The organism is Streptomyces griseobrunneus, assembly GCF_046713465.1.
GTDB lineage: Bacteria > Actinomycetota > Actinomycetes > Streptomycetales > Streptomycetaceae > Streptomyces > Streptomyces microflavus.
Window position 1 is genome coordinate 1,876,684 of sequence record NZ_CP177080.1, and the last position, 115,343, is coordinate 1,992,026.

The 115,343-nt window shown below is 70.4% G+C and carries 91 protein-coding genes, 2 rRNA genes and 1 pseudogene (2 of these 94 only partly in view); 26 read left to right on the forward strand and 68 right to left on the reverse strand.

Annotated elements, in window-relative coordinates; translation table 11 throughout:
* The 5 genes from ACK8N7_RS08150 to thyX all read right to left on the reverse strand — a co-directional run.
* A 23S ribosomal RNA gene (locus ACK8N7_RS08150) occupies window positions 1-3,059 on the reverse strand (it extends 67 nt beyond the left edge of the window).
* Between the two features lie 303 nt (window positions 3,060-3,362).
* Window positions 3,363-4,888: ribosomal RNA gene (locus tag ACK8N7_RS08155) — 16S ribosomal RNA — on the reverse strand.
* The 16S and 23S rRNA genes sit together here, the layout of an rRNA operon.
* 636 nt (window positions 4,889-5,524) lie before the next feature.
* Window positions 5,525-7,210 (reverse strand): ribonuclease J, encoded by a 1,686-nt coding sequence (locus tag ACK8N7_RS08160; RefSeq protein WP_500441691.1) that lies wholly within the window; start codon window positions 7,208-7,210, stop codon window positions 5,525-5,527.
* Between the two features lie 137 nt (window positions 7,211-7,347).
* Window positions 7,348-8,247: a 4-hydroxy-tetrahydrodipicolinate synthase gene (gene dapA, locus ACK8N7_RS08165; RefSeq protein WP_403215261.1), complete on the reverse strand. Its 900-nt coding sequence runs from the start codon at window positions 8,245-8,247 to the stop codon at window positions 7,348-7,350.
* Between the two features lie 152 nt (window positions 8,248-8,399).
* On the reverse strand, window positions 8,400-9,137 hold the full coding sequence (gene thyX / locus ACK8N7_RS08170; protein ID WP_030569294.1) for an FAD-dependent thymidylate synthase: 738 nt from the start codon (window positions 9,135-9,137) through the stop codon (window positions 8,400-8,402).
* Between the two features lie 197 nt (window positions 9,138-9,334).
* On the opposite strand from thyX, the gene ACK8N7_RS08175 reads away from it, so the two are divergent.
* Together ACK8N7_RS08175 and ACK8N7_RS08180 are read left to right on the forward strand one after the other, a co-directional pair.
* Entirely contained in the window at window positions 9,335-9,574 is a 240-nt protein-coding gene (locus tag ACK8N7_RS08175) for a hypothetical protein (protein ID WP_015611849.1), read from the forward strand.
* Window positions 9,575-9,671: 97 nt separating this feature from the next.
* Window positions 9,672-10,223, forward strand: a complete 552-nt coding sequence (locus ACK8N7_RS08180; protein ID WP_500441693.1) for an SCO5741 family PH domain-containing membrane protein — start codon at window positions 9,672-9,674, stop codon at window positions 10,221-10,223.
* An 81-nt stretch (window positions 10,224-10,304) separates the two neighbouring features.
* Here ACK8N7_RS08180 and ACK8N7_RS08185 read toward each other — a convergent pair whose 3' ends face one another.
* From ACK8N7_RS08185 to eccD, 6 genes are all read right to left on the reverse strand, one after another.
* Window positions 10,305-10,775 (reverse strand): tetratricopeptide repeat protein, encoded by a 471-nt coding sequence (locus ACK8N7_RS08185; protein WP_403215255.1) that lies wholly within the window; start codon window positions 10,773-10,775, stop codon window positions 10,305-10,307.
* A gap of 10 nt (window positions 10,776-10,785) precedes the next feature.
* The gene (gene dapB / locus ACK8N7_RS08190) at window positions 10,786-11,538 is read right to left on the reverse strand and encodes a 4-hydroxy-tetrahydrodipicolinate reductase (protein ID WP_500441695.1); all 753 of its coding nucleotides are present in this window, start codon (window positions 11,536-11,538) and stop codon (window positions 10,786-10,788) included.
* A gap of 17 nt (window positions 11,539-11,555) precedes the next feature.
* A complete protein-coding gene (locus tag ACK8N7_RS08195) occupies window positions 11,556-12,935 on the reverse strand; it encodes a M16 family metallopeptidase (RefSeq protein ID WP_403215253.1) in 1,380 nt (459 codons plus the stop codon).
* The gene (locus tag ACK8N7_RS08200) at window positions 12,932-15,145 is read right to left on the reverse strand and encodes a polyribonucleotide nucleotidyltransferase (protein ID WP_403215288.1); all 2,214 of its coding nucleotides are present in this window, start codon (window positions 15,143-15,145) and stop codon (window positions 12,932-12,934) included. The genes ACK8N7_RS08195 and ACK8N7_RS08200 overlap by 4 nt, the downstream gene beginning before the upstream one ends.
* Window positions 15,146-15,440: 295 nt before the next feature.
* A complete protein-coding gene (gene rpsO, locus ACK8N7_RS08205; RefSeq protein ID WP_015611843.1) occupies window positions 15,441-15,731 on the reverse strand; it encodes a 30S ribosomal protein S15 in 291 nt (96 codons plus the stop codon).
* A gap of 187 nt (window positions 15,732-15,918) precedes the next feature.
* Window positions 15,919-17,421 (reverse strand): type VII secretion integral membrane protein EccD, encoded by a 1,503-nt coding sequence (gene eccD / locus ACK8N7_RS08210; RefSeq protein ID WP_403215286.1) that lies wholly within the window; start codon window positions 17,419-17,421, stop codon window positions 15,919-15,921.
* A gap of 338 nt (window positions 17,422-17,759) precedes the next feature.
* Between eccD and eccCa the strand changes: the two genes are divergently transcribed.
* Window positions 17,760-21,728 (forward strand): type VII secretion protein EccCa, encoded by a 3,969-nt coding sequence (gene eccCa, locus ACK8N7_RS08215; protein WP_500441698.1) that lies wholly within the window; start codon window positions 17,760-17,762, stop codon window positions 21,726-21,728.
* 231 nt (window positions 21,729-21,959) lie between these two features.
* Here the strand turns inward: eccCa and ACK8N7_RS08220 are convergent, their stop codons facing one another.
* The 7 genes from ACK8N7_RS08220 to eccB form a co-directional block, all read right to left on the reverse strand.
* Window positions 21,960-22,259: a WXG100 family type VII secretion target gene (locus tag ACK8N7_RS08220; protein WP_031124545.1), complete on the reverse strand. Its 300-nt coding sequence runs from the start codon at window positions 22,257-22,259 to the stop codon at window positions 21,960-21,962.
* A 34-nt stretch (window positions 22,260-22,293) separates the two neighbouring features.
* Complete coding sequence (locus ACK8N7_RS08225; protein ID WP_403215248.1) at window positions 22,294-22,656, reverse strand: WXG100 family type VII secretion target; 363 nt, start codon at window positions 22,654-22,656, stop codon at window positions 22,294-22,296.
* 73 nt (window positions 22,657-22,729) lie between these two features.
* Window positions 22,730-23,962, reverse strand: a complete 1,233-nt coding sequence (locus ACK8N7_RS08230) for a S8 family serine peptidase (protein ID WP_500441700.1) — start codon at window positions 23,960-23,962, stop codon at window positions 22,730-22,732.
* A gap of 28 nt (window positions 23,963-23,990) precedes the next feature.
* Window positions 23,991-25,649 (reverse strand): hypothetical protein, encoded by a 1,659-nt coding sequence (locus ACK8N7_RS08235; protein ID WP_500441702.1) that lies wholly within the window; start codon window positions 25,647-25,649, stop codon window positions 23,991-23,993.
* Window positions 25,646-26,113, reverse strand: a complete 468-nt coding sequence (locus ACK8N7_RS08240; protein ID WP_500441704.1) for a DUF2563 family protein — start codon at window positions 26,111-26,113, stop codon at window positions 25,646-25,648. Before ACK8N7_RS08240 ends, ACK8N7_RS08235 begins: the two co-directional genes overlap by 4 nt.
* 149 nt (window positions 26,114-26,262) lie before the next feature.
* Complete coding sequence (gene mycP, locus ACK8N7_RS08245; RefSeq protein WP_500441705.1) at window positions 26,263-27,516, reverse strand: type VII secretion-associated serine protease mycosin; 1,254 nt, start codon at window positions 27,514-27,516, stop codon at window positions 26,263-26,265.
* A gap of 14 nt (window positions 27,517-27,530) precedes the next feature.
* A complete protein-coding gene (gene eccB, locus ACK8N7_RS08250; protein ID WP_500441706.1) occupies window positions 27,531-29,057 on the reverse strand; it encodes a type VII secretion protein EccB in 1,527 nt (508 codons plus the stop codon).
* Between the two features lie 182 nt (window positions 29,058-29,239).
* Between eccB and eccE the strand changes: the two genes are divergently transcribed.
* From eccE to ACK8N7_RS08295, 9 genes are all read left to right on the forward strand, one after another.
* A complete protein-coding gene (eccE, locus tag ACK8N7_RS08255) occupies window positions 29,240-30,595 on the forward strand; it encodes a type VII secretion protein EccE (protein ID WP_500441708.1) in 1,356 nt (451 codons plus the stop codon).
* A 41-nt stretch (window positions 30,596-30,636) separates the two neighbouring features.
* Window positions 30,637-31,347 carry a hypothetical protein gene (locus tag ACK8N7_RS08260; protein ID WP_031124539.1) on the forward strand — a complete coding sequence of 237 codons (711 nt, stop codon included), beginning with the start codon at window positions 30,637-30,639 and terminating at the stop codon, window positions 31,345-31,347.
* A 97-nt stretch (window positions 31,348-31,444) separates the two neighbouring features.
* Window positions 31,445-31,678, forward strand: a complete 234-nt coding sequence (locus tag ACK8N7_RS08265; protein ID WP_015611831.1) for a DUF397 domain-containing protein — start codon at window positions 31,445-31,447, stop codon at window positions 31,676-31,678.
* Window positions 31,679-32,007: 329 nt separating this feature from the next.
* Window positions 32,008-35,166: an SCO5717 family growth-regulating ATPase gene (locus ACK8N7_RS08270; protein WP_500441710.1), complete on the forward strand. Its 3,159-nt coding sequence runs from the start codon at window positions 32,008-32,010 to the stop codon at window positions 35,164-35,166.
* A gap of 196 nt (window positions 35,167-35,362) precedes the next feature.
* Complete coding sequence (locus tag ACK8N7_RS08275; RefSeq protein ID WP_500441711.1) at window positions 35,363-37,240, forward strand: ABC transporter substrate-binding protein; 1,878 nt, start codon at window positions 35,363-35,365, stop codon at window positions 37,238-37,240.
* Window positions 37,241-37,243: 3 nt separating this feature from the next.
* Complete coding sequence (locus ACK8N7_RS08280; RefSeq protein ID WP_099130008.1) at window positions 37,244-38,335, forward strand: ABC transporter permease; 1,092 nt, start codon at window positions 37,244-37,246, stop codon at window positions 38,333-38,335.
* The gene (locus ACK8N7_RS08285; protein WP_403215227.1) at window positions 38,332-39,303 is read left to right on the forward strand and encodes an ABC transporter permease; all 972 of its coding nucleotides are present in this window, start codon (window positions 38,332-38,334) and stop codon (window positions 39,301-39,303) included. Before ACK8N7_RS08280 ends, ACK8N7_RS08285 begins: the two co-directional genes overlap by 4 nt.
* Window positions 39,300-40,361, forward strand: coding sequence for an ABC transporter ATP-binding protein (locus ACK8N7_RS08290; protein ID WP_500441713.1), 1,062 nt, complete (start codon window positions 39,300-39,302; stop codon window positions 40,359-40,361). The genes ACK8N7_RS08285 and ACK8N7_RS08290 overlap by 4 nt, the downstream gene beginning before the upstream one ends.
* Window positions 40,358-41,392 (forward strand): oligopeptide/dipeptide ABC transporter ATP-binding protein, encoded by a 1,035-nt coding sequence (locus ACK8N7_RS08295; protein WP_500441715.1) that lies wholly within the window; start codon window positions 40,358-40,360, stop codon window positions 41,390-41,392. The genes ACK8N7_RS08290 and ACK8N7_RS08295 overlap by 4 nt, the downstream gene beginning before the upstream one ends.
* A 12-nt stretch (window positions 41,393-41,404) precedes the next feature.
* Here ACK8N7_RS08295 and ACK8N7_RS08300 read toward each other — a convergent pair whose 3' ends face one another.
* The 11 genes from ACK8N7_RS08300 to rimP form a co-directional block, all read right to left on the reverse strand.
* Window positions 41,405-41,962, reverse strand: a complete 558-nt coding sequence (locus ACK8N7_RS08300; protein ID WP_500441716.1) for a dihydrofolate reductase family protein — start codon at window positions 41,960-41,962, stop codon at window positions 41,405-41,407.
* A gap of 72 nt (window positions 41,963-42,034) precedes the next feature.
* Window positions 42,035-43,156, reverse strand: a complete 1,122-nt coding sequence (locus tag ACK8N7_RS08305) for an XdhC family protein (protein WP_500441718.1) — start codon at window positions 43,154-43,156, stop codon at window positions 42,035-42,037.
* Window positions 43,157-43,225: 69 nt separating this feature from the next.
* Window positions 43,226-44,182, reverse strand: coding sequence for a bifunctional riboflavin kinase/FAD synthetase (locus tag ACK8N7_RS08310; RefSeq protein WP_403215216.1), 957 nt, complete (start codon window positions 44,180-44,182; stop codon window positions 43,226-43,228).
* 43 nt (window positions 44,183-44,225) lie between these two features.
* Window positions 44,226-47,840 (reverse strand): trypsin-like peptidase domain-containing protein, encoded by a 3,615-nt coding sequence (locus ACK8N7_RS08315; RefSeq protein ID WP_500441720.1) that lies wholly within the window; start codon window positions 47,838-47,840, stop codon window positions 44,226-44,228.
* A 202-nt stretch (window positions 47,841-48,042) separates the two neighbouring features.
* Window positions 48,043-48,942, reverse strand: a complete 900-nt coding sequence (truB, locus tag ACK8N7_RS08320) for a tRNA pseudouridine(55) synthase TruB (RefSeq protein ID WP_403215212.1) — start codon at window positions 48,940-48,942, stop codon at window positions 48,043-48,045.
* Window positions 48,939-49,433, reverse strand: coding sequence for a 30S ribosome-binding factor RbfA (gene rbfA / locus ACK8N7_RS08325; protein ID WP_403215210.1), 495 nt, complete (start codon window positions 49,431-49,433; stop codon window positions 48,939-48,941). Before rbfA ends, truB begins: the two co-directional genes overlap by 4 nt.
* A 36-nt stretch (window positions 49,434-49,469) precedes the next feature.
* Window positions 49,470-49,763, reverse strand: coding sequence for a DUF503 domain-containing protein (locus ACK8N7_RS08330; protein ID WP_403215208.1), 294 nt, complete (start codon window positions 49,761-49,763; stop codon window positions 49,470-49,472).
* A gap of 177 nt (window positions 49,764-49,940) precedes the next feature.
* Complete coding sequence (infB, locus tag ACK8N7_RS08335; RefSeq protein WP_403215206.1) at window positions 49,941-53,102, reverse strand: translation initiation factor IF-2; 3,162 nt, start codon at window positions 53,100-53,102, stop codon at window positions 49,941-49,943.
* A gap of 148 nt (window positions 53,103-53,250) precedes the next feature.
* On the reverse strand, window positions 53,251-53,529 hold the full coding sequence (locus tag ACK8N7_RS08340; RefSeq protein WP_403215204.1) for a YlxR family protein: 279 nt from the start codon (window positions 53,527-53,529) through the stop codon (window positions 53,251-53,253).
* Window positions 53,530-53,642: 113 nt separating this feature from the next.
* On the reverse strand, window positions 53,643-54,683 hold the full coding sequence (gene nusA / locus ACK8N7_RS08345) for a transcription termination factor NusA (protein ID WP_015611815.1): 1,041 nt from the start codon (window positions 54,681-54,683) through the stop codon (window positions 53,643-53,645).
* Window positions 54,684-54,685: 2 nt separating this feature from the next.
* A complete protein-coding gene (gene rimP / locus ACK8N7_RS08350) occupies window positions 54,686-55,189 on the reverse strand; it encodes a ribosome maturation factor RimP (RefSeq protein ID WP_099130015.1) in 504 nt (167 codons plus the stop codon).
* Between the two features lie 176 nt (window positions 55,190-55,365).
* Between rimP and ACK8N7_RS08355 the strand changes: the two genes are divergently transcribed.
* The 4 genes from ACK8N7_RS08355 (at window position 55,366) to ACK8N7_RS08370 (ending at window position 58,822) form a co-directional block, all read left to right on the forward strand.
* Window positions 55,366-55,884, forward strand: a complete 519-nt coding sequence (locus ACK8N7_RS08355; protein ID WP_500441724.1) for a hypothetical protein — start codon at window positions 55,366-55,368, stop codon at window positions 55,882-55,884.
* A complete protein-coding gene (locus ACK8N7_RS08360; protein ID WP_500441725.1) occupies window positions 55,881-56,393 on the forward strand; it encodes a ferritin-like domain-containing protein in 513 nt (170 codons plus the stop codon). The genes ACK8N7_RS08355 and ACK8N7_RS08360 overlap by 4 nt, the downstream gene beginning before the upstream one ends.
* Before the next feature lie 28 nt (window positions 56,394-56,421).
* Window positions 56,422-57,339, forward strand: coding sequence for an aminoglycoside phosphotransferase family protein (locus tag ACK8N7_RS08365; RefSeq protein ID WP_403215198.1), 918 nt, complete (start codon window positions 56,422-56,424; stop codon window positions 57,337-57,339).
* Window positions 57,340-57,586: 247 nt separating this feature from the next.
* Entirely contained in the window at window positions 57,587-58,822 is a 1,236-nt protein-coding gene (locus tag ACK8N7_RS08370; RefSeq protein WP_500445639.1) for an IS30 family transposase, read from the forward strand.
* 72 nt (window positions 58,823-58,894) lie between these two features.
* On the opposite strand, the gene ACK8N7_RS08375 is transcribed toward ACK8N7_RS08370, so the two are convergent.
* The 15 genes from ACK8N7_RS08375 to ACK8N7_RS08445 form a co-directional block, all read right to left on the reverse strand.
* Complete coding sequence (locus ACK8N7_RS08375) at window positions 58,895-60,598, reverse strand: proline--tRNA ligase (RefSeq protein ID WP_403215196.1); 1,704 nt, start codon at window positions 60,596-60,598, stop codon at window positions 58,895-58,897.
* A gap of 238 nt (window positions 60,599-60,836) precedes the next feature.
* Complete coding sequence (locus ACK8N7_RS08380) at window positions 60,837-61,403, reverse strand: GNAT family N-acetyltransferase (RefSeq protein ID WP_403215194.1); 567 nt, start codon at window positions 61,401-61,403, stop codon at window positions 60,837-60,839.
* A gap of 71 nt (window positions 61,404-61,474) precedes the next feature.
* On the reverse strand, window positions 61,475-62,317 hold the full coding sequence (locus tag ACK8N7_RS08385; protein ID WP_403215283.1) for a GNAT family N-acetyltransferase: 843 nt from the start codon (window positions 62,315-62,317) through the stop codon (window positions 61,475-61,477).
* Window positions 62,318-62,483: 166 nt separating this feature from the next.
* Complete coding sequence (gene ispG / locus ACK8N7_RS08390; protein ID WP_403215192.1) at window positions 62,484-63,638, reverse strand: flavodoxin-dependent (E)-4-hydroxy-3-methylbut-2-enyl-diphosphate synthase; 1,155 nt, start codon at window positions 63,636-63,638, stop codon at window positions 62,484-62,486.
* Between the two features lie 200 nt (window positions 63,639-63,838).
* The gene (locus tag ACK8N7_RS08395; protein WP_500441729.1) at window positions 63,839-65,149 is read right to left on the reverse strand and encodes a M50 family metallopeptidase; all 1,311 of its coding nucleotides are present in this window, start codon (window positions 65,147-65,149) and stop codon (window positions 63,839-63,841) included.
* Complete coding sequence (gene dxr / locus ACK8N7_RS08400) at window positions 65,146-66,399, reverse strand: 1-deoxy-D-xylulose-5-phosphate reductoisomerase (RefSeq protein ID WP_355086720.1); 1,254 nt, start codon at window positions 66,397-66,399, stop codon at window positions 65,146-65,148. The genes ACK8N7_RS08395 and dxr overlap by 4 nt, the downstream gene beginning before the upstream one ends.
* Window positions 66,400-66,520: 121 nt before the next feature.
* On the reverse strand, window positions 66,521-68,476 hold the full coding sequence (locus tag ACK8N7_RS08405) for an acyl-CoA dehydrogenase family protein (protein ID WP_403215188.1): 1,956 nt from the start codon (window positions 68,474-68,476) through the stop codon (window positions 66,521-66,523).
* A gap of 245 nt (window positions 68,477-68,721) precedes the next feature.
* On the reverse strand, window positions 68,722-69,486 hold the full coding sequence (locus ACK8N7_RS08410; RefSeq protein ID WP_403215186.1) for an SDR family NAD(P)-dependent oxidoreductase: 765 nt from the start codon (window positions 69,484-69,486) through the stop codon (window positions 68,722-68,724).
* 94 nt (window positions 69,487-69,580) lie between these two features.
* Window positions 69,581-70,957: an MFS transporter gene (locus ACK8N7_RS08415; protein ID WP_500441731.1), complete on the reverse strand. Its 1,377-nt coding sequence runs from the start codon at window positions 70,955-70,957 to the stop codon at window positions 69,581-69,583.
* 69 nt (window positions 70,958-71,026) lie between these two features.
* Complete coding sequence (locus ACK8N7_RS08420) at window positions 71,027-71,611, reverse strand: TetR/AcrR family transcriptional regulator (protein WP_500441733.1); 585 nt, start codon at window positions 71,609-71,611, stop codon at window positions 71,027-71,029.
* A 167-nt stretch (window positions 71,612-71,778) separates the two neighbouring features.
* Window positions 71,779-73,224, reverse strand: coding sequence for an aldehyde dehydrogenase family protein (locus ACK8N7_RS08425; RefSeq protein ID WP_403215182.1), 1,446 nt, complete (start codon window positions 73,222-73,224; stop codon window positions 71,779-71,781).
* A 124-nt stretch (window positions 73,225-73,348) separates the two neighbouring features.
* A complete protein-coding gene (locus ACK8N7_RS08430; protein WP_500441735.1) occupies window positions 73,349-74,581 on the reverse strand; it encodes an MFS transporter in 1,233 nt (410 codons plus the stop codon).
* A 102-nt stretch (window positions 74,582-74,683) separates the two neighbouring features.
* On the reverse strand, window positions 74,684-75,280 hold the full coding sequence (locus ACK8N7_RS08435; RefSeq protein WP_403215178.1) for a TetR/AcrR family transcriptional regulator: 597 nt from the start codon (window positions 75,278-75,280) through the stop codon (window positions 74,684-74,686).
* Window positions 75,281-75,336: 56 nt separating this feature from the next.
* Complete coding sequence (locus tag ACK8N7_RS08440) at window positions 75,337-76,911, reverse strand: PucR family transcriptional regulator (RefSeq protein WP_403215176.1); 1,575 nt, start codon at window positions 76,909-76,911, stop codon at window positions 75,337-75,339.
* A 160-nt stretch (window positions 76,912-77,071) separates the two neighbouring features.
* Window positions 77,072-79,732, reverse strand: coding sequence for an ATP/GTP-binding protein (locus tag ACK8N7_RS08445; RefSeq protein WP_403215174.1), 2,661 nt, complete (start codon window positions 79,730-79,732; stop codon window positions 77,072-77,074).
* Between the two features lie 280 nt (window positions 79,733-80,012).
* Between ACK8N7_RS08445 and gabT the strand changes: the two genes are divergently transcribed.
* Both gabT and ACK8N7_RS08455 read left to right on the forward strand, forming a co-directional pair.
* Window positions 80,013-81,353, forward strand: a complete 1,341-nt coding sequence (gene gabT, locus ACK8N7_RS08450; protein WP_358358969.1) for a 4-aminobutyrate--2-oxoglutarate transaminase — start codon at window positions 80,013-80,015, stop codon at window positions 81,351-81,353.
* Between the two features lie 149 nt (window positions 81,354-81,502).
* Complete coding sequence (locus tag ACK8N7_RS08455) at window positions 81,503-82,324, forward strand: phosphatase PAP2 family protein (protein WP_403215172.1); 822 nt, start codon at window positions 81,503-81,505, stop codon at window positions 82,322-82,324.
* 588 nt (window positions 82,325-82,912) lie between these two features.
* On the opposite strand, the pseudogene ACK8N7_RS08460 reads toward ACK8N7_RS08455, so the two are convergent.
* The 10 genes and pseudogenes from ACK8N7_RS08460 to ACK8N7_RS08505 form a co-directional block, all read right to left on the reverse strand.
* Window positions 82,913-83,179, reverse strand: a pseudogene (locus tag ACK8N7_RS08460) (lipase family protein); the annotation flags it as partial.
* 192 nt (window positions 83,180-83,371) lie between these two features.
* A complete protein-coding gene (locus ACK8N7_RS08465) occupies window positions 83,372-83,524 on the reverse strand; it encodes a hypothetical protein (protein WP_500441739.1) in 153 nt (50 codons plus the stop codon).
* Window positions 83,525-83,695: 171 nt separating this feature from the next.
* Window positions 83,696-85,519 carry a chitinase gene (locus ACK8N7_RS08470; protein WP_500441741.1) on the reverse strand — a complete coding sequence of 608 codons (1,824 nt, stop codon included), beginning with the start codon at window positions 85,517-85,519 and terminating at the stop codon, window positions 83,696-83,698.
* A gap of 116 nt (window positions 85,520-85,635) precedes the next feature.
* A complete protein-coding gene (locus ACK8N7_RS08475; protein WP_500441742.1) occupies window positions 85,636-86,100 on the reverse strand; it encodes a hypothetical protein in 465 nt (154 codons plus the stop codon).
* A gap of 138 nt (window positions 86,101-86,238) precedes the next feature.
* Window positions 86,239-87,654 carry an NAD(P)/FAD-dependent oxidoreductase gene (locus tag ACK8N7_RS08480; RefSeq protein WP_500441744.1) on the reverse strand — a complete coding sequence of 472 codons (1,416 nt, stop codon included), beginning with the start codon at window positions 87,652-87,654 and terminating at the stop codon, window positions 86,239-86,241.
* 23 nt (window positions 87,655-87,677) lie between these two features.
* Window positions 87,678-88,481 carry an ABC transporter permease gene (locus ACK8N7_RS08485; protein ID WP_403215163.1) on the reverse strand — a complete coding sequence of 268 codons (804 nt, stop codon included), beginning with the start codon at window positions 88,479-88,481 and terminating at the stop codon, window positions 87,678-87,680.
* A complete protein-coding gene (locus tag ACK8N7_RS08490; protein WP_403215161.1) occupies window positions 88,481-89,422 on the reverse strand; it encodes an ABC transporter permease in 942 nt (313 codons plus the stop codon). Before ACK8N7_RS08490 ends, ACK8N7_RS08485 begins: the two co-directional genes overlap by 1 nt.
* Window positions 89,419-90,573: an ABC transporter ATP-binding protein gene (locus tag ACK8N7_RS08495; protein ID WP_403215159.1), complete on the reverse strand. Its 1,155-nt coding sequence runs from the start codon at window positions 90,571-90,573 to the stop codon at window positions 89,419-89,421. Before ACK8N7_RS08495 ends, ACK8N7_RS08490 begins: the two co-directional genes overlap by 4 nt.
* A gap of 85 nt (window positions 90,574-90,658) precedes the next feature.
* Complete coding sequence (locus ACK8N7_RS08500) at window positions 90,659-91,906, reverse strand: ABC transporter substrate-binding protein (RefSeq protein ID WP_403215157.1); 1,248 nt, start codon at window positions 91,904-91,906, stop codon at window positions 90,659-90,661.
* A gap of 72 nt (window positions 91,907-91,978) precedes the next feature.
* Window positions 91,979-93,493: a gamma-aminobutyraldehyde dehydrogenase gene (locus ACK8N7_RS08505; protein WP_500441747.1), complete on the reverse strand. Its 1,515-nt coding sequence runs from the start codon at window positions 93,491-93,493 to the stop codon at window positions 91,979-91,981.
* 207 nt (window positions 93,494-93,700) lie between these two features.
* On the opposite strand from ACK8N7_RS08505, the gene ybiA reads away from it, so the two are divergent.
* On the forward strand, window positions 93,701-94,255 hold the full coding sequence (gene ybiA / locus ACK8N7_RS08510; RefSeq protein ID WP_500441749.1) for a riboflavin biosynthesis intermediates N-glycosidase: 555 nt from the start codon (window positions 93,701-93,703) through the stop codon (window positions 94,253-94,255).
* Window positions 94,256-94,338: 83 nt separating this feature from the next.
* Here ybiA and ACK8N7_RS08515 read toward each other — a convergent pair whose 3' ends face one another.
* Window positions 94,339-95,025 carry a DUF4190 domain-containing protein gene (locus tag ACK8N7_RS08515; protein WP_403215153.1) on the reverse strand — a complete coding sequence of 229 codons (687 nt, stop codon included), beginning with the start codon at window positions 95,023-95,025 and terminating at the stop codon, window positions 94,339-94,341.
* Between the two features lie 128 nt (window positions 95,026-95,153).
* Between ACK8N7_RS08515 and ACK8N7_RS08520 the strand changes: the two genes are divergently transcribed.
* Genes ACK8N7_RS08520 through ACK8N7_RS08530 form a run of 3 tightly spaced genes read left to right on the forward strand, consistent with a single transcriptional unit; the run spans window position 95,154 to window position 97,786 of the window.
* Entirely contained in the window at window positions 95,154-96,188 is a 1,035-nt protein-coding gene (locus ACK8N7_RS08520; protein WP_403215151.1) for an adenosine deaminase, read from the forward strand.
* Window positions 96,189-96,210: 22 nt separating this feature from the next.
* Window positions 96,211-96,924: a glycerophosphodiester phosphodiesterase gene (locus tag ACK8N7_RS08525; RefSeq protein WP_403215149.1), complete on the forward strand. Its 714-nt coding sequence runs from the start codon at window positions 96,211-96,213 to the stop codon at window positions 96,922-96,924.
* Between the two features lie 58 nt (window positions 96,925-96,982).
* On the forward strand, window positions 96,983-97,786 hold the full coding sequence (locus tag ACK8N7_RS08530) for an SAM-dependent methyltransferase (RefSeq protein ID WP_403215147.1): 804 nt from the start codon (window positions 96,983-96,985) through the stop codon (window positions 97,784-97,786).
* A 1-nt stretch (window position 97,787) separates the two neighbouring features.
* Here ACK8N7_RS08530 and ACK8N7_RS08535 read toward each other — a convergent pair whose 3' ends face one another.
* From ACK8N7_RS08535 to ACK8N7_RS08545, 3 genes are all read right to left on the reverse strand, one after another.
* The gene (locus ACK8N7_RS08535) at window positions 97,788-98,324 is read right to left on the reverse strand and encodes a hypothetical protein (RefSeq protein ID WP_403215145.1); all 537 of its coding nucleotides are present in this window, start codon (window positions 98,322-98,324) and stop codon (window positions 97,788-97,790) included.
* Between the two features lie 54 nt (window positions 98,325-98,378).
* On the reverse strand, window positions 98,379-99,542 hold the full coding sequence (locus tag ACK8N7_RS08540; RefSeq protein ID WP_500441752.1) for a polyamine ABC transporter substrate-binding protein: 1,164 nt from the start codon (window positions 99,540-99,542) through the stop codon (window positions 98,379-98,381).
* A 175-nt stretch (window positions 99,543-99,717) separates the two neighbouring features.
* Window positions 99,718-101,157, reverse strand: coding sequence for a gamma-aminobutyraldehyde dehydrogenase (locus ACK8N7_RS08545; RefSeq protein WP_403215143.1), 1,440 nt, complete (start codon window positions 101,155-101,157; stop codon window positions 99,718-99,720).
* A 176-nt stretch (window positions 101,158-101,333) separates the two neighbouring features.
* Here ACK8N7_RS08545 and ACK8N7_RS08550 point away from each other — a divergent pair, with 176 nt between their 5' ends.
* The 4 genes from ACK8N7_RS08550 (at window position 101,334) to ACK8N7_RS08565 (ending at window position 105,289) form a co-directional block, all read left to right on the forward strand.
* Window positions 101,334-101,825: an Lrp/AsnC family transcriptional regulator gene (locus ACK8N7_RS08550; protein ID WP_030928325.1), complete on the forward strand. Its 492-nt coding sequence runs from the start codon at window positions 101,334-101,336 to the stop codon at window positions 101,823-101,825.
* Entirely contained in the window at window positions 101,810-103,189 is a 1,380-nt protein-coding gene (locus ACK8N7_RS08555; RefSeq protein ID WP_032757413.1) for an aspartate aminotransferase family protein, read from the forward strand. The genes ACK8N7_RS08550 and ACK8N7_RS08555 overlap by 16 nt, the downstream gene beginning before the upstream one ends.
* 217 nt (window positions 103,190-103,406) lie before the next feature.
* A complete protein-coding gene (locus ACK8N7_RS08560; protein WP_403215141.1) occupies window positions 103,407-104,147 on the forward strand; it encodes an ABC transporter ATP-binding protein in 741 nt (246 codons plus the stop codon).
* Window positions 104,129-105,289: a hypothetical protein gene (locus ACK8N7_RS08565; protein WP_500441755.1), complete on the forward strand. Its 1,161-nt coding sequence runs from the start codon at window positions 104,129-104,131 to the stop codon at window positions 105,287-105,289. The genes ACK8N7_RS08560 and ACK8N7_RS08565 overlap by 19 nt, the downstream gene beginning before the upstream one ends.
* 18 nt (window positions 105,290-105,307) lie before the next feature.
* Here ACK8N7_RS08565 and ACK8N7_RS08570 read toward each other — a convergent pair whose 3' ends face one another.
* The 10 genes from ACK8N7_RS08570 to rpsB form a co-directional block, all read right to left on the reverse strand.
* On the reverse strand, window positions 105,308-105,772 hold the full coding sequence (locus tag ACK8N7_RS08570) for an SRPBCC family protein (RefSeq protein WP_500441757.1): 465 nt from the start codon (window positions 105,770-105,772) through the stop codon (window positions 105,308-105,310).
* Window positions 105,773-105,813: 41 nt separating this feature from the next.
* Window positions 105,814-106,911 (reverse strand): ABC transporter ATP-binding protein, encoded by a 1,098-nt coding sequence (locus ACK8N7_RS08575; RefSeq protein ID WP_500441759.1) that lies wholly within the window; start codon window positions 106,909-106,911, stop codon window positions 105,814-105,816.
* Window positions 106,912-106,916: 5 nt separating this feature from the next.
* A complete protein-coding gene (locus ACK8N7_RS08580; protein WP_500445711.1) occupies window positions 106,917-108,530 on the reverse strand; it encodes an ABC transporter permease in 1,614 nt (537 codons plus the stop codon).
* Window positions 108,531-108,583: 53 nt separating this feature from the next.
* Complete coding sequence (locus tag ACK8N7_RS08585; protein WP_500441761.1) at window positions 108,584-109,684, reverse strand: thiamine ABC transporter substrate-binding protein; 1,101 nt, start codon at window positions 109,682-109,684, stop codon at window positions 108,584-108,586.
* 264 nt (window positions 109,685-109,948) lie between these two features.
* The gene (gene rlmN / locus ACK8N7_RS08590) at window positions 109,949-111,055 is read right to left on the reverse strand and encodes a dual-specificity RNA methyltransferase RlmN (protein ID WP_500441763.1); all 1,107 of its coding nucleotides are present in this window, start codon (window positions 111,053-111,055) and stop codon (window positions 109,949-109,951) included.
* 111 nt (window positions 111,056-111,166) lie between these two features.
* On the reverse strand, window positions 111,167-112,252 hold the full coding sequence (locus ACK8N7_RS08595) for a phosphatidate cytidylyltransferase (protein ID WP_403215132.1): 1,086 nt from the start codon (window positions 112,250-112,252) through the stop codon (window positions 111,167-111,169).
* Window positions 112,252-112,809 carry a ribosome recycling factor gene (gene frr / locus ACK8N7_RS08600; protein WP_018509617.1) on the reverse strand — a complete coding sequence of 186 codons (558 nt, stop codon included), beginning with the start codon at window positions 112,807-112,809 and terminating at the stop codon, window positions 112,252-112,254. The genes ACK8N7_RS08595 and frr overlap by 1 nt, the downstream gene beginning before the upstream one ends.
* A 116-nt stretch (window positions 112,810-112,925) precedes the next feature.
* Window positions 112,926-113,702, reverse strand: coding sequence for a UMP kinase (gene pyrH, locus ACK8N7_RS08605; protein ID WP_403215130.1), 777 nt, complete (start codon window positions 113,700-113,702; stop codon window positions 112,926-112,928).
* Between the two features lie 161 nt (window positions 113,703-113,863).
* Window positions 113,864-114,700, reverse strand: coding sequence for a translation elongation factor Ts (tsf, locus tag ACK8N7_RS08610; protein ID WP_015611767.1), 837 nt, complete (start codon window positions 114,698-114,700; stop codon window positions 113,864-113,866).
* A 99-nt stretch (window positions 114,701-114,799) separates the two neighbouring features.
* Window positions 114,800-115,343 carry the 3' portion of a 30S ribosomal protein S2 gene (gene rpsB, locus ACK8N7_RS08615; protein ID WP_500441766.1) on the reverse strand. Its footprint extends 419 nt past the window's final position, so the window shows 544 of its 963 coding nt (coding positions 420-963); the start codon falls outside the window, past its right edge; the stop codon is at window positions 114,800-114,802.

Sequence of the window (115,343 nt, forward strand, 5' to 3'; positions counted from 1 at the left end):
ATCAACCCAGTCGTCTACTGGGAGCCTTAACCCCTCAAAGGGGGTGGGAATACTCATCTCGAAGCAGGCTTCCCGCTTAGATGCTTTCAGCGGTTATCCTTTCCGAACGTAGCCAACCAGCCATGCCCTTGGCAGGACAACTGGCACACCAGAGGTTCGTCCGTCCCGGTCCTCTCGTACTAGGGACAGCCCTTCTCAATATTCCTGCGCGCGCAGCGGATAGGGACCGAACTGTCTCACGACGTTCTAAACCCAGCTCGCGTACCGCTTTAATGGGCGAACAGCCCAACCCTTGGGACCGACTCCAGCCCCAGGATGCGACGAGCCGACATCGAGGTGCCAAACCATCCCGTCGATATGGACTCTTGGGGAAGATCAGCCTGTTATCCCCGGGGTACCTTTTATCCGTTGAGCGACAGCGCTTCCACAAGCCACTGCCGGATCACTAGTCCCGACTTTCGTCCCTGCTCGACCCGTCGGTCTCACAGTCAAGCTCCCTTGTGCACTTACACTCAACACCTGATTGCCAACCAGGCTGAGGGAACCTTTGGGCGCCTCCGTTACTCTTTAGGAGGCAACCGCCCCAGTTAAACTACCCATCAGACACTGTCCCTGATCCGGATCACGGACCCAGGTTAGACATCCAGCACGACCAGAGTGGTATTTCAACGACGACTCCACAACCACTGGCGTGGCCGCTTCAAAGTCTCCCACCTATCCTACACAAGCCGAACCGAACACCAATATCAAACTATAGTAAAGGTCCCGGGGTCTTTCCGTCCTGCTGCGCGAAACGAGCATCTTTACTCGTAGTGCAATTTCACCGGGCCTATGGTTGAGACAGTCGAGAAGTCGTTACGCCATTCGTGCAGGTCGGAACTTACCCGACAAGGAATTTCGCTACCTTAGGATGGTTATAGTTACCACCGCCGTTTACTGGCGCTTAAGTTCTCAGCTTCGCACACCCGAAAGTGCACTAACCGGTCCCCTTAACGTTCCAGCACCGGGCAGGCGTCAGTCCGTATACATCGCCTTACGGCTTCGCACGGACCTGTGTTTTTAGTAAACAGTCGCTTCTCGCTGGTCTCTGCGGCCACCCCCAGCTCATGGAGTAAATCCAATCACCAGTGATGGCCCCCCTTCTCCCGAAGTTACGGGGGCATTTTGCCGAGTTCCTTAACCATAGTTCACCCGAACGCCTCGGTATTCTCTACCTGACCACCTGAGTCGGTTTAGGGTACGGGCCGCCATGAAACTCGCTAGAGGCTTTTCTCGACAGCATAGGATCATCCACTTCACCACAATCGGCTCGGCATCAGGTCTCACCCTTAACGTGTGACGGATTTACCTACCACACGGGCTACACCCTTACCCCGGGACAACCACCGCCCGGGCTGGACTACCTTCCTGCGTCACCCCATCGCTTACCTACTACAAGTCTGGTTCATCGGCTCCACCACTACCCTCAACTCCGAAGAGATCGGGCCGGCTTCACGGACTTAGCATCGCCTGATTCAGTACTGGGCGTTTCAAAGCGGGTACCGGAATATCAACCGGTTGTCCATCGACTACGCCTGTCGGCCTCGCCTTAGGTCCCGACTTACCCTGGGCAGATCAGCTTGACCCAGGAACCCTTAGTCAATCGGCGCACACGTTTCTCACGTGTGTATCGCTACTCATGCCTGCATTCTCACTCGTGAACCGTCCACAACTCGCTTCCGCGGCTGCTTCACCCGGCACACGACGCTCCCCTACCCATCCATACGGGCGTTGGCCCTATGTGTATGAATGACACGACTTCGGCGGTACGCTTGAGCCCCGCTACATTGTCGGCGCGGAATCACTTGACCAGTGAGCTATTACGCACTCTTTCAAGGGTGGCTGCTTCTAAGCCAACCTCCTGGTTGTCTCTGCGACTCCACATCCTTTCCCACTTAGCGTACGCTTAGGGGCCTTAGTCGATGCTCTGGGCTGTTTCCCTCTCGACCATGGAGCTTATCCCCCACAGTCTCACTGCCGTGCTCTCACTTACCGGCATTCGGAGTTTGGCTAAGGTCAGTAACCCGGTAGGGCCCATCGCCTATCCAGTGCTCTACCTCCGGCAAGAAACACACGACGCTGCACCTAAATGCATTTCGGGGAGAACCAGCTATCACGGAGTTTGATTGGCCTTTCACCCCTAACCACAGGTCATCCCCCAGGTTTTCAACCCTGGTGGGTTCGGTCCTCCACGAAGTCTTACCTCCGCTTCAACCTGCCCATGGCTAGATCACTCCGCTTCGGGTCTAGAGCGTGCAACTCAATCGCCCTATTCGGACTCGCTTTCGCTACGGCTTCCCCACACGGGTTAACCTCGCTACACACCGCTAACTCGCAGGCTCATTCTTCAAAAGGCACGCAGTCACGACTGCATGTGCAAGCACATACAGCGACGCTCCCACGGCTTGTAGGCACACGGTTTCAGGTACTATTTCACTCCGCTCCCGCGGTACTTTTCACCATTCCCTCACGGTACTATCCGCTATCGGTCACCAGGGAATATTTAGGCTTAGCGGGTGGTCCCGCCAGATTCACACGGGATTTCTCGGGCCCCGTGCTACTTGGGTGTCTCTTAAACGAGCCGTTGATGTTTCAGCTACGGGGGTCTTACCCTCTACGCCGGACCTTTCGCATGTCCTTCGCCTACATCAACGGTTTCTGACTCGTCTCACAGTCGGCAGACTATGAAAAAGAGATCCCACAACCCCGCATGCGCAACCCCTGCCGGGTATCACACACATACGGTTTGGCCTCATCCAGTTTCGCTCGCCACTACTCCCGGAATCACGGTTGTTTTCTCTTCCTGAGGGTACTGAGATGTTTCACTTCCCCTCGTTCCCTCCACACTGCCTATGTGTTCAGCAGCGGGTGACAGCCCATGACGACTGCCGGGTTTCCCCATTCGGAAACCCCCGGATCAAAGCTTGGTTGACAGCTCCCCGGGGACTATCGTGGCCTCCCACGTCCTTCATCGGTTCCTGGTGCCAAGGCATCCACCGTGCGCCCTTAAAAACTTGGCCACAGATGCTCGCGTCCACTGTGCAGTTCTCAAACAACGACCAGCCACCCATCACCCCGTCCTAGGACGAGTTCACTGGGGCCGGCAACCGAAGGACAGACTCAAACGAGCCCGTACCCTCAGATACCCAACAACGTGCCCGGCCCGACCGATCCACCACCACATTCCACGCTCCGAGGAGCAGTACTAGCAGTGATCAACCTGTCGCGCCGAATAGTCAACGTTCCACCCATGAGCTGACCACCGTCGAACATTTGTCGACGTAGTGGCTCTCGATTCCTTGCGGAATCTAGATGCTCCTTAGAAAGGAGGTGATCCAGCCGCACCTTCCGGTACGGCTACCTTGTTACGACTTCGTCCCAATCGCCAGTCCCACCTTCGACAGCTCCCTCCCACAAGGGGTTGGGCCACCGGCTTCGGGTGTTACCGACTTTCGTGACGTGACGGGCGGTGTGTACAAGGCCCGGGAACGTATTCACCGCAGCAATGCTGATCTGCGATTACTAGCAACTCCGACTTCATGGGGTCGAGTTGCAGACCCCAATCCGAACTGAGACCGGCTTTTTGAGATTCGCTCCGCCTCGCGGCATCGCAGCTCATTGTACCGGCCATTGTAGCACGTGTGCAGCCCAAGACATAAGGGGCATGATGACTTGACGTCGTCCCCACCTTCCTCCGAGTTGACCCCGGCAGTCTCCTGTGAGTCCCCATCACCCCGAAGGGCATGCTGGCAACACAGAACAAGGGTTGCGCTCGTTGCGGGACTTAACCCAACATCTCACGACACGAGCTGACGACAGCCATGCACCACCTGTATACCGACCACAAGGGGGGCACCATCTCTGATGCTTTCCGGTATATGTCAAGCCTTGGTAAGGTTCTTCGCGTTGCGTCGAATTAAGCCACATGCTCCGCTGCTTGTGCGGGCCCCCGTCAATTCCTTTGAGTTTTAGCCTTGCGGCCGTACTCCCCAGGCGGGGAACTTAATGCGTTAGCTGCGGCACCGACGACGTGGAATGTCGCCAACACCTAGTTCCCAACGTTTACGGCGTGGACTACCAGGGTATCTAATCCTGTTCGCTCCCCACGCTTTCGCTCCTCAGCGTCAGTAATGGCCCAGAGATCCGCCTTCGCCACCGGTGTTCCTCCTGATATCTGCGCATTTCACCGCTACACCAGGAATTCCGATCTCCCCTACCACACTCTAGCTAGCCCGTATCGAATGCAGACCCGGGGTTAAGCCCCGGGCTTTCACATCCGACGTGACAAGCCGCCTACGAGCTCTTTACGCCCAATAATTCCGGACAACGCTTGCGCCCTACGTATTACCGCGGCTGCTGGCACGTAGTTAGCCGGCGCTTCTTCTGCAGGTACCGTCACTTTCGCTTCTTCCCTGCTGAAAGAGGTTTACAACCCGAAGGCCGTCATCCCTCACGCGGCGTCGCTGCATCAGGCTTTCGCCCATTGTGCAATATTCCCCACTGCTGCCTCCCGTAGGAGTCTGGGCCGTGTCTCAGTCCCAGTGTGGCCGGTCGCCCTCTCAGGCCGGCTACCCGTCGTCGCCTTGGTAGGCCATTACCCCACCAACAAGCTGATAGGCCGCGGGCTCATCCTTCACCGCCGGAGCTTTTAACCCCGTCCCATGCAGGACAGAGTGTTATCCGGTATTAGACCCCGTTTCCAGGGCTTGTCCCAGAGTGAAGGGCAGATTGCCCACGTGTTACTCACCCGTTCGCCACTAATCCACCCCGAAGGGCTTCATCGTTCGACTTGCATGTGTTAAGCACGCCGCCAGCGTTCGTCCTGAGCCAGGATCAAACTCTCCGTGAATGTTTACCCGTAATCGGGTGCACACATCACGAGAGCGGAACAACCGGTCGGAATAAGACCCGTTGCTCTCAGCGTCCTCGCTGTGTAATTGCCTGCCCGGTGTCACCGAAGTGATCCGTGCAGGACTTTTCAAAGGAACCACCAACCTGCCGAAGCAGGCCGGTGTATCAACATATCTGGCGTTGACTTTTGGCACGCTGTTGAGTTCTCAAGGAACGGACGCTTCCTTCGGTCCCGTTTCACCGGGGCCCTCCGGGCGCTTCCCTTCGTTCTTGCGTTTCCGACTCTATCAGACTCTTTCGTGTCCGATTCCCGGTCGAAGCGGGTCAAGCAGTTTTCGCTTTCCAGGTTCCTCGCTTTCGCGTTTTCCCTTTCCGGCGGTTCCAACTTTACCAGACTCTTTTTCGTTCCGTTTCCGGTCCGAATTCGATTTCCGGTGGCCTGTTGAGTGGCCTTGCCTTTCGGCGGATCCGACTTTATCAGAGATTCTGAGTCGGAATTCCCGCCCCGTCGGGGTGTCCCCGGCGCACAAGTGCGCGCGGTGCTTCCCGGTCGAGCGGAGCCGTAAACGTACTGGAGCGGGGCGCCCCGATGCAAATCGAGGGGCCCCGCTCCAGTACGGGCAGGTCAGGCGGGTCAGACCTCGACGACGACCGGGAGGATCATCGGGCGCCGGCGGTAGGTGTCGGAGACCCACTTGCCGACCACTCGGCGGACCATCTGCTGGAGCTGGTGGGGCTCCATCACGCCGTCCTGCGCCGACTTGTCCAGGGCTTCCTGGATCTTCGGCGTGACGCCGACGAAGGCGCTGTCGTCGATGCCGGAGCCCCGGGCCTGGATGTGGGGGCCGCCCACGATCTTGCCGGAGGAGCTGTCGACCACGATGAAGACCGAGATGATGCCCTCGTCACCGAGGATGCGGCGGTCCTTGAGGGAGGTCTCGGTGACGTCGCCGACGGAGAGGCCGTCGACGTACACGTAACCGGCCTGGACCTTGCCGACGATCTTGGCCTTGCCGTCGATGAGGTCGACGACCACGCCGTCCTCGGCGATGACGATGTGGTCCTTGGGCACGCCCGTGAGGGCTCCCAGTTCGGCGTTGGCGCGCAGGTGGCGCCATTCGCCGTGGACCGGCATCAGGTTCTTCGGCTTGCAGATGTTGTAGAAGTACAGCAGCTCGCCGGCCGAGGCGTGGCCCGAGACGTGGACCTTGGCGTTGCCCTTGTGGACGACGTTGGCGCCCCAGCGGGTCAGGCCGTTGATCACGCGGTAGACCGCGTTCTCGTTGCCAGGGATCAGGGACGACGCGAGGATCACCGTGTCGCCCGGGACGATCCGGATCTGGTGGTCACGGTTGGCCATCCGGGAGAGGGCGGCCATCGGCTCGCCCTGCGAGCCGGTGCAGACCAGCACGACCTCGTCGTCGGGGAGGTCGTCGAGGGTCTTGACGTCGACCACCAGGCCCGCGGGGACCTTCAGGTAGCCGAGGTCGCGGGCGATGCCCATGTTGCGGACCATGGAGCGGCCGACGAAGGCGACCCTGCGGCCGTACTCGTGGGCGGCGTCCAGGATCTGCTGGATGCGGTGCACATGGCTGGCGAAGCTCGCCACGATGATGCGCTTCTGCGCGTTGGCGAAGACCGTGCGCAGGACGTTGGAGATGTCCCGCTCAGGCGGTACGAAGCCGGGTACCTCGGCGTTCGTGGAGTCGGAGAGGAGGAGGTCGATGCCCTCCTCGCTCAGCCGGGCGAACGCGTGCAGGTCGGTGAGACGGCCGTCCAGCGGGAGCTGGTCCATCTTGAAGTCACCGGTGGCCACGGCCATGCCCGCGGGGGTGCGGATGGCGACCGCGAGGGCGTCCGGGATCGAGTGGTTGACCGCGATGAACTCGCAGTCGAAGACGCCGATGCGCTCGCGCTGGCCCTCGGTGACTTCGAGGGTGTACGGGCGGATGCGGTGCTCCTGGAGCTTCGCCTCGATGAGCGCGAGGGTCAGCTTCGAACCGATCAGCGGAATGTCCGCCTTCAGGCGCAGCAGGTACGGGACACCACCGATGTGGTCCTCGTGGCCGTGCGTGAGGACGATGCCCTCGATGTCGTCCAGGCGGTCCCGGATCGTGGTGAAGTCCGGCAGGATCAGGTCGATGCCCGGCTGCTCCTCCTCGGGGAAGAGGACGCCGCAGTCGACGATGAGCAGGCGGCCGCCGTACTCGAAGACCGTCATGTTGCGGCCGATCTCGCCCAGGCCGCCGAGCGGGGTGACCCGCAGGGCGCCCTTGGGGAGCTTCGGGGGGGTGCCGAGTTCAGGGTGCGGATGGCTCAAAAGACTCTCCTTAACCACACGCGCCACGTACCGCTGAGGCACGTGGCGCGCATGTCATTCGTGCACTTGCTGTTGTCTGGGGTCGTGCTCTCGCGAGGTGCCTCGCTCGTTCCGTCATTCAGTTGTGAAGTCTGTGGTTACAGCTGTACCCCGCCGGCGGCCAGGTCGATCTTGAGCTGGGCCGTCTCCTGGGCGGTGAGTTCCACCAGGGGCAGACGCAGCGGTCCGGCCGGGAGGCCCTGGAGCGTCAGCGCGGCCTTGGTCGTGATCACGCCCTGGGTGCGGAACATGCCCGTGAAGACCGGGAGCAGCTTCTGGTGGATCTCGGTGGCCTTCTGGACGTCGCCGCTCAGGTGGGCCTCGATCAGCGCCCGCAGGTCCGGGGTGACCACGTGGCCAACGACGGAGACGAAGCCGACCGCGCCGACCGAGAGGAGCGGGAGGTTGAGCATGTCGTCGCCGGAGTACCAGGCGAGGCCGGACTGGGCGATGGCCCAGCTGGCGCGGCCCAGGTCTCCCTTGGCGTCCTTGTTGGCGACGATCCGCGGGTGGTCGGCCAGCCGTACGAGGGTCTCCGTGTCGATCGGGACCCCGCTGCGGCCGGGGATGTCGTACAGCATCACGGGCAGGCCGGTGGAGTCGGCGATGGCCGTGAAGTGCCGCAGGAGGCCTTCCTGCGGCGGCTTGTTGTAGTACGGCGTGACGGCGAGGAGCCCGTGGGCGCCGGTGCGCTCGGCGGTGCGGGCGAGGTCGACGCTGTGGCGGGTGTCGTTGGTGCCGATGCCGGCGACCACGTGCGCCCGGTCTCCGACCGCTTCGAGTACCGCCCGTACGAGCTGGTCCTTCTCCGCGTCACTGGTGGTCGGGGACTCACCGGTGGTGCCGTTGACGATCAGTCCGTCGTTGCCTGCGTCCACCAGATGGGCGGCGAGCCGCTGGGCGCCGTCGAGGTCGAGAGCACCGTCCGCCGTGAAGGGCGTGACCATAGCGGTGAGTACCCGCCCGAAGGGGGTCTGCGGAGTGGAGATCGGAGCCATGGGTAACACGCTACTCGCTGCTCAGCGCGTGGTCCCCCCTCGGGGGGACGGGGAAGAGGAGCCCGGCACTGCCTGCTCGGGGGTTCAAGCAGTGCCGGGTCCGTTTGATCAGCCTAGATGAACTTCTCGAAACGCCGCAATACGGACACCGCTTACGGGGCTACTCGTCCATTTTTGTTGAAGGCGGCATGAGTGAGTGGCATGAGCTGCGCCCAGTGGGCTTCCATCTGCTCGCCGACCATCTCGATCTCGCGCTGCGGGAACGACGGGACCTTCGCCAGCTCGTGTTGGGTGCGCAGGCCGAGGAAGTGCATCAGGGAGCGCGCATTGCACGTGGCGTACATCGTCGAGAACAGGCCGACCGGGAGGACCGCGCGGGCGACCTCGCGGGCCACGCCTGCCGCGAGCATCTCCTGGTAGGCCGCGTAGGAGGCCCGGTAGGAGTCCTCCATGGCGCGGGTCGTGAGGTCGTACTGCTCCTCGGTGCCCTCGACGAACTCGTACTTGCCGGGGCGGCCCTGCTGGACCAGCTTGCGGGAGGTTCCGGGGACGTAGAAGACCGGCTCCAGCTCCCTGTAGCGGCCCGATTCCTCGTTGTACGACCAGCCGACGCGGTGCCGCATGAACTCGCGGAAGACGAAGATCGGGGCGCTGATGAAGAAGGTCATCGAGTTGTGCTCGAACGGGCTGCCGTGCCGGTCCCGCATGAGGTAGTTGATCAGCCCCTTGGACCGCTCCGGGTCCTTGGTGACCTCTTCCAGCGACTGCTCGCCGGCGGTGGAGACCCGGGCGGCGAAGAGCACGTCCGCGTCACCCGCGGCGCTTTTCACCAGGTCAACGGTGACATCGCTACGGAAGTGGGGCTTTGCGGGTTCGGGGGTGTCGGTCACCGGCGGGGGTCCTTCCAGGGGCGGCGCTCGGGCGGCGACCACTTTACGGGCCGGGTGGGCGACGTATGTACGCGGCGCTGTCGGGCAGCCGTTCGTGGAGTCCTTCAAACGTTACGGCGATTCGGGGCACCGATCCGGCCGTTCGTACGTCTGACTCATTAGCAGCACCCGTCACACAGATCAAGGAGAGTTTCCTCATGTTCCGCCGGCGTGAATCCGTCCCGTTCTCGTTCGTCGCCGAGTCCGACCGGTTCCGCAGTAATGTCACTCCCCCTCCCGCCGTCCGTGCCAGCGTTCCCGAGCTGCTGGGGCGCTCGCTGATCGGGCTGACCGTGGTCGCCGGGCTCGTGGGCTCGCTGCTGCTGGGTCTTCCGGCGCTCGACTCCGGGCAGTCCGCCTCGCACGGCAAGCAGTCCGAAGCGTCCCAGGGGCGCTGAATACTCGTACGGACCCCCTGGGGTGGTCTGGGCGGGGGCGGCCTCGGTAGCCTCACCGGGCACAGCAATCGAGCGTGCTTGTGAGTGAGGATGAGTCGTGCCCCTGCCCTTTCTGACGGCCGACCGCGCATTCGATGCGAGCGCGGAGGACGTTGCGCTGCCGTTCGACGACCACGACAGCTGGCGGCGGCCCTACCGCCCCGGCCCGTGGCGGGTCGCGGCGGCGGCCGGTCTGTTGTTGCTGGCCTCGTTCGTTCTGCTCGCGGCCATGATCATCGGCGTCGCCGGAGCGCCTTCCGGAGCCACCGTCTGTCTGCTGCTGGCCGGTGCGCTGATCGGTGCCGCCCTGCGGTTCCTGCGCGTCGGCGCGTGGGTCAGCCGGCACGGTGTGCGGCGCGTGGGGTTCTTCCGGACCACCACGGTGCCGTGGGGGGCCACCGCCTCCGTCCGTACGGTCCAGCAGCCCGTCAAGTGGCTGGGGCTGCCCCGTACGGTGCAGGGCCAGGCGCTCATCGTGGCCCGGCAGAACGGGGAGACGCTGCCGCCGCTGGCCTCCGACCACAACGCGGACTTCCTCGGGCGTGCTGAGGCGTTCGAGCGGGCCACGGATGCGGTTGAGGCCTGGGCGGATGAGTATCGGCACGGGTGAGCCGTGCCGTCGTGTACGTGGGTGAGCCCGGGGCCGTTCGTCGGTCCCGGGCTCACCTGCGTACAGGCAGGAAAGATGTCCTCAAACGCCGGACGGGCTGGAATGTGCGGGCGGGATGGAACGGTGTAGGGCGATTGCCCTCTGCATGGCCTTGCGGGCCCTTGGGGTGTCCCTCGCGTCCTGGTAGGCGACCGCCAGCCTGAACCAGGTGCGCCAGTCGTCCGGGGCGTCCTCGGTCTCCTCGCGGCGCCTGGTGAAGACCGCGTCGGCGGAGTCCCGGTCGATACGGCCGGACGGGGTGCGGAGCAGGTCGTCGACCGGCAGGCCGCCCTCCGCCTCCAGCTCGGCGGCCAGAGCGTTGGCGCGCCGGGCGAACTGGGTGTTCTTCCAGAGGAACCAGACGCCGATCACCGGCAGGATCAGCACGGCGGCACCGAACGTGACCGTGAGCAGTGTGCCGTGCCGGATGAGCATCAGGCCGCGGCCGCCGACCAGGACGAAGTAGAAGACCAGGACGGCGGCGGTGATGAAGTAGGTGATCTTCGCGCGCATGGGGGCCCAGTCAGTTCAGGTCGAGGAAGTGTTCCAGGCCGAAGGTGAGGCCGGGAGTGGTCACCACGCGGCGGACGCCGAGCAGGATGCCCGGCATGAAGCTGCTGTGGTGGAGGGAGTCGTGGCGGATGGTGAGGGTCTCGCCCTCGCCGCCGAGCAGCACTTCCTGGTGGGCCAGCAGCCCGCGGAGGCGGATCGCGTGGACCGGGACGCCGTCGACGTCAGCGCCGCGTGCGCCGTCCAGGGCGGTGGTGGTGGCGTCCGGCTGGGGGGCGCTGCCCGCCTTCGCACGGGCCGCCGCGATGAGCTGGGCGGTGCGGGTTGCGGTGCCGGAGGGGGCGTCGACCTTGTTGGGGTGGTGGAGCTCGACGACCTCGACGGACTCGAAGTAGCGGGCGGCCTGCTCCGCGAACTTCATGGTCAGGACCGCGCCGATGGAGAAGTTCGGGGCGATGAGGACGCCGGTCGCCGGGGAGTTCTCCAGCCAGGCGTTGAGCTGCGCGAGCCGTTCGTCGGTCCAGCCCGTCGTGCCGACGACGGCGTGGATGCCGTGCCGGACGCAGAAGTCGAGGTTGCCCATCACCGATGCGGGGGTGGTCAGCTCGACGGCGACCTGGGCGCCCGCCTCGGCGAGGGCCTCCAGCTTGTCGCCCCGGCCCAGGGCCGCCACCAGCTCCAGGTCGTCGGCGGCCTCGACGGCTCGTACGGCCTCGGAGCCGATCCGGCCGTTCGCACCGAGAACGGCTACGCGCAGCTTGCTCATCTTGATTCCTTAGGGGATTAGGAGACCGCTTCGTGGAGGCGGTCCGCCTGCTTGTCCTTGAGCGGGCCGATGACCGAGAGCGAGGGGCGGTGGGTGAGGAGCTCGCCCGCCACCTCCCGTACGTCGTCGGGGGTGACCTCCGCGATGCGGGCCAGCATGTCGTCGACCGACATCTGCTCGCCCCAGCACAGCTCGCTCTTGCCGATACGGTTCATCAGCGCGCCGGTGTCCTCCAGGCCGAGGACGGTGGAGCCGGAGAGCTGGCCGATGGCGCGGGTGATCTCGTCGTCGTCCAGGCCGTGGGTGGCGACCCGGTCCAGCTCGTCGCGGCAGATCTTCAGGACGTCGTGGACCTGGCTGGGCCGGCAGCCCGCGTAGACGCCGAAGAGGCCGCAGTCGGCGAAGCCCGAGGTGTACGAGTACACGCTGTAGGCCAGGCCGCGCTTCTCCCGGACCTCCTGGAAGAGGCGCGAGCTCATTCCGCCGCCGAGGGCGGTGTTGAGGACGCCCAGGGCCCAGCGGCGGTCGTCGGTGCGGGCGAGGCCGGGCATGCCGAGGACCACGTGGGCCTGTTCGGTCTTGCGGTTCAGCAGCTCCACCTTGCCCGCGGTGCGCAGGGTACGCGAGCCCTCACGGGGCGCCATCGGGACGGCGTCCGTACGGGAGAGGGCCCCGGCCTTCTCGAAGGCGCGGCGGACCTGGCGTACGACCGCGGCGTGGTCGACGTTGCCCGCGGCGGCGACGACCAGGTGCGTGGGGTCGTAGTGCTTCTTGTAGAAGCGGGCGATCTGGCCCCGGTCCAGCGCGTTGATCGTGTCGACGGTGCCGAGGACCGGGCGGCCGAGGGGGGTGTCGCCGAGCATGGTGTGCGCGAACAGGTCGTGCACACAGTCGCCCGGGTCGTCCTCGGTCATCGCGATCTCTTCGAGGATGACGCCGCGCTCGGCGTCGACGTCCTCGGGGGCGATCAGCGAGCCGGTCAGCATGTCGCAGACCACATCGATGGCGAGCGGCAGGTCGGTGTCCAGGACCCGCGCGTAGTAGCAGGTGTACTCCTTCGCCGTGAAGGCGTTCATCTCGCCGCCGACCGCGTCGATCGCGGAGGAGATGTCGAGGGCGGTGCGCTTGGCGGTGCCCTTGAAGAGGAGGTGTTCGAGGTAGTGGGTCGCGCCGTTCAGGGTGGGCGTCTCGTCGCGTGATCCGACGTTGGCCCAGATGCCGAAGGTGGCGGACCGGACGGAGGGCAGGGTCTCGGTGACGATCCGCAGACCGCCGGGGAGGACGGTCCGGCGGACCGTTCCGATGCCGTTGCTGCCCTTGAGAAGCGTTTGGGTACGGGCGACGGCCCGCGCCTCCGAGGAGGTGCGGGCCGTCGTCGCGGAACTACGGGACGTCACTTGTCGGTGTCGTCCTTCGGCTCGTCTTCTTCACCCTCGATGACGGGGATGAGGGAGAGCTTGCCGCGGGAGTCGATCTCGGCGATCTCGACCTGGACCTTGGCGCCGACGCCGAGCACGTCCTCGACGTTCTCCACGCGCTTGCCACCGGCGAGCTTGCGGATCTGCGAGATGTGCAGCAGGCCGTCCTTGCCCGGCATGAGCGAGACGAACGCACCGAAGGTGGTCGTCTTGACGACCGTACCCAGGTAGCGCTCGCCGACCTCCGGCATGGTCGGGTTGGCGATCGCGTTGATCGTGGCGCGGGCGGCCTCGGCCTGCGAACCCTGCTGGGCACCGATGTAGATGGTGCCGTCGTCCTCGATCGTGATGTCGGCGCCGGTGTCCTCCTGGATCTGGTTGATCATCTTGCCCTTGGGGCCGATGACCTCACCGATCTTGTCCACGGGGATCTTGACGGTGATGATCCGCGGGGCGTTCGGGGACATCTCGTCCGGGACGTCGATGGCCTCGTTCATGACGTCCAGGATGTGCAGACGCGCGTCACGGGCCTGCTTCAGCGCGGCGGCCAGGACCGAGGCGGGGATGCCGTCGAGCTTGGTGTCGAGCTGGAGCGCGGTCACGAACTGCTTCGTACCGGCGACCTTGAAGTCCATGTCGCCGAAGGCGTCCTCCGCACCGAGGATGTCGGTGAGGGCGACGTAGTGGGTCTTGCCGTCGATCTCCTGCGAGATCAGGCCCATGGCGATACCGGCGACGGCGGCCTTGAGGGGCACACCGGCGTTCAGCAGCGACATGGTGGAGGCGCAGACCGAGCCCATGGACGTCGAGCCGTTGGAGCCCAGCGCCTCGGAGACCTGGCGGATCGCGTAGGGGAACTCCTCGCGCGAGGGGAGCACCGGCACGATGGCGCGCTCGGCGAGCGCTCCGTGGCCGATCTCGCGGCGCTTGGGCGAGCCCACGCGGCCGGTCTCGCCGACGGAGTACGGCGGGAAGTTGTAGTTGTGCATGTAGCGCTTGCGGGTCACCGGGGAAAGGGTGTCCAGCTGCTGCTCCATACGGAGCATGTTGAGGGTGGTGACGCCCAGGATCTGGGTCTCGCCACGCTCGAACAGCGCCGAGCCGTGCACGCGCGGGATGGCCTCGACCTCGGCGGCCAGCGTACGGATGTCCGTGACGCCGCGGCCGTCGATGCGGACCTTGTCCTTGATGACGCGCTCGCGGACCAGCTTCTTGGTCAGCGAGCGGTACGCGGCGGAGATCTCCTTCTCGCGGCCCTCGAAGGCCGGGAGGAGCTTCTCTGCGGCGATCTCCTTGACGCGGTCCAGCTCGGCCTCGCGGTCCTGCTTGCCGGCGATGGTGAGCGCCTGCGTCAGCTCGGAGGTGACGGCCTTGGCGAGCGCCTCGAAGACGTCGTCCTGGTAGTCCAGGAAGACCGGGAACTCGCCGACCGGCTTGGCGGCCTTGGAGGCGAGGTCGGACTGGGCCTTGCAGAGCGCCTTGATGAAGGGCTTCGAGGCGTCCAGACCGGCGGCGACGATCTCCTCGGTGGGAGCCTCGGCGCCGTCCTTGACGAGCTGGATGGTCTTCTCGGTGGCCTCGGCCTCGACCATCATGATCGCGACGTCGCCGTCCTCCAGGACGCGACCGGCGACGACCATGTCGAAGACGGCGTCCTCGAGCTCGGTGTGCGTCGGGAACGCGACCCACTGGCCCTTGATCAGGGCGACGCGGGTGGCGCCGATGGGGCCGGAGAAGGGCAGGCCCGCCAGGATGGTGGAGCAGGAGGCGGCGTTGATCGCGACCACGTCGTACAGGTGGTCGGGGTTGAGCGCCATGATCGTCTCGACGATCTGGATCTCGTTGCGCAGGCCCTTCTTGAAGGAGGGGCGCAGCGGGCGGTCGATCAGGCGGCAGGTGAGGATCGCGTCCTCGGAGGGCCGGCCCTCACGGCGGAAGAAGGAGCCGGGGATCTTGCCGGCCGCGTACTGCCGCTCCTCGACGTCCACCGTGAGGGGGAAGAAGTCGAGGTTCTCCTTGGGCCGCTTGGAAGCGGTGGTGGCCGACAGCACCATGGTGTCGTCGTCCAGGTACGCGACGGCGGAGCCGGCGGCCTGCTTGGCCAGACGGCCCGTCTCGAAGCGGATGGTGCGGGTGCCGAAGGTTCCGTTGTCGATAACGGCCTCGGCGTAGTGGGTCTCGTTCTCCACTAGTGATTTCTCCATACTCGTCGTCTTTCGTCCTCCCGCCCGTATGGCGGAGGACGGTGCGGGAGAAGCGCACCGTGTGTGCGGGCCGGTCTTCGATCGAAGCTCCCGGGCATGTTCCCGGGGGCCACTACCGAGGACCGGCGGCGGCGTCGCTGCGCCTCTCCCTCGTGTGTGCGGTGTTGCGGTGTTACGGGTGTTCCGGTGTACAGGTTACTGAGCTTGACACCGGTCGTGCACGTACGGCAAAGGGAGCGGTCCCCTCAGACGCGGGAACCGCTCCCTCTCCACGGCGTACTTACTTGGCGCCGCCGGCCGCACCGCGGCGGATGCCGAGGCGGTCGACCAGCGCACGGAAGCGCTGGATGTCCTTCTTGGCCAGGTACTGCAGGAGGCGGCGACGCTGGCCGACCAGGATCAGCAGACCACGACGGGAGTGGTGGTCGTGCTTGTGCGTCTTGAGGTGCTCCGTCAGGTCCGAGATCCGGCGGGAAAGCATGGCGACCTGGACCTCGGGGGATCCGGTGTCGCCCTCCTTCTGCGCGAAGTCGGACATGATCTGCTTCTTCGTAGCGGCGTCGAGCGGCACGCGTACTCCTCTTGATGTTCGAAGCGCCCACGAGTGCCCCTGGTCTTGATCTCAGGGGAGCTTCCGTGACTCGGAGGCGAAGGTCCGATGAGCGCAGTCCCCAGGAAGACCCGGAGAGGCGTACACAAACGGCCACTGGCCAGAGTACCAGCCATTCGGGTCACACCCGGACAGCCCACTCCGGCGGTCAGCTGGTGAGGGCGCGGATCGAACGGTAGACGTCGAAGACCGCCAGGCAGAGCGGCAGCAGGGTGAGCAGGACGACCGTCTCGGCGATCTCCAGGGAGCGGCCCCAGAACGGGGTCACCCCCTTGCGCGGCACGATCAGGCCGATGGCGGTGATCAGGGCGGCGACGCCCGCGACCGCGGCGGCGAGCCACACCGTACGGATGTCCAGTGCGGTGCCGTCCCCCCGCAGGGCGTCGCGCACCAGGGTGAGCGGCGGGTTGAGGGAGAGGCCGATGCCCAGGAGTACGAGGGAGCCGAGGCCCGCCGCGAGGGTGCAGCCGACCTGTGCGGTGTAGCGGAACAGGTGGGCGCGCATCAGCATGGCGACCCCGGTGGCAAGGGCGAGCAGCTGGCCCCAGACGTTGTCCGAGAAGCCCAGCACCGCGGCGGCGGCCACGGCCACCAGTGCGCAGCCGCCGACCAGGCCGAGGAGCAGCTCGTGGCCGCGGCGCGCCTGGGCGGCGAGCCGTACGGCGTCGACCGGGCCCTGGGGCGCCTGCTCGGAGGTGCCGTAGTCGCCGACCGCGGAGCGGGGCGGTTCGAAGCCGATGGGGAGGCGGGCGAAGCGGGTGGAGAGGCCGGGCAGGAAGGCCAGGGCGCCCACGGCGAAGGGGGCGCAGACGGCGGCGGCCTCGGTGGGCTCCAGCTCCGCCGTGATCGCGATGAAGGTGACCACGAGGCCGGTGGCGCTCGCGAAGACGAACGCGACGAAGGGCCCGTCGCCGCCGGGGGCGACGATCATGAGGATGACGGCCACCACCAGTACGGCGGCGCAGGCGAGCAGGAACTGCAGCCGCCCCACGCCCTGGCCCGCGCTCAGCGACAGCAGCCCGGAACCGGCGACCGCCGCGTTGACCAGCGCACCGGTTCCCAGCGCGATGGCCGAGCCCCGGTCGTCGTAGACCCGTGCGCGTACGCAGGCGATGGCGAGCAGGAGTACGGCGGTGACCGCGGCCAGGATGCCCGGCAGCCCGTTCATGTCGTGGCGGGGGTCGGCGGTCCACAGTACGAAGCCCAGCAGGCTCAGCAGGACGGAGCCGCCGAAGAGGCCGGCGCCGCGCATGAGGGTGTCGCCCCAGAGGGTGCGGTCCTTGGCCACGGCGGTGGCGACGGCGTCGGAGACGTCGTCGAAGACGGCGGGCGGCAGCGACTCGGCGAAGGGCCGCAGGGAGAGCAGCTCGCCGTCGAGGATGCGGTGGCCGGCCAGCGTACGGGCGCTGTCCAGGACGGTGCCGTCGCGGCGTACGAGGTGGTAGCCGACGGGGGCGCCGGGGGCGGGGCTCTGCCCGGAGAGCCGGAGGATCTCGGGGTAGAGATCGGCGACGGGCACGTCCTCGGGCAGCGCCACGTCGACCCGGCTGTCGGGTGCGACGACCGTGACCCGGCAGAAGCCCGTGCCGTTGCCGGACGCGACTCCGTGACCCGGCCGGCCGGTCGTGGTGGCTGCCGCTTGGGCCGTCATTGTCACCTGCTGCTCCCCCTGTTGCTCTGGACCTTGGTGATCCACGTCCGTGCCGCCGGGTGGTGTCCCACCGCCGCTCCGGAACCGGTGTGTGCCGTTCCGGAACCGCTCTGTGCCGTTCTGGAACTTCTGCCGGAAACACCCCTCGGGACGGCTGATCCCGCCCCGCGTCCCGAATGACCGCCTTCTTGCGGTAGTTAGCGGATGCGTATACGCATCGCGACACCCTACCGCCATGGTGCCCCCGCTCCGCCAGTAGGATCCATCCCGCGGATGGAGCCCGTCGCCACGGGGGCGCCGATAGGAACACTTCCGTCCGGCAAGGGAATTGGTGAGCTGTGAGCCAGATCGTCGTCAAGCGCCCACCGCGGGCCCTGCCCTCCGAAGTGCCGGTCGAGCAGGTGCAGTTGCAACCTCCGCCTGAGCTGCCCCGGGGCCAGCAGGAGGGCATGCTCATGCAGCTCCTGCCGATGCTGGGCATGGGCGGTTCGGTCGTCTTCTTCTTCATGACGCCGAACCCGATCATGCGGATCATGGGCGTGATCATGATCGCCTCCACGGTCGCCATGGCCATCGCGATGATGGTGCGTTTCCGGCGGGGCACCCAGGGTCAGCTCGCGGACATGCGGCGGGACTATCTGAAGTACCTGACGCAGACCCGGCGCACGGTGGTGAAGACGGCGCGCAAGCAGCGTGACGCACAGTTCTACCTGCACCCCTCGCCCGAGCAGCTGTGGGCACTCGTCGCCGAGGGCAGCCGGGTGTGGGAGCGGCGGGTCGCCGACCCCGACTTCGCGCAGGTGCGCATCGGTCTGGGCAGCCAGGAGCTGGCCACCCCGCTCGTCGCGCCCGAGACGGCGCCGGTCGAGGAGCTGGAGCCGCTGACAGCCGGGGCGATGCAGCAGTTCCTGACGACGCACTCCACGCTGGACGGCCTGCCCATGGCCGTGTCGCTGCGGGCGTTCTACCACCTGACGATCAGCGGGCACGCGGAGTCCGCGCGCTCCTCGGCGCGGGCGATGGTCGGTGCGCTGGCCTCGCTGCACTCCCCCGAGGACCTGGTGATCGGGGTCGCGGCGGGCGCCGAGGCGGCCCCGCAGTGGGAGTGGGCGAAGTGGCTCCCCCACGTACAGGACAGGGGTTCGGTCGACGGTGCCGGCAGCCGGCGTCTGATCACCGGCAGCGTCCTGGAGCTGGAGCAGCAGCTGGCGGCCCGTCTCGACGGCCGCCCCCGCTTCCAGCCGGGCGGGCAGCCGCTCCTGGAGCAGCCGCACATCGTCGTCGTCCTGGACGGCGATTCGGTGCCCCCGATGTCGGTGCTCGCCTCGGCCGAGGGGCTGCAGGGCGTGACGGTCATCGAGGTCGTGCCGGGCGAGGTGCAGGGGGCGCGCGGCGGCCTCTCGGTCGTGGTGCAGCCGCAGTCGCTGCAGCTGGAGTCGGGGCAGGGGCTCGTCTACGACGGGGAGCCCGACCTGCTGAGTTACGAGGCGGCGGAGGCGCTGGCCCGGCAGCTGGCCCCGCTGCACATGGCGACGGGCGGGGACGACGACGAGCCGCTGCTGGCCAACCTGGAGTTCACGGATCTGCTGAACCTGGGGGACGCGGCATCCATCGAGGTGAGCCGGACCTGGCGCGCCCGCTCCCAGGCCGAGCGGCTGCGGGTGCCGATCGGTGTCGGTGAGGGCGGCGCGCCGGTGATGCTGGACCTCAAGGAGGCGGCGCAGGAGGGCATGGGCCCGCACGGGCTGTGCGTGGGCGCGACGGGTTCCGGGAAGTCGGAGCTGCTGCGCACCCTGGTGCTCGGCCTCGCCGTCACGCACACCTCGGAGACGCTGAACTTCGTCCTCGCGGACTTCAAGGGCGGTGCGACCTTCGCCGGTATGGCGCAGATGCCCCACGTGGCCGCGGTGATCACCAACCTGGCGGACGACCTGACGCTGGTCGACCGCATGGGCGACTCGATCCGCGGTGAGCTCAACCGCCGCCAGGAGATGCTGCGCGACGCGGGCAACTACGCCAACATCCACGACTACGAGAAGGCGCGCTCGGCGGGTGCGCCGCTGCAGCCCATCCCCTCTCTGGTCCTGGTCATCGACGAGTTCAGCGAGCTGCTGACGGCGAAGCCCGACTTCATCGACATGTTCGTGCAGATCGGACGCATCGGCCGTTCGCTGGGCGTGCATCTGCTGCTGGCTTCGCAGCGCCTGGAGGAGGGGCGGCTGCGCGGCTTGGAGACGTACCTCTCGTACCGCATCGGTCTGCGGACCTTCTCCGCGGCGGAGTCCCGGGCCGCCATCGGGGTGCCCGACGCGTACCACCTGCCCAACGTGCCCGGTTCCGGGCTGCTCAAGTTCGGTACGGAGGAGATGGTGCGGTTCAAGGCCGCGTACGTCTCCGGGGTGTACCGGGCGGGGGGTCAGCCGGTCGCGTCCGGGGGTCCGCTGCCGGTGGACCGCAGGCCGGTTCCGTTCACGGCGGCGCCGGTGCCGGTGCGGTACGTGCAGCCGAGCCCGCAGGCCGGGGTGCCGGACCAGCGGACGGCGGACGACGACGCGCTGGCGGACACCGTGCTCGACGTGATCGTGCGGCGGCTGGAGGGGCGCGGTGCGTCGGCCCACCAGGTGTGGCTGCCGCCGCTGGACAACCCGCCGACACTGGACGAGATCCTGCCGGGGCTCTCGCCCGTACCGGGCCGGGGGCTGACGCAGCCCGGGTTCGAGGGTGCGGGGCGTCTCGTCGTACCGCTGGGTGTGATCGACAAGCCGTTCGAGCAGCGGCGCGACACGTTGTACCGGGACTTCTCCGGGGCGGCCGGCCACATGCAGATCACGGGTGGTCCGCAGTCCGGCAAGTCGACCCTGCTCCGTACGCTCATCGCGGGCTTCGCGCTCACGCACACACCGCAGGAAGTCCAGATCTACGGGCTCGACTTCGGCGGCGGCGGCATGTCGTCCGTCGCGGGCCTGCCGCACGTCGGCGGGATCGCCTCGCGGCTCGACCCCGAGCGGGTCCGCCGTACGGTCGCCGAGGTGTACGGCATCCTGTCGCGGCGCGAGGAGTACTTCCGCAGCGCGGGCATCGACTCCATCGCCACCTTCCGCCGGATGCGGGCGCGCGGCGAGATCTCGGTGACGGACCAGCCGTGGGGTGACGTCTTCCTGATCATCGACGGCTGGGGCAACTTCCGTACGGACTACGAGGCGCTGGAGAACGCCGCCGTGGACATCGCGGCGCGGGGTCTCGGTTACGGCATCCACCTGATCGTCACCGCGTCACGGTCCATGGAGGTCAGGGCCAGCCTGAAGGATCACCTCATGAACCGCCTGGAGCTGCGGCTCGGCGATGTCATGGACTCCGAGCTGGACCGCAAGGTCGCGGTCAACGTGCCCGCCGGGGTGCCGGGGCGCGGGCTGACGCCGGAGAAGCTGCACTTCATGGCGGCGGTGCCGCGCATCGACGGCATCAACTCCGACAGCGACCTGTCGGAGGCGACGGCCGCGATGAACCAGGAGGTCGCCCGGCACTGGACGGCGGCGCCCGCGCCGCAGGTACGGCTGCTGCCGCGGTCCCTGCCCGCGAGCGAACTCCCCCCGGGCTACGCCGTTCCGGAGCGCGGGGTCGCCTTCGGCATCGACGAGAACAACCTGGCGCCGGTCTTCCTCGACTTCGACCACGACCCGTTCTTCCTGGTCTTCGGCGAGAGCGAGTCAGGCAAGTCCAATCTGCTGCGGCTGATCATCAAACAGCTCACCGAGCGGTACGACGGTGACTCCTGCAAGCTCTTCGTCATCGACAACCGGCGCTCGCTGCTGGACGTGACCCCGCCGACGCACCTGGCGGAGTACATCCCCATGTCCAACAACATGGAGCACCACATGGTCGCGCTGCACGACCTCATGAAGCGGCGTACCCCGTCGGCCGACGTCACGGCCCAGGAACTGCGGGACCGCAGCTGGTGGCGCGGCCCGACGGTCTACGTGGTCATCGACGACTTCGACCTGGTCGCCACGTCTAGCGGCAACCCGCTCTCGTCCTTGACGGAGTTGCTGCCGTTCGCCCGGGATGTGGGCGTCCGTTTCATCATCGCCCGCAACACGGCGGGGGCGAGCCGGGCCCTGTACGACTCGTTCCTCCAGCGCATGACCGAGCTGGGTGCGCAGGGCGTGCTGCTTTCGGGCGACCCGACCGAGGGCGACATCCTCGGCGGCGTACGGCCGCGCCCGATGCCTGCGGGGCGGGGCATCTTCATCACGCGGCGGCGGGGGAACCCGCTGGTGCAGACGGGGTTGGTGGACGGGGGGCCGTAGTCGGGCGGGTGGCCTGCTGGTGGGGCCACTGGACGCTGGGGGCCGCTGGACGCTGGACGTCCGGTGGTCCCCGGCGGCGTTCGGAGGCCTCCGGCGGTTGCCTACGCCGAAGCGCACGGCGGACATGCGTCGGGGTGGACATGCATCAGGGTGGACACCTCCCGCGCGTGTCCACCCTGATGTGCTGCTTCTGCCTTGCGGCCTGGCCGGCTTGCTGCCTGGCCGGATCGGCTAGAGGAAGTTCGCCGCCGCCCGCTTGTCACCGCTGCGGTAGGCCGCCTCCGCCTCGCGCACCGCGCGAGAGATCTGGGAGAGGTTCTCCCGAATGCCGGTCGCCTCGGTGTCCCACCGCTGCTGGGCATCGCGGTAGGCCGTCTTGGCTTCGCCCTCCCACAGTTCGGAGACCGAGGCGATCATGGACTTGATCGCCTTCAGGTCCTGGTCGAGCTGCTTGGCCTGACGGTCGATCGACGCGGCCGCGAGGTCGAGGCTGGCATAAGTGACGACCGTCGTACCGTCGTTGTTGGCCATGTGGTCCTCCTTCAGTCGAGTTGCGGAATACCGCTCAGAAGTTGTTCAGGTTCGAGGTGCGGGCCGTGGCCGCGGCGTCGCCGGAGTAACCACCGACGACATCCACGCCCATGAGGGCCGCCTTGATCTCGTCCTCGGTGTTGCCCGAGATGGTACGAGCGGCCTTGATGGCTTCCTGGAAGCGGAGCAGCTCGTTGCCGATGCTGACCATCCGCTTGTTGACCTCTGCCTGCTTGCTGTTGAACTCGCCGGCCCCGATGCCCTTCCAGGCACCTTCCAAGCTGTCGATCGTTGCGTGCAGCTGCTGGAGCTGACCCTTCACCGAGTCGAACCTCTCGGTGAGGGCGTTCTCGAGCTTGATTAGCGCAGCAGCTGAGACCTTCTGGTCTGCCGACATGGCTTTCCTTTCCTTCCAGTTGATTCTGTGAGCCGGCATGGATCGCCGGCCGGTACATGTGAGGAACCTGCGGTCAGGCCGATCCGCGTCTGCGGACGACGGCGAAGACCACTCCCCCGAGGACGGCGACGACTGCGATGCCGCCGAGGATCAGACTCACCGGGGCGCCGTCGTCCGACGCCGCCTTGCCGTCACCCGCGGCGACGGCCTCGTCGGCCTTCTCGTTCTGGGTGGGCTGTTGGGACGCGGAGGCGGAGGGGGCGGGCGAGGCCGGGGAGCCGTTGGTCCGCTCCTCGGTGAGCGGGCTGATGTCCGGGTCTCCGGGGTCGCCCTTGCCCTTGAGGATGTTCATCGCGGGGCGGATGAGGCCGTGGCCGAGGTACTTGCTGAGAGTGCCCTTCTCCCAGTCCCTTCCGGCCGTGTCGAAGAGGACGTTGAGAACCTGGTTCGCGGTCCAGTCGGGGTTGGCGGACCAGACGAGGGCGGCGGAGGCGGAGGCGATGGCGGTGGCGGAGCTGGTTCCGCTACCGCCATCGCAATACCGCTGGAATGAGTTATCACACCACTGCGGAATCTCTTGCCCGGGAGCAGCGATATCCACCGTATTCCCGTTCTGCGAGTACTCCGCCACCTTCCCGTTCCGATCCGCCGACGCGACGCCCACTACTTGAGGATATGCGGCCGGGTACTCCTCCTCATTGCGCCCAGCGCCATCGTTGCCTACCGCAGCGAAGAAGAGTTTGCCTTTGCTTTCGGCGTACTTGACTGCCTCGCGCTCACCCCTCGTGGAGTACAGACTCCCGAAGGACATGCTGATGATCTTTGCTTCACTGTCGGCAGCAGCCCGAATGGCATCTTCGAAGTCGCGAGCATTGACAGAGTGCTTCTTCTGAAACTCTGTGTCGGTGACGCGCATTGGGATGATCTTCGACCCTGGAGCAAGCCCCTTGAGCCCGCCACCGGCTCCTGTACCGGCAATCAGCTCGGCCATATTCGTGCCGTGGCCATCGTAGTCGTCATTCTCATCCCCAGCGGCCCCTGTGGCATCGAACCCTTTGAGGACCTGCCCTTTCAGAGAGGGGGTGTTCGGGTTGACACCCGTATCAATGACAGCAACTTTGATGCCTTTACCGGTCGAGATCTTCCACATTTCCTCAGCCTGCATCGCGCTGAGGTACCACTGCTTGGACTGCACGTCCGCAGCTGCGGCAGGCTGTGCCACACCGGCAAAGACCAAGCTCCACGAAGCTGCCACAGCCAGTGCACCGAGTACACGCTTCTGGGGCTGGCCCATTCCTGCTGTCATCCCGACTTCCGAACCTTCCCTGGGGCTGCTACTCGACCACCGGCGGCACGGCTCCGCGACGCCGGGCCTCCCATGTTTCTTCGTCTTCCGTCAGGTAGTCCGGACGAGTCGACCCGGTGTTCTCCTCGTCCTTCCGTCCGGATTTGCGTCGCCCGGCGGGGCCACGGACGAGACCTGCGCCACCGGACGTAAAGCCCTTCGAACCGGACCCCGACGTCCCTCGGGGAGCGCCGACCACCCCATTGGCACCCGAAACGGGAGCGCCACGCTGTCCGGAGCGGGGGATGCTGCCGTTCGCGCCGGGTCCGCCGACCACGGTTCCGCGCGGCACTCCACGAGCTCCGGCAGTCCCGGCCGGCCCAGACGCAGCCCTCTGCGGAGTTCCGCCCACGATCCCGTTGCCCTGTCCCGTACGAGAGCTGCCCGGTGCGGATGTGCCACCGTGGGCAGCCATGGGACGGCCGCCCGTCACACCGGACTGACCGGCGGTGGGCAGCTGCGTACCGCTACCCGAGCGCCCACCGGCCATCGGACTCGGGCGGCCGATGGGGGCGCCAGTAGCGCCCCGAGCTGTGCCACTCGAGCCTGCGGGGGATGCTTTACCCAGGCCTCCGCCGGCCTGGTTCACGGAGCGGGGCGCCCCTGATGGCCCCGTGGCCCGCGAGGAACTTGCCGACACAGGATTTCCGAAACCGGTCACCATGGGTGGTGTTGGCGTGCCCCCTTGTCCTGCCCCGCTGGCCACCACCGGGGAAGGCAAATTACTGGTTGGCGTGGTGGGAGCGGTAGGCGCCGCGACGCTGTTGATCTCCGTGGACGTGGTGCTGTCCAGCACGGGTGCGGGGCGCAAAGTCTCGACTGTCGCTCGACTGCCGGAGGGAGCCGAAGTGTCGAGCTCTCCCATGGCCGCACGCACTGGGGGACCTGAAAGTGCGGAACTGCCCGAACTATCCGATCCTGCGGACGAGCCGTCGGGGCGGCCGCTTTCACGCTTACCTTGTGGCTTGGGCATGTCGATCCCAAGCTCTTGGTCGAACCGCGGCGGTTCCTGCCCCGCCAGCACCTCCTCCGACACCGCGTAGTACGACGCCAGCCGGTTGATCTGGTTGATCGCCTCCTGGCGGTTCTTCTCCACCGTGAGGGCAGCCGCGTACTCCGGGTTCGTTTCAGTGCGGGCGGGGAACAGGATGTCGTCCACATCCTTTTGGATCATCCGGCTGTCGCGCGGCGGCATGGAGCTGCGCACCGATGCCAGGCCGGTGCCCGCCACCGTGATCTGCGTGCCCGCCGCGTCCGCGAAGTCGCCGAGCTTCGTGGCGTGGGTGACCAGGCCCTTGCCCCATTTACGGAATGATTCGCCGGACTCGCCCTGCCAGTCGACCCCGTCGATGTGGTCGCCCAGTTCCTTCGCCGCGCTCCGGATGGCGTCCCTGGCCTTCCAGAGCGCCTCGCCCGCGTTCTCCAGGTCCGCCGGGTTGGAGTTCTCCACCAGGTCGATGATGGCGTTGAGCTCGTGTCCCTCGAACGAGGTACGGCCTGCTCTGCTGACGCTGCCGGGCATGAAGAGGCTCAGGACCTCTTTCCCCAGCTCCGTCGCGTCGGTGACGACGAGCTGGGTCTTGACGCGTCCTTCGTCCTGCTTCTGCTGTTCGGCAGGGGTCAGTTCCGGCTGCTTCTCGTCGCTCACTTCGCTCCCCACCCAGATTCGAACCCGTCGTCGTCGCTGCGCTGCTTCTCCTTGACGGCTGCCGCGCGCTCCCGGTCCATCCGTGTCTGGATCTCGTGGAAGCGCCGCCTCGTGTCGTCGTCCACGTTGTCGAAGCCGACCGCCGCCGCGTGCACGCCCAGGCTCAGGTACTCGATCTGGTCGCCCAGCGACTTGGAGAGCGAGACCAGGGACTCATGAACGCGGTTGTACTGGGTGTAGAGCCCGTCCGCCTCGGCGAACCGGGCGTTCGGGCCGCTCAGGGAGGCGCGCGACACCGACTGTGCCGCCACCTTCGACCTGCCCGCCGCCGAGCCCGCGAGGTCCGTGAGCAGGGCGTCCACCCGCTTCTTGAATGTCTCCAGCGCACCTACTCCGCGCCTGAGATCGCCTGTACCGCCACCACCGCCTGGACCGGTCACAATGCCGTCCTCCCCGTTGTGCATCCCCGTTTGCTCGGATCGTTCCGCGTTGCTATCGCACTGATGCGATCCGAGCCCATCTCATCCGTCAACTCTAGTCATTGCGTGGCGCCGGGCCAATTGGGTTGGCGGCCACGTGACTTGTCTCATGTGCCGGCCGACGCTTCCATCCGTCAGCCACCGCCCGTCAGCCGTCTCGCGCGGCGTCGCATGTCCCGTACCGCCACTGCCGCACCGGCGATCGCGGCCACCAGGACGCCGCCTCCCACGACGACGTACGTCGCGAGGCGGGCGTTGCGTTCGTCGGCCGTTTCGCCCAGGTGGAGTTGGGCCGGGGTCGGGGCTTCGCCTTTGCTCATGCCCTCGCGGGCGACCGGGCGGTCGATCGGCTTGTCGTCCTCGGTCAGGGCGCGTACCGGGTCGACGACGCCCCAGCCCACATGGCGGTCGTGACCTGCCACCGAGCGCTCCGCCGTCTGCTGGATCTGGGCCACGATCTGCCGCTGCGTCCAGTCGGGGTGCTTGGCCTTGATCAGCGCGGCGACTCCGGCGACGTAGGGGGCGGAGAAGCTGGTGCCGTTGTCGGCGCAGTGGCCGCCGCCGGGGACGGTGGAGATCATGTCCACGCCGGGGGCGGCGATGCCGACGAACCCGCCGCCCTGGGAGAAGTACGCGCGTTCGTTGTTCCGGTCGGAGGAGGCGACGGCGAGGACGCCTTCGTACGAAGCGGGGTAGGTCGGCTTCACGTTGCCGCCCATGCCGTCGTTGCCCGCCGAGGCGACGACCACGATCTCCTTGGCCAGGGCGTGGTCCACCGCCTGCTTCAGGAGCGGTGTGGGCTCAAGGGCGTCGGCGGTGTCCTGGGAGATGTTGATGATGTCGGCCTTCGCCGTGTCGGCGGCGTAGCGGATGGCCTGGGCCAGGGTCTCCGCCGTTCCGTTGCCGTCGGCGTCGTTCTGCTGGATCGGGATGATCGTCGCGTCGGGGGCGAGGCCGGTGAAGCCGGTGCCCTTCGCCTCGCGGGCGGCGATGATGCCGGCGACCTTGGTGCCGTGGCCCACCGTGTCCGTGGTGCCGTTCTCCTTGCCGCGTTCGAGCTTCCCGCCGTTGGCGTCCTTGAGGTCCTTCCGCATCAGGTTGCGGCCCGCCTTGACGTCCACGGCGGCGGCGAGTTGGGGGTTCTTCACATCGACGCCGGTGTCGACGACGGCCACCCGTACGCCCTTGCCGGTGGACTGCTTCCACAGCTCGTCCATCAGGACACGCTGCAACGACCAGGGTCGGCCCGGGTACTTCTTCGACGGGAACGTGCACTGGGTCGCGTCGTCCGCGGCGGCCGGCGGGATCGGGAGGGCGACCAGCAGGACTCCGGTGGCGGCCGCCGCGGTCAGGAGACGCCTGGGCGGCGACATCGTGGGGCGCGTCATGTCCCTGCCGCTCCTCACGAGCCCTGCGGCTGGCTCGCGGCGCCGGTGGAGAGCCGGGGGCCCGTCGGCAGGAAGGTGGACCAGGCGGCCGGGACCGGCGTGGGGTCGACGTCCTTGTAGCCGAGCAGGTTCTGGGCCTGCTGCGCCTCCTGCTGGCGCGCCTCCCGCTCCTTCTTCGAGCCGGACGCGCCGATGCCGGATTCGTCCTGCCCGCTGTCGCTGTTGGACTGCATCGCGTAGCGCAGCCCGGTGTCGGTGACCAGGAAGAGGAAGCCCACGTCGGTCTTCGAGCCCTGGAACTGGCGGAAGAACTCGCCGGATCCGGGGGTGACGTAGGCGCTGGAGGAGCCTGTGGGGAGCGTCGCCGGGAAGCTCCTACCCACCCAGGTGGAGAGGGTGGTGGCGCCGTTGTCGGCGTCGACGTCGCGCAGGACGTTGCACACGGTGTTCCGGCTTCCCTTCGTGACGTTCGGGGAGTTGACGGGCTTCGGCTCGTGGACGGGCCAGTCCAGCTCCGCGCCGAAAGCCCGGCCCGGCGAGAACGCGGAGGCGCCCACCGGCTTCTCCCGGCCGGCCTGGCCGAGCTTGTCCAGGTCCCGGCTGCTGAGCAGGAGCTTGGCGATGAAGTCCGAGACGGGGGCGACCCTGCCGGGGAGGACGACGTACTGCTGGGTCCTGGTTCCGGCGGTGGCGGCCAGGACCATGCCGACCCTGTTCGCGTCGGTGTCCAGGGTGCCCGGCACGTTGGCGGGGTCGCCCGGATTTCCGTCCAGGGCCGGGAAGGTGATCCGGTCCCCCTTGTGCAGGGTCGCCAGCCAGGCGGTGGAGACCCGCTGCGGCTCGGAGTTCTGGTCGACCAGGGTGCGCAGCAGCAGTTCGTCGTCGGGCACGGGGTACGCCTTGCCCGTGGCGTCCACGAGATAGCGGGTCCGGTCGGGCCCTTCGACGTACATCATCTCGCCGCCGCGCAGCCTCGACTTGTCGTCGGTCTTCTTCTCCTCGCGCTCGGCGAGGACGAAGGCCGCTTTCTGGATGGCCCTCCCGCCCTCACCGGGCCGTTCGCAGACGGCCCATCGCTTGGCGGCTCCGGCGTCCTTGGGGTCGGGCAGCCGGTCGGGGGCGTAGGGGATGCCGAGCGTCGCGCCGTGCGGGATCGTGCCGTTGTCCAGGACAGATTCGTCGACGTTGACGACCTTGCCCTTGTCCTGGGCGAGCAGGAGCTTGGCCGAGGACATGTTCAGGACGGGGTGGAGCTGCTTCTTGCCGCCGGTCTCCAGCACCACGTAACGGGTGGTGGACTTGCTGGCGATGATGACGTTCTCGTGGGGGTTGTCCCACCCCTTGGGGGCCACCGGCTTGAACATGCCCCAGGCGCCGAAGACGGCGAGGACGACGACACCGATGATCGCTCCCGGTACGACCGCGCGCAGGGGGCGCGGTGCGCCTTCCTCGGAGCCGCTCGGGTTGGGTTGCAGGAACTGTGCGATCAACCTCCGCTTCGCAAAGGTGTAGGCGTTGAGTTCGTCCCGCCGTGATGCCATGTTCCGCTGCCCCTTCTCCCCAGTGGTCGACCAGGGTGCCACACGCACCGTCGGCCCCTGGTGTCGCACCGGCCCCCTACTATGCCCGCAGGGGCTCGGCCCCCACTGCTCAGGTAGGGTGACCACCCGGTCAACACCCGTGCAAAAAACGGTGAATACGGACACGAGGGGGCAACGCGGCAATGGGTGCAGCTACGCGAGAGCGTACCGGGCGGTCCGGCCGCAGAACCCCCGGGCCTTCCCGTCGGCAACGCAGCAACGAGCCGGCCGCCACCGCCCCCGCCACCACGACGAACGCCACCGCGGCCGGCGCTCCCGCGGCCACGACGTTGCGCGCGACCGCGCGGACCGGCCGCGTGCGGCCTCTGCTGCGGCAGCTGGTGATCGTCGAGGCGGCGCTCGCGGTGGCCGTGGTGGGTGCGGCGCTCGGCGGTGCGTGGCTGGTGCCCGCCGGGGTGCTGGTCGTCCTGCTGGTGCTGCTCGCGGTGGTACGCCGCCGGGGCCGCGCGCTCCAGGACTGGCTGTCGGGCGCCCTCACGCTCAGGGCCCGGCGCCGGACGGCGACGGCGACGGCCGCCGACGTGGAGCCGATGCTGGCCCCGGTCGCGGAGAACGTGCCCGGCTTCGGCCCCCACATCCATGTCGACCGGAACCACCGCACGGTGGGCATGGTCGGCGACGGCACCTTCCTGACCGCGGCGGTGCGGGTGGAGGCGAGCGGTGAGGCGCTGCGGCCCGCGTTCGGCGCGCGCTCGCTCCCGCTGTCGCTGCTGGGCGACGCCCTCCACGTCGACGACATCGTGCTGGAGTCGGCGCAGTTGGTGCAGCAGGTACGCGCCGCTCCCGCCCCGCATCTGCCGCAGCAGTCGGTGGCCCGTCTCTCGTACGGGCCGCTCCAGGACAAGACCGGGGCGCCCGCGCTGCGTATGACCTGGGTCGCGGTGAAGCTGGATCCGGAGCTGTGCCGGGAGGCCATCGAGGCGCGGGGCGGCGGGGTCGAGGGAGCCCAGCGCTGCCTGGTGCGGGTCGCGGACCATGTGGCGAGCCGGATCACGGGGGCCGGGTTCCGGGCCGTGGTGCTGGACCAGGACGAGCTGAACGCGGCCGTCGCCACGTCCGCCTGCGCCAACCCCCTGCTGTCGGGCCGGGCCGGGCGCCCGGACACCGCACCGCAGCGGCGCACGATGGAGACCTCGCGGGTCTGGCGGTGCGACGACCGCTGGCACACCACGTACGCCGTGGACCGCTGGCCCGAGTTGGGCCGGGGTGCGACGCCGCTCCCTCAGCTGGTCGCGCTGCTGACGTCGGTCCCCGCGTACGCCACGACCTTCAGCCTCACCGTGCGGCGCGGGGAGCGGCAGGGCGAGACTAGCGTGAGCGGCCATGTCCGGGTGACCGGCGGGTCCGACACCGAACTGGTCGGTGTACGAAGGACGTTGGAGCAGGCCGCCCGGCACGCCAAGGTGGGTCTGGCGCGGCTGGACCGCGAACAGCTGCCGGGTGTGCTGGCGACGCTCCCGCTGGGAGGAGCCCAGTGAGGAGCGGATCGAGGAGAGGCGGAGCAGCGGTGGCGGGCGGCGTGACGGAGCGGATCGGGGCCAGGCGCGGACTGCTCGGCCCCCGCCACGCGGGCCACACCGTGCTCACCGGCCATCTGGGTGCCCTGTCGCTCCCGGTCGGCGACGACGGCGTGATCATCGGCGACGACGCGGAGGGGCGCCCGCAGCTGATCGGGTTCCACCGGCCCGTCCCGTACGACGTCACGCTGATCGGTGGCCTGTGGACGGCGCAGGTGCTGGCGCTGCGCGCCGCCGGAACGGGTGCCCGGGTGGCGGTCGAGACCGGGCGGGTCCAGGCCTGGACGACGCTGGCGCAGGCGGCGGGCGCCGGGCTGGAGTGCGTCTCCCTGTACGACGTGGGGCGCGTCCCGCCGACCGGTGCGACGGTCGGCAGCCCCGTGGTGGTGATCCGCGACTGCGGTATGCGGCCGCCGCGCGGCCGGGTGATCTCCTCCCCCTGGCAGTCCGTGCTGACACTGCTGCCCTATCTGAGCCCCGTGGCACCCCGGTTGATGCGCTCCTCGGCGCTCGTGGGCATCCAGCGGGTCTCGCCCGACGAGGCGGAGCAGATCGGCCGGATCCTGGGGCTCGCACGGGCCGAGAGCGAGGCGCTGCCGACGCTGGCCGACGGCGTGACGCTGTGGGTGGCGGGCCGGGACCACCACTGGGTGATGACGAGTGCGACGGACGCGGAGACCGGACTGCTGGGCACAGCTCGCCGGATGGACTGATTCCTCTCCCGTTCGCACCACATGTGCCCCTCCCACCAGGGAGCATGGGCCAGTCAACGACACACAGTTCGACAGTTCGATCGGAAGGGACGCCGGCATGGGCACCCAGCAGGAAAAGGACGAGCTCTACGCTCTGGACATCTCGGGCGTGGAGTGGCTGAGCGCACCCGGCACCGAGGACGTCGAGGAGCGGGTCGAGATCGCGCATCTGCCCGGGGGCGCGGTCGCGATGCGCTCCTCCCTGGACCCGGACACCGTCCTGCGGTACACCGAGGCGGAGTGGCGGGCGTTCGTCCTGGGTGCCCGCGACGGTGAGTTCGACCTCAAGTAGGCGTCGTATGCGGTACGAGGGTGGTTGCCCGACCGGGCAACCACCCTTCGCCGTGTCCGTACATGACCTGAATTGACCGCCTCTCTCTTCCCCTTCTGCCGTACTCGTTCCGCCGGTGAGCGGCAGGTGGCCCGGGGGGTGTTCTTTGCCGTGCGATACGGCCTGCCGGAGTTCGCCCGATGGCGATTAGGGTGGGTGGGGCGCGGCAGAAGAAACCTGCGAGCGGGTTGTGCGCGTCGCAAGGGGGAGAGCCGGGCGTACCGGGCCAATGAGACCGGTCGCCCCCACCCACCACGGCACAAGGGTGCTCGACCACACCAGGAGGCATAGTGAACAGCGATCGGGACGAGACCCGCGGCGGATGGAACACGCCCGTCGACGAGTCGTCCGACGCGGATCCCGCCGAGATGACGGGTGAGTTCACCATCGACTACACCCCTCCCGCCTGGTACACGCAGAACGCGGCGGGGGACTCGTCGGGCGGAGCCGGCTCCCACCTGGCGCCGCCTCCGCCGCCGCACGGGGCACCGGTGTCCGTGCCCGGGCAGCCGCCCCAGGGCGGCTTCGACCCCAACTGGGCCCCCGCTCCTCCGGCCCCGCCCGCGAACACACCAGCGCCCGCGCCCGTCGAGCCTGCCGTGGCGGAGACGGCGGCTCCGGCTGCCGCTCCGGTCGGGCCTGTCGTTCCGGGGGCGACGAACCCTTCGGTCGCCTCCGGCGAGGGGGCCGGTGACCCGGGTCCGTTCGGCGGTGGCGATGTGGAGAGCGGCGCCACGATGCGGTTCTCCCCGGCCGCCCTCAAGCGGGAGATCGCCGAGCACGAGGCAGCGGCGAACGCTTCCGGTACGGAGGCGGGTTCGGCCTCCTCCCGTACGGAGACGAGCTCCACGGCAGCCGACGGTGCGGACGCGGGTTCCGTCACCGCCGACCCCGGCCCCGGCCCCGGCCCCGACGCGGAAACCGGCACCGGCGCATCGTCCGATGCGGATGCCCCGAAGCTCGCGGAGTCCGCCGACGCCCCGGACCCGGCCGACACGGACGACGTGCCCGCACCGGACGACAGCGCGGACAATGCCACGGACGGCGACCGCGCCCCCGATTCCGACTCCGGCACGGGCATCGGCACCGCGGCAGGTGCCCAGGCCGACGGCGTCCCGCAGGACGCCGCTGCCCAGGACGCCCCGCCCGCCGCCCTGCCCGGACCGCAGGCCTCCGCCGCGCCGGTGCCCTGGTCCGCGCCCGCCGAGGGCGGCGCGCTCCCCCCGCTGCCGCCCGCCTTCCAGCCGGCCGCCCCGCAGCCCACCGCCCCCCAGCCCGCAGCGCAGTGGCCCGCCCCCGTGCCAGCCAACGAGGCCCCCGGCGGTTACGGCTTCCCGCACGCGGCCCAGCCGCCGCAGGCCCCTCAGCAGCCCCACGCGCCGCAGCAGCCCCAGCAGTTCCCCGGCCAGGGCGGCCAGGGCGGCCAGGGAGCACCCCTGCCGCCCCAGGCCCCCCAGGGCGCGGGCGGCTACGGCTTCCCGCAGCAACACCAGCAGCAGCTGCCCCCGCAGGGCGCGCAAGGCGGCTACGGCTTCCCACAGGCCCAACCGCCCCAGGCACCCAACGCACCCCAGCAGCACCAGCAGCACCAGCAGCACCAGCAGCCGACCCCGTTCCCGGCGCAGCCGACCCCCAACCTGCCCGCGCCCATCGCCCCGACCGCCCCGCAGCAGCCGGAGCCGTACCAGCAGCAGGGCCGGCCCCAGCCGCCCCACCTCCCGGCCCAGCAGCAGCCGGGCCAGCAGGGCCAGCCGGGCGCACACGGCCAGCAGCCCCACCCCGGTCACCAGCCCCACCCCGGCCAGCAGAACCAGGGCCAGCCGGGGCAGCCCGTCGACCCCCGCGCCGGCGGCGCCTGGCCCACCCCGGTCACGCACGACCAGCGCGAGCGTTCCGTACCGGGTGCGCCCCTCGGCTACACGGCGGCCGTCGAGCTCTCCTCCGACCGGCTCGTGAGGGGCAAGCAGAAGGCGAAGAGCAGCCGGAATCCGTCCGCCGCCTCCCGGTTCAAGCTGGGCGGGAAGAAGGAGGAGGCCGAGCGGCTGCGCAAGCTGGAGCTGATCCGTACACCGGTCCTCTCCTGCTACCGGATCGCCGTCATCAGCCTCAAGGGCGGGGTCGGCAAGACCACCACGACGACCGCGCTGGGCTCGACCCTGGCCACCGAGCGGCAGGACAAGATCCTCGCCATCGACGCCAACCCTGACGCGGGCACGCTCGGCCGACGGGTGCGGCGCGAGACCGGGGCCACCATCCGCGACCTGGTCCAGGCGATCCCGTACCTCAACTCGTACATGGACATCCGGCGGTTCACCTCGCAGGCGCCCTCCGGCCTGGAGATCATCGCCAACGACGTGGACCCCGCGGTCTCCACGGCGTTCAACGACGAGGACTACCGGCGCGCGATCGACGTGCTCGGCAAGCAGTACCCGATCATCCTCACCGACTCGGGCACCGGCCTCCTCTACAGCGCCATGCGCGGCGTGCTGGACCTGGCCGACCAGCTGATCATCATCTCCACGCCCTCGGTCGACGGCGCCTCCAGCGCCTCCACCACGCTGGACTGGCTCTCGGCGCACGGGTACGCGGATCTGGTGCAGCGTTCGCTCACCGTAATCTCCGGGGTCCGCGAGACCGGCAAGATGATCAAGGTCGACGACATCGTGCAGCACTTCGAGACGCGCTGCCGGGGTGTCGTGGTCGTCCCGTTCGACGAGCACCTGGCGGCGGGCGCCGAGGTCGACCTCGACATGATGCGGCCCAAGACCCGCGAGGCGTACTTCCACCTCTCGGCCCTCGTCGCGGAGGACTTCGCGCGCGCCCAGCAGCAGCAGGGGCTGTGGACCGGGGACGGCCAGAACCCGCCCCCGCAGTACGCCCCGCCGATGCCGGGCCAGCAGGGCTACCCGGCCCCGGGTCAGCAGATTCCCGGTCAGCCGGCCCAGGGCCAGCCCTACCCGGGACAGCAGCAGCCCTACCCGCCGCAGCAGCCGGGCCCCGGTGGTCAGCAGCCGTACGCACCGCAGCAGCCCGCCTCCGGCCGGCCCTACCAGCAGCAGCCGCAACCCGGTCAGCCAGGTCACCAAGGTCAGCCGGGACACCAGGGCCAGGGTCAGCCGGGCCAGGGTCAGCAGCCCTACCCCGGGCAGCAGCCCCAGCCGCCGTACGGGGGATATCAGGCAGCCGGACAGCCGGGCGCTCCGCAGCCCCCGCAGCAGCCCTACCCCCCGCAGCCCGGCCCGCAGAACGGGTGGCAGCAGCCGCTCCCCCCGCAGGACCGGCCGGGTGGACCGCACGCCCAGACGGGTGGACCGGCCCCGGCCGCCCCGCCGCAGGGTCAGCCGGGTGGTCAGGACAACCCCGCAGGCCGGCCCGATCTGCAGGGTCCGGTGGATCCGGCGGGGTGGCAGCAGACGCCTCCGCAGCCGCCGCAGGCTCCTCACCAGTAAGGCGTTAGAGGTCTAAACCAATGAGGGCCCGTACCGCTCGCGCGGTGCGGGCCCTTTTGGCTGTTTTCGCAGCCCACACGCGGTTTGACGGACCGTTGACGAGCCTCGCGACCGCTGATAAACCTTCGCTTCACCAGCTGGCGAACCAGAGATCAACCCGCCTTCTCAAGCGAGTGATGACGCGAGGTCCCCGTCCATGGTCACAAGAGTTTCCTCCCGCACCCCCCGGCCCGGCAGGCGCATGCGCACCCTGCTGGCCTCGGGCGCGGCCGCCCTGGCGCTCACCGCCGGGTCCGTCGTCCCGGGAAACCCGATCGCGCCCGCGCCCTCCGAGGCCCGCGCCGACGACGGAAAGACGACGCTCACGGTCGCCGTGGCGCAGAGTGTCGACTCGCTGAGCCCGTTCCTCGCCCAGCGGCTGCTGAGCACGAGCATCCACCGGCTCATGTACGACTACCTGACCAACTACGACGCCAAGGACAACAAGGCGATCCCGGGGCTCGCCACCGCGTGGGAGCCGTCCGCCGACAAACTGACGTGGACGTACACGATCCGGCCGGACTCGAAGTGGTCCGACGGGCAGCAGGCCACCGCCGAGGACGCGGCCTGGACGTTCAACAAGATGATGACCGACGAGGGCGCGGCCACCTCCAACGGGAGCTTCGTCGGCAACTTCGAGAAGGTGACCGCTCCCAGCAAGGACAAGCTGGTCATCGAGCTCAAGGAGCCGCAGGCCACGATGGCCGCGCTCGATGTGCCGATCGTGCCACGGCACGTCTGGGAGAAGGTCGGTGACTTCTCCAAGTTCAACAACGACAAGGACTTCCCCGTCGTGGGGAACGGCCCGTTCATCCTGACGGACTACAAGGTCGACAGCTTCGTGAAGCTCAAGGCCAACAAGGACTTCTGGCGCGGGTCGCCCAAGTTCGACGAGCTGGTCTTCCGCTACTACAAGGACCAGGACGCGGCCGTCGCCGCCCTGCGCAAGGGCGAGGTGTCCTTCGTCGCGGGCAGCCCCAGCCTGACCCCGGCCCAGTCCGCCTCGCTGGAGAGCGCCTCGGACATCAAGGTGAACGACGCCCCGGGCCGGCGCTTCTTCGCGCTCGCCGTCAACCCCGGAGCCCGTACCAAGGACGGGAAGAAGTTCGGCGACGGCCACCCGGCGCTGCTGGACCAGAAGGTACGGCACGCGCTGTTCATGGCGGTCGACCGCAAGACGATCATCGACAAGGTCTTCCAGGGCCACGCCGTCGAGGGCGAGGGGTACATCCCGCCGCGCTTCTCCGACTACTTCTGGAAGCCGTCGGACGGTCAGAAGCTCTCCTACGACCCCGTGAAGGCCGCCGCCCTGCTGGACGAGGCCGGGTACGAGAAGAACGGCGCGGGCAAGCGCGTCGGCAAGGACGGCAAGCCGCTCGACTTCCGTATCCTCTGCCACGCCACCGACCCCAACGACAAGGCGATCGGCAAGTACCTCCAGGAGTGGTGGGGCGAGCAGGGCATCGGACTGAAGGTCGACTGCCTCGACAACGTCTCCGACCCCTGGTACGCCGGTGAGTACGACCTCGCCTTCGACGGCTGGTCCGTCAACCCGGACCCCGACTTCGTCCTGTCGATCCACACCTGTGCCGCGCTGCCGTCCAAGGCGAAGGAGTCGGCCGCGACCGACAACTTCATCTGCGACAAGCAGTACGACGAGCTCTACAAGAAGCAACTGGCGGAGTACGACCCCGCCAAGCGGGCGGATCTTGTCCGGCAACTGGAGTCGCGGCTGTACGACACCGGGTACATGAACGTCATGGCGTACCCGAATGCCGTCGAGGCCTACCGCACCGACCACATCAAGTCCATCACCACCATGCCGTCGGCCGCGGGCAACATCTACGGCCAGGACGGTTACTGGAGCTGGTGGTCGGCCGTGCCGGCCGCTGGGGCCTCCTCGTCCGGTTCCTCGGACTCCGGTGGCTCCTCCACCGGAGTGCTCGTCGGGGTCGGGATCGCCGTCGTCGTCCTCGCCGGTGGCGGACTGCTGTTCGCCATGCGTCGCCGCTCCACCGCGGAAGACCGTGAATAGTCCATGAGCTCAGAAAGCACTCCCGCGCTCCTGAAGGGCGCGGCGGGCGTGGAGAGCACCGAATCCGGCGGCCCGGCTCCGGCCGGGCCGCCGGCCCGCTCCCCGCGCTCCCGCAGTACGGCCGCCTACCTCCGCTACGCGGCGGGCAAGCTGGCCGGGGCGGCCGTCTCCCTCTTCGCCGTCCTCGTCACCAGCTTCTTCCTCTTCCGGCTGATCCCCGGCGACCCGGTCAAGCAGATGACCGGCGGCCGCCAGGTGTCGACCGAACAGATCGCGGCGATGCGCCGTGAGTTCGGGCTCGACCTGCCGCTCTGGCAGCAGTTCACCCAGTACTGCGGCAAGGCCCTGACCGGCGACTTCGGTACGTCGTACCAGTTCCGGGCCCCCGTCATCGACAAGATCGGCGAGGCGCTGCCCGCCACCCTGCTGCTCACCGGCACGGCGTTCGTCATCTACACGCTGCTCGGCATCTGGCTCGGCGCCCGCTCCGCCTGGCGCAACGGCTCCGCCGGGGACCGGACCAACACCGCGTTCGCGCTGACGCTGTACTCGGTGCCCTCGTTCTGGCTCGGCCTGCTCCTCATCATCACCCTGTCGGTCGGCATCGGCCCGATCCCGGGGCTCTTCCCGACCGGCGGCATGGAGTCCGGCTCCACCACCGGCTTCGACCGCGTGCTCGACATCGCCCACCACATGGTGCTGCCCGTCATCACGCTCGTCGCCGTGGAGTACGCGCGCACCCTGCTGGTGATGCGCTCCTCGCTGCTGGACGAGATGGGCAGCGACTACCTGACCACCGCCCGCGCCAAGGGGCTGCGCGACGACCTCGTACGCCGGAAGCACGCCGTGCCGAACGCGATGCTGCCGACGGTGACGCTGCTCTTCGTGAATCTCGGTACGACGGTGGCGGGGGCGATCCTGGTGGAGACGGTGTTCTCCTGGCCGGGGCTCGGCGGCCTGTTCTACCAGGCACTGAGCGTGCCCGACCTGCCGTTGGTGCAGGCGCTGTTCTTCGTCTTCGCCTCCGCGGTGATCCTGATGAACACGCTGGCCGATGTGATCTATCCGCTGCTGGATCCCCGGGTGGGCCGATGACGACGTCGCTGGAGAAGTCCGACCCGCAGAAGCCGGACGACGGGAGCCTCCCGGGGAAACCCGGGACCGTACCGGGAGACAGCCCGCGCGCGCTCGCCCGGGCCCGGCGGCGGCAGGCCGCCCTCCGCTTCTGGCGGCAGTACCGCACACACCGGGCCGGTCTCGTCGGCCTCGCCGTGCTGGCGGTGATCGCCCTGCTCGCGCTGACCGCGCCCCTGCTGGTGGGGGCCGACTCGCAGAGCGTGACCAACGCCCCGGGCGGCCCGATGGAGGCGCCGAGCGGTGATTTCCCCCTCGGGACCGACCAGTTCGGGCGCAGCCTGCTCGCCCTGATGCTCTGGGGAACCCGGGTCTCGCTGACGGTCGGCCTGCTGGCCGCCTTCCTCTCCGTGGCGATCGGCACCCTCATCGGGATCACCGCGGGCCACTTCAAGGGCTGGTACGCCACCGTCATCATGCGGGTCACGGACTGGTTCCTGGTGATGCCGACCCTCGTTCTGGCCATCGCCCTGGCCACGGTCCTCTCCCGGTCGATCTGGACGACCATCCTGGCGATCGGCGTGACGACCTGGCCGACCACCGCCCGCCTGGTCCGCTCGCAGACGCTCTCCGTCGAGTCCCGCCCGTACATCGAGCGGTCCAGGGCGCTCGGCGGCGGACACCGGCACATCATGTCCCGCCATGTGCTGCCCAATGTGATGCCGCTGGTGCTCGCCCAGACCACGCTGGTGATCTCCACCGCCATCCTCACCGAAGCGACCCTCGCCTTCCTCGGGCTCAGCGATCCGACGATCGTGTCCTGGGGCGGGCTGCTCCAGGACGCCCGTGAGGCGGGGGCGGTCAGCTCCGGCAACTGGTGGTACCTCGCCCCGCCCGGACTCGCCATCGCCGTGGTCGCCCTCGCCTTCACGCTCTGCGGCCGCGCCATCGAATCCGTGCTCAACCCCAAGCTGGGGGTGTCCCGTTGACGGCAACAACCACCACCACGAACCCTGATCCTTCCGCCGCGCCCGACCTGTCGAAGCCCGTGGGCGACCCACCGCTCCTGGAGGTGCGGAACCTGACCGTGACGTACGGCGGTGGGGCCGGCGCCGTCCCCGCCGTACGGGGGGTCGATCTGCGGGTGGAGGCCGGGCAGAAGCTCGGCATCGCCGGAGAGTCCGGCTGCGGGAAGTCGACCCTCGCCCTCGCGCTGCTGCGGCTCCTGCCCGCATCGGCCGAGCTGACCGGCGAGATCCTGCTGGACGGCGAGGACATCCTGACCATGAAGTGGGGGCGGCTGCGGGCGGTCCGCTGGGCGGGCGCGTCCATCGTCTTCCAGGGTGCGATGCACTCGCTCAACGCGGTGCACCGGGTCGGGGACCAGATCGCCGAGCCGATCCTGCTGCACAGCAAGGCCACCCCGGCCGCCGCCCGCAAGCGCGCCGGGGAGCTGCTGGAACAGGTGGGGCTGCCCGCCGCCCGCGCCCTGGCGTACCCGCACGAGCTGTCCGGCGGCCAGCGGCAGCGCGTGATGATCGCGATGGCACTGGCCTGCGACCCGCGCCTGATCGTCGCGGACGAGCCGACGACGGCCCTGGACGTGATGATCCAGGCCCAGATCCTGCGGCTGATCGAACAACTGGTGGCCGACCAGGACGTCGGGCTCATCATGATCAGCCACGACCTGGCGGTGCTCGCGGACACCTGCGACCGGCTGTCGGTGATGTACGCAGGCCGGGTCGTCGAGGAGGGCCCCGCCCGGCAGGTGTACGCGGAGGCCCGCCACCCGTACGGCAAGGCGCTCTCCGCCGCCTTCCCGAAGATCGGGGACCTCGCCTCCCGGCGTGCCCCGCGCGGCCTGCCGGGCGACCCGCCGGACCCGGCGGCGCTGCCGGGCGGCTGTACGTTCCACCCTCGGTGCCCGGTGGCGCTGGACTCCTGCGCCAGGGAGGACCAGGAGCTGCGGGAGGCCGGGGGCGACCGACGGGCGGCCTGCGTGCTGGTGGACGCTCCCACTTCGGACCGATCGAGGAGCACCTCATGAGCACGGCCCCCCTCGTCAGCACCACGCCGCTCCTCAGCGCCGAGGCACTGGAGGTCGCCTTCCCCGGCCGGCGCGGGGCCGCCACCGCCCGTGCCGTCGACGGCGTCGATCTCGACATCCGGCCGGGCGAGATCGTCGCGCTGGTCGGTGAGTCGGGGTGCGGCAAGACGACGCTCGCCCGGTCGCTGCTCGGGCTGGTCCCGCCCACCGCGGGCCGGGTCACCTTCGGCGGTTCGCCGCTGGACTACTCGGGCCGGGCGCTCAAGGCGTACCGGAAGCGTGTGCAGCTGGTGCTCCAGGACCCCAGCGGCTCGCTCAACCCCCGGCACACGGTGTACGACGCGGTGGCCGAGGGGCTGCGCATCCACGGGTACGCGGGTGACGAGCGGGCGGCCGTCTCCGAGGCCCTGTCCCGGGCGGGGCTGCGGCCGCCGGAGCGGTTCTTCCTGCGCTACCCGCACGAGCTGTCGGGCGGTCAGCGCCAGCGCGTCGTGATCGCCGGGGCGCTGGTGCTGGAGCCGGAGCTGATCGTGGCCGACGAACCGGTGGCCTCGCTGGACGCCTCGGTACGGGGCGAGATCCTGGCCCTCCTGCTGCGCCTCCGGGACGAGCTGGGGCTCTCGGCGCTGGTCGTCACCCATGACCTCGGGCTCGCCTGGAACATCGCGGACCGGGTGGCGGTCATGTACCTCGGCCGGATCGTGGAGACGGGCCCGGTCGAGCAGTTGCTCACAGCTCCTCAGCACCCGTACACCCGGGCCCTGCTGTCGGTCCTCCCGGAGGCGGAGGGCGAGCCGGTCGTCCTGACCGGCGAGCCCCCGGACCCCTCGAAGGTCCCGTCCGGCTGCCGCTTCCACGTCCGCTGCCAGGTGCTGGCCTCGGGCGAGGCGGAGCGGGCCGGGGTGGCGGAGGCGTGCCGCACGGTGGATCTGCCGGTGCTGAGCGGCGGGGCCGACACCCAGGTGGCGTGCCACTGGGCGACGGCGTGCGGCGAGGGGGGCCCGGACGGGTCCGCCGGGGTGGCGACCTGAGGTCGGCGGTCTTCAGTGGGTCCGGTAGCGCGAGTAGATCAGTCCGCTGTCGAAGGCGCGTTCCTCGACCAGTTCGAGGTCGAGGCGCACGCCGTCGGGGAAGAACCGCTTGCCGCCGCCGACCACGCTCGTGGTGATGAACAGGTGGTACTCGTCCACCAGACCGGCCGCGATCGCCTGGGCCGCGAGGTTCGGGCCGTCGACGGTGAGGTCGTGATCGGCCTCGGCCTTGAGCCTGCGCACCGCGTCCGGGTCGAAGGTCCGCTCGATCCTGGTCTTCGCGCTGGACACCGAGTCGAGCGTCGTCGAGTACACGATCTTCTTCGCGGCCTGCCAGTCGCGGGCGTACTGGAGGATGTGCGGCGGCTGGCCGGGCTCGGTGTGCGCGGTCTCCCAGTAGACCATCGTCTCGTACATGCGCCGGCCGTAGAGATACGTGCCGACGGGACGGAAGAGGTCGTTGACGAAGGTGTGCACCTCCGGGTCCTCGGCCCCCGTGCCGAGGCCGCCCTCCGCCGCCTCGGCGTAGCCGTCGAGCGAGGTGATCATCGAGTAGATGAGCTTGGCCATGGGGTTCCTCCGGCTACGGGTGCGCTGGTCCGCGGGTGTCTCCGGTGTGCTGACCTCCGGACGGCCCGGAACTCATCGGTCCCGGTGGATCGCCCCCGTCAGCTCGCCCAGCGGCCGTCCCGTGCCGCCCCAGCGGTGCTGGATGATCTCGGCGGCGATGGAGACCGCCGTCTCCTCCGGCGTACGGGCTCCGAGGTCGAGGCCCACGGGTGAGGCGAGGCGTGCGAGTGCCGCCTCGTCCACTCCTGCCTCCCGCAGCCGGGCGAGCCGGTCGCTGTGGGTGCGGCGGCTGCCCATGACCCCGATGTACGCGGCGGGCGTGCGCAACGCGGCGACGAGCAGCGGCACATCGAACTTCGGGTCGTGGGTGAGGACGCAGATGACCGTACGGGCGTCGACCTCGGTCGCCTCCAGGTAGTCGTGCGGCCAGGCGCGGACCACCTCGTCGGCGGTGGGGAACCGTTCCCGGGTGGCGAATGCGGGGCGGGCGTCGCAGACGGTGACCCGGTAGCCGAGGAAGGAGCCGATGCGGGCGGTGGCAGCCGCGTGGTCGATGGCTCCGAAGACGATCATGCGGGGCGGTGGGGCGTAAGTCCGGACGAAGACGGCGACCTCCTGCATCCGGCGCTGCCCGTGCGCCCCGTACCGCTGGATACCGGTGAGGCCTTGGGCCAGCATCCCGCGGGCGTCGTCGGTGACGGCGGCGTCGAGCCCCTCCGTACCGAGAGTGCCGAGAGGGCCGAGCGTGCCGGGGCTGCTGGTGGGGCGCACGACCAGGCGGGCCCCGGTCTCCGCCGCGCCGGACAGGACGGTGGCCTCGGCGACGGGCAGGTCGGCGGCGATCAGGTCCAGCAGGGCTGCGAGATCCGCCAGCTCGGCCTCCGACGCATAAGCACGCACCAGCACCTCGATGGTCCCGCCGCACGTCAGCCCGACACCGAGCGCCTCGTCGTCGCTGATCCCGTACGACACCACGCGCGGCCCCGCCCCGGCGAGCACCTCGCGGGCGACCTCGTACACATCGCCCTCGACGCAGCCCCCGGAGACGCTGCCGAGCACGGTGCCCGCCGCGTCGACGGCCATGACGGCGCCCGGGTCGCGGGGCGCGCTGCCGTGCACGGCGACGACGGTCGCCAGGGCGAAGGGCGTACCGGCGGCGCAGCGGGCCTGGAGGTCGGGCAGGATGTCGCGCACCCTGCCAGCATCCGCCGCCCGGGGGCGGGGCGCACGGGGAGCGGGTACGTCAGTGGGTGCGGGGGTACGTCAGTGGTCGCGGTCGTACGCGGCGATCAGCTCGCTGCACCGCTTCACGTCGCCGGCCATCGCGACCAGGAGGTCGTCGATCGAGTCGAACTTCAGCATCCCGCGTACGTACGCGAGGAAGTCGACGGCCACGTGCAGCCCGTACAGGTCCAGGCCGACCCGGTCGATCGCGTACGCCTCGACCGTCCGCTCGGTGCCGTCGAACTGCGGGTTGGTGCCGACCGAGATCGCGGCGGGCATCGACTCGCCCGCCACCTCCAGCCAGCCCGCGTAGACGCCGTCGGCGGGGATCGCGGTGTGCGGGAGGGTCTCCACGTTGGCCGTGGGGAAGCCCAGCTCACGGCCGCGCTGCGCGCCGCGGACCACGATGCCCTCGACGCGGTGCGGGCGGCCGAGGATCTCGGCGGCCCCGGCGACATCGCCCTCGGAGACCAGCCGACGGGTGAGGGTGGAGGAGAACGGCTGGCCACCGCCCGCCGCACCGGTCACGAACAGGTCGATGACCTCGACGGTGTAGTCGAAGGTGGCACCCAGCTCGGTCAGCAGGGCGACGTTCCCCGCGGCCTTGTGGCCGAAGCGGAAGTTCGGGCCCTCGATGACGGCCTGCGCGTGCAGCTTGTCGACGAGGACCTTCACGATGAAGTCCGCCGGCGACAGCTTCGAGAACTCGGCGGTGAACGGCAGGATCAGCAGCGCGTCCACGCCCAGCTCCGCCATGAGTTCGGCGCGGCGGTGGTGCGGGGCGAGCAGCGGCGGATGGCTGCCGGGGCGGACGACCTCGCTGGGGTGCGGGTCGAAGGTGACGACGACGGACGGAACGCCCAGCTCACGGGCGCGCTCGACGGCCCGGCCGATGATCAGCTGGTGCCCGCGGTGCACGCCGTCGTAGGAGCCGATGGTGACGACGCTGCGCCCCCAGTCCTGGGGGATGTCCTCCAAGCCACGCCAGCGCTGCACTGTGACCGCTCCTCGCCCGAACCTGTGTACGTGTGTATGTCGATTACGCAGGTCTAAGACTGCCATGCCCACGCCCCGCCGCCTGCATCGGCATCGGCATCGCCTGACGTGATGTCTCCAACGCCTCCACCGTGCGCCGGGCGCTCGGGCCCACCACCGCCGCCCACTCCTGCGGGGCGTCGGCGAGCCACCGGATGACGAGGGCGGCGAATCCGGGCACGTCCCGGGCGAGTTCGACCAGCCGGCGGTCGAAGCGGGCGGCGCCCTCCGGGGTCCGGACGAGGAGCATGCCGGTGCGGTGGACGAGCGCGCGCGTACGGATCTCCGGGCGGCGGTGCGCCCCGCCCGCCGCGGCCTGGAGCAGGGCGTCCAGCACATCCGGGTCCCGTCCGGTGACCTGCTCGAACTCCAGCAGGACCTCCAGCAGCTCGGCCCGCAGCGGCCGGGAGGCGGTGGACCCGGCACCGGCGAGCACCCGGGCGAGGGCGGCGCGGACCGGTGGCGGGGCGGGGCGGTCCCGGAGCAGCCCGGTGACCAGCGGGAGCAGCAGGGCGCGGGCGGCGGGGCCGTGTTCGAGCCGGAGGTCGACGTACTCCGCCGCGTGCGTGCCGTCCTCGGGGTGGGCGTCGATGTACTCGCGTACGAGCCCGGCGACGTGCAGCGCGAGTGCGGGCGTGTCGAGCCCGGCCAGGGCCCGCAGCACCGCGCCGCCGCCGTCGCCGGGGCGGGCCAGCCGGGCGCGGAGGGCGGCGAGGACCGGCTCCGGGTGGGCCGGGAAGACCTCGGCGAGCAGCTCCACGGGGAGCCGGGGGTCGCCGTGCGCGAAGAGGCGCAGCGCCTGCGGGAGATGGCGGCCCCTGGTCTGCGGGTCCCGGACGAGGAAGGTGAGGGCGGCGGCGTGCAGCTCGGCGTCCTCGGGGCGGCCGAGCAGGGCGAGGGCGGCGGAGCGCAGCAGGGACCGGTCGCCCTCGGCGGTGACCCGCTCCTGGAGGAGTCCGCCGTACCGGGCGGCGGCCGAGCGGCGGGCCGGGCGGTCCTCGTCGCGGGCCCAGCGTTCGACGGCGCGGCAGAGCACGGTGGGCTCGTCCTCCGCGAGGGCGGCGAGCAGCTCACCGGCGCGCGTGTGCGGGGTGGCGATCAGCGCGTCGGTCAGGTCGTCGACGGCCAGGGCCCGGCGGGCGTAGAGCAGGGCCTGCGCGGCGGCGGCCACGGTGGGGCGCAGCTCCGTGTCCGGCTCGCCGGGGCCGGCCAGCAGGGGGCGCTCGTCGGTGAACCAGCGGCAGAGCAGGGGCTGTACGGCGGGGGCGTCGAGGGTGAGGCGGCGGGCCACGGCGTCGAGATACCGCTCGTCGCCGTCGGTACGCTCCACCCCGTCGGCGGGGACGAGGCGGCGCAGCAGGTCGATCCGGTCCTCCTCGGGCAGCCGGAGCCGCCGCCAGAACCAGGGCCCGAACTCCCCGTACGCCCCCGGGCCCGCCGGTCCGCCGGTGGCGGCCGAGCGGCGGGTGATACGTCCGGCGAGGACCCGCAGGACGCCCAGGTAGGGGCGGGCGTCGGGCACCCGGAGCAGGCTGCCGCCGAGGAGGTGGGCCGCCCACCAGGCGGCGTCCTCGTCACGGGGGCCCTCGTCGGTCCAGAGCCGGTCCAGCGCCTCGATCAGGTCGGCCATCCGGTGCGCGAGCGCGGAGGTGCCCTGGCGGCGGCCGAGGAGCACCATCGCCTGGATCACCGGCCCGATCCGGTGCCGGGGCACGGGCAGACTGCGCGGCTCCCCGGCGGCACGGGGCTGCGGCACCCGCTCCGGGTCACGGCTCCCCCGCCGCGGCACGGCCTGCGAGTCGCCGCTCCCCCCTTGCGGCACCCGCTCGCGCGCCCCGCTCCCCCGGTGCCAGCGGTGCACCAGGGAGCGCAGCGCAGCGTCCAGGTCCAGGTGGGCGCCCTGCACCCAGTCGCCCAACTCCTCGTGGGCGAAGCGGTATCCGGCCCCGGCGGGGACGAGGAGCCCCTCGGTCAGGACGGCCGAGGCCCACCCCGTCCGCCAGGGGAAGATCTCCTCGAACGCCTCCCGGTCCAGCTCCCCCTGGCCCGGGCCCAGACAGCGCCTGGCCGCCTCATGGACCTGGCCCGCCACCCGGGCGGCCAGTCTGCGTACGGCGGTGCCACGGGGCTGCTCGTCGGCGGCGGCCGCGATCCGGACCGCGACGCGCACGCACAGGAGGTCCAGGTGGGCGCCGAAGACGTCCTCGGTGTCGGGGCGGCCCGGGACGCCGGGCGGCAGGGCCTCGCGGACCTCGGCGAGGAGCCGCAGGGTGAGCGGGTGCCGGTCGTGGCCGGGGGCGAGGGCGTGGGGCGGGATACCGAGCCGCTCCTTGGCCTGTTCGGCCTGGTCGGGGGTGAGGTCGGCCAGGCGCAGGGACGGGGGCAGCCTGCGGGCGGGGCGCCGGGGGCGGTGCAGGGCGCCGGGCGGGTAGAGGTCCCCGGCGGTCTCCCAGTGCTCGGGGCGGCAGGCGACGACGAGCCGCACGCCGTTCTCCCGCAGCCAGCCGGCGGTGGACGCGGTCCACTCCGGGAGCCGGTGGGCCAGCAGCGGCGGCATCTCCTCGGGGCCGTCCAGGACCACGAGGAGCGGGTGGCCCGAGTCGGCGGCGAGGCGGGCGATCCGTTCCGCGGTGGCCGTCGCCATGTCGCCGCGGGCCCCGGCGGCGGAGACGATCCGGGCGGAGCGGGACAGCGTACGGTCGGCCGCGTCCACGATCGAGGTGTCGTCGGCGAGCAGGTCGGCGCCGCGCAGCCAGAGTGTGGGGGCGGGCGCCCCGCCGTCGGCCCGGCGGGCGGCGAGGGCGGCGAGCTCGGTGGTGCGGCCGGTGCCGGGGGCGCCGACGAGGCCCAGGACCGTGCCCGTACCGGCTTCGAAGGCGGCGAACTCCGCGCTCACGTCGTCCCGCTCGACCGGTGCGGTGCGGGCCTTGGGCCCGTCCGCCGAGCCGACGGAGGTGGCGGTGATCTGGAGGGCCCCGGCGAGGTTGAGGTCGGGGCCGTAGCCGGGGGCGGCGGTGGCGTTGCGCGCCAGGAGGGCGTCGAGGGCGGTGTCGGCGCCGCGCGGGATCGGCAGGGCCAGCCCGGCGGCCTCGTACGGGGTGGTGAGGGCGGTGCACAGGAGGCCGAGGACCGCGCCCGTGGCCGGGTCGCTGACCGGTCCCCCGATCGCCGCGCCGCCGGAGCGCAGGGCGTCGCGCCCGTCGGTGCCGAGGGCCAGCTCCAGGGCGGCCGGGACCGGGTGGCCGCCGTCCGGGGCGGTGCAGGTGGCGGGGGCCGTGCCGAGGACCCGGGCCTCGCGGCGGCCGTGGGCGGCGATCACGACGTAACTGCCGGGCTCGATCCGCTCCCGCACGGCGATGGGCAGCGGCTCCACGTCGAGGGTCTCGGAGCCGCCCGTACGCAGGAGGGCGAGGCCGAGGGCGGGCAGCGCGGTGATGTCCTCGGGGCCGACGGAGCAGGTGCGGCCGGCGGTGCCGTGGAGGAGGAGCGGGCCGGGGGCGGTGACAGCCTGATGGGCGGTGACGACCGTGCCGCGGTCGTCCGCGACGAATCCCGTCCCCCGCGGCCGGCCGGCCTGATCGCAGATTCTTACCAGCTTCGACCGGTCCCCACTGCCCATGGTCCGACGTTAGGCCGCCGGTGATCTCCAGGAGTAGCGCGGACGGGAAAAGCGCCCCCCGCGCCCCCGGTATTCACTCCGAGCGCCCGGCCGATGGGGTGAATAGGCGTGTCCCGGCGGAGCAGAGATGGTCCCGGGGGGAATGTGGAGCGGGCACCGGGTGGGGGGTGGTGCTCGCTCCACACACACCGTGCGGGACGGCTCAGGCGAAGACGGCGAGGCTCTTGGCCTTGCCCTTCTCCTCCTCCACGAGCACGAGGAACGCCCCGTCGGGACCGAAGACCGCGACCGGTCCCTGCGGATACGCGGGCATGTCCAGCCGTACGCCGTTGAGGAGCAGCTTGGCGCGCTTCTCGTCGACGTCCCAGCGGGGGAAGGCGGAGGCGGCAGCGTCGGCGACCGGCATCACCGTCAGCTCCTCCTGGTGCTGGTCGAGCGTGCGGGCGGCGTCCAGTCCGTAAGGGCCGACCCGGGTGCGGCGCAGCGCCGTGAGGTGGCCGCCGACGCCGAGCCCGGCACCGAGGTCGCGGGCGAGGGCGCGGATGTACGTCCCCGAGGAGCAGACGACGGAGACGACCAGGTCCACGACGGGGGTGCCGTCCTCGGCGACGGCCTCGCGGACGTCGTGGACGCGGAAGGAGGAGACGGTCACCGGGCGGGCCGGGATCTCGAACTCCTCGCCGCCGCGCACCCGCGCGTAGGACCGCTTGCCGTCGATCTTGATGGCGCTGACCTTGGACGGGACCTGCATGATCCGGCCGGTCAGTGCGGCCACCCCGGCGTCGATGCCCTCGCGGGTCACGCCGGAAGCGTCGGTGGACGAGGTGATCTCGCCCTCGGCGTCGTCGGTGACGGTGTCCTGGCCGAGCCGGATGGTGCCCAGGTACTCCTTCTCGGTCAGCGCGAGGTGGCCGAGGAGCTTGGTGGCCCGCTGGACGCCGAGGACGAGGACCCCGGTCGCCATCGGGTCGAGGGTCCCGGCGTGGCCGACGCGGCGGGTGCGGGCGATGCCGCGCATCTTGGCCACGACGTCGTGCGAAGTGAAGCCGGACGGCTTGTCGACGATGACAAGGCCGTCCGGCGTGGTGGTCTGCTCGGTCATGCGGAGGCCGGGCCCTCGTTCTTCTCGGAGGGGCCGTCCTTCTCGGAGGGGGCGTCGGCTTCCTCGTCCTCGTCCTCGGGCTTGCGGTACGGGTCGGCGTCGCCGGCGTACTTCGCGCCCGTGGAGACCTCGCGCACCTCCGCGTCCTTGGCCCGCGCCTTGTCGAGGAGGTCCTCGATGGTGCGGGCGTTGTCCGGGAGGGCGTCCGGGACGAAGGCCAGGCTCGGCGTGAACCGGACCCCGGTCTGCCGGCCGACCTCGGTACGGAGGACGCCCTTGGCGCTCTCCAGCGCCGCGGCGGAGGCCGCGCGCTCCTCGTCGTCGCCGTAGACCGTGTAGAAGACCGTGGCCTCCCGCAGGTCGCCCGTGACCCGGGCGTCCGTGATCGTCACGAATCCCAGCCGCGGATCCTTGATTCGCCGGTCCAGGGTCTCCGCGACCACGACCTGGATGCGATCGGCCAGCTTGCGGGCCCGCGCGTTGTCGGTCACCGGTCCGTCACTCTTCCTTCTGATTTCGCTTGGCTGTCAGTCTTCGTCACTGTGCAGCCGCCGTCTCACCGACAGCAGCTCCACCTCGGGGCGCGCGGCCACCAGCCGCTCGCACCCGTCCAGCACGTCCGTCAGGTGTCCGGTGTCACCGGAGACCACGGCGAGGCCGATCTCGGCCCTGCGGTGGAGATCCTGTCCGCCGGTCTCCGCCGCACTCACCGCGTACTTGCGCTGGAGTTCGGCGACGATCGGACGGACGACGGAGCGTTTCTCCTTCAACGACCGTACGTCGCCGAGGAGCAGATCGAAGGACAGGGTCCCCACATACATGTGTGTCCGGATGTCCCGCCGGTTCGGGTTCGTGCCCCGCCAGAACTTGGCGGGGACATCAGAACCGTACCGGAACGGCCGGGGCCGATCGACGGAAATACGACCCGTCGACCGGCCCCGATCGTGCTGGCGGGGTTCCGGGGGCGAACCCCCGGGACCCTGCCGAATCCTTGCGGATCAGCCTCGCGGCTTCTCGCGCATCTCGTACGTCGCGATGACGTCGTCGATCTTGATGTCGTTGAAGTTTCCGAGGTTGATACCGCCCTCGTAGCCTTCGCGGATCTCGGTGACGTCGTCCTTGAAGCGGCGCAGACCGGAGATGTTGAGGCTCTCCGCGATGACCTTGCCATCGCGCAGCAGGCGCGCCTTGGTGTTGCGCTTGACCTCGCCGGAGCGGACCAGCACACCGGCGATGTTGCCCAGCTTGGACGAGCGGAAGATCTCGCGGATCTCCGCCGTACCGAGCTCGACCTCTTCGTACTCCGGCTTGAGCATGCCCTTGAGGGCCGCTTCGATCTCTTCGATCGCCTGGTAGATGACCGAGTAGTACCGGACGTCCACACCTTCGCGCTCGGCCATCTGCTCGGCACGCCCTGCGGCGCGCACGTTGAAGCCGATCACGATGGCGTCGGAACCCGTCGCCAGGTTGATGTCCGACTCGGTGACCGCACCCACACCGCGGTGCAGGATCCGGATGTCGACCTCTTCGCCGACGTCGAGCTGGAGCAGCGAGGACTCGAGAGCCTCCACCGAACCGGACGCGTCGCCCTTGATGATGAGGTTGAGTTCCTGGACCAGACCGGCCTTGAGCGCCTCGTCCAGGTTCTCCAGGGAGAACCGGACGCCCTTGCGGGCGAAGTTGGCGTTGCGCTCACGGGCGGCACGCTTCTCGGCGATCTGACGGGCCGTACGGTCCTCGTCGACCACCAGGAGGTTGTCGCCGGCGCCCGGGACGTTGGTGAGACCGAGCACCAGGACGGGGGTCGAGGGACCCGCTTCCTGCACGTTCTGACCGTTGTCGTCGAGCATGGCGCGCACGCGGCCGTAGGCGTCGCCCACGACCACCGTGTCACCGATGCGCAGCGTTCCGCGCTGGACCAGGACGGTCGAGACAGCACCGCGACCGCGGTCGAGGTGGGACTCGATCGCAATACCCTGCGCGTCCTGCTCCGGGTTGGCCCGCAGGTCGAGCGAGGCGTCGGCGGTGAGGACGACGGCCTCCAGGAGCGCCTCGATGTTGAGGCCCTGCTTGGCGGAGATGTCGACGAACATCGTGTCGCCGCCGTACTCCTCGGCCACCAGACCGAACTCGGTGAGCTGACCGCGCACCTTGGTCGGGTCGGCACCCTCGACGTCGATCTTGTTGACCGCGACCACGATCGGCACATCGGCCGCCTTGGCGTGGTTCAGCGCCTCGATCGTCTGGGGCATCACACCGTCGTTCGCCGCCACCACGAGGATCGCGATGTCGGTGGACTTCGCACCACGTGCACGCATGGCGGTGAACGCCTCGTGACCCGGGGTGTCGATAAAGGTGATCTTGCGGTCCTCACCGTTGACCTCGGAGGAGACCTGGTACGCACCGATGTGCTGCGTGATGCCGCCGGCCTCGCCCGCAATGACGTTCGTCTTGCGGATCGCGTCCAGCAGTCGGGTCTTACCGTGGTCGACGTGACCCATGACGGTCACGACCGGCGGACGGGAGACCAGGGCCTCTTCGCCGCCCTCGTCCTCGCCGAACTCGATGTCGAAGGACTCGAGCAGCTCGCGGTCCTCCTCCTCGGGGCTGACGATCTCGAGGACGAAGTTCATCTCGTCCGCGAGCATCCTCAGCGTCTCGTCGGGAACGGACTGCGTCGCCGTGACCATCTCGCCGAGGTTCATCATCACGCCGACGAGCGACGCCGGGTTCGCGTTGATCTTCTCCGCGAAGTCCGTGAGGGAAGCACCGCGGGACAGCCGCACAGCCTGCCCGTTGCCGCGGGGCAGCATGACGCCGCCCACCGACGGGGCCTGCATGGACTCGTACTCCTGGCGCCTCTGCCGCTTCGACTTGCGACCACGACGCGCCGGACCGCCGGGACGGCCGAACGCACCCTGTGTGCCACCACGGCCACCGGGACCACCCGGACGACCGCCGAAGCCGGGACGACCGCCGAAGCCGCCGCCACCACCGGGACGACCGGCACCGCCGCCGCCACCACCGGGACCTGCCGGACGGCCTGCGAAGCCGCCGCCACCGCCACCGGGACGACCGGCGAAACCGCCGCCGCCGCCACCGGGACGACCGGCACCGGCGCCGCCGCCACCGGGGCGACCGCCGCCACCGGCACCGGGACCACGGCCACCGCCGGGGCCACCGCCGGGACGCGGGCCCGCAGCGGGACGCTGCGGCATCATGCCCGGGTTCGGACGGTTACCGGCGGGACCGCCGCCGGGACGCGGAGCCTGCGGGCGGGGCATGCCGCCCGGAGCCGGACGGGCACCGCCCTGACCCTGACCACCCTGCGGACGCGGGGCGCCGCCGGGGCCACTGCCCTGGGGACGCGGGGCGCCGGGGCGCTCCGAGCCGCCACCGGGGCGCGGGGCACCGCCGGGACGGGGCGCCGAGGGGCGCGCCATGCCGGTGGAACCGCCGGAGGTGAAGGGGTTGTTGCCCGGACGGGGACCGGCCGGACGGGTACCGCCGGGGCGCGGGGCGCCCTGGCCCGCGGGGCGTGCGGGGCGGTCTCCGCCACGCTCGCCGCCACGGCCGCCGTCACGCTGGCCGCCCTCGCGGGCTCCACCGTCACGCTGGCCGGCGTCGCGCTGACCGCCGGCCGGAGCCGGACGGGCCGGACGCGGTCCGGGAGTGGCACCCGCGGGACGCGGGGCCTGGGGCTGCTGGGGGGCGGCCGGCTGAGCCGGAGCCGGAGCCGAGAACTCGGCGGCCGGGACCGGGGTCACCGGGGCCGCCTTCGGCGCGGGCTTCGGACCCGGACGGGGGCCCGCCGACGGAGCCGAAGGCTCTGCCGGGGCGCTGCTCTCCGGGGCCTCGGACGTGGCCGGCTTGGCAGCCGGGACGCCGGGCTTCGGGGCAGCGGGACGTGCCGCGGCGGCCGGGGAGGGCGCTGCGGGCTTTGCGGGCGTCGCCTTGCGGGGCGCGCCAGGCTTGGCAGCGGACTTGCCGGCGTTGCCACCGGGCCCCTGCAGTGCATCGGTCAACTTACGTACAACCGGCGCCTCGATCGTCGAGGACGCCGAACGGACGAATTCACCGAGTTCTTGGAGCTTGGCCATGACGACCTTGCTCTCTACGCCGAACTCCTTGGCGAGTTCGTATACCCGGACCTTAGCCACTTCGCTCCTTTTAGGTCCGGGTTACCGCCGGACCGTCGCTACTTCATGGGCGTACTCATCGCGTACTCATCGAGTGCTCATCGCAATCTCGACCTACTTCCAACTCGCGAGGTACCTGACCGCACGGGGTCCCGTGCCGTTCACTTTCTTACGGTGTCACCCGCTCGACGAACCGCGTGAGTGCCGCGGTGTCGAACGGCCCCTTGGCCTTGAAGGCCCGGGGGAATGCCCGGCGGCGAACCGCCAGGTCGAGACAGACAGAGGTGCGGTGCACATAAGCACCCCGGCCGGGCAGCGTACCGCGTGGATCAGGGGCGCAGACGCCCTCGTCCACCACGATGCGCAGCAGCTCGCTCTTGGCCGCTCGCTCCCGGCATCCCACACAGGTTCGCTCGGGGCAAGCGCGGGCTTGCGTCCGGCCAGACACGTTTAAGTCTACCTCCCCGTACCGACCTCACCTCTTTGGGGCAAAAATCGAACGGATGTTGTCGTGATCTCAGCGGCGTACGGCCAAGATCTATTCCCTGGACCAGCTCCGGGTCAACGCCTTTCCGAGCGCTCCCGGGCCCGCTCGGCCCGCTCGCGGTCGGCGTTCTCGCGCTCTTCGTCCGTCTCGGTGTCGGGGCGGATGTCGATGCGCCAGCCGGTGAGGCGGGCGGCGAGGCGGGCGTTCTGGCCCTCCTTGCCGATCGCCAGCGACAGCTGGTAGTCGGGCACGGTGACCCGGGCGGAGCGGGCGCCGAGGTCGACGACCTCGACCTTGCTCACCCGGGCGGGCGAGAGGGCGTTGGCGACCATCTCGGCCGGGTCGTCCGACCAGTCCACGATGTCGATCTTCTCGCCGTGCAGCTCGGCCATGACATTGCGCACACGGCCGCCCATCGGGCCGATGCAGGCGCCCTTGGCGTTGAGGCCCGAACGGGTGGAGCGGACCGCGATCTTGCTGCGGTGGCCGGCCTCGCGGGCGATGGCCTCGATGACCACGGAGCCGTCCGCGATCTCGGGGACCTCCAGCGCGAAGAGCTTCTTCACCAGGTTGGGGTGGGTGCGCGAGAGCGTCACCGAGGGACCGCGGACGCCCTTGGCGACCCGTACGACATACGTACGAAGGCGCAGACCGTGGGTGTACTCCTCGCCCGGGACCTGCTCCTGGACCGGAAGCATGGCTTCCATCTTGCCGATGTCGACCAGGACGTTCTTGGGGTCCTTGCCCTGCTGGACGACGCCGGTGACGACATCGCCCTCGTGGCCCGCGTACTCCCCGAAGGTGCGGTCGTCCTCGGCGTCGCGCAGCCGCTGCAGGATGACCTGCTTGGCGGTGGTCGCGGCGATCCGGCCGAACCCGGAGGGGGTGTCGTCGAACTCCTTGGGCTCCTGGCCCTCTTCGAGGTCGGCCGGGTCCTCCTTGGCCCACACGGTGACGTGGCCGTTCTCGTCGAGCTTCACGCGCGCCCGGCGGTGGCTGCCGTCGGTGCGGTGGTACGCGATGAGGAGCGCCGACTCGATCGCCGCGACGAGCACGTCGAAGGGGATCTCCTTGTCCTGCGCCAAGCCCTTCAAAAGCTTCACATCGATGTCCACGGCTACGCCTCCTCTTCCTTCTTGTCCTTGCGGTTGAATTCGATCTCCACGCGCGCCTTGGCGATCTCGTCGAAGGCGAGGCGGCGGGATGTGGGCTTGCGGCCCTTGACGCCGGGCACTTCGAGGTCCAGCCCGTCCTCGTCCACGGCGAGGATGCGGGCGACCAGCTCACCGGAGCCGTCGGCGGCGAGGTGGAACCTGGCCAGCCGGCCGGTGGCGCGTACGTAGTGGCGGTGCTCGGTCAGCGGACGGTCCGCGCCGGGGGAGCTGACTTCGAGGACGTACTCGCCCTCGCCCATCGCGTCGGTCTCGTCCAGCTTCTGGGAGATCTCGCGGCTCAGCTCCGCGCAGGTGTCCAGCTCCACGCCCTCGTCGGAGTCCACGATGACCCGCAGCACTCCACGTCGGCCGGCCCGGGACACCTCGATCTCCTCGAGGTCCAGCTGCTGCGCGCTGACGAGCGGTTCCAGCAACCCGCGCAGCCTCTCGCTCTGGGTGGTGCTCATCCGGGTGACTCCTCGGCCGCGTGTGCTGTTGTGGGGATCGTCGTGTGTCAGGTCAAAGGGTATCCGGTCGCCAGGGGTGTTGCCGTCCGCCTGCCCTGTTGCCGCGGGTACGCTCGCCTGCGGTGATCACTTCAGGACAGATCCTGTCAGGATCGGTCCCGGCCCGAAGGAGAAACGTGCGGCGCACGGGGACGACCCGCAGGGGGGCGCTCACCGCGACGGGGGCTCTCGCACTGGGTGCGGTGCTGACCGGCTGCGGGGACGACGACAGGAGCCCGGGCCGGAGCGGACCCGTCCGCACCGAGGCCGAAGCGGTCCGGGCCGAGAAGAAGCTGCGGACGACGGCTGCGCACACCGCCGCCCTGACGCTCGCGCACTACGACCTGGCAGCCGAGGCCCATCCGGACCTCGCGGAGGGCCTGGCGCCCCTGCGGGCGGCCGTACGGGAGCACACCAAGGCCCTGTCGGCGGGTGGCGGGAAGGCAGCCGCCCCGCCCGCCGCCGGTCCCGTCTCCACCGATGCGAAAGCCGCTCTCAAGGAGCTGGCCGCCGCCGAGCGCCGCCGAGCCGACGCGCACGCCGAGGCCCTGCTCACCGCGGAACCGGAGCTGGCCCGGCTGCTCGCCTCGGTGGCGGCCGCGGCCGCGGCCCACGCCTACCTGCTGACCGAACTGGCCAAGGAGACCTCGTCATGACCCTTCCCGCCGAGGACGAGGCCCCCTCCCCCGCCCTCACCGCCACCCAGGCCGCGCTGGCCGCCGAACACGCGGCCGTCTACGGGTACGGCGTGCTCGGCGCCCGGGTCCCGGAGAAGCGGCGCACCGAGGCGAGCGCGGCGTACGACGGGCACCGCGCACGCCGGGACGCGCTCCTGCGCACCGTGCGTGACCTGGGCGGTGCGCCGGTCGCCGCCGACGCCGCGTACGCTCTGCCCTTCGCAGTTGCCGACACCGCGTCGGCACTCCGGCTCGCCGCCGTACTGGAGGACCGGATCGCGGGTGTCTGCTCCGATCTCGTACGGGCCACCGAAGGGCCCGCGCGCGCCGACGCGGCGGGCGCACTGCGGGAGGCCGCCGTGCGGGCGGCCCGCTGGCGGGGCGGCAACGTAGCCTTTCCGGGGCTCGCCGAGCGGGCCCCGGACGCCGATCCGGCCGCGACGACGGGCCCGGTGGAGGCCGCGGGAGCGGACACCCCCCAGGGCTGACGAAGGACGGAAAGGGAACAACGGACGTATGGGTTTCGAACCGCCGCAGCGCCTGGTGCGCGCGCTCGGCGAGATGTACGGGGACGGTGCGGCGGCCGAATGGCTGGACCGGCTCCCCACGCTCACCGAACAGGCGATCGATGCCGCCGGGCCGGGCCTCTCCGTGGAGCGGGTGGCCGCCCCCGGCGGGCGGAGCGCCCTGGTGCTCCTGGTGCGGCGGGCCGACGGGACCCCGGCCGCGCTGAAGATCGCCCCGCCGCGCGCCGAACCCGAGCAGGAGCGGGCGGCGCTGGCGCACTGGAACGGCTGGGGCGCGGTGAAGCTGCTGGAGGCCCCGGAGTCCGACGCGTCGGGGGCCCTGCTGCTGGAGCGGCTCCACCACGAGGTGTCGCTGCGCTCGCTGCCGGAGGCCAAGGCCCTCCTTGAGGCGGCGGGCACGGTCCGGCGGCTGTGGGTCGAGCCGCCCGCCGGCCACCCCTTCGAGACCGTGGCCGAGCGGACCGGACGGCAGACCGAGGGGATGCGGGCGGCCGCGGCGGCCGATCCGGCGCTCGCGCCCCTGGTGGACGCGGCCCTCGCGGCCCGTACGGAACTGGTGGAGGGCTCCCCCGAACTCCTGCTCCTGCACGGCAACTTCCGCCAGAGCAAGGTGCTCTCCGGCGAGCGCGCCCCATGGCTGACGGTGGGTCCGGAGCCGCTGGTGGGCGAGCGCGCCTACGACCTGGCCCGGCTGGTGCGGGACCGGGTGGAGGATCTGATCGCCTCCCCGGGCGGCCCGGTGACGGCGCGGCGGCGGGTCAAGAGGCTGGCGGAGTCACTGGAGGTGGAGCAGGCGCGGCTGCACGGCTGGACGCTGTTCCGGGCGGTCGAGTCGGGGACCCGTGCGCTGGCCGAGGGGCGGCGGCAGATGGGCGAGGTCAACCTGGAGTTCGCGGGCTGGCTGTAGCGGTTCGCCGTACGTACGAGGAGGCCCCCGCACACGGCTTGGGTTCTAACGGTCCTCGCAACACCCACGATCTGTGGGAGTTGCGAGGACCGTGGCCGTTGAGCGGGTTGATCTTGCGGGGTTGAAGGAGCGTTTCCTTGCACGGCTGGATGCCGTGGGGAACGTGACGGTGGTGGCGCGTGAGCTGGGTGTGAACCGGAACACGGCGTTCGGTTGGGCTCGGAGATCCGGTCGCGGGTCGGTACGTCTGCCGCGGCGGCATCCGCGGCGGGAGGAGTACGAGCAATTGCGGGCCACGGGCGCCTCGCAGTCCGAGGCGGCCCGGCGCATCGGGGTGAACAGGCGCACAGCCAGGGACTGGGACCAGGGCGTCAAGAAAACTCGCACCACGCGGACCTACGCCGACGGCCGCCGTGTCGATTACGCGGCGGGGACCGCCACGATGTTCGGTGTGACCACAGCATCGATGGGTCTGGCGACCCTGGACAAGCAGCTGCACCCCAGGTTCCTGGCTCTTTCCGAGCGCGAGCGGATCCGGGATCTGCTCGCGGTGGGCCACTCGCTGCGGGCGATCGGACGCGCCCTGGGCCGGCCCGCCAGCACGATCAAGCGGGAGATCGATGCGAACTCGGGCGTCGAGGGCTATCAGCCCTATGCGGCCCACCGCGCAGCCGCAGCACGCCGGCCCCGGCCCAAGGACCGCAAGCTGCTACGCGAGAGCCGGCTGCGCCGCTTCGTCCAGGACGGCTTGCGGACACGATGGTCGCCGGAGCAGATCTGCCACGCTCTGCGCAAGGAGCATCCCGACGACCAGAGCATGCGGGTGAGCGTGGAAACGATCTACCAGGCACTGTATTTCCAGGCCCGTGGCGGCCTGAAGCGGGAAGTGCAGGCAGCAATCCGCTCCGGTCGCACCCGCCGCAAAGCACGCCGGGACCCCGAGCGGCGCACGCCACGGTTCACCGACCCAATGGTCATGATCAGCGATCGTCCCGCCGCTATCGAGGACCGGGCCGTTCCCGGGCACTGGGAAGGCGACCTGATCATCGGAGCCAGCAGCCGCTCCGCGATCGCCACCCTGGTCGAGCGGAGCACCCGCTACACCATGCTGGTCCACCTGCCCGGCGGAGCCCACGACGCCGAAACCGTCCGTGACGGCCTCGTCCGCACCATCCAGACCCTGCCCGCACATCTGCGGGGATCGCTCACCTGGGACCAGGGAAGCGAGATGGCACGCCACCAGCAGTTCACCCTGGCCACCGGCATGCCCGTCTACTTCTGCAACCCCGCCTCACCCTGGCAACGCGGCTCCAACGAGAACACCAACGGCCTGCTCCGCCAGTACTTCCCCAAAGCCACCGACCTCAGCCTCCACAGCCCCGAAGACCTCGAACACGTCGCCCAGGAACTCAACGGCCGCCCACGCAAGACGCTCGACTGGGATACCCCAGCCGAGCGTCTACGTGATCTACTCACCACCTAAAACCAAGTGGTGTTGCGATGACCCCTGGAACCCAAGCGGTGTGCGGGGGCCTCCTCGTACGCGATGTACCGATCAGGCCAGGTCGGCCGTGAGGCGGGCGATCGCCTCGTCCACGGTCAGCTCCTCGCGCTCGCCGGTGCGGCGGTCCTTCAGCTCCAGGACGCCGTCGGCGGAGCGGCGGCCCGCGACCAGGATCTTCGGCACGCCGATGAGCTCGGAGTCGGTGAACTTCACGCCGGGCGAGACGCCGGGGCGGTCGTCGACCAGGACCCGCAGGCCCGCCGCGTTGAGCTTCTCCGAGACGTCGAGGGCCAGCTCGGTCTGGAGCGCCTTGCCCGCGGCGACGACGTGGACGTCGGCCGGGGCGATCTCGCGGGGCCAGCACAGGCCCTTGTCGTCGGCGGTCTGCTCGGTGAGGGCGGCCACCGCGCGGGAGACGCCGATGCCGTACGAGCCCATCGTGACGCGGACGGGCTTGCCCTGCTGGCCCAGCACGTCGAGCTGGAAGGTGTCGGCGTACTTGCGGCCGAGCTGGAAGATGTGGCCGATCTCGATGGCGCGGTCCAGGGTGAGGCCGGTGCCGCACTTGGGGCAGGGGTCGCCGTCCTCGACCACGACGACGTCGAGGTACTGGTCGACCTCGAAGTCGCGGCCCGCGACGACGTTCTTCGCGTGCCTGCCCTCCTGGTTGGCGCCGGTGATCCAGGCGGTGCCGGGGGCGATGCGGGGGTCGGCGAGGTAGCGGACCTTCTCCAGGCCCTGCGGGCCGACGTAGCCGCGTACGAGGTCGTCACGGCCGACGAAGTCCTCGGCGGTGACCAGCTCGACGACGGCGGGGGCGAGGTGCTCGCCGAGCTTGCCGAGGTCGACCTCGCGGTGGCCGGGGACGCCGACGGCGACGATCTCGCCGTCCACCTTGACCAGCAGGTTCTTCAGGGTGGCCGAGGCGGGGACGCCCAGGTGCGCGGCGAGCGTCTCGATGGTCGGGGTGTCGGGGGTGTCCAGCTCCTCGACCGCGCCGTGCGCCGAGCCGTCGACCGGGGCGAGCGCGAAGGTCACGGCCTCGGTGTTGGCGGCGTAGTCGCAGTTCGGACAGTCCGCGAAGGTGTCCTCACCGGCGGCGGCGGGCGCGAGGAACTCCTCGGAGGCCGAGCCGCCCATCGCGCCGGAGACGGCGGAGACGATGCGGTGGTCCAGGCCGAGGCGCTCGAAGATCTTGATGTACGCGGCCCGGTGCAGGGCGTAGGAGTGCGCGAGGCCCTCGTCGGTGGTGTCGAAGCTGTACGAGTCCTTCATCTGGAACTCGCGGCCGCGGAGGACGCCGGAGCGGGGGCGGGCTTCGTCGCGGTACTTCGTCTGGATCTGGTAGAGCATCACCGGCAGGTCCTTGTAGGACGTGCACTGGTCCTTGACGGTCTGGGTGAAGATCTCCTCGTGGGTCGGGCCGAGGAGGTAGTCGCCGCCCTTGCGGTCCTTGAGGCGGAAGAGCAGGTCGCCGTACTCGTCCCAGCGGCCGGACGCCTCGTAGGGCTCCTTGGGCAGCAGGGCGGGCAGCAGGACCTCCTGGGCGCCGATGGCGTCCATCTCCTCGCGGACCACGTTGGAGATGTTGTCCAGGACCTTCTTGCCGAGCGGCAGCCAGGACCAGATGCCGGCCGCGTTGCGGCGCACGTACCCGGCGCGGACCAGCAGCTTGTGGCTGAGCGTCTCGGCGTCCGCCGGGTCGTCGCGCAGTGTCTTGATCATCAATCGGGACATGCGCTGGACCTGGGCCATGATGAACTCCTGCTCGCAAGGGTGGTGAGCCCGAGGTTAGCCGGGCGGTGCGGGCAGGCGGAAATCCATTCAGCGCTGAGGGCCTCTCGTCTGGATCAGGCCGGATCAGGGAGCGGGGTCCGGTGCGTGCAGCTGCAAGGCGGAGGATTGAGGCAACGCGGAGCGTTGGTGATTGACGACAACGCCGCAGATGCGCGTGCCGGACCCCGCGAGCCCGGCCTGATCCAGACGAGAGGCCCTACCGCAGCAGCGGGAGGGGCGCGCCCATCACCGCGTACGGCAGCGGGGCACTGGGGAAGACCACCTGGCGGGCCAGGTCGCGGTAGCCGAGCGCGTGGTAGAGGGCGCGGGCCGGGCTGTCCCTGTCGATGGCGGAGAGGATCGACCGGGGGTGCGGGACGGCGTCGGTGATGGCGGTGATCAGGGTGCGGCCGATGCCGTGCTGCTGGTGGTCGGGGTGGACGTGGAGCTCGGTGATGACGAAGGAGTCGTCGAGCCAGCCGTCGGAGCCGGTGGCCCTGAGGTAGGGCTCGACGACGGTGGACCACCAGTGGGCGCGGTCGTTGGGCAGCCCGTAGACGAAGCCGACTAGCCGCCCGTCGGGGGTGAGGGCGCCGAGCGCGCGGGCCTCGGGGTGGTCGAGGTGGCGCAGGACGATGTGGCGGCGTACGTCGATCTCGTCCTGGCTGAGCCCGAAGGCCGCCGCCTGGACGTGGAGGGCTTCGTCGACGCGTGCGGCCAGGTCGATCGGGCCGACCTCGGTGCCGGGGTGGGCGGGGCCGTTCCCGGTGACTGCTGGTGCCATGCGCGAACCCTACTGGCCGTAGTGGGCGGGCCGGAACGCGCGGAGGCCGGCAAGGGCCCCGTACGGGCTGTTCAGAACAGGACGCTCATGAAGGTGCCCGTCTCGCGGAAGCCGACGCGGCGGTAGGCCTTGCGGGCGGGGGTGTTGTAGTCGTTCACGTACAGGCTGACGATGGGGGCGACATCGGCCAGGGCGTAGAGCAGGACGGCGGCCATGCCGGTCTCGGAGAGGCCCTTGCCGCGGTGTTCGGGGGCGACCCAGACGCCCTGGATCTGGCAGGCCTGGGTGGTGGCGGCGCCGATCTCGGCCTTGAAGACGACCTTGCCGTCGTCGATCCGGGCGAAGGAGCGGCCGGCGCCGATGAGTTCGGCGACCCGGGCCTGGTAGAGGAGTCCGCCGTCCCCGGCCAGCGGGGAGATCCCGACCTCCTCGGTGAACATCGCCACGCAGGCCGGCATCAGGACCTCGGTCTCGTCCTTGCGGATGCGGCGGACCAGCGGGTCGGGGGTCACATCGGCGGAGGGGCTCTCGGTGACCATGAGGGGCTGGTTGGCGCGGACCTCGCGGGCGGGGCCCCAGCCGGGCTCCAGGAGCCGCCACAGCAGGGCGGTGGGTTCGGCGGGGCCGACGATCGAGGAGCAGCGGCGGCCGGCCCTGCGGGCCCGGTCGGCGAAGGCGCGTACGGCTTCGGGGCCGGCGCAGATGGGGACGAGGTTGGCGCCGGCGTAGCAGAGGGAGCGGAGCCTGCCGTCGGCGTACCAGCCCCACATCTCGCCGCCGAGGCGCCAGGGGTCGAGCCCCGCGACCTGCACGCGGGACGCGACGAAGGCGTTGACCACGGGCTCGCTCTCCAGGATGGCGAGCGCTGCGCCGAGGTCGCTGGGTTCGAGGACCCGGGTGGTGGTCTGCGTCAACACGAGGGGGCCTCACCATGCGGTCTGCTGATTTCCGCACTGTACCCAACAAGGCCCTGGAACGCTGCCCGGGCCCGGGAGAGGGCTCCGGGATACGCCTGGGATACGCCGCCGCCCCGCCGGGCGCGGGGCTCGGCGGGGCGGCGATGATGCGCAAAGGGGCAGGTCAGCTGATGGAGACCTGGGGCTCGCCGGAGGCGATGCCGTCCTTCTCCATCTGCTCGGCGATCTTCAGGGCTTCCTCGATGAGGGTCTCGACGATCTTCGACTCGGGGACGGTCTTGATGACCTCGCCCTTGACGAAGATCTGGCCCTTGCCGTTGCCGGAGGCGACACCGAGGTCGGCCTCGCGGGCCTCGCCGGGGCCGTTGACGACGCAGCCCATGACCGCGACGCGCAGCGGGACCTCCATGCCCTCCAGGCCGGCGCTGACCTGGTCGGCGAGCTTGTAGACGTCGACCTGGGCGCGGCCGCAGGACGGGCAGGAGACGATCTCCAGGCGGCGCTGCTTCAGGTTCAGCGCCTCCAGGATCTGCAGGCCCACCTTGACCTCCTCGGTCGGCGGGGCCGAGAGGGAGACGCGGATGGTGTCGCCGATGCCCTCGGAGAGCAGGGCGCCGAACGCGACGGCCGACTTGATCGTGCCCTGGAACGCCGGTCCGGCCTCGGTGACGCCGAGGTGGAGCGGGTAGTCGCTCTGGGCGGCGAGCTGACGGTAGGCGTTGACCATCACGACCGGGTCGTTGTGCTTGACCGAGATCTTGATGTCGCCGAAGCCGTGCTCCTCGAAGAGGGACGCCTCCCACAGGGCCGACTCGACGAGGGCCTCGGGGGTGGCCTTGCCGTACTTCTTCAGGAGCCGCGCGTCCAGGGAGCCGGCGTTGACGCCGATCCGGATCGGGGTGCGGGTCTCGGAGGCCGCCTTCGCGATCTCCTTGACCTTGTCGTCGAACTGCTTGATGTTGCCGGGGTTCACACGGACCGCCGCACAGCCCGCGTCGATCGCGGCGAAGACGTACTTCGGCTGGAAGTGGATGTCGGCGATCACCGGGATCTGCGACTTCCGGGCGATCGTGGAGAGGGCGTCGGCGTCGTCCTGGGTCGGGCAGGCGACCCGGACGATCTGGCAGCCGGACGCCGTCAGCTCGGCGATCTGCTGGAGCGTGGCACCGATGTCCGACGTACGTGTCGTCGTCATCGACTGCACGGAAACGGGCGCGTCGCCGCCGACCGCGACCGAGCCGACCTGGATCTGTCGGCTGACCCTTCGGTCGGCGAGCTTGGTCGGAACGGCCGGCATTCCGAGAGAAATCGCAGTCATGCGCTGTGCATCCCCAAGGTGTGGATCAAGGTCCCGATGTCGGCGGGCTCCAGGCTTCGAGGTTACGGCACCGGAGCCGGGACGCACGCACCGAATGGACAAGTCAACCGGAAGGTGACCGACCGGACACGACACGTGTGCCCGGTGGTCACCTGTGGGACGGAAGGGGCGGTGATGTGAGAGGCAGATGTGAGAGGCACTCAGCTGATCTTGACCGGGTTCACGATGTCGGCCACCAGGACCAGCAGCGTGAAGCAGATGAAGAGTCCGGCGACCACATAGGCGACCGGCATCAGCTTGGCCACGTCGAACGGGCCCGGGTCTGGGCGCCGGAAGACCTTGGCCAGATTGCGCCGCAGCGACTCCCAGAGCGCGCCCGCGATGTGCCCGCCGTCCAGCGGGAGCAGCGGCAGCATGTTGAAGAGGAACAGCGACAGGTTGAAGCCCGCGAGCAGGAACAGCATCATCGCGACCTGGTTCTGGGCCGGGATGTCGAGGTTCATCACCTCGCCGCCGATCCGGGCCGCACCGACCACGCCCACCGGTGAGTCGTCGGCGCGTTCGCCGTCGCTGAAGGCGGCGTCCCACAGGGCCGGGATCTTGGAGGGCAGCGCGATGATCGCGTCGACGCCGTTCTCGATCATGTCGCCCATGCGCACGACGGCGTCGCCGAAGGAGAGCGGCACGATCTCGGCCTTGGCGGCGAAGCCGAGGTAACCCGCCTTGATGTACTCGTTGGGAATGGGGTCCCCGTTGGCGTCCTTCTTCGAGACGGCGTTCTCGCGCAGGACGGCGTTGAGGGTGACTTCCTGGCCGCCGCGCTCGACGGTGATCGTGGCGGGGCCGATGGTCCGGCGGATGCGGTCCGAGAGCGTCGCCCAGTCGTCGACCCTCTGGCCGTCGAAGGCGACGATCTTGTCCCCCTCCTTCAGGCCCGCGGCCTTGGCCGGGGAGACCCCGTCGGAGGCCTTGCAGGTCTCGCGCTTCTCACTCTGCGCGATCACGCACTGCTGTACGCCGTCGACCTCGGTGGTCTGCGTCTGGAAGCCGAAGGTCATCGCGACGCCCATGAAGATCGCGACCGCGAGGATCAGGTTCATGAACGGACCGGCGAACATCACGATGACGCGCTTCCACGGCTTGCGCGTGTAGAAGAGGCGCTTCTCGTCGCCGGGTTCGAGCTCCTCGTACGCGGCGGAGCGGGCGTCCTCGATCATGCCGCGCCAGGGTGAGGTGGAGCGCGCTTCGATGCGGCCGTCGGCGCCGGGCGGGAACATCCCGATCATGCGGATGTAGCCGCCGGCCGGGATGGCCTTGATGCCGTACTCGGTGTCGCCCTTCTGCTTCGACCAGAGCGTGGGGCCGAATCCGACCATGTACTGCGGGACCCGGATGCCGAACATCTTGGCCGTGGAGAGGTGGCCCAGCTCGTGCCAGGCGATGGAGAACAGCAGGCCCACGACGAAGACGGCGATCCCCAGGACCGTCAGCAGGATCGAGGTCAGACTCATGCGCGCGCCTCCGCTGTCGCTTTCGCCGAGAGTTCCCGGGCCCTTGCGCGGGCCCAGGTTTCCGCTTCGAGGACGTCCGCGAGGCTGAGCGGGGTTCCCGGGGCGGGGGTGCCGTGTTCGGACACCACAGCGGTGACCGTATCCATGATTCCGTTGAAGGGCAGCTGTCCGGCGAGGAAGGCGTCGACGCATTCCTCGTTCGCCGCGTTGAAGACGGCGGGCGCCGTGGAACCGAGCGTACCGACGTGGCGGGCGAGTCCGACCGAGGGGAAGGCCTCGGTGTCCAGCGGGAAGAACTCCCAGGTGGAGGCCTTGGACCAGTCGAAGGCGGGGGCCGCGTCGGGGACCCGCTCGGGCCAGCCGAGGCCGATGGCGATGGGGCCGCCCATGTCGGGCGGGGTGGCCTGGGCGAGGGTCGAGCCGTCGGTGAACTCGACCATGGAGTGCACGTACGACTGCGGGTGGACCACGACCTCGATCCGGTCGAAGGGGATGTCGTAGAGGAGGTGCGCCTCGATGACCTCAAGACCCTTGTTGACCAGCGTCGCGGAGTTGATCGTGATGACCGGGCCCATCGCCCAGGTGGGGTGGGAGAGGGCCTGCTCCCGGGTGACGTCGGCCAGTTCCTCGCGCGTACGGCCCCGGAAGGGCCCGCCGGACGCGGTGACGACGAGCTTGCGGACATCGGCCCGCTTGCCGGCCGCCAGCGCCTGGAAGAGCGCGGCGTGCTCGGAGTCGACCGGGATGATCTGGCCGGGGGCGGCCAGCTCCTTCACCAGCGGGCCGCCGACGATCAGCGACTCCTTGTTGGCGAGGGCGAGCGTGCGGCCCGCCTTCAGTGCGGCGAGCGTGGGGGCGAGCCCGATGGAGCCGGTGATCCCGTTGAGCACGGTGTGGCAGTCGCTCGCGGCAAGGGTGGCCGCCGCGTCGGGTCCGGCGAGGATCTCGGGGAGCGGCTCCCCGGCCCCGTACCTCTCGCGCAGCGCCTCGCGCAGGGCGGGGACCGCGTCCTTGTCGGCGACGGCGACCGTGCTCACGCGCAGGAGGTGTGCCTGTTCGGCGAGGAGGGCGACCCGGCCGCCGGCGGCCGAGAGCGCGGTGACCCGGAAGCGGTCGGGGTTGCGCAGGACCAGGTCGATGGCCTGGGTGCCGATGGACCCGGTGGAGCCGAGGATCACGAGATCCCGGCGGCCGTCCGCGGTGTCGAAGAGAAGGTGCGGATCGGCGAGGGGGGCTGGGCTGTCGCTCATGCCCCCATTGTTGCCGCTCCGGCTGTGCGTGGGGACAGCGCGTCCCCACAGGGCGGGGATTCGGTGCGGAGGGGGCGCGCCGGTGCGGGCACGCGCCCCCTGCGGACCGGAGGATTCCGCCTCAGCGCACCGGCCGGTGGTGGTTCTCCCCGGCGGAGGGTCCGGGGGTGGCGTCCGCGATCCAGGGGCCCTCACCGCTGGGGTCGATGACGCCCTCCTCCAGCCAGGTGTACGTACCGGACAGGACCCCGTCCACCACCCGCCGGTCCAGGTCGTCGGTGTTGGACCACAGCCGGGTGAACAGTTCCTCCACCCTGACCCGGGACTGGTGGCAGAAGGCGTCGGCCAGCTGGTAGGCCTCGCGGCCGTGCTCCCCGGCGCCCCGCAGGTGCTCGGCGCGGACGCAGGCGGCGCTCATCGCGAAGAGTTCGGCGCCGATGTCGACGATCCGGCCGAGGAAGCCCTGCTTGGTCTCCATCCGGCCCTGCCAGCGGGACATGGCGTAGAAGGTGGACCGGGCGAGCTTGCGCGAGGAGCGCTCGACGTACCGGAGGTGCCCGGAGAGGTCTCGGTGGCCGGAGGGGTTGAACTCACCGTACGTACGAGGGAGCTGCCCGGCCCCGGTGACGAGCTGGGGCAGCCAACGGGCGTAGAACCCGGCGGCGTTGGCGCCGGCCTTGGCCTTGTCGGCGAGCGGCTTCTCCGGGTCGATGATGTCGCCGGCGACCTTGAGGTGGGCGTCGACGGCCTCCCGGGCGATCAGCAGGTGCATGATCTCGGTGGAGCCCTCGAAAATCCGGTTGATGCGCATGTCCCGGAGCATCTGCTCGGCCGGAACCGCCCGCTCCCCGCGGGCAGCCAGCGACTCGGCGGTCTCGAAGCCGCGCCCGCCGCGGATCTGGACCAGTTCGTCGGCGATCAGCCACCCCATCTCGGAGCCGTACAGCTTGGCGAGGGCGGCCTCGATACGGATGTCGTTGCGGTCCTCGTCGGCCATCTGCGAGGAGAGGTCGACGATCGCCTCCAGGGCGAAGGTGGTGGCTGCGATGAAGGAGATCTTCGCGCCGACCGCCTCGTGCCTGGCCACGGGCCGGCCCCACTGCTCCCGCACGGCGGACCATTCACGGGCGATCTTCAGACACCACTTCCCGGCGCCGACGCACATGGCGGGCAGCGAGAGGCGGCCGGTGTTCAGGGTGGTCAGGGCGATCTTCAGCCCGGCGCCCTCGGGGCCGATGCGGGCGGCGGCGGGGACCCGGACCTGGTGGAAGCGGGTGACCCCGTTCTCGATGCCGCGCAGCCCCATGAAGGCGTTGCGGTGCTCCACGGTGATGCCGGGGGCGTCCGCCTCGACGACGAACGCGGTGATGCCGCCCTTGTGCCCCTCGGAGGCGGGCACCCTGGCCATCACCACGAGCAGATCGGCGACGACCCCGTTGGTGGTCCAGAGCTTCACCCCGTCCAGGAGGTAGTCGTTCCCGTCGGGCACGGCGGTGGTGGCGAGGCGGGCCGGGTCGGAGCCGACGTCGGGCTCGGTCAGCAGGAACGCGGAGATGTCGGTGGTGGCGAGCCGGGGCAGGTAGGCGTCCTTCTGCTCCTGGGTGCCGAAAATCTTCAGCGGCTGCGGTACGCCGATCGACTGATGCGCCGAGAGCAGCGCACCGATCGCCGGGCTCGCGGAGCCGACCAGGGCGAGCGCCTTGTTGTAGTACACCTGGGTGAGGCCGAGACCGCCGTACTTCGTCTCGATCTTCATCCCCAGAGCACCGAGCTCCTTGAGACCCCGGATCACCTCATCAGGGATCTTCGCCTCGCGCTCGATCCGGGCACTGTCGATGTGCGCCTCGCAGAACGCACGCAGCCGCGCCAGGAACTCCTCGCCGCGCCGGATGTCGTCGGGCGGCGGCAGAGGGTGCGGGTGGATCAGGTCGAGCCGGAAACGCCCCAGGAACAGCTCCTTGGCGAAGCTGGGCTTGCGCCAGTCCTGCTCACGGGCGGCCTCGGCGACCCGGCGCGCCTCACGCTCGGTGACCTTGGGGGCCTTGGGGACCTGGGGGGTGTTGTGTGGTGCGGACATGAGGGACCTCACCTCGCCGCGCGTCGCCGGACGGATGGACACCTGGACCTGGACGCACGGACTGCTAGTCGCTGCTTACTGGTCCGTATGTAACCCGTGTACCCGCAGTTCGGCACCCGCACCAGCCCCCGCGCGCGGGTCCGGGCCACGGGAGGCGGGTGCGGGTGCTCGCCGAGATTTCCCCTCGGGAGCGAGGAGTGGTCCACCGGCAGGCCCGGAGGCTCCGGCGACGTGCGGCTTCCCGGTCAGGCAGAGGCGCCGCCGTCGACGACCAGGTCGCTGCCGACCAGGGAAGCGGCGTCCGGCGAGGCCAGATACAGCACGGCTGCCGCGACCTCGGCCGTGGAGGAGACCCGCCCCAGCGGCGACGCGCCCTTCATCCGGGCGGCGCGGTCGGCGTCGGTCTCGCCCGGCAGCAGCGACATGGTGGTGGCGGACGGGCCGGGGCTGACGGCGTTGACGCGGATCCCGTCGGCGATGTGATCCAGGGCGGCGGCCCGGGTCAGGGCGGAGACGGCCGCCTTGGTGGCGATGTAGCCGGCCACGCCCGGGATACGGGTGTGCGCGCCGAGGTTGGAGGCGATGTTGACGATCGCGCCGCCGGTTGGCTGCTCGCGCATCCGGGCGACTTCGGCCTGGAGACTGAGGAATACACCGGTGACGTTGATGTCGAGCAGGGTGCGCCAGTCCTCCTCGGGGAGGTCGGCCAGGGGTGCGCCGCCCCGGAAGACACCCGCGTTGTTGACGGCGACATCAAGGCTGCCGAAGCGTTCGACGGTGCGGCGGACCAGCATCCTGACGTCCTCGGACCGGGTCACGTCCGCAGTGACCGCGGCTGCCGAACCGCCTTCCTTCTCGATCAGGGCGACCGTCTCGTCGAGCGATGCGGCGGTACGTCCGGCCGCGACCACCGAGGCCCCTTCGGCGGCGAAGGCGAGAGCGATGGCCCGGCCGAGACCGGAGCCTGCGCCGGTGACGAGGACGGTCTTGCCGGTGAAGCGTGCGGTCATGGTGATGACTCCCTTGGTCGGTACTGGGTTACTCGGTGCGGGTGTTCCGGCTGCCCGGTGCGGATGCGTCGGTATTCGGTGTGGGTGCTGTCGGTCAGTTGGTGCGGGTGTTGAGGAAGGCGGCAGCGGCGAAAGCGGCTGCTGTCGCGGCTAGTGAAGTGATGTCGGAGCCGAGGGTGAGCAGGGCGGCGAGGACGACGGTCGGGCCCAGTTCCATCGCGGTGTTCATGACGCCGCCCGCGAGTCCGGTCCGGTGCGGCTCCACCCCGTCCGTCGCGAGGACAGCTGCCCCCGCGAAACCGGCGGCCGCGCCGGCCGGCAGCAGGAGCAGGCCGGGGAGAAGTCCGTACGCGTACGGATGGTGCGGTGCCAGGCCGGTGAGCGCGAGCAGCGCGAGGCCCGTCGCGGCGACTGCGAGTCCGCAGTTGGTGACGGCCCGCGCCCCGTATCCGGCGATCAGTGGGCCTGCCGTTCGGCCCGAGATGAGCAGTGCCACCGCGAAGGGAACGAAGGCGGTGGAGGTCTGCAACGGGGACCAGCCGCGGTCCTGCTGAAGATGGAGCGAGAGGAGGATGAACGTCGTGGCGGTCCCGGCGGAGGTCAGACCGATGGCGGCGAGCGCGAGGGCCCGGCGGCGGTCGCGGAGGAATCCGAGAGGGAGCAGCGGGTCGTGGGCGCGGCGCTCGGCGATCAGGAACGCCATGAGGAGCGCGGCCCCTGTGAGCAGGGGAGCCAGGACGGCCGGCGATCCCCAGGAGTGGGCGTCGGTGAGGACGAGGCCGTAGCCGGCCAGGCTGATCCCGGCGGTCGAGAGCAGCGCACCGGGCAGATCCAGGGAGCGGCCCGCACCGGCCGGGGTTGCCGGCAGCAGCCGCGGTGCGAGGGCGAGAGCGAGGCCTGCCACCGCGACCGGGACGGCCAGGGCCAGCCGCCAGGACGCGAGCGCCGAGATGACCCCGGAGAGCAGGTTTCCCGCGGTCGCGCCGAGTACCGAGAGCCCGCCCCAGGTAGCCATTGCCCCTGCGTATGCGGCGGGTCGGGGGAAGACCGCGCGCAGCACGGCCATGGCGGCGGGTGCGGTGAGCGCCGCGCCTGCGCCCTGCGCGAAGCGGGCGGCGAGCAGAGCCTGCGGCCCCGGGGCGAGCAGCGCGGCGAGGGACGCCGCGGTGAAGACGAGCAGCCCGACGGTGAGGGCGCGACGCCCGCCGAAACGGTCGGCGACGCGGCCGCCGAAGAGCAGGAGTCCGGAGAAGGTCAGGCCGTATGCGGCGCTGAGGAGAATCAGGTCGGCCCGGTCGAGCGAGAATGCGCGGCCGATCCGGGGCAGTGGCACGACGAGCGAGGTGAGCGTGAAGATCAGCGACATCTGTACGGTGCCGAGCAGCGCGAAGGCGGGCCCGGGTGAAGAGCCAGGTACAGGGCCCGTCGAGGCGGCTGCGGTCGTGGTGTTCCAGCTCTGTGTGCCGGTCATTTCCCCCCCGTTATTTGACCGAACGTTCCATAATTTGGCCAGGAAAGAACCCCCCGCAGGAGGTGTTGTTCAGTCGAGCAGCCCCAATGCCTGCTCGGCGGCGTCCCGCACCCGGCCAGGGTCGTTCGACGCCTTGCCGACGACCCGCAGGCCTTGCATCAGCACCAGAAGCATCCGTGCGAGGGCGCGCGGATCACGGTCCGCGGGCAGCTCGCCCTGCGCCTGGGCCCGCACCAGCGCGGAGCGCAGCAGGGTCTCGATGTGGTCCCAGCTCGCCTCGACCCGGCGGGCCGCCGCCGGGTCGTGCGCGCCCAGCTCGGCGGCCGTGTTGGTGACGAAGCACCCCTTCGAACGAAGTTCGTGGGAGTTCGCCTCGGTCGCGAAGTGCCGCACCACCCCACGCACGGCGGGCAACGCGGGGCCCGGCTGGGACAGTTCACCCAGCAGGCCCGCGTCGCAGTTCTCGCTGTACCGGTCCAGCGCTTTCAGGTACAGCTCGCGCTTGTTGCCGAAGGTGGCGTAGATGCTGGCGCGCCCGATGCCGAGGTGTTCGACGAGATCCGCCATCGAGGTCGCCTCGTAGCCGCGCTGCCAGAACAGCTGAAGGGCTGACTGCAGGGCGGCTTCCGGGTCGAATTCCTTGGTCCTGGCCACGCTCGAACTCTAGGCGATAATGAAACGATCGGTCAAATATTCTCTCCTGAAACGGAGATACGCGAAGACGGCCCGAACCCCCGCACAGTGGGTTCGGGCCGTCCGTTTCGCGCCCCCGCCCGCACTCGCTGTCCGGGCGGAAGGCGGGCGGGGGTCGTCCAGGGGGTTTACAGGGCGAGGCCCGTGAGGACCAGGACGCGCTCGTAGGTGTAGTCGTCCATCGCGTAGCGGACGCCCTCGCGGCCGACGCCGGACTGCTTGGCGCCGCCGTACGGCATCTGGTCGGCGCGGTACGAGGGGACGTCGCCGATGATCACGCCGCCTACCTCCAGGGCGCGGTGGGCGCGGAAGGCGGTCTGGAGGTCGTGGGTGAAGACGCCTGCCTGGAGGCCGTACTTGGAGGAGTTGACGGCGGCGAACGCCTCCGCCTCGCCGTCCACCTTCTGGAGGGACATGACCGGGCCGAAGACCTCTTCGCAGGAGAGCTTCACGTCGTCCGGGAGGCCGGCCAGGACCGTCGGGGCGTAGGTGGCGCCGTCTCGCTTGCCGCCGGTGAGCAGCTCCGCGCCGCCCTGGACGGCCTCGTCGACCCAGGACTCCACGCGCTTGGCCGCGTCCTCGCTGACCAGGGGGCCTACGTCGGTGGTGGCGTCGGCCGGGTCGCCAGTGACCAGGGCCTCGACGGCAGCGACGATCTTCGGGACGAGCCGGTCGTAGACCGAGGCGTCCGCGATGACGCGCTGCACCGAGATGCAGGACTGGCCGCCCTGGTAGTTGGAGAACGTGGCGATCCGGGTGGCCGCCCAGTCGAGGTCCGCGTCCGAGGCGTAGTCGCCGAGGACGACGGCCGCGCCGTTGCCGCCCAGCTCCAGGGTGCAGTGCTTGCGGGGCACCGAATCCATGATCGCGTAACCGACCGGGCCCGAGCCGGTGAACGAGATGACCGGCAGCCGCTCGTCCTGGACCAGGGCGGGCATCTTGTCGTTCGGGACCGTCAGGACGGACCAGGATCCGGCGGGGAGGTCGGTCTCGGCCAGCAGTTCGCCCAGGATCAGGGAGGAGATCGGGGTGGCGGGGGCCGGCTTCAGGATGATCGGGGCGCCTACGGCGATGGCCGGAGCCACCTTGTGCGCGCTGAGGTTCAGCGGGAAGTTGAAGGGCGCGATGCCGAGGACGGCCCCGCGCGGAAAGCGCCGGACCAGCCCGAGACGGCCGGTGCCGCCCAGGTCGGTGTCGAGCCGCTGGGCCTCGCCGCCGTTGAACCGGCGGGCCTCCTCGGCCGCGAACCGGAACACCGAGATTGCCCGGCCCACCTCACCGCGCGCCCACTTGATCGGCTTGCCGTTCTCCGCCGAGATCAGCTGCGCGATCTCCTCGGTGCGCTCCCCCAGCCGCCGTACGACGTGGTCGAGGGCCGCGGCCCGTACGTGTGCCGGGGTCGCGGCGAACTCGTCGCGTACGGCGTGGGCGGCGGCGACGGCCTCCTCGACCTGGGCATCGGTCGGCACGCTGACGGTGCCGACGAGGCGTCCGTCGTACGGGTTGGTGACGTCGAAGCTGTCGGCACCGGTGGCCCGGCGGCCGGCCACCCAGAAGGCGTGGGGCGAAGTCATGGAGGTTCCGGCCCTTCGGAGGTCGTGAGGAGGTCGTGAACGAGGTGGTCGTGACGGAGTCGTGGGCGCCCAGCAGGCTCCCCGTCCGTCGTCCCACGGTAGGGCGGGGAGGCCGCGATCGCGTTTATCCGGGGTGGAGTGGGGTGGGGACCCCGTGCTCCGAATTGGCCAGGGAGGTGCTGTCCGTGCCGTCGGGGGTCGCACGAGGCCGGGTGAGCCTTTGCGTACGGCGCAGGAGATCCGGTACGAGCGTATGCAGGCCGGTCACCGCCAGGACCGCGCCCAGCCAGAGCGGGGCCCGCAGGCCGAAGCGGTCGATGCCCAGGCCGCCCAGCGCGGAGCCGAGGACCACGCCGAAGGTGATGAAGGAGCTGTGCACGGTGTTGACGAGCGGCCGGGCGTTGCCGACGCGCTGCACCCGGGTGACCAGGGCCGGGTTCATGGTGACCCCGACCAGGCCGACGCCCAGCATGCAGAGCACCGCCCCGACGTCGAACCGGGCCAGCAGGGCGAACCCGGCCAGGAACACCGCGTTCAGGGAGAGGCCGGCGAGCAGGACGGGGAGGGTGTGGCGGTCCGCGAGCCGGCCGACGACGGTGTTGCCGATCACCGTGGCGGCGCCGTACGCCAGGAGCAGCAGCGGGACCGTGCCCCGGGAGAACCCGGTGACCTGGGTGAGGATCGGGTTGAGGTAGCTGAAGGCGGAGAAGGTCGCGCCGATGACCATGGTGCTGGTCAGCAGGGTGAGCCAGAGCCGGGGAGTGCGGAAGGCGGTCAGTTCGGAGCGGAAGGTGCCGCTGCCCTCCGGGCGGTCCGTCCGGCCCACGCCGATCAGGGTGCACAGGGCGGCGGCGGCCGTCAGCGCGGAGATGGCCCAGAACGCGGCGCGCCAGCCGTACCGTTCGCCGGTCAGGGTGGCCAGCGGCAGCCCGAGCAGGGTGCCGAGCATCAGCCCGTTGAGGATGACCGCCACGGCCCGGCCGCGTACCTCGGGGCGGGTCAGCTGGGAGCCGAGCGAGATCGCGACGCCGAAGAAGGCCTGGGACACGACCCCGGTGATGATCCGCGCGACCACCATCGCCGGGTAGCCGGACGCGGTGGCGGCCAGCGCGTTGCCCGCCAGGAAGAGCGGGAAGAGGACCATGAGCGCGGTCTTGGGCGGGAGCCGCAGCAGGGCGACCGAGAGCAGCGGTCCGCCGAGCGCCATGGAGAGAGCGAAGACCGTGATCAGGTAGCCGATCTGCGGGACCGTGACACCCAGTCCCGCGGCCATCTGCGGCATCAGTCCGGCGACGACGAACTCGCTGGTGACCATGGCGAAGATGCCGAAGGCCAGTACGTGGACAGCACGAGGCACGAAGTTCCCCCTGTTGGCGTGCAGGTGTTGTTTTGTATCGATCAGTGCAAAACTTAGGCATGGGTGAGACGTGCCTCGGTTCGGCACGTGAGGGTCGGAGGGTCAGCTGGTCAGGGCGTCCATGGCCGTATCGGCGACGGCCTGGACGGCGGCCCGGCCGGCTCCGCCCTGGGCCGTGATCCGCATACCGCCGATCACGGCGTTGACGTACCGGGCGAGGGCGTCGGAGCCGCGCGCGGAGGCGATGGAGCCGTCGCGTTGCCCGGCGGCGATGACGGCTGACAGGGTCCGCAGCCTGCGGGCGGCGTCTCGGTCCAGGAGGCGGGCGGCCTCCGGGTCACGGGCCGCGAGTTCGACCGTGCTGTTGACACCCAGACAGCCCAGGCTGCGGCCGTGGGGACGGTGGTCGAACTCGTCGGCCACGATCTTGTGGAGCAGGGCGCGGACCCGCTCGGCGGGCGGGAGCGACTCATCCTCCAGGACAGCGCACTGAGCTTCGGCCATGGTGTCCAGGTAGCGCGCCAGCGAGCGCGCGAACAGCTCGCGCTTGCTCCGGAAGGTGTTGTAGATACTGCTGCGCCCCAGCCCCGTGGCGGTGCACAGGTCCTGGGTGGAGGTGGCCTCGTAGCCGTACTCCCAGAACGTGCGCATCGCGGCGTCCAGGGCCCGTTCCTCGTCGAACTGTCTCGGTCGGGCCATGGCAGCACTCTAGGATTTTGGAACGGTCGATGCAATACCGTCCCTGATCCGGCTTCTCAGCCTTCGGCGGGCGCCGCCGCCTCCGTCGCCTTGAGCGCGAGCCACAGCTCCATCCGGACGTCCGGGTCGTCCAGCGAACGGCCCAGGATCTCCTCCACCCGGCGCATCCGGTAGCGCAGGGTGTGCCGGTGTACGCCGAGGTCGGCGGCGGCCGCATCCCACTGGCCGTGGCGGGAGAGCCAGGCGCGCAGGGAGGCCACGAGGTCGCCGCGGCCCTTGGCGTCGTGCTCGTACAGGGCGCGGAGCATGCCGTCGGCGAAGGCCCGTACCGCGTCGTCCGCGAGGAGCGGCAGCACCGAGCCCGCCGCCAGCTCCTCGTGCTCGACCAGGGCCCTGCCCCGGCGGCGGGCGACCGAGAGGGCCTGCTCGGCCTGCTTGTACGCGGCGGAGACCGCGATCGGGCCGCAGGGGGCGGAGAGGCCCACGACGACGTCGCTGTCCTCGGTGCCCCCTTCGCGTGGGGCGCGGTCGTCCTGGGCCTCGGCGTAGGCCGCGCACGCGGCGACCGCGGTTCCTCCGTCGGCCGCCAGGACGACGACGCGCCCGCCCTCGGGGACCATGAGCAGCGCCTCGCCGGAGCGGGCCGCGGCGGCCTCCATCGTCTCCGTGAGCAGGTCGAAACCGGCGGGCGCGGCCGCCTCCGCGATCAGCAGCCGGAAGGGGGCGTCGAGCAGCCCGCCGTACAGGTCTCCGGCGACCGCCCGGGCGTGGTCGGGCTGGCCTGCCAGCAGCATCCGCAGGACGGCGGCTCCCAGGCGCTGTTCGGCGCCCTGGAGGGAGCGGGAGCGGGCGGTGGTGAGGGTGAGCAGGGCGACGGCGGAGTGCACGGCGTACCGCTCGGCGGTCCCCAGCGCCGCTCCCGTGCCGACGGCGAGCGCGCCGCGTGCCCGGCGGCCGGTGCCCAGCGACTGGAGCTCGACCCGGTCCTCGCTGTCGCCGACGACGACGCTGGCGGGGGCGGGTCTGTCCCGGAGGCGTTCGACGTCGGGGGTGAGGCGGGCGGCGCGGCGGGCGGCCCAGTCGGGGGCGGCGGCGAGCACCGCGCCGGAGGTGTCGTACAGCGCGGCCCAGCCGTCGATGTGGGCGGCGAGGCGGGCGAGGAGGTCGGTGGGGCCGTCCCCGGAGAGCGCGGCCTTCGTCAGCTCGCGCTGGGCCTCGAAGCCGGCGGTGACCGCGCGGTACTGGTCGGCGGCGATGGCGGCGGACACGGCCTTGCTGATGGCGAGGAACGGGGTGCGGCGGGGCACTTCGAGGAGCGGCAGGCCCTCCTCCTCGGCGGCGTCGACGAGGGCGGCCGGGATGTCCTCGTAGTTCACCCCGACCGCGAAGCCCACCCCGGCGACCCCGGCTCCGGCCAGCCGCCGCACGTACCGCCGCATGGACTCGGCGTTCTCGGCGTCCAGGTTGGTGGCGGTCACGAGGAGCAGTTCGCCGCCGTCCATGTACGGGACGGGGTCGGCGAGCTCGCTGGCGTGGGCCCAGCGCACCGGGGTGTCGAGCCGGTCCGCCCCCGCCCGCACCGTGAGCTTGAGGGCCGAGTGCTGGACGAGCGAGGCGAGCGTGGGGGGCATGGGACCGGGAACCCTCGGTGTCGGAGACGCGTGGCCGGCGAGGGGTTTCGCCGGCCGGATCGGTGGTGGGCATTACGCCGTCCCGTACGAACGGCTGTCACCGATTCTGCCAGGGCGGCAGAGTTCCTGTAACCGCTCTCAAGCCTCCTAGGATCCTTTCTCAGCCGCTCAGCTCCACCAGCAGCGGCGGCGCGTGCTCACCCTGGACCGTGGCCAGCCGGATCACCGCGTGCCCGGCCGGGACCGCGTACGCCAGCTCCGACGCCGACCAGCGCTCCCGCTCCACCTGCCGTACGGTCACCGCGTCCGTGGTCACCGCCTTGCCGGTGACGAGCTTGCGCAGGGCGTGCAGGGCCCGGGTGAACGGCTGGTCGGCGAAGACGGTGTGCTGGGCGACCTCGCGGGTCTCCACCCACTCCTTGCCCCAGGCCTCGGCGAACCGCTTGCCGTCCCAGGTGGTGATGCCCGAGAAGGCGGCCGTGCAGCCGACCGCGCCGAGCAGAGGGGTGTGCAGGGCCTCGGGCACGTCGTCGACGGTACGGAGCGCGAGGACGGCCCCCGCGTTGACCGAGCGCAGTCGGCGGATGCCCCGGACGGTCTCGGCGGTCACCGCGTGCGTGGCGTCGTCCAGGACCAGGCAGGCGAAGAGCGTGGTGTCGGTGCGGGCGGCGGTGATCGCGGTGAACTGGGCGAGGAGCAGCCGGGTGAGGAGCCGGGAGGCCTCCGCGTGACCGCGCTCCGGCAGGTCGACGCGGACCCGCAGCGGGTACTGGCCGAGCGAGCGCAGCGCGAAGGGGCGGGCGTCGGGCCCGGTGGCGAAGAACCCGGCGAACGCCGGCCGGTCGAGCAGCGCGACCCGGTCCGCGAGAGCGGGGGCGGGGTCGCCGGGGCCGCCCGCCTGGCGGGTCCGCGCCTCCAGCTCGCGGAGCATCGCGTGCTGCCCGGCGGCTTCGAGGGTGGCCCGGAGTCCGGCGAGGGCCTGCGGGGAGCCGTCGAGGAGTTCGCGCAGTTCCGGTACGGAGGGGAAGTGGCCGTGGGCCGTCCGGTACGGGCCCAGCAGTTGAGCGAGGACGGTGGCGGCGCGGCGGCTGTCCAGGCTGCCGACATCGCCGACGAGCCCCTCCGCGAGGACGGCGGCGGCCTCGTCGGGGTCGGTGGTGCCGCCGTACAGGTCGAGGTCGTGGGCGGAGGCGGGGTTGCCGACGCGTACGACGACGTCGAAGGCGTCGTCCGGGCCGAGGGGTGCGCCCGCGCCGCCGACGGCGAGTACGGCCGCCTGTCCGGCCAGGGCGCGCAGCCCGAGGGCCTCGACGACGGGCCGCACCAGCCGGGCGGACTTGCCCGCGCCGGGCGGCCCGACGGCCAGCAGCGAGGTGCCCAGCAGGGTGGGGTCCAGGGCGATCCCGGTGGAGCGGCGGGCGTAGGGGTTGTGCGGGTCCTCGGCGCAGCGGCCGATCCGGACCTGGCCGGTGAGCACGTCGTGGCGGGAGGTGCGGCGGGGCAGGTCGCGGTGGCCCGAGGGGTGCGGGGCGGCCGCTCCCCCGGTGCGCAGGACGGCTTCGGCGAGGGGGGCGAGCCGGTCGGGGCTACGGGTGGCCAGTGCCCAGGCGTGGCGCAGCCGGGCCACGTCCACGTCGTTCATCCGGCCGGTGCGGACCTCGGCGGTGAGGGTGTCCGCCGCGTCGGTCCAGCCCGCCGCGCGCAGCTCGGGCCACCGGTCGGCGGAGGTCGCGGTGGCGGGGTCCGGGGTGTTGCCGGCCGTTGCCGGTGTGGAACCGCTCCGGCGGGCGGCGATCAGTTCGCGCCAGCGGCCGAGGCGGGCGAAGGGGTACAGGACGGCGGCGGCGATCAGAGCGTAGATCACGTTGACGACGGTCTGGCTCTGGTAGATCTCGCCGCCCGCGACGGCGGCGACCAGGGCCAGGACCGGGCGGACGACCGGCAGGGTCTCCTTCCACACCAGGAGCTGGGTGAGGCCCGCCGCGACGGCCGCGGCGAGGGCGAGGAAGGGCTGCCCCCGGCTGACGACATGGCGGCGGAAGAGCTCGGAGAAGTTGCCGATCCGGCCGCAGCCGTAGGTGAGGAGCCCGAAGAGGAGCGCCTCGTACACGGTGAGTGCGTCGCTGCCCTCGATGGTGCGGGGGCCGCCGCCGGTGCCCGGGTTCCACCACTCGCCCGGGGTGAAGAGCTTCAGGGGGACGAGCCGGTAGGGGAGGTAGCCGTTGCGCCAGAGGGACCAGAGGAGGAGGGCGGAGAGGAGAGAGATGAGGGCGCCGACGAGGAGGGAGCGGTCGGAGACCTCCTCGCCCTGCTCCGGCGGGCGCGGGGTGAACCCGAACCGCCAGACGCCCGGTGGCTGCGGTGGCCGGGGCGTACGCAGCCAGGCGTCCAGGGCGGGGGCCCCGGCGGGGGGCTGCTCGACGGGGGGCGGCGGGGCGGCGGGGCGGGCGGGGGGCGGGCCGGGCGGGGGCGGCGGGGAGGTCCAGGCGGATGGCTGCCCGGGGTGCGGTACCGAAGGCCGTCCGGGCGCCGGCGCCCAGGGGTCCGCGGGCCGCGGTTGCCCGTCCCACGACTCCCCGGACGCGGGCCGCGGCTGCTGCCCGTCCGACGGCCGGCTTCCCCACGACTGCCCGGACCTCGACTCCCCGGGCTGCGGCTGCTCAGGCAGTGGCTGCCCGTGCTCCGCCTGCCCGCCCCACGGCGCCCCCGTATCCCCCGGCGGCTCCACCCGCGGCGGCCCCGCCGGTGGTGGTGGCACGGCCGGGCCGGGCACCCTGTCCGCGCTCGTGCCCCGTACGCCCCGCGTGCCCTCTTCGTCCATGAACCACTGCCCCCTTGACCTGCCGGTCCGTCCGCTGCCCCGGTCAATCTAGTGCGCGCACACGGGGAGTTCAGCAACCCGCCCGAAGAGTGACCGTCCCGGACCGCCCCGGACCAGCATCGCGCCAGGTCGGCAGGGACGTGTCCGGCCGGCGGTCCGCCATCTGTCCGCGACGGACAACGACACGCGCCCATCACTCCCGATCGGAGCATGCCCGGGTACGCCCCCCGCCCCTAGCCTGCAGAAAGAAGAGCGTCCGAAACACCCCCAGGAGCCCCTCATGACCGCAATTCCGCAGGAGCGCCGCGTCGTCACTGCCATCCCCGGCCCGAAGTCGGTCGAGCTGCAGGCTCGCCGTCTCGCGGCCGTCGCCGCAGGTGTGGGCTCCACCCTGCCGGTGTTCACCGCCCGCGCGGGCGGCGGGATCATCGAGGACGTGGACGGCAACCGTCTGATCGACTTCGGCTCCGGCATCGCCGTGACCTCGGTCGGGGCCTCCGCCGAGGCCGTCGTACGCCGCGCCACCGCGCAGCTCGCGAACTTCACCCACACCTGTTTCATGGTCACGCCGTACGAGGGGTACGTCGAGGTCTGCGAGCAGCTCGCCGAGCTGACGCCGGGCGACCACGCGAAGAAGTCCGCGCTGTTCAACTCGGGCGCCGAGGCCGTCGAGAACGCGGTGAAGATCGCCCGCGCCTACACCAAGCGCACCGCCGTCGTCGTCTTCGACCACGGCTACCACGGCCGGACCAACCTCACCATGGGCATGACGGCGAAGAACATGCCGTACAAGCAGGGCTTCGGCCCGTTCGCGCCCGAGGTCTACCGCGTCCCGGTCGCCTACGGCTACCGCTGGCCGACCGGTGCCGAGAACGCCGGTGCCGAGGCGTCCGCGCAGGCCATCGACGAGATCACCAAGCAGATCGGCGCGGAGAACGTCGCCGCGATCATCATCGAGCCGGTGCTCGGCGAGGGCGGCTTCATCGAGCCGGCCAAGGGCTTCCTCCCGGCGATCGCGCAGTTCGCCAAGGAGAACGGCATCGTCTTCGTCGCGGACGAGATCCAGTCCGGCTTCTGCCGTACCGGCCAGTGGTTCGCCTGCGAGGACGAGGGCATCGTCCCGGACCTGATCACCACCGCCAAGGGCATCGCGGGCGGGCTGCCGCTCTCGGCGGTGACCGGCCGCGCCGAGATCATGGACGCCGCGCACGCCGGCGGTCTGGGCGGTACGTACGGCGGGAACCCGGTCGCCTGCGCGGGTGCGCTCGGCGCGATCGAGACGATGCGCGAGCTGGACCTGAACGGGAAGGCCAAGCGGATCGAGGAGGTCATGAAGGGCCGCCTCGCCGAGATGCAGGCGAAGCTTCCCAACGGCGACATCATCGGTGACATCCGCGGCCGCGGCGCCATGATCGCGATCGAGCTGGTGAAGGCCGGCACGAAGGACCCGAACCCGGAGGCGGCCGGCGCGCTCGCCAAGGCCTGCCACGCCGAGGGCGTCATGGTCCTGACCTGCGGCACCTACGGCAACGTGCTCCGCTTCCTGCCGCCCCTGGTGATCGGTGAGGACCTGCTCGACGAGGGCCTCGACGTCATCGAGCAGGCATTCGGCACGCTCTGATCCTTCGAACCCGGGAACGGGCGGGAAACGGCGTTCCGCCGTGGCCGTCCGGCATCCGGGTGAGGGCCTGTGAAGAAGGTGTGCGGGGGCGATGGCGGGTGGCGGTTGCGGCTGTCGGCCGCCCCTTCCCTGCCGTACGGTTTCTGCAGATGAGAGAAACACATCCCTCGCGGGAAACCGCGGGTGATTCCGGGTCGGGGCTTCCCCAGCACCGTCCCGGGCGTGCCTTCGTGCACGCCTCCGGAGCCTCTGGCTCCGGTACTCCTCACCGATCGGACGGCCGCCCGCCCCAAACCCCCCGGGGCGCGCGGCGACCCGATCTCGCCGGCCATCCCGGAACAACCCCCCCTGTTCCCGGGTGGCCGGCCTCTCTCCTTCTCGGCTCCCTGCTGGCGCTGTTCGCGCTGATCACCTGGCAGGTGGCGGCCGACGGCCGGCTGCTCCGGCTGGACGAACGCGTGGGCGAGCGCCTCTTCGGGCGCGGCCCGGCCGCGATGTCCCAGCTCTTCTCCGACCTCGGCGGCGTGCCGGTGGCGCTCCCGGTGCTCGTCTGCGCGATCGCGTACGCGCTGTGGCGCGGCGCCCGGCTGCTGCCGGTGTACGCGGCCCTCACCATGGCGGCGGTGCCCGCGCTGGTGATCCCGCTGAAGGTGGCCACCGCCCGGCAGGGCCCGCTGACCGAGGCGGTCAACTACTACCCGTCGGGCCATACGGCGACGGCGGCGGTGGCGTACGGGGCTTCGGCGCTGCTCCTCCTCACCGTCCCGCGTCCGGCGTGGCTACGGGCATGGGTGCCGCCCGCCGCCGCGGTGCTGCTGACGGCGGCGACGGGCGTGGGGCTGGTGCTGCACGGCTACCACTGGCCGCTGGACGTGCTGGCGAGCTGGTGCCTGGGGCCGGTGCTGCTGGCGCCCTTGTGGTGGGTCAGTCGTGGTCGGCGTCCTCAAGGAGAGCCGCGAGCCACTCGGTGAGCTCCGGGGTGTCGTGGTCGATCGTCGCGAAGTGGATGCCGAGCGGCTCGTCGGCGGGGACCGCGCCGGGCTCGTAACGCCGGTAGTGGATGTTCCGGCGGGGCCGTTCGTCCTGATCACTTCCTCGACCAGTGCGTCGGTGCCCGGCAGCGGTGCGGGGTCGGCGCGGACGCGTTCGTCGTCGGCCGCCTGGGTGACGCGGACCGGCACGGTGACGGGGAGGTCCGGGTTCATCGCCTCCAGCTGCCGGTCGAACTTCGCCTGGTGGGCGTTGGGTACAGCGGGATACCCGGTCCGGAACTGCTCGGTGCCCCTGATGCCGCCCCAGGAGTCGGGGCGGCTCAGACCGGCGCGGGAGCGGTGGGCGACGTGGGGCCAGAGCGCCGGGAACGCCCTGGGTGAGAGGACCTGTTCCGGGTCGATCGTGGGATCGCCGCCGATGGCACCGGCGAGGAGGAGCGGGGTGAACGCGAAGCCGGTGTTCACCTGGCCGAGGGTGGCTCCGCCCCGGACGAGGCCCAAGAGGTGGTTGGCGGGGGCGATCGCGGCGACACCGACCAGCCCCTCGCCCCGGCCGGGCGCGTGGTGGGCCGCGAACAGCGCCGCCTGGCCGCCCTGGGAGTGCCCCACGACCGCGAACCGCTCCCCGGTCTCCCCGGTCTCCCCGGTCTCCCCGGGGAACAGCCTGCGCGCGGCCGTCACGATGTCGAGGACGCCCATCGCCTCGGAGTGGCCGCAGAGGTACGGGTGCAGCCGGTCGGCGGTTCCGGTGCCCAACGCCTCGTAGTCCGTCATCGCCACGGCCCACCCCCGGTCCAGGAAGTGGCCCAGGAGCGTGAGGGGGTAGGCGTTCATGGGTGAGGCCCCGGTGTCGCCCCGGTCCCGCGAGGGTGCGCACCGGTTGGCCACGCCCACCGTGCCGTGGGCCCAGCTGACGACCGGGTAGCCGCCCGCGGGGACGGGGTGGGCGGTGCGGTCCGGCAGGGCGATGACGCCCGAGGTGGCGACGGGGCTGCCGTCCGCGCCCTCCGACCGGTGGAGGACCAGTCAGTTCTCCCCGCCGGGGACGGCCGCGGCCGCGTTGTCCAGGGGGCGGGCCCGGACCGGGTCGCCGGGGCTGCCGTCGGGCAGCGGCACCGGCGGGGCGTAGAACGCGTCCCCTGCGGGAGCGTCCGTCGCGAGGGATGAACTGGTGGCCACACGCTGTCCTTTCTCGGACGCGGCGGGCTGCCGTGCCCCTCCGCGTGGTCGGACCTCGTGATCACCCTGGGACGGCATGGATGATGCCCGTCGCCGCGATCCTCTTCACCCCGGCGACGGGCATCGGTCTGGTGGGGCACGGCCGGCGGTGACCGGCCGTGCCCGGGTGGGTCAGCTGCCGAAGTAGGAGTCGAAGTTCCGGCTGAACTCCCAGTTGTTGAACCGGTCCCAGTTGATGGACCAGGTCATCAGGCCGCGCAGGTCGCTCCAGGTCCCGTGGGTCTGGTAGGAGCCGCAGTCGGTCTTCTTGGTCAGGCAGTTGAGCGCCTTGTTGACCTCGGCCGGTGAGGTGTGGCCGTTGCCCGCCTGGGTGGAGGCCGGGAGGCCGATGGCGACCTGGTCGGGGCGCAGGCCCGGGAAGACGCGGCTCGTGTTGCCCGCGACCGGGAAGCCGGCGAGCAGCATGTCGGTCATCGCGATGTGGAAGTCCGCGCCGCCCATCGAGTGGTACTGGTTGTCGAGGCCCATGATCGGGCCCGAGTTGTAGTCCTGGACGTGCAGCAGGGTCAGGTCGTCGCGCAGGGCGTGGATGACCGGCAGATAGGCGCCGGCGCGTGGGTCCTGGCCGCCCCAGGGCCCGGAGCCGTAGAACTGGTAGCCGAGCTGTACGAAGAAGGTCTCGGGCGCCATCGTGAGGACGAAGTCGGAACCGTACTTCGCCTTCAGGGTCTTCACCGCGGAGATCAGGTTGACGATCACCGGGGTGGTCGGGGCGCGGAAGTCGGTGTCGCCGGTGTTCAGCGAGAGGGAGTGGCCCTCGAAGTCGATGTCCAGGCCGTCGAGGCCGTAGGTGTCGATGATCTTCGAGACCGAGGTGACGAACGCGTCCCGGGCGGCGGTGGAGGCGAGCTGCACCTGGCCGTTCTGGCCGCCGATGGAGATCAGGACCTTCTTGCCCGCGGCCTGCTTGGCCTTGATGGCGGCCTTGAAGTCCGCCTCGGACTCGACGTTCGGGCACTCGGCGACCGGGCAGAGCGAGAAGCGGATGTCGCCGGAGGTGACGGAGGTGGGCTCGCCGAAGGCGAGGTTGATGACGTCCCAGGAGGCGGGCACGTCCGCCATCCGCGTGTAGCCGGAGCCGTTGGCGAAGCTGGAGTGCAGATAGCCGACGAGCGCGCGGGCCGGGAGCTGCCCGCCGCCGCCTCCGCCGCCCGCCGTGGTGGTCGCGGTGACGGCGGCCGACTTCGCGGACTCGCCGGCCTCGTTGGTGGCCGTGACCTGGAAGCTGTACGCGGTGGAGGCGGCCAGCCCCGTCACGGTGGCGGAAGGACCGGTGGCCGTGGCCACCTTCGTACCGCCGCGGTAGACGTTGTAGCCGGTGGCGCCGGAGACGGCGTTCCAGGAGAGCGCGACGGAGGAGGAGGTGATCGCGGTGGTCCGCAGGCCCGCGGGGACGGCCGGGAGCACGACGGGGTCGCCGCCGGGGCCGACGAGGGTGAGGTCGTCGACGTAGTGGGCGGGGGTGCCGTACCAGCCGTGGGTGTAGACGCTCACGGAGGTGGTGGAGGGGCCGGTGGTGAAGCTGGTGGTGAGCTGCTTCCAGGCGCCGGTGGACTGGGTCCAGGTGGATACGTCGGTGGTGCCGGTGCCGGTGGCGCCGAGGTAGACGGGGCTGCCCTGCACCCAGGCGCTCAGTTTGTAGATGGAGTTGGGCTTGACCGTGACCGCCTGGGCGCACCTGGCGTTGTCGTTGCCCGCCGGGGTGCCCTTCAGCGCCTTCGTGCCGCCGTGGACCGGGGTGGCGACGACCGCCCCGCTGCCTGCGCTGCAGCTCCAGCCGTCGAGACCCGCCTCGAAGCCGCCGTTGCGTGCCACGTCGACGTCCGCCGCGCTCGCCGCCGGTGCCGTGGCGACCAGGGCACCGGCAGCGAGAACCGCGGCCGTACAGGTGGCCAGAAATCCGGAAAATCTGACGGTTGGTCCGGTGCGTTCCACAACAGCCTCCGTGCAGGGGGGAATTGGGTGTGGCGTGCGCACAACATGGTCCAGACCAATCAGGTTGTCAAGACCTCTGGCAGCGGGGTCACCCCCTTCGCGGCCGCCGGCAGCGGTCACCCTCCCTCCCGGCCGTCCTGGGCGGCGGCTCCGGCCGCCTCGTGCATCGCCAGCTCCAGCAGGGCGGTGTCCGTGAGGGTCCCCGAGCCGTCCGGCGGGATCAGCCATCGCACTCCCCCGGCCGCCCGGCCCGGATGCGGGACGACGATCCAGGTACCGGGGCCCGCGCCCCGGATGCCGGTGCCGATCCAGCGGGACGCGGTGCCGGGCGGGACGAAGAAGCCCATGCGGGACTCGCCGAAGTCGGCGAGGACCGGCCCGGGCCGGTCGATGAGACGGGTGAGGACGTCGAGCGTCGGATGACCCAGCTCCCCCGGCAGGATCAGCACGTCCCAGCGCTTGCCGGCGGGGAGGAGCGTGATCCCCTGCGGGTTCCGCTCCCACTCCCACCGGCAGGCGCCCGGATCCGGTGCCACCGATGTGAGCCACTCGACCGCGGCCCTGGTCTCCGAGCCAGTCATGGCCTGCCTCCCGTTGACGTGGAGCACCGGCAGGGTCCTACCGGCGCGTACACGGGCGAGAGGGCGTCGGGCGCCGACTATGACGCGGGTTGAGGCTACTTGTTGGTAGTGAAGTGGGTCACACTGTTGGACAGGGTGTCAGCTGTCGAAGCCGAGGCCGAGCCTGTCCATGGCCTTCAGCCACAGATTGCGGTGTCCGCCGTTGCTGTCGGCACGGGCGAGGGACCGCTTGGTGATCTCGATCCCGGCCCAGGCGAAGGGCTCCGGCGGGAACGGCATGGGCTTGGAGCGGACCATCTCCAGCCGGGTCCGCTCGGTCTCCTCACCGGCGAGCAGATCGAGCATCACATCGGCCCCGAAACGCGTCGAGCCGACGCCGAGACCCGTATATCCGGCGGCGTACGCGACCCTCCCCTGATGGGCCGTCCCGAAGAATGCGGTGAAGCGCGAACAGGTGTCGATCGCACCACCCCAGGCGTGCGAGAAACTCAGCCCGGAAAGCTGCGGAAAACAGTCGAAGAACTGCTCCGCGAGGGTCAGGAACGTCTCCGGCCGCTGGTCCAGATCGGAGCTGAGACGGCCCCCGTACGGATAGATCGCGTCGTATCCGCCCCACAGGATCCGGTTGTCCGCGGAGAGCCGGAAGTAATGGAACTGATTGGCGCTGTCACCCAGTCCCTGGCGCCCCTTCCAGCCGATGGATTCCAGCTGCTGGGGGGTGAGCGGCTCGGTCATCAGCGCGTAGTCGTAGACCGGCACGGTGTACGGGCGGACCCGCTTGACGAGCGAGGGGAAGATGTTGGTGCCGAGCGCGACCCGGCGGGCGAAGACCCGCCCGTACGGCGTACGCACCGCCATCCCGGGGCCGGAGCGCACGAGGTCGAGGCCCCGGGTGTGCTCGTAGATCCGTACGCCCAGCTCCAGGCAGGCCCGCTTCAGGCCCCAGGCGAGCTTGGCCGGGTGCAGCATCGCGACGCCGCGCCGGTCCCAGATGCCGCCGAGGAAGGTGGGTGAGTCGACCTCGGCGCGCAGGGCGTCGCGGTCCAGGAAGTCCACGCCCGTGATGCCGAGCTTCACGAGCTCCTCGTGCCATTCCCGCAGCTCTTCGAGCTGGTGGGGCTCGGTGGCGACATCGATCTCGCCGGTGCGCTCGAACTCGCAGTCGATGCCGTAGCGGGCGACGGCTGCCTCGATGGCGTCGAGGTTCCGCTCCCCCATCTCCTCCAGCTTCGCGATCTCGTCCGGCCAGCGCTCCACACCGTTGGCCAGGCCGTGGGTGAGGGAGGCGGCGCAGAAGCCGCCGTTGCGGCCCGAGGCGGCCCAGCCCACCTCGTGCCCCTCGATGAGGACGACGTCCCGGTCGGGATCGCGCTCCTTGGCGATGAGCGCGGTCCACAGGCCGCTGTAGCCGCCGCCGATGACCAGGAGGTCGGTGTGCTCGTCGCCGGTGAGGGCGGGGAGCGCATCAGGTCTGGCCGGGTCGTCGAGCCAGTAGGAGACCGGCTTGGCGCCGGCGATCGATTGTGCAGCAGTACGCATGGCAGCTGGGGCCATGGTTTCCAACTCCTTCGGGACTTTCAGGATTGCGCGTTGTTCTTGCGCCGGCTGGCTATGACCTGGCCGACGAGAACCACCATTACCGCAATGATGAACATGGCGGTGCCGATGACGTTGATCTGCACGGGCGTGCCGCGCTGTGCCGATCCCCAGACGAACATGGGGAAGGTGACGGTGGAGCCCGCGTTGAAATTCGTGATGATGAAATCGTCGAAGGAGAGCGCGAAGGCGAGCATCGCTCCCGCCGCGATTCCGGGGGCGGCGATGGGGAGGGTCACCCGTACGAAGGTCTGCACGGGTCCCGCGTAGAGGTCGCGGGCGGCTTCCTCCAGTTTCGGGTCCATCGACATCACGCGCGCCTTGACGGCCGTCACCACGAAGCTGAGGCAGAACATGATGTGCGCGATCAGCACGGTCCAGAAGCCGAGCTGGGCGCCCATGTTCAGGAAGAGCGTGAGCAGGGAGGCGGCCATGACGACCTCGGGCATGGCCATCGGCAGGAAGATCAGCGAGCTGATCGCGCCGCGCGCCCGGAAGCGGTAGCGCACCAGCGCGAAGGCGACCATCGTGCCGAGGGCGGTGGCCCCGAGCGTCGCCCAGAAGGCGATCTGGAGGGAGAGGGAGAGCGAGCCGCAGAGGTCGGCGACGCCGCAGGGGTCCTTCCAGGCGTCCAGGGAGAACCGCTGCCACTCGTAGTTGAAGCGCCCGTTGGGCTTGTTGAACGAGAACACCATCACGACGATGTTCGGCAGGATCATGTACGCGAGGGTCAGCAGACCCGCGATGACGATCAGGTTCCGGCGTATCCAGCGCAGTACGGGCATCAGACCAGGTCCTCCGTCCCGGAGCGGCGGATGTAGAAGGTGACCGCCAGCAGGACGATCGCCATGAGGATGAACGAGAGCGCGGCGGCCGTCGGATAGTCCAGGACCCGCAGGAACTGGCTCTGGATGACGCTGCCGACCATCTTGGTGTCGGTGGATCCGAGCAGCTCGGCGTTGACGTAGTCACCGCTGGCCGGGATGAAGGTCAGCAGGGTGCCGGAGACGACGCCGGGCATGGAGAGCGGCAACGTCACCTTGCGGAAGGTGGTGGCGGGGGTGGCGTAGAGGTCGCCCGCCGCCTCGTGCAGCCGGCCGTCGATCCGCTCCAGCGAGGTGTAGAGCGGCAGGATCATGAACGGCAGGAAGTTGTACGTCAGACCGCAGACGACGGCCATCGGGGTGGCGAGGACCCGGTTGGACTCGGTCCAGCCGAGCCAGCTGGTGACGTCCAGGACGTGCAGGGTGTTGAGCACGTCCACGACCGCGCCGCCGTCGGCGAGGATCGTCTTCCACGCCAGCGTACGGATGAGGAAGCTGGTGAAGAACGGGGCGATGACCAGCACCAGCACCAGGTTGCGCCAGCGGCCCGCCTTGAAGGCGATGAGGTAGGCGAGCGGGTAGCCCAGCAGCAGGCAGAGGATCGTGGCGGTGCCGGCGTACAGCAGGGACCGGATGAACTGCGGGTAGTAGTCGCGCAGTGCGTCCACGTACGTCTGGAAGTGCCAGGTGACCTCGAAGCCCTGCTCCAGGGAGCCGGTCTGTACGGAGGTGGAGGCCTGGTAGACGAGGGGCAGCGCGAAGAAGACGAGCAGCCAGAGGATGCCGGGGAGCAGCAGCCAGTACGGGACGAGCCGTTTGCGGGTGGACGGCTTGCGGAGCTTGAGCCGCTGGGGCTCCTCGGGCTGCGAAGGGGGCGCGGGCGGCGCTTCGGTGAGGCTCACTCCGCGTCCTCCACGCTCGTCGCGCCCGCGTCGATGTCCTGGGCGGCGTCGAGGCCGAAGGTGTGGGCCGGGTTCCAGTGCAGGACGACCTCGGCGCCGGGGAGGAGTCCCGCACGCCTGTCAACGTTCTGCTCGTAGACCTGGAGGGCCGTTCCGGCCGGGCTCTCGACCACGTACTGCGTGGAGACGCCGATGAAGCTGGAGTCGGTGATACGGCCGGTGACGCGGTTACGGCCTGCGGCGATGTCGTCCGCGTCGTCCACGTGGGCCAGGGATATCTTCTCGGGCCGGATGCCGAGGAGGAGCCGGCCGCCGCTGGTGGTGGGGGCCGAACATCGCTCGCGGGGCAGGGTGAGCTTTCCGCCGCCCGCGGCCACCACCAGATCGCCGCCCGTGGACACGATCTCGCCCTCGATGAGGTTGGAGGTGCCGAGGAAGTTGGCGACGAAGGTGGTGCGCGGGTTCTCGTAGAGGTCGGCGGGGGCGCCGAGCTGTTCGACGCGGCCCCCGTTCATCACCGCGACGGTGTCGGCCATGGTCATGGCCTCCTCCTGGTCGTGGGTGACGTGCACGAAGGTGATGCCGACCTCGGTCTGGATCCGCTTGAGCTCCAGCTGCATCTGGCGGCGGAGCTTGAGGTCGAGGGCGCCGAGCGGTTCGTCGAGCAGCAGGACCTGCGGGTGGTTGATGAGCGCGCGGGCCACGGCGACGCGCTGCTGCTGGCCGCCGGAGAGCTGGTGCGGTTTGCGGTGGGCGAAGTCGCCGAGCTGGACGAGCTCCAGCATGTCGTCGACCTGCTTCTTCACCGACTTGATGCCGCGCCGGCGCAGCCCGAAGGCGACGTTCTCGGTGATGTCCAGGTGCGGGAAGAGCGCGTAGCTCTGGAAGACGGTGTTGACGGGCCGCTTGTACGGGGGCAGGTCGGTGATGTCCTTGCCGCCGAGGAAGACCGTGCCGGTGGTGGCCTCCTCCAGGCCCGCGATCATCCGCAGGGTGGTGGTCTTGCCGCAGCCGGAGGCGCCGAGCAGGGCGAAGAAGGAGCCCTGGGGGACGGTCAGGTCGAGCGGCTGTACGGCGGTGAAGGAGCCGTAGGTCTTGCTGATCCCGGCGAGGCGGACATCGCCGCCCGCGGTCTGCTGCTGCTGTGTCATGGGTCGCAGTCCCAGTGTGTTCGGGGGGAGTTCGGGGAAGGGGTGGCCCGGCGCCTCGGTGGCCGCGCGCCGGAGCCCGGCCCGGTCAGGCGCCGATGAGCTTGGCGAACTTCTCTTCGTACGCCGTCTCTTCCTCCGTGCTCAGGGAGCGGAAGGAGCGGGACTTCGCCGCCATCTCCCGGTCGGGGAGGATCAGGGTGTTTGAGGCCATCGACTCGTCGATCTTGGCGAGTTCGTCGCGTACGCCGTCGACCGGGCAGACGTAGTTGATGTACGCGGCGAGCTGGGCGGCGACCGGCGGCTCGTAGTAGTAGTCGATGAGCTTCTCGGCGTTGGTCTTGTGCCGGGCCTGGGCGGGGACCAGGAGGTTGTCGCTGGAGGTGATGTAACCGGCGGCCGGGATGGCGAACTTGATGTCCGGGTTGTCGGCCTGGAGCTGGATGATGTCCCCGGCCCAGCCGACGCAGGCGGCGATGTCGCCCTTGCTGAGGTCGGCGGTGTAGTCGTTGCCGGTGAAGCGGCGGATCTGCTTCTTGTCGACGGCCTTCTGGAGCCGGCCGATCGCGCCGTCGAAGTCGGTGTCGGTGAACTTCCCCGGGTCCTTGCCCTGGTCGAGGAGGGTCATCCCGACGGTGTCGCGCATCTCGGAGAGGAAGGAGACGCGCCCCTTGAGCTTCGGGTCGTCGAGCAGCTGGGTGACGGAGTCGACCTTCCGGCCGCCGGTCGCCTTCGCGTTGTACGCGATGACGGTGGGGATGCCGGTCCAGGGGTAGGAGTAGGCGCGTCCCGGGTCCCAGTCGGGGGTGCGGAACTGGGCGGAGACGTTGGCGAAGGCGTGCGGCAGGTTCGACGGGTCGAGCTTCTGCGCCCAGCCGAGCCGGATGATGCGGGCGGCCAGCCAGTCGGTGACGCAGATGAGGTCGCGCCCGGTGTTCTGGCCTGCCGCGAGCTGCGGTTTGATCTTCCCGAAGAACTCGACGTTGTCGTTGATGTCCTCGGTGTACCTGACCCTGATCCCGGTGCGCTCGGTGAACGCCTCCAGGGTGGGCCGGCTCTTCTCGTCGTCGCTGACGTCCATGTACTCGGTCCAGTTGGAGAAGGTGAGTTCCTTCTCCTTGGCCGAGTGGTCGTCGGCGGCGGCCGCTCCCTCGGCGCGTCCGGCGGGCGGGATGCCGCAGGCGCCGAGGGTGGCTATGCCGCCCAGTGCGAGGGCGCCCATGCCGGACGCGCGCAGCAGGGAGCGGCGGGTGAGGGCGCCCCTGCCGCTGCTCAGGGACCGCCTCATGGCCGCCAGCTGGGCGGACGAGAGGCGCTCGGGCTCGTAACTCTCCATACGCGTTGCCCTTTCGGGTGGGAGGCCGCCGGGACCTGTCGTCGTGGACGGGCCCCGATCGTGCGGCAGCTGCTATCGGTCCCCGAAGATCGTGCGGTGCCAGTCCTTTCGGGCGACCGCCGTGTTGTCGTACATGACGTGCTTGACCTGCGTGTACTCCTCGAAGGAGTACGCCGACATGTCCTTGCCGAAGCCGCTGGCCTTGTATCCGCCGTGCGGCATCTCGGAGAGGATCGGGATGTGGTCGTTCACCCACACACAGCCCGCCTGGATCTCGCGGGTGGCGCGGTTCGCGCGGTACAGGTCGCGGGTCCAGGCGGAGGCGGCCAGTCCGTACGGGGTGTCGTTGGCGAGCGCGATGCCCTCGTCGTCGGTGTCGAAGGGCAGCACCACGAGGACCGGGCCGAAGATCTCCGACTGGACGATCTCGCTGTCCTGGGCGGCGCCCGCGACGAGGGTGGGCCGGTAGTACGCGCCGTCCGCGAGGTCCCCGCCGGGGGCCTCGCCGCCGGTGACGACCTGGGCGTAGCCGCGGGCCCGCTCGACGAAGGCGGCGACGCGGTCGCGCTGGGCGTGGCTGATGAGGGGGCCGAGGTCGGTGGTGGCGTCGAAGGGGTCGCCGAGCCGGACGGTCTCCATGAGCGCGGCGACATCGCGAACGAAGGCGTCGTAGAGGGGGCGCTGCACGTAGGCGCGGGTGGCGGCGGTGCAGTCCTGGCCGGTGTTGATGAGGGATCCGGCGACCGCGCCGTGGACGGCGGCCTCCAGGTCGGCGTCGTCGAAGACCACGAAGGGTGCCTTGCCGCCGAGCTCCAGGTGGAGCCGCTTGACGGTGGCGGTGGCGATCTCCGCGACGCGCTTGCCGACGGCGGTGGAGCCGGTGAAGGAGGTCATCACGACGTCGGGGTGGCCGACGAGGTGCTCGCCCGCGTCCTTGCCCGCGCCGGTGACGATGTTGATCACGCCGTCGGGGATGCCGGCCTCGGTGGCGGCCTGGGCGAACATCAGCGAGGTCAGGGGGGTGATCTCGGCGGGCTTGAGGACGATGGTGTTGCCCGCGGCGACGGCCGGGAGGACCTTCCAGGCGGCCATCTGGAGGGGGTAGTTCCAGGGGGCGATGGAGCCGACGACACCGATCGCCTCGCGCCGTACGTAGGAGGTGTGGTCGCCGTCGTACTCGGCGGCGGCCTTGCCCTCCAGGTGGCGGGCGGCGCCCGCGAAGAAGGCGGCGTTGTCGACGGTGCCGGGCACGTCGAACTCGGTGGAGAGCTTGATCGGCTTGCCGCACTGGAGGGACTCGGCGTACGCGAAGTCGTCGGCCTGCTCGGCGAGGACGGCGGCGAACCGGTGCATCGCCTCGGAGCGCTCGCCGGGGGTGGCCCCGGACCAGCCGGGGAAGGCGGCCCGGGCGGCGGCGACGGCCGCGTCCACGTCGTCGGTGCCCGCCAGCTCGTAACGCAGGACGGTCTCACCGGTCGCGGGGTTCACCACGTCGTGGTGGCGGCCGGACGTGCCCGGGAGCAGCTTGCCGCCGATGTACTGCGCACCTTCCGCGAAGCGGTCCTGAACCTGGAAGCCGTTGCTCATGACGCTCTCCTCCGCCGCTGTACCCGCTGGGCGGGGTCGGCGTAGCCTCTTCGTGAATTGAGTGCCGATCCTGACAGAGGGGTCCAGGCCCAACAAGTGATTCCGTTGTTGCCTTTTGGTTACGCGACGGAATCTGTCGACCATGTGTCGTGTGGTTGCGGAAATCCCCGTACGGAGTGTCAGTGGCGGATGCCACACTCACATGCCATGGGACCGATCGATGAGCTTCTGACGGACGTGGCGCAGGGCAAGCGGGTGAAGTATCTGCCGTTCTGGGGTCACCGCCCCCGCCCGGACGGACGGCTGGGGGCGAGCTGTCTGAGCCAGTGGTGGCCATCGCCGTTCACGGTGGACGGCGTGACGTACGCGAGCGCCGAGCACTGGATGATGGCCGGCAAGGCGCGCCTCTTCGGTGATCCGGAGGCGGAGCGGGCGGCCGTTTCGGCGAGCAGCCCGGCGGCGGCGAAGAAGGCGGGGCGGCTGGTGCGCGGCTTCGACGAGGACGTGTGGATACGGGAGCGGTTCGCCCTGGTCGTGGAAGGCAGCGCGCAGAAGTTCGGGCAGCGCCCCGAGCTGGCCGGCTATCTGCTGGGGACGGGCGACCGGGTGCTGGTGGAGGCGTCCCCGCTGGACCGGATCTGGGGCATCGGGCTGGCGGCGGACGATGCGCGGGTGGAGCGGCCTCGGGAGTGGCGGGGGCTGAATCTGCTGGGGTTCGCGCTGATGGAGGCGCGGGCGCGGCTGCGGACGGTGGCCGGGTAGTCCATGGACACGACAGCGGCGCCCGGCCCGGCGGGTAGTGGTTCCCTGCCGGGCCGGGCGGCGGATGCCGTACGCGCCGGTGGCTAGCCGCGGCCCTCGACGACCAGCGACGTGGCGAACGGGTCGTCGTCGTAGGACTCCTCGAAGCTCGACCCGTCATTGGCGATGGCCCAGATGATGAAGCCGAGGAGCACCGAACCGATCACGATGCCGATCGAGCCCGTGATGATCCCGGCGATCGCCATGCCCCGGTTGGTCGCCTCGCCGCGCTTGGCCCGGCCGAGGCCGATGATGCCGAAGATCAGCGCGAGGATGCCGAGGATGATGTTCACCCCGTACATGCAGAAGCCGACCACCGAGATGATGCCGAGCACCAGCGCGGCCGTGCCGAGGCCGTTCGAGGGCTGGGGCCCCCAGGGCTGCTGGCCGCCGTAGGGGTCGTATCCGGGATAGCCGCCGTACGGCTGCGCCGGAGGTGCGGGGTAGCCGTAGTGCCCGGTGGGCGGCGGCGCCTGGCCGGGGCCGCCCGGGCCGGTGGGCGGCGGCGGTACGGCCGAGGGCGCGGGGCCGAAGCCACCGGGCGCCGGTATCGGTCCGGTGGAGTCCGCGGCCGGCCCCGCACTCGGCATCGACGTCACGGTCGGCTGGCTGTGGACGGCGGGCGGCGGCGGGGCGGCGTCCTGCTTGCCCAGTTCCACCCTGCTGTCCGGCGGTGCCCACGGATCGCGCGGCGCGGCCCCGCCCCCGGGCTGCTCTGTGTTGTCTGACATGGGCCTCCCCCATCGTGATCCCGTCATGCTACGGCCCGGCCCCCCGCCGCCTCACCCCGCCTACGATGATCGGTGCATCCGGCAAGCCCTGGGCACCGCCGACGTACACGCCGAACCGGGAGAGAAACATGACCGATCCGCACCCCTTCATCGCCGGGCTGCCCAAGGCCGAGCTCCATGTCCACCATGTCGGGTCCGCCTCGCCCCGGATCGTCGCCGAACTGGCCGCCCGGCACCCGGACTCCAAGGTGCCCACCGACCCCGAGGCGCTGGCCGACTACTTCACCTTCACCGACTTCGCGCACTTCATCGAGGTCTACCTCTCGGTGGTGGACCTGATCCGCACCCCCGAGGACGTCCGGCTGCTCACCTTCGAGGTGGCCCGGGACATGGCCCGGCAGAACATCCGGTACGCGGAGCTGACCGTGACCCCGTTCAGCTCGACCCGGCGCGGGATCCCGGAAGTGGCCTTCATGGAGGCGATCGAGGACGCCCGCAAGTCCGCCGAGTCGGAGCTGGGCGTCGTCCTGCGCTGGTGCTTCGACATCCCGGGCGAGGCCGGCCTCCAGGCCGCCGAGGAGACGGCCCGGCTCGCGGTGGAGCGGCGGCCCGAGGGGCTCGTCTCGTTCGGTCTCGGCGGACCGGAGATCGGGGTGGAGCGCCCGCAGTTCAAGCCCTACTTCGACCGGGCCATCGCCGAGGGCCTCCACTCGGTGCCGCACGCCGGGGAGACCACGGGACCGCAGACGATCTGGGACGCGCTCACCGAGCTGCGCGCCGAGCGCATCGGCCACGGCACCAGCTCCGTCCAGGACCCGAAGCTGCTGGAGCACCTCGCCGAGCACCGCATCGCCCTGGAGGTCTGCCCGACGTCGAACATCGCCACCCGCGCGGTCACCGACATCGAGCTCCACCCGATCCGGGAGATGGTGCAGGCGGGCGTCATGGTCACCGTCAACAGCGACGACCCGCCCATGTTCGGCACCGACCTGAACAACGAGTACGCGGTCGCCGCCCGGCTGCTGGCCCTCGACGAGCAGGGCATCGCCGGCCTCGCGAAGAACGCGGTGGAGGCCTCGTTCCTCGACCCGGCCGGCAAGCGCAGGCTGGCCGAGGAGATCGACACGTACACGGCGAACTGGCTCCGGGGCCCCGCCCGCTGACCCCGGTCGTCACAATGGCCCCATGGCCGACACCACCACCCGCATCACCGCCGTGGGACACCGCGGCGATCCGTACCGGGCCCGCGAGAACACGCTGCCCTCGATCCGCTCCGCCCTCGACCGGGGGGCGGACGCGGTCGAGATCGACGTACGCGTGACCCGCGACGGGGTGCCCGTCCTCCTCCACGACGCGACGCTGGAGCGGCTCTGGGGCCATGACCGGCGCGTCGACCGGCTCACCCACCGGGAGGTGCTGGAGCTGACCGGCGGCGGGGTGCCGACCTTGCGCGAGGCGCTGGCCGCCGCCGGGGAGCACCGGGTGATGGTGGACCTGCCCGGCTCGACGGACGCCTCGGTGAAGAAGATCGTCGGGACAGTCCTGGAGTGCGGGGCAGGCGACCGGGCGTACTACTGCGCGAGCGCGGACGCGATGCTGCGAGTGCGGGCCGCGGACCCGGCCGCCGAGATCGCGCTGACCTGGACGACGCTCGCCCCGCCGCGCCCGGTGCTGCTGGAGGCGGTGAAGCCGCGCTGGCTGAACTACCGCTTCGGCCTGGTCAGCCGCGAACTGGCCGACCGGGCGCACCGGGACGGGCTGCTGGTCTCCGCCTGGACGGCCGACACCAAGCGCACGATGCGCCGGCTGATCGAGCGGGGTGTCGACTCGATCACCACCAACCGGATCGACACCCTGCACAAGCTGCGCTCCAACTCCCCTGCCCCTAAGACCAATTGATCGGTCCGGCATGATGGTCGGTGCCGTAACGCCGGACGGGTACCGAGGAGCAGCAGACATGAGTGAGAACCGACCCCAGGCCGCGGCCGCCGCCCGGATACGTACCGATGTCGCGCACAACGCCCGGGTCTGGAATTACTGGCTGGGCGGCAAGGACAACTACCCGGTGGACCGGGCGGTGGGCGACCAGGTCACCGGGATGTACCCGAGCATCGGTGAAGTGGCCCGCGCCGACCGGGCGTTCCTCGGCCGGGCGGTCCGTCACCTGGCCGGAGACGTGGGCATCGACCAGTTCCTGGACATCGGCACCGGTCTGCCGACGGCCGACAACACCCACGAGACCGCCCAGCACACCGCGCCGCACGCCCGGGTCGTCTACGTCGACAACGATCCGGTCGTGCTCGCCCACGCGCGGGCCCTGCTCAGCAGTTCGCTGGAGGGCGCCACCGAGTACATCGACGCGGACGCGCACCACCCGGAGCGGATCCTGGCGGCGGCCGAGCCCACCCTGGATCTGGGGCGGCCCGTGGCGGTGATGATGCTGGGCATCCTCAACTTCGTACTGGACACGGACGAGGCACGGTCCATCGTCCGCACGCTGATGGCGGCCGTTCCCTCCGGCAGCCATCTGGTGCTCACCCACCCGACCCTGGAGCTGGGCGGTGAGGGCAACGAGGCGGCGATGCGCTTCTGGAACGAGAACGCCACCCCGCCGATCACCGCCCGCAGCCGCGAGGAGTTCGCGTCGTTCCTGGACGGTCTTGACCTGCTGGAGCCGGGGGTCGTCTCCTGCTCCCGCTGGCGTACGAACCCGCGGGAGCCGGAGGTGGCGCAGTTCGGTGCGGTGGGCCGGAAGCCGTGACTCAGACGGTCGCCGGAAGAGGGGCGGGGGCCGGTGTCTGCTCCAGCCCCTCCAGCCGCTTGATCATGCGGCGGACGATCAGCAGCGGGATGACGCCGAAGACCCCGAAGGACATGTCGATCACGGTCCACCAGAACGGGATGTCGCGGATCGGTCCGCAGATCAGGGCGAGCGGGATGATCCCGGCGCAGGCGATCATGCCGAACTCGATGACCCAGATGTTGCGGACCGGGTCGCGGTAGGGCCCGTAGAAGGCGACCGCGATGACGAGGTGGGCGAAGGCCAGCCAGTCGGTGCCGTACAGCATGAACGGCTGGTCCCGCTCGATGGTGTCGAGCCCTTCGCGGACCCGGGTGATCCACTCCATCAGGCCCGGGAGGTGTTCGGGGACCGGGGAGGCGGAGGCCTTCAGCAGGTCCTCTGCCCAGCGGAGTTCGGTGACGAGCGGGAAGGCGGTGAGCCCGCTGAGGACCAGGCAGACGATGAAGAAGACCAACCACATGCGTATGCGCCGCGTGAGGGCGTGTCGCTCGCTCATATCCGCAGCGTACGCCCGCGTTTACGCCCTCTTCACGTCACCCCTGGCAGGGGTTCACAACCCGACGATGGCGTTCCACTTCTTGGCGAAGCCCATCCGCTCCTCGGAGGTGATGTCCCGTGCGATGGCCAGCCGCTGGCGCATCGCGTCGTCGGGGAAGATCAGCGGATCCTCGGCGAGTGCGGCGGTCTCCTCGTCCTTCGACGAGGCGAGGACGTCACGGGCGGCGGGCACCGGGCAGACGTAGTTGACCCAGGTGGCGAGTTCGGCGGCGACCTCGGGGGCGTAGTAGTGGTCGACCAGCCGCTCCGCGTTGCGCTTGTGGCGGGCGAGGTTGGGGATCATCAGGGACTCGGCCCACAGTTCGGCCCCCTCCTCGGGGACGACGAACTCGATGTCCGGGTTGTCCGCCTGGAGCTGGATGACGTCACCGGAGTACGCCTGGCAGGCCAGCACATCGCCGGTCGAGAGGTCCTTGATGTAGTCGTTGCCGGTGAAGCGGCGGATGTGCTTGGAGCGGACCCGCTTCTCGATGTGCTCGCACATGGTGTGGAAGTCGTCGGCGGTCCAGCGGGTGATGTCGACGCCGTCGCCCTGCATCAGCAGCGCGAACGACTCGTCGAGCCCGGACAGCAGGGTCACCCTGCCGCGCAGGTCGTCCGCCCACAGGTCGCCGGTGGAGCGGATCTCGCGGCCGAGCCGCTTGCGGTTGTACGCGATGCCGGTGATCCCGGACTGCCAGGGGACGCTGTGGCGCCGCCCCGCGTCGAAGGCGGGTGAACGCAGCTGCGGATCCAGGTACTTGGCGACATTCGGCTGCTTGGCCCGGTCCATCTCCTGGACCCAGCCGAGCCGGACGAAGCGGGCGGCCATCCAGTCGCTGATGACGATCAGGTCCCGGCCGGTCTCCTGGTGGTTCATCAGGGCCGGGCTGATCTTCCCGAAGAACTCGTCGTTGTCGTTGATCTCCTCGGTGTAGGTGACGGAGATCCCGGTCCGCTCGGAGAAGGCGTCCAGGGTAGGCCGTTTCGAGGTGTTCTCGTCGTCGGTGTCGATGTAGAGCGGCCAGTTGGCGAAGTGCAGGCTGCGGTCGGTCGCGGAACTGTCGCGTCCGGCCCGCTCGCCCGGCTCGACGAAGGCGGCGGGCACCCCGCAGCCGGCCAGGCCGGCCCCGGCCGCCCCCGCCCCGAGGGCGCGCAGCAGGGAACGGCGGGACATGGGGTGGTTCGGGATCGCTCGCACCCGCGCAGGATGCCGGTCGGTCACGGCGGCGGACAATGGGCCAAGCGTCCAGCGGGACGGGCCCCTTCCGCACACCCTGTACAGGACCGGGCGTACGGATACGGCCCCGGGCGCGGAGCCCGGGGCCGTGTCCGTACGCCGTGCGTGCCGGTCAGTCCTCGATGGACGTCATGACGTGCTTGATCCGGGTGTAGTCCTCGAAGCCGTACGCGGAGAGGTCCTTGCCGTAGCCGGACTTCTTGAACCCGCCGTGCGGCATCTCCGCGACCAGCGGGATGTGGGTGTTGATCCACACGCAGCCGAAGTCGAGGTTCTTGGACATGCGCATGGCGCGGGAGTGGTTCGTCGTCCACACCGAGGAGGCGAGCGCGTAGTCGACGCCGTTGGCGTACGCGACGGCCTGCTGCTCGTCGGTGAACGACTGGACGGTGATGACCGGCCCGAAGACCTCGTTCTGGATGATCTCGTCGTCCTGCTTGAGGCCGGAGACGACGGTAGGGGCGTAGAAGTAGCCCTTGTCGCCGACCCGGTGGCCGCCCGCCTCGACCTTGGCGTGGGCGGGGAGCCGCTCGATGAAGCCGCTGACCTGCTTGAGCTGGTTGGCGTTGTTGAGCGGCCCGTACGCCACGTCCTCGTCGTCCGGCTGCCCGGTCTTCGTGTCGGCGGCGGCCTTGGCGAGCGCGGTGACGAACTCGTCGTGGATGGACTCGTGGACCAGGACGCGGGTCGCGGCCGTACAGTCCTGGCCGGCGTTGAAGAAGCCCGCCTCCGAGACGCCCGAGACTGTCCTGGCGATGTCGGCGTCCTCGAAGACCACGACGGGCGCCTTGCCGCCGAGCTCCAGGTGGACGCGCTTGACGTCCTTGGCGGCGGACTCGGCGACCTGGATGCCGGCCCGTACCGAACCGGTGATGGAGGCCATCGCCGGGGTCGGGTGCTCGACCATCGCGCGGCCGGTGTCCCGGTCGCCGCACAGGACGTTGAAGACGCCCTTGGGCAGGATCTGGCCCATGATCTCGGCCATCAGCACGGTCGACGCCGGGGTGGTGTCGGACGGCTTGATCACGACGGTGTTGCCCGCGGCGAGCGCCGGGGCGAACTTCCACACGGCCATCATCATCGGGTAGTTCCACGGCGCGACCTGCGCGCATACGCCGACGGGCTCGCGGCGGACGATGGAGGTCAGGCCCTCCATGTACTCGCCGGCGGAGCGGCCTTCGAGGAGCCGGGCGGCCCCCGCGAAGAAGCGGATCTGGTCCACCATCGGCGGAACCTCTTCGCTGCGGGTGAGCCCGATCGGCTTGCCGGTGTTCTCCGACTCGGCCGCGATCAGGTCCTCGGCCCGCTCCTCGAAGGCGTCCGCGATCTTCAGCAGGGCCTTCTGGCGCTCGGCGGGCGTCGTGTCGCGCCAGGCCGGGAAGGCGGCCGCGGCGGCCTCCATGGCGGCATCGACATCGGCCTGGCCGGAGAGCGGCGAGGTCGCGTAGACCTCTTCCGTCACCGGGCTGACCACATCGATGGTCCGCCCGTCCGCGGCGTCCCGGAACTCTCCGTTGATGTAGTTGCGCAGACGGCGCACCTCGGTGGTCATGACCACCCCTCCTGTCGGCTGTCCGATGGGTGAGACACCCACCCTAATCGTTCCGGTGACGCTTTCGACATAGGCAACCACCCCCAGCTTCGGATTCAGTTGGTTCTTAGTACTTGCTCAACGAATTTCATCGATCTGGGGTTGCGAGACAGACGAGTGCGGTGCAGAGTGGATGTGTGGCCAGTCGCAGCGCAGACTCCAGGACCGGGAACGGATCGTCACCAGCGGTCGATGCCGTCTCCCTCGCAATCATCGAGCAGCTCCAGGAGGACGGACGCCGTCCGTACGCCGCGATCGGCAAGGCCGTCGGCCTCTCCGAAGCGGCTGTACGCCAGCGCGTCCAGAAGCTGCTCGACCAGGGCGTGATGCAGATCGTCGCCGTCACGGACCCGCTCACCGTGGGGTTCCGGCGCCAGGCGATGGTCGGCATCAATGTCGAGGGCGACCTCGATCCGGTGGCCGAGGCCCTGTCGGCGATGGCCGAGTGCGAGTACGTGGTGATGACCGCGGGCTCCTTCGACCTGATGGTGGAGATCGTCTGCGAGGACGACGACCACCTGCTGGAGACGATCAACAAACGCATCCGGGCCATTCCCGGCGTGCGCTCCACCGAGAGCTTTGTTTACCTCAAGCTCAAGAAGCAGACCTACATGTGGGGAACCCGATAGCCGTGAGCAAGGACCTCAGCCGCACCGCGTACGACCACCTGTGGATGCACTTCACCCGCATGTCGGACTACGAGAACGCACCCGTTCCCACCATCGTGCGTGGCGAGGGAACCTACATCTTCGACGACAAGGGCAAGCGCTACCTCGACGGCCTCTCCGGCCTGTTCGTGGTCAACGCCGGCCACGGTCGTCACGAGCTCGCCGAGGCCGCGTACAAGCAGGCCCAGGAGCTCGCCTTCTTCCCGGTGTGGTCCTACGCCCACCCGAAGGCCGTCGAGCTGGCCGAGCGCCTCGCGAGCCACGCGCCGGGCGACCTCAACAAGGTCTTCTTCACCACCGGTGGCGGCGAGGCCGTCGAGACCGCCTGGAAGCTGGCCAAGCAGTACTTCAAGCTCAAGGGCCAGCCGACCAAGTACAAGGTCATCTCGCGTGCGGTCGCCTACCACGGCACCCCGCAGGGCGCCCTGTCCATCACCGGCCTGCCCGCCCTCAAGGCCCCCTTCGAGCCGCTGGTCCCCGGCGCGCACAAGGTGCCGAACACCAACATCTACCGCGCCCCGCTCTTCGGCGACGACCCGGTGGCGTTCGGCCGCTGGGCCGCCGACCAGATCGAGCAGGAGATCCTCTTCGAGGGCCCGGAGACCGTCGCCGCGGTCTTCCTGGAGCCCGTGCAGAACGCGGGCGGCTGTTTCCCGCCGCCGCCCGGCTACTTCCAGCGGGTCCGCGAGATCTGCGACAAGTACGACGTGCTGCTCGTCTCCGACGAGGTCATCTGCGCCTTCGGCCGCCTCGGCACGATCTTCGCCTGCGACAAGTTCGACTACGTGCCGGACATGATCACCTGCGCGAAGGGCATGACCTCCGGCTACTCCCCGATCGGTGCCTGCATCATCTCGGACCGGCTGGCGGAGCCGTTCTACCAGGGCGGCAACACCTTCCTGCACGGCTACACCTTCGGCGGCCACCCGGTCTCGGCGGCGGTCGGCCTCGCCAACCTGGACATCTTCGAGCGTGAGAACCTCACGCAGCACGTCCTGGACAACGAGAACGCCTTCCTCACCACGCTGCAGAAGCTCCACGACCTGCCGATCGTCGGCGACGTCCGCGGCAACGGCTTCTTCTACGGCATCGAGCTGGTGAAGGACAAGGCCACCAAGGAGACGTTCACCGACGAGGAGACCGAGCGCGTCCTGTACGGCTTCCTCTCCAAGGCGCTGTACGACAACGGCCTCTACTGCCGTGCCGACGACCGCGGCGACCCGGTCGTCCAGCTCGCGCCGCCGCTGATCTCGGACCAGTCCACGTTCGACGAGATCGAGGGCATCCTGCGGTCCGTGCTGACGGAGGCGTGGACGAAGCTCTGACCGTCACCACGCCCCCTGGATGATCATCATCCAGCGGTCATTTCATACGGTCCACCCGGCCCGGATGCGCCCTTTCGAGTGAGAAGGGGCGCATCCGGGCCGTGTGCTGTGCGTACACCCCGGTCCGACTATCTACGGTGCCCAGTGACCGATCGGCCGCGTCCTCGTTCCCCCGTACGGGGGAACGGGAAAACTCATCCGAACCGAGGTGTACGCCATGGTGGCCCCGCCGGACAACGACGTGATCTGGGCGCGTTCCCTGCACCACTCCCACAACGGATCGCCCGGTCTCGGCGGTGTCTCGGTGGGTATCCGCGACGCCGAGATCCTGGCCGTGACCGGCCCGCGCGGCAGCGGGAAGACGACCCTGCTGCACTGCCTGTCGGGCCGGCTGGTGCCCGATCAGGGCGAGGTCTGGTTCAACAGCCTCCCCGTGCACACCATGGCTCCCCGGGTGCGCGAGCAGCTGCGGAGGGAACGGTTCGGCTGGATCGGCTCCGACCCGCAACTCGTCCCCGAGCTGACCACCTGGGAGAACGCGGCGCTGCCCCTGCTGCTGCGCGGCGCCTCGCACCGGGCCGCGAGGAAGGCCGCCACCGAGTGGCTGGAGCGCCTGGACATCGCCGCCCTCGCCAAGAAGCGTCCGCACGCCCTGCTCCAGGCCGAGCGCCAGCGGGTCTCCGTCGCCCGGGCCCTGTGCGCGCAGCCGACGGTGATCTTCGCCGACGAGCCCACCGCGACCCTGCACCGGGCCGAGCGCGCCCAGTTGCTGCGCACCCTCACCGCCGCGGCCCGTTCGCACGGCATCACGGTGGTCCTGGCCACCCATGACGCCGAGGTCGCGGCCCTCGCCGACCGGACCGTCCCGCTGCTGGACGGCCGCCGCGTCGCCACCGTCGCCCTGCCCGGCGCTCCCGCCGACACGGAGGGCAGCGCGGCGTGCTCGCTCTCCGTCTAGCCCGCGGTACACACCCCCTCGTCCTGGTCCGGCGGCTGCTCGTCGCCGCCGCCTCCGCCGGGGTCGGCTTCCTCCTCCTCTGCGCCCTCGGGTACGCCGCCGCGCACCCCGCGTCCGCCGGTTCGGTGCTGCGGCTGCTGTGGTGCTTCGTCCCGCTGGCCGCCACCGTGCAGTTCGCCGTGGCGGTGGCCCGTGCGGACCCGAGCACCCGGCCCCGGCCCGGCCTGTCGTCCGTGGGCCTCGGCCCGGTGCGGCTCTCGGTGCTGGCCGCGGTCTCGACCGCCGTCTCCACCACGCTCGGCTCGATGGTGGCGCTGCTCTTCTTCCTGCATCTGCGCGGCGATCTGACCGGGATGCCGTTCGACGGCGGCGCGGCGGAGTTCCTCGGCGCGGGCACCCCGCTGCCGCTGGCGGCGGCGCTGATGCTGCTGGCTCTCGTACCGATCCTCTCGGCGACGGCGAGCGCGCTGGCGCTGCGGTCGCGGCCCGACGCTCCACGGGACGCCTTCGGCTCCGAGGAGCTGCCGGAGCCCGCCCCCGCACCGAGCGGCCTCCCCTGGGGGGTGGCGCTGGTCGCCGCGGGACTGGCCGTCGAGGCGTACGCGTCGCGGGAGGCGGCGGGGAGCGCGTTCCCCCTGCCGGGCCGGTTCGACGCGACCCCGGTGGCGGTGCTGGCGGGGTGGACGCTGACCGCGATCGGCCTGGCCCTGGCCGGACCGGGGCTGACCTATCTGTGCGGGCGGGCGCTCCAGGCGGTGCGCCCCGGGGCCGTACGGCTGCTGGCGGGCCGGGTCCTGATGGACGAGGCGCGCCGGATCGGCCGGCCGCTCGGGATCGTCTGCGCGGTGGTCGCCGCCGTGATCGCCGCCTCGACGCTGTACGGGGGCGACGAGCGCCCCTACGGCCCGCTCACCGCGCTCGGCGCGGTGCTGGTCCTCGGCTGTACGGCGGCGACGCTGCTGACCTCGGCCCTGGAGGCGAAGCAGGCCCGCGCCCACACCGCCGAGGCGCTGCTGCGGATGGGCGCTCCGGTCTCCGTGCTGCGCTCCGCGACGGCTCTGCGGGCCGCCGCTCTGCTGATCCTGTTCGCCCCGCTGACCTGGGTGATCGCGGAGCTGGCGGCGCTGCCGCTGGCGAAGTAGGCCGCCCGGGGGGGCTGCTCAGGGGTGGGTGGCGAGGCGGGCGGCCAGAGCGTCGAAGAAGGCCTCCCAGCCGTCCTCGGCCGCCGCGTACTGCTCGGCGGTCAGGTTGCCGCCGCGCTGCTGGAAGGCCAGCTCGGTGGTGGAGTGGCCGAGATCGGTGAAGGAGACCGTGACGGTCTCGCCCTCCGCATCCTCGGGATCCTCGGGCGCGGAGCCGTCCTTGAGGGTGAAGACCAGGCCGTCCGGCTCGCTCACCTCGCGGTACACCCCGTGGAACGGCATCTCGACGCCCGGCATCACGATGACCAGGCTCCACGTGCCGCCGGGCCGTACGTCCATCGACACCCGGTCCATCGGGACATCGGCCTCGCCGCCGTACCAGGCCGCGAAGTCCTCCGGTGACGTCCAGGCCGCGAAGACCCGGCGCTGCGGGGCGTGCAGCACGCGGGTGAGGTCGATGCCCTGACGGGTGCCACCGTTCATGGTCGCGGTCCTCGTCTCATGGTCGCGGTCCCCAGGAGGGGCTATGGCTGCGCCTTCAGCTTGCCCGGCCCGCCGCGTCCTGTCCTGTCGCGCCGGTCGGGGGCTGTCCTGTCGCGCCGGTCCCCCGCCAGCACCACCGTCTCCGCCGCGTCGAAGCGGACCCCCACGACGGCACCCTCGTCCGGGGTGTCCCGCAGAGCGCACTCGGCCTCCAGCACCGGCGCGCTCTCGGGGGTCAGCCGCACGGTCACGTGGTTCCCGCGGAACGTGCGTACGCCGACCGCGCAGCGCAGCCCGTCCTCCGGGGCGCCGATCAGCACCCCGGCGGGGCGGACCAGCAGGTCGGCCTCGCCCTGGGGGGAGCCGTCGGGCACCGGCACCTTGCCCCAGGCGGTGTCGGCGGCCAAGCCGGTCACGGTCGCCGGGATCACGTTGTCGAAGCCGAGGAAGCGGGCGACGAACGCGGAGGCGGGGCGCTGCCAGACGTCCAGCGGGGTGCCCTCCTGGGCGATCCGCCCGTCCCGCATCACGACGACCCGGTCGGCGAGCGCGAACGCCTCGCCCTGGTCGTGGGTGACGGCGAGCACCGTCGTACCCAACTCCTGGAAGAGTGTGCGCAGTTCGACGACGAGCCGCTCGCGCAGGCTGCGGTCGAGCTGGCCCAGGGGTTCGTCCAGCATCAGGAGCTTGGGGCGCGGGGCCAGCGCCCGGGCCAGGGCGACGCGCTGCTGCTCCCCGCCGGAGAGGGCGGCGACCGCGCGGCGCTCGGCGCCGGGGAGCCCCACCAGCTCCAGCAGTTCACGGACCCGGCGCTCGGACTCCGCCCGTCCGGTGCCGTGCATCCGCAGCCCGAAGGCGACGTTGGCGCCGGCATCGCGGTGCGGGAAGAGCTGGTGGTCCTGGAACATCAGGCCGAGCCCGCGCCGGTGGACCGGGACGCCGCTCTGGTCCTGCCCGGCCAGCAGCACCCGGCCGCCGTCCATCGGCTGGAGTCCGGCGACGGCCCGGAGCAGGGTGGACTTGCCGCTGCCGCTGGGGCCGAGCACGCAGACGATCCGGTGGTCGGCGACCTCCAGGTCGACCGCGTCGAGGGCCGTCCGCTTCCCGAACCGTACGGTGGCTGCCTGCAAGCTCAGCATGGTGTTCAGAACTCCCCGGATCGGTCGGTACGGATGCGTTCGAGGAGCAGCAGCGACACCGCGCACACCAGCATGAGAATCGTGCTGAGGGCCATCGCCTGCCCGTAGTTGAGCTCCCCGGACCGGCCCAGCAGCCGGGCGACCGCGACCGGCAGGGTCGGGTTGTCGGGCCGGGCGATGAAGACGGTGGCACCGAACTCCCCGAGAGACACCGCGAACGCGAAGCCCGCGGCGACGAGCACCGCCCGCCGCACCAGCGGCAGATCGACCTCCCGCCAGGCCCGCAGCGGGGAGGCCCCCAGCACGGCGGCGGCCTCGCGGAGCCGGTCGTCCACCGCGCGGAGTACGGGGAGCATGGTCCGTACGACGAAGGGGACGCCCACCAGCGCCTGGGCCAGCGGGACCAGGATCCAGGAGGTGCGCAGGTCGAGCGGTGGCTTGTCGAGGGTGATGAGGAAGCCGAAGCCGACGGTGACGGCGGAGACCCCGAGCGGCAGCATCAGCAGGGCGTCGAAGCCGCGGACCAGCGGCCCCGCCCGCCGGGTCAGGGCGGCCGCCGCGAGACCGCCGACGACCAGGGCGATGAGGCTGGCGACGAACGCGTACTGCAGGGAGTTCCCGACCGCCTCCAGCGGCGGTACGAGAAAGGTCGAGCCGCTGCCCCCGGCCGACTGGAGGGCCTTGTAGTAGCCGAGGCCGTAACCGCCCGGCCCGTCGAACGACCGCTCCACCAGCACGCCGAGGGGCAGCAGGATCAGCAGCAGCGCGGTGAGCAGCACCCCGCCGAGCAGCGCCCACTGTCCGGCGCCGCGCGGCCGGCGGGAGGTCTGCGCCGGGTCCACCAGCTTCAGCGCCCGCTCCCGGCGGCGTACGGTCACGGCGTGCAGGGCGAGGATCGCGCCGACCGCCACGAACTGGACCATGGTCAGTACGGCGGCCGTCGGCAGGTCGAGCAGTTGCGCGGTCTGCCGGTAGACCTCCACCTCCAGGGTGGAGTAGGAGGGGCCGCCGAGGATCTGCACGACACCGAACGAGGTGAACGTGAAGAGGAAGACCATCAGTGCGGCGGCGGCCACCGCCGGGCCGAGCGCGGGCAGCGTCACCCGCCGCCAGGCGGCGAACCGCCCGGCGCCGAGCACCCGGGCGGCCTCCTCCTGGCGCGGGTCGAGCTGCGACCAGAGGCCGCCCACCGTCCGGACGACCACCGCGTAGTTGAAGAAGACGTGCGCCAGCAGGATCGCCCACACGGTGGTGTCGAGCCGTACGCCCCACAGCTCGTCGAGGAAGCCGCCGCGCCCGAGCAGAGCCAGGAACGCGGTGCCGACGACGACCGTGGGCAGCACGAACGGCACGGTGACGACCGCCCGCAGCACCTGCTTTCCGGGGAAGTCGAAGCGGGCGAAGACATACGCGCCGGGCAGGGCGATCAGCAACGTGAGCGCGGTGGAGGCGAGGGCCTGCCAGGTGGTGAACCAGAGGACGTCGAGGATGTCCGGGCGGGACAGCACCTCGCCGATCCGCCCGAACTGCCAGCCGCCGTCCGTCTTCAGCCCGCGGCCGACGATCGCGGTCACGGGGTAGGCGAAGAAGACGGCGAAGAACGCGACGGGCACGGCCATCAGGCCGAGCCGCACCGCGGCTCCTCGCCGCCCACCTCCGCCGGTGGTGCCGGCTACTTCACGACGAGCGAGTTCCACGACCGGACCCACTGCTCACGGTTGGCGGCGATCTTGTCGGGAGCCACCGTGGCCGGCTTGTCGACGCTCTCGCCGAACTCGGTGAAGAGCTCCGGCAGCTTCGCGTCCGTCACGACCGGGTTCACGAACATGTTCAGCGGCACGTCCTCCTGGAACGTCTTGCTGATCAGGAAGTCCAGCAGCACCTTGCCGCCCGCCTCGTTCTTCGCACCGTTCAGCAGCCCGGCGTACTCGGTCTGCCGGAAGCAGGTCCCGGTGGAGACCCCGGTGGGCGCCTCCTTCGGCTGCGGGTCGGCGTAGAGGACCTCGACGGGCGGGCTGGAGGCGTAACTGACGACGAGCGGCCGGTCCGCCTTGGCCTTCTTGCCACCCGCGGAGCCCGAGAACTCCTCGTTGTAGGCCTGCTCCCAGCCGTCGACGACCTTGACGCCGTTGGCCTTGAGCTTCTTCCAGTACGCCTCGTAACCGTCCTCGCCCTGGGTGGCGACGGTGCCGAGGAGGAAGCCGAGGCCGGGCGAGGAGGTGGCCGCGTTCTCGGTGACGAGAAGGTTCTTGTACGCGGGCTTCAGCAGGTCCTCGAAGGTCTGCGGGGGCACCAGCTTCTTGTCGGCGAAGTACTTCCTGTCGTAGTTGACGCAGATGTCACCGGTGTCGACAGGCGTGACGCGGTGCTCCTTGTCCTGCTCGGTGCCGTCCGCGACCCGGTCCAGGCCCTTGGCCTCGTAGGCCGTGAAGAGACCGTTGTCGAGGGCGCGGGACAGCAGCGTGTTGTCGACGCCGAAGAAGACGTCGCCTCGCGGGGAGCCCTTGGTCAGGATCTCCTGGTTGAGCGCGGCACCGGCGTCACCGCTCTTGAGGAGCTCGACGGTGTAGCCGCTCTCCTTGGTGAACTGCTTCAGCACCGCTTCCGAGGCGTTGAAGGAGTCGTGGGTGACCAGGGTGACGGTCTTGGAGCCGCTGCCCTTCGACGCGCCGGATCCGGCAGAGGTGTCGTCGGAGCCGCCGCAGCCCGCGAGGACGGTGACGCCGAGCGCCGCGGCGAGCGCGGTCGAGGCGTACTTCTTGGTGGTGTTCATGTGATTCCTCCTGGAGGTGACCAGGAAGAGACGCGGCCCTGCCCGCCGCCGGGACGTACCGGAAGCGGGCAGGGCGCAACAGCTTGAGTAAGGTCCGAACTTCCTACCCGGAATGACCCGGGCGAGGTTCAGAGGGTCTGCGGCCAACCTGTCCTTGGTGCCGCACTCTCAGCGCTGTGGCGCTCCCCTGTCGGAATATGAAGTTGATTTCGCGCCCAGGCTACACCGGCGGTTTTCGGCCGGTCGCCGGGAGGCCGCCTGTGATCAGCGCTCGGAGGCCGCCAACTGCCCGCAGGCCCCGTCGATCTCCTGGCCGCGGGTGTCCCGGACGGTGGCGGGCACGCCGTGGGCCGCGATGGCCTCGACGAACGCCTTCTCGTCCTCGGGGCGCGAGGCCGTCCACTTGGAGCCGGGCGTGGGGTTCAGCGGGATCAGGTTGACGTGCACCCGCTTGCCCTTGAGCAGCCGGCCGAGCAGGTCGCCGCGCCAGGCCTGGTCGTTGATGTCCCGGATCAGGGCGTACTCGATGGAGATCCGGCGGCCGGACTTCTCCGCGTACTCCCAGGCGGCGTCCAGCACCTCGCGCACGTTCCACCGGGTGTTGACGGGGACGAGGGTGTCGCGCAGCTCGTCGTCCGGGGCGTGCAGCGAGACGGCGAGGCGGCACTTGAAGCCCTCGTCGGAGAAGCGCAGCATCGCCGGGACGAGCCCCACGGTGGAGACGGTGATCCCGCGCTGGGAGAGGCCGAGGCCGTCCGGCTCGGGGTCGGTGAGCCGGCGGATCGCTCCGACGACACGGTTGTAGTTGGCGAGCGGCTCGCCCATGCCCATGAAGACGATGTTGGAGAGCCGTGCCGGACCGCCGGGCACCTCCCCGTCACGCAGGGCGCGCATGCCGTCGACGATCTGGTGCACGATCTCGGCGGTCGACAGGTTGCGGTCGAGCCCGGCCTGCCCGGTGGCGCAGAACGGGCAGTTCATCCCGCAGCCGGCCTGGGAGGAGATGCACATCGTGACGCGCTCGGGGTAGCGCATCAGGACGGACTCGACGAGCGTCCCGTCGTGCAGCTTCCACAGCGTCTTACGGGTGGTGTCGTCGTCACAGCTGATGTGACGGACCACGGACATCAGGTCGGGGAACAGCGCCTCGGCGAGCTTCTCCCGGGACCCGGCGGGGATGTTGGTCCACTCCGCCGGGTCGTGCGCGTACCGCGCGAAGTAGTGCTGCGAGAGCTGCTGGGCGCGGAACGGCTTCTCGCCGGTCGCGGCGACCGCTTCCTTGCGCTCGGCGGGCGTGAGGTCGGCGAGATGCCGCGGCGGCTTCTTGGCTCCGCGGGGCGCGACGAAAGTGAGTTCTCCGGGCTTAGGCATGGTTCATCCAGTGTCGCAGACAGACGGGTGAGGGCCCGCCGCCCTGTGGACAACGGACCCTCACTCGTAGAACGTGCAGGTGGGACGTGGTGCGCGGGACTGCGCGGACCCTCAGCCGGAGCCGACGAACAGCACGAGCAGCAGCCAGAACACCGGCGCGGTCGGCAGCAGTGAGTCCAGCCGGTCCATGATGCCGCCGTGGCCGGGGAGCAGGGTGCCCATGTCCTTGATCCCCAGGTCCCGCTTGATCATGGACTCGCCCAGGTCACCGAGGGTGGCGCTGACGGCGACCGCGAGACCGAGCAGCAGACCCTGCCACCAGGAGCCGCCGTCGATCAGGAACTCCATGCACAGGGCACCGGCGACCATCGCGAAGGAGACGGCACCGAGCAGTCCCTCGCGGGTCTTCCCGGGGCTGATGCGGGGGGCGAGCTTATGGGTGCCGAAGCGCCAGCCGACCGCGTACGCCCCGGTGTCGCTGACGACGGTGAGAACGAGGAAGACGAGAACCCGCCAGTGCCCGTCGTCCGCCATCAGCAGCATGGCCACGAAGGTGGCCAGGAACGGGACGTAGAACGCGGCGAAGACACCGGCCGTGACGTCCTTGAGGTACCCGTCCGGCGGTTCGGTCATCCGCCAGACCAGCACCGCGAGGGCGGTCAGGGCCATGGCGACCCAGGCCCCCTCCGCGCCGCGCGCATAGCCGGCGACGACCATCGCGGCCCCGCCCACGGCCAGCGGGACGAGGGGCGCGTTGATGCCCTTCTGCTCCCGCAGCCGGGAGGTGAGCTCCCAGAGGCCGACCACGACGGCGACGACGATCACGCCGACGAAGACGGCCTTCACGATGAACAGCGAGGCGACGATGACGGCGCCGAGCCCCACACCGACCCCTATGGCGGCGCGCAGATCACGCCCCGCACGCTTCTTCTGCGGCGGGGACGGCAGCGGGGTGGACATGGGCTCCTGCGGCATCTCGTCACGGAACAGGGGGCCGCTGACGTGCGTGGCGTCCCCGTCCCGGCCGTCGCGGCTCTCCGCGTCTCTACCTGCGTCGGGAACGTCCGGCACGTTGGGCATGGGCCGAGTCTGCTGGGCTTCATGCACATCGTGGGCGGGACCCGCCGGAGCGACCCCCATCTCGGGGGCACCCCGGTAGCCGGCTCCCTGCGGTGCGCCCCAGGAAGAGTCGTTCATCAGACTTCGAGCAGCTCGGCTTCCTTGTGCTTGAGCAGCTCGTCCACCTGCGCGACGTACTTCGCGGTGGTGTCGTCGAGCTCCTTCTCGGCGCGGCGCACCTCGTCCTCGCCGGACTCCTTGTCCTTGACGAGCTTGTCGAGCGCTTCCTTGGCCTTGCGGCGGATGGAGCGGATCGAGATCTTGGAGTCCTCGGCCTTGGTCTTGGCGACCTTGATGTACTCCTTGCGGCGGTCCTGGGTGAGCTCGGGGAACGTCACCCGGATGATATTGCCGTCGTTGCTCGGGTTGACGCCGAGGTCGGAGTCGCGGATCGCCTGCTCGATGTTGCGCAGCGCGGTCTTGTCGAACGGCGTCACGACGGCCATCCGCGGCTCGGGAACCGAGAACGAGGCCAGCTGGTTGATCGGGGTCAGCGCGCCGTAGTAGTCGGCGACGATCTTGTTGAACATCGCCGGGTGCGCACGGCCGGTACGGATCGCGGCGAAGTCCTCTTTCGCGACGACAACGGCCTTCTCCATCTTCTCCTCGGCCTCGAGGAGGATTTCTTCGATCACCACGTGCTCCTGCGTGTCTTGAGCGGACCCGTCATCGACGGGCCCTGCGGGTCCTGCGTCGCGTCCTCACCTGCACGGTGTCCGACCGGCAGGCCGTTGTCCATCCTGGGGGGCCGTCAGGCCCGGGTGCTCTGATCGCTGACGAGCGAGCCGATCTTCTCACCCTTGACCGCGCGGGCGATATTGCCCTCGACGGTCAGCTCGAAGACGAGGATCGGGAGCTTGTTGTCACGGCAGAGCGTGATGGCGGTGGCGTCGGCGATCTTCAGGTCGCGCGTGATCACCTCGCCGTACTCCAGCGCGTCGAACTTCACCGCGTCGGGGTTGGCCTTCGGGTCGGAGTCGTAGACCCCGTCCACCCCGTTCTTCCCCATGAGCAGCGCCTCGGCGTCGATCTCCAGGGCGCGCTGGGCGGCGGTGGTGTCGGTGGAGAAGTACGGCATGCCCATACCGGCGCCGAAGATCACCACGCGCCCCTTCTCCAGGTGCCGCACGGCGCGGAGCGGGATGTACGGCTCGGCGACCTGGCCCATGGTGATGGCGGTCTGGACGCGCGAGTCGATGCCCTCCTTCTCCAGGAAGTCCTGGAGCGCCAGGCAGTTCATGACGGTGCCGAGCATGCCCATGTAGTCGGACCGGGCCCGGTCCATGCCGCGCTGCTGGAGCTCGGCACCGCGGAAGAAGTTGCCTCCCCCGATGACCACCGCGATCTGGGCGCCGTCGCGTACGACGGCGGCGATCTCGCGGGCGATGGTGTGCACGACGTCGGGGTCGACGCCCAGACCGCCGCCACCGGCGAAAGCCTCCCCGGAGAGCTTCAGCATGAAGCGCCCGGAACCCTTGTCGTCGTCGCGCTTGTCGTCGGCCTGAATGGCGTCCGCGCCCTTGTCCATGGAAATTCTCCTCGTGCACATACGAAGAAGGCCATTGCCGGTGGGTCTGGTGTCCCTACAGCGGCAATGGCCTCCTCGTCAGATCTGCGGTCGTCCGGCGTGGGTGCGGCCGTCGACTGCACCAGACCCTATCGGGTCCGGCGCTGTTCGCCCGGACGGACTCAGATGCCGACCTTGATGCGCGAGAAGCGCTTCAGGGTGACACCGGCCTCGTCCAGGACCTTCTGAACCGACTTCTTGTTGTCCAGCGCGTACGGCTGGCCGAGAAGCGTGGCCTCCTTGAAGAAGCCGTTGACGCGACCCTCGACGATCTTCGGGAGAGCGGCCTCGGGCTTGCCCTCGGCGCGCGTGGTCTCCTCGGCGACGCGGCGCTCGGCCTCGACGACCTCGGCCGGAACGTCCTCGCGGGAGAGGTACTTCGGGGCGAAGGCGGCGATGTGCTGCGCGATGCCCTTGGCCAGGTCGGCGTCGGCCTTGTCCAGCTCGACCAGGACACCGATCTGCGGGGGCAGGTCGGGCATGGTGCGGTGCATGTACACGGAGACGAAGTCGCCGGTGAACTGCGCGAAGCGGTCCAGGACGATCTTCTCGCCGAGGTTGGCGTTGGCCTCGTCCACGTACGCCTGGACGGTCTTGCCGGGCTCGATCTCGGAGGCGAGGAGCGCGGCGATGTCGGCCGGGGAGGTGGCGGCGACGTGCGCGGCCAGCGCGTTGGCGACGGCCTGGAACTTGTCGCCCTTGGCGACGAAGTCCGTCTCGCACTTCAGCTCGAGGAGGACGCCGGACGTCTTGTCCTCGGAGACGAGGGAGACGACGGCACCGTTCTCGGCAGAGCGGCCCTCGCGCTTGGCGACGCCCTTCTGGCCCTTGATACGGAGCGCCTCGACGGCCTTGTCGACACTGCCGTCGGCCTCGTCGAGCGCCTTCTTGCAGTCCATCATGCCGGCGCCGGTGAGCTCGCGGAGCTTCTTGACGTCAGCGGCGGTGTAGTTCGCCATGAGTCTGTATGTCTCTCTCGAAGTCTGAAAGATCTACGGGTGAACGGCGGGGGCGGCGCTTGTGGCGCCTGCCCCCGCCGTCAGCAGCCGTGACGGGTGTCAGGCCTGCTCGGCGTCCGCGTCGGCGGCCGGAGCCTCGGCAGCGGCCGGAGCCTCTGCGGCGGCCGGAGCCTCTGCGGCGGCCTCGGCCTCGGCGACGGCCACGGCCGGCTCCTCGGCGTCGGCGACCTTCTCGGTCTCGGCGGAGGACTGGACCTCGGCGGCAGCCGCGGTCTCGTCCTTCTTGTCGCCCTCGAGCAGGTCGCGCTCCCACTCGGCGAGGGGCTCGCCGGCGGCCTTCTCGCCCGGCTTCGAGTCACCGGTGGCGGCACCGGAACGGGCGATGAGGCCCTCGGCGACGGCGTCGGCGATCACGCGGGTGAGCAGGGTGACGGAGCGGATCGCGTCGTCGTTGCCCGGAATCTTGTAGTCGACCTCGTCGGGGTCGCAGTTGGTGTCGAGGATCGCGACGACCGGGATGTGGAGCTTGCGCGCCTCACCGACGGCGATGTGCTCCTTCTTGGTGTCGACGATCCAGACGGCGCTGGGCACCTTCTGCATCTCGCGGATACCACCGAGGGTCTTCTCCAGCTTGGCCTTCTCA

Excerpts from the sequence above, each read along its gene's own strand:
- dapA (WP_403215261.1), bottom strand. The coding sequence starts at position 8,247 with ATGGCTCCGATCTCCACTCCGCAGACCCCCTTCGGGCGGGTACTCACC.
- ACK8N7_RS08175 (WP_015611849.1), top strand. The coding sequence starts at position 9,335 with ATGTTCCGCCGGCGTGAATCCGTCCCGTTCTCGTTCGTCGCCGAGTCC.
- ACK8N7_RS08185 (WP_403215255.1), bottom strand. The coding sequence starts at position 10,775 with ATGCGCGCGAAGATCACCTACTTCATCACCGCCGCCGTCCTGGTCTTC.
- dapB (WP_500441695.1), bottom strand. The coding sequence starts at position 11,538 with ATGAGCAAGCTGCGCGTAGCCGTTCTCGGTGCGAACGGCCGGATCGGC.
- eccD (WP_403215286.1), bottom strand. The coding sequence starts at position 17,421 with ATGACGGCCCAAGCGGCAGCCACCACGACCGGCCGGCCGGGTCACGGA.
- ACK8N7_RS08220 (WP_031124545.1), bottom strand. The coding sequence starts at position 22,259 with ATGGCCAACAACGACGGTACGACGGTCGTCACTTATGCCAGCCTCGAC.
- ACK8N7_RS08225 (WP_403215248.1), bottom strand. The coding sequence starts at position 22,656 with ATGTCGGCAGACCAGAAGGTCTCAGCTGCTGCGCTAATCAAGCTCGAG.
- ACK8N7_RS08230 (WP_500441700.1), bottom strand. The coding sequence starts at position 23,962 with ATGACAGCAGGAATGGGCCAGCCCCAGAAGCGTGTACTCGGTGCACTG.
- ACK8N7_RS08240 (WP_500441704.1), bottom strand. The coding sequence starts at position 26,113 with ATGCACAACGGGGAGGACGGCATTGTGACCGGTCCAGGCGGTGGTGGC.
- mycP (WP_500441705.1), bottom strand. The coding sequence starts at position 27,516 with ATGACGCGCCCCACGATGTCGCCGCCCAGGCGTCTCCTGACCGCGGCG.
- eccB (WP_500441706.1), bottom strand. The coding sequence starts at position 29,057 with ATGGCATCACGGCGGGACGAACTCAACGCCTACACCTTTGCGAAGCGG.
- eccE (WP_500441708.1), top strand. The coding sequence starts at position 29,240 with ATGGGTGCAGCTACGCGAGAGCGTACCGGGCGGTCCGGCCGCAGAACC.
- ACK8N7_RS08265 (WP_015611831.1), top strand. The coding sequence starts at position 31,445 with ATGGGCACCCAGCAGGAAAAGGACGAGCTCTACGCTCTGGACATCTCG.
- ACK8N7_RS08275 (WP_500441711.1), top strand. The coding sequence starts at position 35,363 with ATGGTCACAAGAGTTTCCTCCCGCACCCCCCGGCCCGGCAGGCGCATG.
- ACK8N7_RS08280 (WP_099130008.1), top strand. The coding sequence starts at position 37,244 with ATGAGCTCAGAAAGCACTCCCGCGCTCCTGAAGGGCGCGGCGGGCGTG.
- ACK8N7_RS08285 (WP_403215227.1), top strand. The coding sequence starts at position 38,332 with ATGACGACGTCGCTGGAGAAGTCCGACCCGCAGAAGCCGGACGACGGG.
- ACK8N7_RS08295 (WP_500441715.1), top strand. The coding sequence starts at position 40,358 with ATGAGCACGGCCCCCCTCGTCAGCACCACGCCGCTCCTCAGCGCCGAG.
- ACK8N7_RS08300 (WP_500441716.1), bottom strand. The coding sequence starts at position 41,962 with ATGGCCAAGCTCATCTACTCGATGATCACCTCGCTCGACGGCTACGCC.
- ACK8N7_RS08315 (WP_500441720.1), bottom strand. The coding sequence starts at position 47,840 with ATGGGCAGTGGGGACCGGTCGAAGCTGGTAAGAATCTGCGATCAGGCC.
- truB (WP_403215212.1), bottom strand. The coding sequence starts at position 48,942 with ATGACCGAGCAGACCACCACGCCGGACGGCCTTGTCATCGTCGACAAG.
- ACK8N7_RS08330 (WP_403215208.1), bottom strand. The coding sequence starts at position 49,763 with ATGTATGTGGGGACCCTGTCCTTCGATCTGCTCCTCGGCGACGTACGG.
- rimP (WP_099130015.1), bottom strand. The coding sequence starts at position 55,189 with ATGAGCACCACCCAGAGCGAGAGGCTGCGCGGGTTGCTGGAACCGCTC.
- ACK8N7_RS08360 (WP_500441725.1), top strand. The coding sequence starts at position 55,881 with ATGACCCTTCCCGCCGAGGACGAGGCCCCCTCCCCCGCCCTCACCGCC.
- ACK8N7_RS08365 (WP_403215198.1), top strand. The coding sequence starts at position 56,422 with ATGGGTTTCGAACCGCCGCAGCGCCTGGTGCGCGCGCTCGGCGAGATG.
- ACK8N7_RS08375 (WP_403215196.1), bottom strand. The coding sequence starts at position 60,598 with ATGGCCCAGGTCCAGCGCATGTCCCGATTGATGATCAAGACACTGCGC.
- ACK8N7_RS08380 (WP_403215194.1), bottom strand. The coding sequence starts at position 61,403 with ATGGCACCAGCAGTCACCGGGAACGGCCCCGCCCACCCCGGCACCGAG.
- ispG (WP_403215192.1), bottom strand. The coding sequence starts at position 63,638 with ATGACTGCGATTTCTCTCGGAATGCCGGCCGTTCCGACCAAGCTCGCC.
- ACK8N7_RS08395 (WP_500441729.1), bottom strand. The coding sequence starts at position 65,149 with ATGAGTCTGACCTCGATCCTGCTGACGGTCCTGGGGATCGCCGTCTTC.
- dxr (WP_355086720.1), bottom strand. The coding sequence starts at position 66,399 with ATGAGCGACAGCCCAGCCCCCCTCGCCGATCCGCACCTTCTCTTCGAC.
- ACK8N7_RS08405 (WP_403215188.1), bottom strand. The coding sequence starts at position 68,476 with ATGTCCGCACCACACAACACCCCCCAGGTCCCCAAGGCCCCCAAGGTC.
- ACK8N7_RS08410 (WP_403215186.1), bottom strand. The coding sequence starts at position 69,486 with ATGACCGCACGCTTCACCGGCAAGACCGTCCTCGTCACCGGCGCAGGC.
- ACK8N7_RS08415 (WP_500441731.1), bottom strand. The coding sequence starts at position 70,957 with ATGACCGGCACACAGAGCTGGAACACCACGACCGCAGCCGCCTCGACG.
- ACK8N7_RS08425 (WP_403215182.1), bottom strand. The coding sequence starts at position 73,224 with ATGACTTCGCCCCACGCCTTCTGGGTGGCCGGCCGCCGGGCCACCGGT.
- ACK8N7_RS08435 (WP_403215178.1), bottom strand. The coding sequence starts at position 75,280 with ATGGCCCGACCGAGACAGTTCGACGAGGAACGGGCCCTGGACGCCGCG.
- ACK8N7_RS08440 (WP_403215176.1), bottom strand. The coding sequence starts at position 76,911 with ATGCCCCCCACGCTCGCCTCGCTCGTCCAGCACTCGGCCCTCAAGCTC.
- ACK8N7_RS08445 (WP_403215174.1), bottom strand. The coding sequence starts at position 79,732 with ATGGACGAAGAGGGCACGCGGGGCGTACGGGGCACGAGCGCGGACAGG.
- gabT (WP_358358969.1), top strand. The coding sequence starts at position 80,013 with ATGACCGCAATTCCGCAGGAGCGCCGCGTCGTCACTGCCATCCCCGGC.
- ACK8N7_RS08455 (WP_403215172.1), top strand. The coding sequence starts at position 81,503 with ATGAGAGAAACACATCCCTCGCGGGAAACCGCGGGTGATTCCGGGTCG.
- ACK8N7_RS08475 (WP_500441742.1), bottom strand. The coding sequence starts at position 86,100 with ATGACTGGCTCGGAGACCAGGGCCGCGGTCGAGTGGCTCACATCGGTG.
- ACK8N7_RS08480 (WP_500441744.1), bottom strand. The coding sequence starts at position 87,654 with ATGGCCCCAGCTGCCATGCGTACTGCTGCACAATCGATCGCCGGCGCC.
- ACK8N7_RS08485 (WP_403215163.1), bottom strand. The coding sequence starts at position 88,481 with ATGCCCGTACTGCGCTGGATACGCCGGAACCTGATCGTCATCGCGGGT.
- ACK8N7_RS08495 (WP_403215159.1), bottom strand. The coding sequence starts at position 90,573 with ATGACACAGCAGCAGCAGACCGCGGGCGGCGATGTCCGCCTCGCCGGG.
- ACK8N7_RS08500 (WP_403215157.1), bottom strand. The coding sequence starts at position 91,906 with ATGGAGAGTTACGAGCCCGAGCGCCTCTCGTCCGCCCAGCTGGCGGCC.
- ACK8N7_RS08505 (WP_500441747.1), bottom strand. The coding sequence starts at position 93,493 with ATGAGCAACGGCTTCCAGGTTCAGGACCGCTTCGCGGAAGGTGCGCAG.
- ybiA (WP_500441749.1), top strand. The coding sequence starts at position 93,701 with ATGGGACCGATCGATGAGCTTCTGACGGACGTGGCGCAGGGCAAGCGG.
- ACK8N7_RS08515 (WP_403215153.1), bottom strand. The coding sequence starts at position 95,025 with ATGTCAGACAACACAGAGCAGCCCGGGGGCGGGGCCGCGCCGCGCGAT.
- ACK8N7_RS08520 (WP_403215151.1), top strand. The coding sequence starts at position 95,154 with ATGACCGATCCGCACCCCTTCATCGCCGGGCTGCCCAAGGCCGAGCTC.
- ACK8N7_RS08525 (WP_403215149.1), top strand. The coding sequence starts at position 96,211 with ATGGCCGACACCACCACCCGCATCACCGCCGTGGGACACCGCGGCGAT.
- ACK8N7_RS08530 (WP_403215147.1), top strand. The coding sequence starts at position 96,983 with ATGAGTGAGAACCGACCCCAGGCCGCGGCCGCCGCCCGGATACGTACC.
- ACK8N7_RS08535 (WP_403215145.1), bottom strand. The coding sequence starts at position 98,324 with ATGAGCGAGCGACACGCCCTCACGCGGCGCATACGCATGTGGTTGGTC.
- ACK8N7_RS08540 (WP_500441752.1), bottom strand. The coding sequence starts at position 99,542 with ATGTCCCGCCGTTCCCTGCTGCGCGCCCTCGGGGCGGGGGCGGCCGGG.
- ACK8N7_RS08545 (WP_403215143.1), bottom strand. The coding sequence starts at position 101,157 with ATGACCACCGAGGTGCGCCGTCTGCGCAACTACATCAACGGAGAGTTC.
- ACK8N7_RS08560 (WP_403215141.1), top strand. The coding sequence starts at position 103,407 with ATGGTGGCCCCGCCGGACAACGACGTGATCTGGGCGCGTTCCCTGCAC.
- ACK8N7_RS08570 (WP_500441757.1), bottom strand. The coding sequence starts at position 105,772 with ATGAACGGTGGCACCCGTCAGGGCATCGACCTCACCCGCGTGCTGCAC.
- ACK8N7_RS08575 (WP_500441759.1), bottom strand. The coding sequence starts at position 106,911 with ATGCTGAGCTTGCAGGCAGCCACCGTACGGTTCGGGAAGCGGACGGCC.
- ACK8N7_RS08580 (WP_500445711.1), bottom strand. The coding sequence starts at position 108,530 with ATGGCCGTGCCCGTCGCGTTCTTCGCCGTCTTCTTCGCCTACCCCGTG.
- ACK8N7_RS08585 (WP_500441761.1), bottom strand. The coding sequence starts at position 109,684 with ATGAACACCACCAAGAAGTACGCCTCGACCGCGCTCGCCGCGGCGCTC.
- rlmN (WP_500441763.1), bottom strand. The coding sequence starts at position 111,055 with ATGCCTAAGCCCGGAGAACTCACTTTCGTCGCGCCCCGCGGAGCCAAG.
- ACK8N7_RS08595 (WP_403215132.1), bottom strand. The coding sequence starts at position 112,252 with ATGAACGACTCTTCCTGGGGCGCACCGCAGGGAGCCGGCTACCGGGGT.
- pyrH (WP_403215130.1), bottom strand. The coding sequence starts at position 113,702 with ATGGACAAGGGCGCGGACGCCATTCAGGCCGACGACAAGCGCGACGAC.
- tsf (WP_015611767.1), bottom strand. The coding sequence starts at position 114,700 with ATGGCGAACTACACCGCCGCTGACGTCAAGAAGCTCCGCGAGCTCACC.